The sequence below is a fragment of the Marinobacter pelagius genome, assembly GCF_003315345.1.
GTDB lineage: Bacteria > Pseudomonadota > Gammaproteobacteria > Pseudomonadales > Oleiphilaceae > Marinobacter > Marinobacter pelagius_A.
The window spans coordinates 1-99,883 of sequence record NZ_QNRO01000015.1 but is presented as its reverse complement, the minus strand read 5'-3'; the positions used below and the strand labels follow the sequence as shown (position 1 = coordinate 99,883).

At 57.3% G+C, this 99,883-nt stretch carries 85 protein-coding genes, 2 tRNA genes and 1 pseudogene; 49 read left to right on the top strand and 39 right to left on the bottom strand.

The window, feature by feature from the left end; genetic code table 11:
* The first annotated feature begins 118 nt into the window (after positions 1-118).
* Positions 119-1,297 carry a 1-acyl-sn-glycerol-3-phosphate acyltransferase gene (locus DET50_RS13520; RefSeq protein ID WP_113863366.1) on the top strand — a complete coding sequence of 393 codons (1,179 nt, stop codon included), beginning with the start codon at positions 119-121 and terminating at the stop codon, positions 1,295-1,297.
* Here DET50_RS13520 and glgP (DET50_RS13515) read toward each other — a convergent pair.
* Genes glgP (DET50_RS13515) through glgB form a run of 3 tightly spaced genes read right to left on the bottom strand, consistent with a single transcriptional unit; the run spans position 1,294 to position 7,223 of the window.
* Positions 1,294-3,846: an alpha-glucan family phosphorylase gene (glgP, locus tag DET50_RS13515; protein ID WP_113863365.1), complete on the bottom strand. Its 2,553-nt coding sequence runs from the start codon at positions 3,844-3,846 to the stop codon at positions 1,294-1,296. The two genes, DET50_RS13520 and glgP (DET50_RS13515), sit on opposite strands and share 4 nt — an antisense overlap.
* A gap of 48 nt (positions 3,847-3,894) precedes the next feature.
* Positions 3,895-5,340: a glycogen synthase GlgA gene (glgA, locus tag DET50_RS13510; protein WP_113863364.1), complete on the bottom strand. Its 1,446-nt coding sequence runs from the start codon at positions 5,338-5,340 to the stop codon at positions 3,895-3,897.
* Entirely contained in the window at positions 5,337-7,223 is a 1,887-nt protein-coding gene (glgB, locus tag DET50_RS13505) for a 1,4-alpha-glucan branching protein GlgB (protein ID WP_113863363.1), read from the bottom strand. The genes glgA and glgB overlap by 4 nt, the downstream gene beginning before the upstream one ends.
* Before the next feature lie 195 nt (positions 7,224-7,418).
* On the opposite strand from glgB, the gene glgC reads away from it, so the two are divergent.
* The 6 genes from glgC to glgP (DET50_RS13475) all read left to right on the top strand — a co-directional run bounded on the left by glgC (position 7,419) and on the right by glgP (DET50_RS13475) (position 15,699).
* Positions 7,419-8,684: a glucose-1-phosphate adenylyltransferase gene (gene glgC, locus DET50_RS13500; RefSeq protein ID WP_113863362.1), complete on the top strand. Its 1,266-nt coding sequence runs from the start codon at positions 7,419-7,421 to the stop codon at positions 8,682-8,684.
* The gene (locus DET50_RS13495; RefSeq protein ID WP_113863361.1) at positions 8,674-10,404 is read left to right on the top strand and encodes a glycoside hydrolase family 57 protein; all 1,731 of its coding nucleotides are present in this window, start codon (positions 8,674-8,676) and stop codon (positions 10,402-10,404) included. Before glgC ends, DET50_RS13495 begins: the two co-directional genes overlap by 11 nt.
* Positions 10,401-11,882 (top strand): 4-alpha-glucanotransferase, encoded by a 1,482-nt coding sequence (malQ, locus tag DET50_RS13490; RefSeq protein WP_113863360.1) that lies wholly within the window; start codon positions 10,401-10,403, stop codon positions 11,880-11,882. Before DET50_RS13495 ends, malQ begins: the two co-directional genes overlap by 4 nt.
* A gap of 100 nt (positions 11,883-11,982) precedes the next feature.
* Positions 11,983-12,345, top strand: coding sequence for a PilZ domain-containing protein (locus tag DET50_RS13485; RefSeq protein ID WP_113863359.1), 363 nt, complete (start codon positions 11,983-11,985; stop codon positions 12,343-12,345).
* A gap of 20 nt (positions 12,346-12,365) precedes the next feature.
* Positions 12,366-13,136 carry an SDR family NAD(P)-dependent oxidoreductase gene (locus DET50_RS13480; protein WP_113863358.1) on the top strand — a complete coding sequence of 257 codons (771 nt, stop codon included), beginning with the start codon at positions 12,366-12,368 and terminating at the stop codon, positions 13,134-13,136.
* Positions 13,137-13,173: 37 nt separating this feature from the next.
* Positions 13,174-15,699, top strand: coding sequence for an alpha-glucan family phosphorylase (gene glgP / locus DET50_RS13475; RefSeq protein ID WP_113863357.1), 2,526 nt, complete (start codon positions 13,174-13,176; stop codon positions 15,697-15,699).
* An 11-nt stretch (positions 15,700-15,710) separates the two neighbouring features.
* On the opposite strand, the gene DET50_RS13470 is transcribed toward glgP (DET50_RS13475), so the two are convergent.
* Positions 15,711-17,123 (bottom strand): TrkH family potassium uptake protein, encoded by a 1,413-nt coding sequence (locus tag DET50_RS13470; RefSeq protein ID WP_113863371.1) that lies wholly within the window; start codon positions 17,121-17,123, stop codon positions 15,711-15,713.
* A gap of 250 nt (positions 17,124-17,373) precedes the next feature.
* On the opposite strand from DET50_RS13470, the gene DET50_RS13465 reads away from it, so the two are divergent.
* Genes DET50_RS13465 through DET50_RS13455 form a run of 3 tightly spaced genes read left to right on the top strand, consistent with a single transcriptional unit; the run spans position 17,374 to position 19,115 of the window.
* On the top strand, positions 17,374-17,913 hold the full coding sequence (locus tag DET50_RS13465) for a porin family protein (RefSeq protein ID WP_113863356.1): 540 nt from the start codon (positions 17,374-17,376) through the stop codon (positions 17,911-17,913).
* 33 nt (positions 17,914-17,946) lie between these two features.
* Complete coding sequence (locus DET50_RS13460) at positions 17,947-18,519, top strand: acyl carrier protein phosphodiesterase (RefSeq protein ID WP_113863355.1); 573 nt, start codon at positions 17,947-17,949, stop codon at positions 18,517-18,519.
* Complete coding sequence (locus tag DET50_RS13455; protein WP_113863354.1) at positions 18,519-19,115, top strand: ATP-dependent zinc protease family protein; 597 nt, start codon at positions 18,519-18,521, stop codon at positions 19,113-19,115. The genes DET50_RS13460 and DET50_RS13455 overlap by 1 nt, the downstream gene beginning before the upstream one ends.
* On the opposite strand, the gene DET50_RS13450 is transcribed toward DET50_RS13455, so the two are convergent.
* Positions 19,112-20,065 (bottom strand): MBL fold metallo-hydrolase, encoded by a 954-nt coding sequence (locus DET50_RS13450; protein WP_220150152.1) that lies wholly within the window; start codon positions 20,063-20,065, stop codon positions 19,112-19,114. The genes DET50_RS13455 and DET50_RS13450 overlap by 4 nt on opposite strands.
* Before the next feature lie 314 nt (positions 20,066-20,379).
* Between DET50_RS13450 and soxC the strand changes: the two genes are divergently transcribed.
* The 12 genes from soxC to DET50_RS13390 all read left to right on the top strand — a co-directional run bounded on the left by soxC (position 20,380) and on the right by DET50_RS13390 (position 29,466).
* On the top strand, positions 20,380-21,711 hold the full coding sequence (soxC, locus tag DET50_RS13445) for a sulfite dehydrogenase (RefSeq protein ID WP_113863353.1): 1,332 nt from the start codon (positions 20,380-20,382) through the stop codon (positions 21,709-21,711).
* The gene (locus DET50_RS13440; RefSeq protein ID WP_181799989.1) at positions 21,695-22,372 is read left to right on the top strand and encodes a c-type cytochrome; all 678 of its coding nucleotides are present in this window, start codon (positions 21,695-21,697) and stop codon (positions 22,370-22,372) included. Before soxC ends, DET50_RS13440 begins: the two co-directional genes overlap by 17 nt.
* Positions 22,373-22,419: 47 nt before the next feature.
* Positions 22,420-22,773, top strand: a complete 354-nt coding sequence (gene soxX / locus DET50_RS13435; RefSeq protein WP_220150151.1) for a sulfur oxidation c-type cytochrome SoxX — start codon at positions 22,420-22,422, stop codon at positions 22,771-22,773.
* 18 nt (positions 22,774-22,791) lie between these two features.
* Complete coding sequence (soxY, locus tag DET50_RS13430; RefSeq protein ID WP_220150150.1) at positions 22,792-23,280, top strand: thiosulfate oxidation carrier protein SoxY; 489 nt, start codon at positions 22,792-22,794, stop codon at positions 23,278-23,280.
* A gap of 24 nt (positions 23,281-23,304) precedes the next feature.
* The gene (gene soxZ / locus DET50_RS13425) at positions 23,305-23,616 is read left to right on the top strand and encodes a thiosulfate oxidation carrier complex protein SoxZ (protein ID WP_092006139.1); all 312 of its coding nucleotides are present in this window, start codon (positions 23,305-23,307) and stop codon (positions 23,614-23,616) included.
* A gap of 51 nt (positions 23,617-23,667) precedes the next feature.
* Positions 23,668-24,507 carry a sulfur oxidation c-type cytochrome SoxA gene (soxA, locus tag DET50_RS13420; RefSeq protein ID WP_113863350.1) on the top strand — a complete coding sequence of 280 codons (840 nt, stop codon included), beginning with the start codon at positions 23,668-23,670 and terminating at the stop codon, positions 24,505-24,507.
* A 25-nt stretch (positions 24,508-24,532) separates the two neighbouring features.
* Positions 24,533-24,838 carry a hypothetical protein gene (locus tag DET50_RS13415; RefSeq protein WP_113863349.1) on the top strand — a complete coding sequence of 102 codons (306 nt, stop codon included), beginning with the start codon at positions 24,533-24,535 and terminating at the stop codon, positions 24,836-24,838.
* A gap of 86 nt (positions 24,839-24,924) precedes the next feature.
* The gene (gene soxB, locus DET50_RS13410; RefSeq protein ID WP_113863348.1) at positions 24,925-26,682 is read left to right on the top strand and encodes a thiosulfohydrolase SoxB; all 1,758 of its coding nucleotides are present in this window, start codon (positions 24,925-24,927) and stop codon (positions 26,680-26,682) included.
* Between the two features lie 3 nt (positions 26,683-26,685).
* Positions 26,686-27,147: a DsrE family protein gene (locus tag DET50_RS13405; RefSeq protein WP_113863347.1), complete on the top strand. Its 462-nt coding sequence runs from the start codon at positions 26,686-26,688 to the stop codon at positions 27,145-27,147.
* A gap of 28 nt (positions 27,148-27,175) precedes the next feature.
* Positions 27,176-27,691, top strand: coding sequence for a GlcG/HbpS family heme-binding protein (locus tag DET50_RS13400; RefSeq protein WP_113863346.1), 516 nt, complete (start codon positions 27,176-27,178; stop codon positions 27,689-27,691).
* Between the two features lie 29 nt (positions 27,692-27,720).
* Entirely contained in the window at positions 27,721-28,485 is a 765-nt protein-coding gene (gene dsbG, locus DET50_RS13395) for a thiol:disulfide interchange protein DsbG (RefSeq protein ID WP_113863345.1), read from the top strand.
* Positions 28,486-28,527: 42 nt separating this feature from the next.
* A complete protein-coding gene (locus DET50_RS13390) occupies positions 28,528-29,466 on the top strand; it encodes an MBL fold metallo-hydrolase (RefSeq protein ID WP_113863344.1) in 939 nt (312 codons plus the stop codon).
* A 3-nt stretch (positions 29,467-29,469) separates the two neighbouring features.
* Here the strand turns inward: DET50_RS13390 and DET50_RS13385 are convergent, their stop codons facing one another.
* Complete coding sequence (locus DET50_RS13385; RefSeq protein ID WP_113863343.1) at positions 29,470-29,652, bottom strand: hypothetical protein; 183 nt, start codon at positions 29,650-29,652, stop codon at positions 29,470-29,472.
* Between the two features lie 235 nt (positions 29,653-29,887).
* Here DET50_RS13385 and DET50_RS19445 point away from each other — a divergent pair, with 235 nt between their 5' ends.
* On the top strand, positions 29,888-30,040 hold the full coding sequence (locus DET50_RS19445) for a hypothetical protein (protein ID WP_181799988.1): 153 nt from the start codon (positions 29,888-29,890) through the stop codon (positions 30,038-30,040).
* Between the two features lie 87 nt (positions 30,041-30,127).
* On the opposite strand, the gene DET50_RS13380 is transcribed toward DET50_RS19445, so the two are convergent.
* The 3 genes from DET50_RS13380 to DET50_RS13370 form a co-directional block, all read right to left on the bottom strand.
* A complete protein-coding gene (locus DET50_RS13380; RefSeq protein ID WP_113863342.1) occupies positions 30,128-30,478 on the bottom strand; it encodes a c-type cytochrome in 351 nt (116 codons plus the stop codon).
* A gap of 922 nt (positions 30,479-31,400) precedes the next feature.
* Positions 31,401-33,137 (bottom strand): isocitrate/isopropylmalate family dehydrogenase, encoded by a 1,737-nt coding sequence (locus DET50_RS13375; protein ID WP_113863341.1) that lies wholly within the window; start codon positions 33,135-33,137, stop codon positions 31,401-31,403.
* Positions 33,138-33,166: 29 nt separating this feature from the next.
* A complete protein-coding gene (locus DET50_RS13370) occupies positions 33,167-34,636 on the bottom strand; it encodes a malate:quinone oxidoreductase (protein ID WP_113863340.1) in 1,470 nt (489 codons plus the stop codon).
* A gap of 237 nt (positions 34,637-34,873) precedes the next feature.
* Between DET50_RS13370 and DET50_RS13365 the strand changes: the two genes are divergently transcribed.
* A complete protein-coding gene (locus tag DET50_RS13365; protein WP_258546130.1) occupies positions 34,874-36,214 on the top strand; it encodes a tyrosine-type recombinase/integrase in 1,341 nt (446 codons plus the stop codon).
* Positions 36,215-36,354: 140 nt separating this feature from the next.
* Here DET50_RS13365 and DET50_RS19505 read toward each other — a convergent pair whose 3' ends face one another.
* The gene (locus DET50_RS19505) at positions 36,355-36,999 is read right to left on the bottom strand and encodes a hypothetical protein (RefSeq protein ID WP_220150148.1); all 645 of its coding nucleotides are present in this window, start codon (positions 36,997-36,999) and stop codon (positions 36,355-36,357) included.
* 210 nt (positions 37,000-37,209) lie between these two features.
* Positions 37,210-39,147, bottom strand: coding sequence for a hypothetical protein (locus tag DET50_RS13355; protein ID WP_113863338.1), 1,938 nt, complete (start codon positions 39,145-39,147; stop codon positions 37,210-37,212).
* 333 nt (positions 39,148-39,480) lie between these two features.
* Here DET50_RS13355 and DET50_RS13350 point away from each other — a divergent pair, with 333 nt between their 5' ends.
* The 3 genes from DET50_RS13350 to DET50_RS13340 all read left to right on the top strand — a co-directional run bounded on the left by DET50_RS13350 (position 39,481) and on the right by DET50_RS13340 (position 41,977).
* On the top strand, positions 39,481-39,990 hold the full coding sequence (locus DET50_RS13350) for a hypothetical protein (RefSeq protein WP_113863337.1): 510 nt from the start codon (positions 39,481-39,483) through the stop codon (positions 39,988-39,990).
* A gap of 103 nt (positions 39,991-40,093) precedes the next feature.
* Positions 40,094-41,284, top strand: coding sequence for a peptidoglycan-binding domain-containing protein (locus DET50_RS13345; RefSeq protein ID WP_113863336.1), 1,191 nt, complete (start codon positions 40,094-40,096; stop codon positions 41,282-41,284).
* A 75-nt stretch (positions 41,285-41,359) separates the two neighbouring features.
* The gene (locus DET50_RS13340; protein ID WP_113863335.1) at positions 41,360-41,977 is read left to right on the top strand and encodes a site-specific integrase; all 618 of its coding nucleotides are present in this window, start codon (positions 41,360-41,362) and stop codon (positions 41,975-41,977) included.
* Here DET50_RS13340 and DET50_RS19500 read toward each other — a convergent pair.
* Positions 41,970-42,188 (bottom strand): annotated as a pseudogene (locus tag DET50_RS19500) (glycine zipper domain-containing protein); the annotation flags it as partial. The gene DET50_RS13340 and the pseudogene DET50_RS19500 sit on opposite strands and share 8 nt — an antisense overlap.
* Positions 42,189-42,746: 558 nt before the next feature.
* Entirely contained in the window at positions 42,747-43,682 is a 936-nt protein-coding gene (locus DET50_RS13325) for a LysR substrate-binding domain-containing protein (protein ID WP_113863334.1), read from the bottom strand.
* A 142-nt stretch (positions 43,683-43,824) separates the two neighbouring features.
* On the opposite strand from DET50_RS13325, the gene ycaC reads away from it, so the two are divergent.
* The 3 genes from ycaC (at position 43,825) to DET50_RS13310 (ending at position 46,708) form a co-directional block, all read left to right on the top strand.
* Complete coding sequence (gene ycaC, locus DET50_RS13320; RefSeq protein WP_113863333.1) at positions 43,825-44,445, top strand: isochorismate family cysteine hydrolase YcaC; 621 nt, start codon at positions 43,825-43,827, stop codon at positions 44,443-44,445.
* A 72-nt stretch (positions 44,446-44,517) separates the two neighbouring features.
* Positions 44,518-45,372, top strand: coding sequence for a mechanosensitive ion channel domain-containing protein (locus DET50_RS13315; RefSeq protein WP_113863332.1), 855 nt, complete (start codon positions 44,518-44,520; stop codon positions 45,370-45,372).
* A 133-nt stretch (positions 45,373-45,505) separates the two neighbouring features.
* The gene (locus DET50_RS13310) at positions 45,506-46,708 is read left to right on the top strand and encodes an MFS transporter (RefSeq protein WP_113863331.1); all 1,203 of its coding nucleotides are present in this window, start codon (positions 45,506-45,508) and stop codon (positions 46,706-46,708) included.
* 20 nt (positions 46,709-46,728) lie between these two features.
* Here the strand turns inward: DET50_RS13310 and DET50_RS13305 are convergent, their stop codons facing one another.
* A complete protein-coding gene (locus tag DET50_RS13305) occupies positions 46,729-46,971 on the bottom strand; it encodes an HP1242/YdcH family protein (RefSeq protein WP_113863330.1) in 243 nt (80 codons plus the stop codon).
* Positions 46,972-47,157: 186 nt separating this feature from the next.
* Here DET50_RS13305 and DET50_RS13300 point away from each other — a divergent pair, with 186 nt between their 5' ends.
* On the top strand, positions 47,158-48,126 hold the full coding sequence (locus DET50_RS13300; RefSeq protein ID WP_113863329.1) for a beta-ketoacyl-ACP synthase III: 969 nt from the start codon (positions 47,158-47,160) through the stop codon (positions 48,124-48,126).
* A gap of 181 nt (positions 48,127-48,307) precedes the next feature.
* Here the strand turns inward: DET50_RS13300 and DET50_RS13295 are convergent, their stop codons facing one another.
* Positions 48,308-50,737 (bottom strand): YbcC family protein, encoded by a 2,430-nt coding sequence (locus DET50_RS13295; RefSeq protein WP_113863328.1) that lies wholly within the window; start codon positions 50,735-50,737, stop codon positions 48,308-48,310.
* Positions 50,734-52,350: an NADH-quinone oxidoreductase subunit L gene (locus tag DET50_RS13290; protein ID WP_113863327.1), complete on the bottom strand. Its 1,617-nt coding sequence runs from the start codon at positions 52,348-52,350 to the stop codon at positions 50,734-50,736. The genes DET50_RS13295 and DET50_RS13290 overlap by 4 nt, the downstream gene beginning before the upstream one ends.
* A 115-nt stretch (positions 52,351-52,465) precedes the next feature.
* Between DET50_RS13290 and DET50_RS13285 the strand changes: the two genes are divergently transcribed.
* From DET50_RS13285 to DET50_RS13270, 4 genes are all read left to right on the top strand, one after another.
* Entirely contained in the window at positions 52,466-53,365 is a 900-nt protein-coding gene (locus DET50_RS13285; protein WP_113863326.1) for a LysR family transcriptional regulator, read from the top strand.
* A gap of 107 nt (positions 53,366-53,472) precedes the next feature.
* Positions 53,473-54,951, top strand: a complete 1,479-nt coding sequence (locus tag DET50_RS13280; RefSeq protein ID WP_113863325.1) for a flavin-containing monooxygenase — start codon at positions 53,473-53,475, stop codon at positions 54,949-54,951.
* A gap of 87 nt (positions 54,952-55,038) precedes the next feature.
* On the top strand, positions 55,039-55,722 hold the full coding sequence (locus DET50_RS13275) for a FadR/GntR family transcriptional regulator (RefSeq protein ID WP_113863324.1): 684 nt from the start codon (positions 55,039-55,041) through the stop codon (positions 55,720-55,722).
* Entirely contained in the window at positions 55,719-56,729 is a 1,011-nt protein-coding gene (locus tag DET50_RS13270; protein ID WP_113863323.1) for a bile acid:sodium symporter family protein, read from the top strand. Before DET50_RS13275 ends, DET50_RS13270 begins: the two co-directional genes overlap by 4 nt.
* Here the strand turns inward: DET50_RS13270 and DET50_RS13265 are convergent.
* Positions 56,700-57,371, bottom strand: a complete 672-nt coding sequence (locus DET50_RS13265; RefSeq protein WP_113863322.1) for a J domain-containing protein — start codon at positions 57,369-57,371, stop codon at positions 56,700-56,702. The two genes, DET50_RS13270 and DET50_RS13265, sit on opposite strands and share 30 nt — an antisense overlap.
* A 221-nt stretch (positions 57,372-57,592) precedes the next feature.
* Between DET50_RS13265 and DET50_RS13260 the strand changes: the two genes are divergently transcribed.
* The 3 genes from DET50_RS13260 to DET50_RS13250 are packed head-to-tail and all read left to right on the top strand — an operon-like array spanning position 57,593 to position 62,681.
* Positions 57,593-59,719 (top strand): TonB-dependent receptor plug domain-containing protein, encoded by a 2,127-nt coding sequence (locus tag DET50_RS13260; RefSeq protein ID WP_258546129.1) that lies wholly within the window; start codon positions 57,593-57,595, stop codon positions 59,717-59,719.
* A 35-nt stretch (positions 59,720-59,754) separates the two neighbouring features.
* The gene (locus tag DET50_RS13255) at positions 59,755-60,729 is read left to right on the top strand and encodes an ABC transporter substrate-binding protein (RefSeq protein WP_258546128.1); all 975 of its coding nucleotides are present in this window, start codon (positions 59,755-59,757) and stop codon (positions 60,727-60,729) included.
* Positions 60,726-62,681 carry an ATP-binding protein gene (locus DET50_RS13250; protein WP_113863320.1) on the top strand — a complete coding sequence of 652 codons (1,956 nt, stop codon included), beginning with the start codon at positions 60,726-60,728 and terminating at the stop codon, positions 62,679-62,681. The genes DET50_RS13255 and DET50_RS13250 overlap by 4 nt, the downstream gene beginning before the upstream one ends.
* 39 nt (positions 62,682-62,720) lie before the next feature.
* Here DET50_RS13250 and gorA read toward each other — a convergent pair whose 3' ends face one another.
* The 11 genes from gorA to gspE all read right to left on the bottom strand — a co-directional run bounded on the left by gorA (position 62,721) and on the right by gspE (position 72,565).
* Positions 62,721-64,082, bottom strand: coding sequence for a glutathione-disulfide reductase (gene gorA, locus DET50_RS13245; RefSeq protein ID WP_113863319.1), 1,362 nt, complete (start codon positions 64,080-64,082; stop codon positions 62,721-62,723).
* 26 nt (positions 64,083-64,108) lie between these two features.
* The gene (locus DET50_RS13240; RefSeq protein ID WP_113863318.1) at positions 64,109-64,780 is read right to left on the bottom strand and encodes a GNAT family N-acetyltransferase; all 672 of its coding nucleotides are present in this window, start codon (positions 64,778-64,780) and stop codon (positions 64,109-64,111) included.
* Between the two features lie 14 nt (positions 64,781-64,794).
* Entirely contained in the window at positions 64,795-65,325 is a 531-nt protein-coding gene (gene gspM / locus DET50_RS13235; RefSeq protein WP_113863317.1) for a type II secretion system protein GspM, read from the bottom strand.
* Between the two features lie 4 nt (positions 65,326-65,329).
* A complete protein-coding gene (gene gspL, locus DET50_RS13230) occupies positions 65,330-66,634 on the bottom strand; it encodes a type II secretion system protein GspL (protein ID WP_113863316.1) in 1,305 nt (434 codons plus the stop codon).
* A 2-nt stretch (positions 66,635-66,636) separates the two neighbouring features.
* Positions 66,637-67,650, bottom strand: a complete 1,014-nt coding sequence (gene gspK, locus DET50_RS13225) for a type II secretion system minor pseudopilin GspK (RefSeq protein WP_113863315.1) — start codon at positions 67,648-67,650, stop codon at positions 66,637-66,639.
* Entirely contained in the window at positions 67,647-68,414 is a 768-nt protein-coding gene (gspJ, locus tag DET50_RS13220) for a type II secretion system minor pseudopilin GspJ (RefSeq protein WP_113863314.1), read from the bottom strand. The genes gspK and gspJ overlap by 4 nt, the downstream gene beginning before the upstream one ends.
* Positions 68,414-68,788: a type II secretion system minor pseudopilin GspI gene (gene gspI, locus DET50_RS13215; RefSeq protein WP_113863313.1), complete on the bottom strand. Its 375-nt coding sequence runs from the start codon at positions 68,786-68,788 to the stop codon at positions 68,414-68,416. The genes gspJ and gspI overlap by 1 nt, the downstream gene beginning before the upstream one ends.
* A complete protein-coding gene (gene gspH / locus DET50_RS13210; protein ID WP_113863312.1) occupies positions 68,788-69,315 on the bottom strand; it encodes a type II secretion system minor pseudopilin GspH in 528 nt (175 codons plus the stop codon). The genes gspI and gspH overlap by 1 nt, the downstream gene beginning before the upstream one ends.
* 6 nt (positions 69,316-69,321) lie before the next feature.
* Complete coding sequence (gene gspG / locus DET50_RS13205; protein WP_113863311.1) at positions 69,322-69,774, bottom strand: type II secretion system major pseudopilin GspG; 453 nt, start codon at positions 69,772-69,774, stop codon at positions 69,322-69,324.
* A 67-nt stretch (positions 69,775-69,841) separates the two neighbouring features.
* Positions 69,842-71,053 carry a type II secretion system inner membrane protein GspF gene (gspF, locus tag DET50_RS13200; protein ID WP_113863310.1) on the bottom strand — a complete coding sequence of 404 codons (1,212 nt, stop codon included), beginning with the start codon at positions 71,051-71,053 and terminating at the stop codon, positions 69,842-69,844.
* A 3-nt stretch (positions 71,054-71,056) separates the two neighbouring features.
* Positions 71,057-72,565: a type II secretion system ATPase GspE gene (gene gspE, locus DET50_RS13195; RefSeq protein ID WP_113863309.1), complete on the bottom strand. Its 1,509-nt coding sequence runs from the start codon at positions 72,563-72,565 to the stop codon at positions 71,057-71,059.
* 206 nt (positions 72,566-72,771) lie between these two features.
* Here gspE and DET50_RS13190 point away from each other — a divergent pair, with 206 nt between their 5' ends.
* From DET50_RS13190 to DET50_RS13165, 6 genes are all read left to right on the top strand, one after another.
* A complete protein-coding gene (locus DET50_RS13190; protein ID WP_113863308.1) occupies positions 72,772-73,419 on the top strand; it encodes a type II secretion system protein N in 648 nt (215 codons plus the stop codon).
* A gap of 8 nt (positions 73,420-73,427) precedes the next feature.
* Complete coding sequence (locus DET50_RS13185) at positions 73,428-74,087, top strand: transglutaminase-like cysteine peptidase (RefSeq protein WP_113863307.1); 660 nt, start codon at positions 73,428-73,430, stop codon at positions 74,085-74,087.
* A 117-nt stretch (positions 74,088-74,204) separates the two neighbouring features.
* A complete protein-coding gene (locus DET50_RS13180) occupies positions 74,205-75,809 on the top strand; it encodes an FAD-binding oxidoreductase (RefSeq protein ID WP_113863306.1) in 1,605 nt (534 codons plus the stop codon).
* A gap of 3 nt (positions 75,810-75,812) precedes the next feature.
* Complete coding sequence (locus DET50_RS13175) at positions 75,813-77,393, top strand: glycerol-3-phosphate dehydrogenase/oxidase (RefSeq protein ID WP_113863305.1); 1,581 nt, start codon at positions 75,813-75,815, stop codon at positions 77,391-77,393.
* Between the two features lies 1 nt (position 77,394).
* Positions 77,395-78,954, top strand: a complete 1,560-nt coding sequence (locus DET50_RS13170; protein WP_113863304.1) for an FGGY-family carbohydrate kinase — start codon at positions 77,395-77,397, stop codon at positions 78,952-78,954.
* A 115-nt stretch (positions 78,955-79,069) separates the two neighbouring features.
* On the top strand, positions 79,070-81,946 hold the full coding sequence (locus DET50_RS13165; protein ID WP_113863303.1) for an EAL domain-containing protein: 2,877 nt from the start codon (positions 79,070-79,072) through the stop codon (positions 81,944-81,946).
* Here the strand turns inward: DET50_RS13165 and DET50_RS13160 are convergent.
* From DET50_RS13160 to DET50_RS13145, 4 genes are all read right to left on the bottom strand, one after another.
* Positions 81,927-82,595 (bottom strand): phosphoribosyltransferase, encoded by a 669-nt coding sequence (locus DET50_RS13160; RefSeq protein WP_113863302.1) that lies wholly within the window; start codon positions 82,593-82,595, stop codon positions 81,927-81,929. The genes DET50_RS13165 and DET50_RS13160 overlap by 20 nt on opposite strands.
* Positions 82,596-82,605: 10 nt before the next feature.
* The gene (locus tag DET50_RS13155) at positions 82,606-83,877 is read right to left on the bottom strand and encodes a sensor domain-containing diguanylate cyclase (protein WP_113863301.1); all 1,272 of its coding nucleotides are present in this window, start codon (positions 83,875-83,877) and stop codon (positions 82,606-82,608) included.
* A gap of 142 nt (positions 83,878-84,019) precedes the next feature.
* A complete protein-coding gene (gene fdhF, locus DET50_RS13150) occupies positions 84,020-86,911 on the bottom strand; it encodes a formate dehydrogenase subunit alpha (RefSeq protein WP_113863300.1) in 2,892 nt (963 codons plus the stop codon).
* 11 nt (positions 86,912-86,922) lie between these two features.
* Positions 86,923-88,638, bottom strand: coding sequence for an NADH-ubiquinone oxidoreductase-F iron-sulfur binding region domain-containing protein (locus tag DET50_RS13145; protein ID WP_113863299.1), 1,716 nt, complete (start codon positions 88,636-88,638; stop codon positions 86,923-86,925).
* A 309-nt stretch (positions 88,639-88,947) separates the two neighbouring features.
* On the opposite strand from DET50_RS13145, the gene DET50_RS13140 reads away from it, so the two are divergent.
* Positions 88,948-90,654, top strand: coding sequence for a putative bifunctional diguanylate cyclase/phosphodiesterase (locus tag DET50_RS13140; protein WP_113863298.1), 1,707 nt, complete (start codon positions 88,948-88,950; stop codon positions 90,652-90,654).
* A 157-nt stretch (positions 90,655-90,811) separates the two neighbouring features.
* On the opposite strand, the gene DET50_RS13135 is transcribed toward DET50_RS13140, so the two are convergent.
* Both DET50_RS13135 and DET50_RS13130 read right to left on the bottom strand, forming a co-directional pair.
* Positions 90,812-90,885, bottom strand: a tRNA-Cys gene (locus tag DET50_RS13135).
* Between the two features lie 87 nt (positions 90,886-90,972).
* Positions 90,973-91,048: transfer RNA gene (locus DET50_RS13130), tRNA-Gly, on the bottom strand.
* On the opposite strand from DET50_RS13130, the gene DET50_RS19355 reads away from it, so the two are divergent.
* Positions 91,022-91,306: a hypothetical protein gene (locus tag DET50_RS19355; protein WP_147252219.1), complete on the top strand. Its 285-nt coding sequence runs from the start codon at positions 91,022-91,024 to the stop codon at positions 91,304-91,306. The genes DET50_RS13130 and DET50_RS19355 overlap by 27 nt on opposite strands.
* 94 nt (positions 91,307-91,400) lie before the next feature.
* Positions 91,401-91,607 carry a cold-shock protein gene (locus tag DET50_RS13125; protein WP_092006293.1) on the top strand — a complete coding sequence of 69 codons (207 nt, stop codon included), beginning with the start codon at positions 91,401-91,403 and terminating at the stop codon, positions 91,605-91,607.
* Positions 91,608-91,656: 49 nt separating this feature from the next.
* Here DET50_RS13125 and DET50_RS13120 read toward each other — a convergent pair whose 3' ends face one another.
* The 4 genes from DET50_RS13120 to DET50_RS13105 all read right to left on the bottom strand — a co-directional run bounded on the left by DET50_RS13120 (position 91,657) and on the right by DET50_RS13105 (position 97,426).
* Positions 91,657-94,305 carry an AAA family ATPase gene (locus DET50_RS13120; RefSeq protein WP_113863297.1) on the bottom strand — a complete coding sequence of 883 codons (2,649 nt, stop codon included), beginning with the start codon at positions 94,303-94,305 and terminating at the stop codon, positions 91,657-91,659.
* The gene (locus DET50_RS13115; protein WP_113863296.1) at positions 94,302-95,423 is read right to left on the bottom strand and encodes a metallophosphoesterase family protein; all 1,122 of its coding nucleotides are present in this window, start codon (positions 95,421-95,423) and stop codon (positions 94,302-94,304) included. The genes DET50_RS13120 and DET50_RS13115 overlap by 4 nt, the downstream gene beginning before the upstream one ends.
* 167 nt (positions 95,424-95,590) lie before the next feature.
* A complete protein-coding gene (locus DET50_RS13110) occupies positions 95,591-96,325 on the bottom strand; it encodes a ZIP family metal transporter (RefSeq protein WP_113863295.1) in 735 nt (244 codons plus the stop codon).
* A 57-nt stretch (positions 96,326-96,382) separates the two neighbouring features.
* Positions 96,383-97,426, bottom strand: coding sequence for an MBL fold metallo-hydrolase (locus DET50_RS13105; RefSeq protein ID WP_113863294.1), 1,044 nt, complete (start codon positions 97,424-97,426; stop codon positions 96,383-96,385).
* Positions 97,427-97,698: 272 nt separating this feature from the next.
* Between DET50_RS13105 and DET50_RS13100 the strand changes: the two genes are divergently transcribed.
* On the top strand, positions 97,699-98,352 hold the full coding sequence (locus DET50_RS13100; RefSeq protein ID WP_113863293.1) for a peroxiredoxin: 654 nt from the start codon (positions 97,699-97,701) through the stop codon (positions 98,350-98,352).
* 13 nt (positions 98,353-98,365) lie between these two features.
* Here the strand turns inward: DET50_RS13100 and DET50_RS13095 are convergent, their stop codons facing one another.
* Complete coding sequence (locus DET50_RS13095; protein ID WP_113863292.1) at positions 98,366-99,043, bottom strand: class I SAM-dependent methyltransferase; 678 nt, start codon at positions 99,041-99,043, stop codon at positions 98,366-98,368.
* 306 nt (positions 99,044-99,349) lie between these two features.
* Between DET50_RS13095 and DET50_RS13090 the strand changes: the two genes are divergently transcribed.
* The gene (locus DET50_RS13090; protein WP_113863291.1) at positions 99,350-99,730 is read left to right on the top strand and encodes a rhodanese-like domain-containing protein; all 381 of its coding nucleotides are present in this window, start codon (positions 99,350-99,352) and stop codon (positions 99,728-99,730) included.
* Positions 99,731-99,883: the final 153 nt, after the last annotated feature.

Genomic DNA, 99,883 nt, shown 5'->3' with positions numbered 1-99,883 from the left:
CACACAAATAAAGGGAAAATAGTGTCTGAATCTTCGATTTTTTGCCGTTTAAACCCAAGATGGGCAAATATCAGCAGTTATTCAGACCTTCCTTAGATACGATAATAACAGGGTTTCAATGCAAGAATTTGATGCCATCCGTCCGTATTCGGACGAAGAAACCGGTCCGGCCATTCAGCGCCTGGTCAATGACCGGGAGTTTCTCGACATGGTCGGGCGTTTCAAGTCGCCGACACTGGAGCGCTGGGCGCCCGCGGTACTGCGGTTTTTCCTCCGCCGCTGGCTGATCAGCAATTTTGGTCATTTCACCCGCGTGGATGACTTACAGGCCAGGCTGTCCTCTTACGTGGGTGAGCTGGTCGAGGGTACCACCACCCGGGTCACCACCAGTGGCCTGGAGAATCTGGACAAGCACAGCGCCCATCTGTTCATTTCCAACCACCGGGACATCGTGTTCGATCCCATGGTGGTCAACTACCTGTTGTTCCAGAACGGTTTCTACACCACGCGCATTGCGATCGGTGACAACCTGCTACAGAACCGGGTGTTCGCGGAGATGATGCGGCTCAACAAGAGCTTTGTGGTGCGCAGGAACATGACCAGCCCGCGGGAAATGCGGGATGCATACATGACGCTTTCCGCGTTCATCAACCACAGTATCGACACCAATCACAGCATCTGGATTGCCCAGAGGGAAGGTCGCGCCAAGGATGGTCTGGACTACACCGATCCGGCCATCATCAAGATGTTCTACATGAGCCGGAAGAAGAGCGGTCTGAGCTTCGGTGAGGCCATGAACCGCCTGCACATCGTGCCGGTTTCCATTTCCTACGAGTATGACCCCTGCGACGTGGACAAGGCCAGGGAGCTGGAGACACGGGCGCGGACCGGCAGCTACACCAAGACCGAGGGAGAGGACAGCGAGCAGATCGTGAAGGGCCTTACCGGTTTCAAGGGCCACGTTCATGTGCACTTCGGCGCCCCCATCGCGGACGCCCCGGAAAACCCGAAGGAACTGGCGAGCCGCATCGATCGTGAGATGCACGCCAATTACCACCTGCATGCCTCGAACCTGGTAGCCTACCAGCAGCGTGGACTGCATCCGGACGCCCACGCCACCCCGGAAACGGTTACCGAATCCGTCGTGACCGCCGAAACCTGGTCACCGGCGGATATTGCCGCGGCCGAGGCGGAAATGGAGCGGCGTCTGGAAGCCTGTGACCCGGCCATTCGGCCCTATCTCTTGGATATGTACGCCAATCCGGTGGTCACAGCACTTCAGGCCAATTCCCGCTAGACCCAGAGCATCGCACCCATCTCCAGCAGGTGGGTCAGCGCCGGGTGATAGGGATACATGCGCAGCCGGAGCGTCTGCAGGCCGGGATAGGGCGGTGGAACCTGTATTGCAAACACGGTTTGACCGTCCTGTTCGCTTTCCATTTCAAGCAGGAAGCGATCGGTACCGGGTGCATCGTGGCTGCCGGTGCATTCCGGTGTGACGACGCATTCCACCCTGACATCTTCGGCCGTCAGACCATTGAGCACCGCTTCGACCCGTAACTCCACCGTTTCGTCATAGGCGCACCGGCATTCCACGCAGCCAACGACAGACAGGGAAACGCCCGGCCAGGCGTCACGCACTCTCGCTTTCCATTCCGCCAGTTCACGAGCTTTGCTGGCGTCATCCGCCAGTAACCTTCGACCCTGGGCGGAGGCGGGCTCGTAGTAGCGTTCCACATAGTCCATCACCATGCGCTGGCTGTTGAACCTGGGCGTGATGGTTTTCATGGAGGCCTTCGAACGGGCTACCCAGCCCTTGGAATAGCCCTGGGAGGCCCGGTCGTAGTAAAGCGGAACAATCTCGTACTCCAACAGGTCCAGGAGGTCCCGGGCTTCCTCCTCATTGCGGAATTCCGGATCCAGGCCGGTATCCCTGGGGGTAATGGCCCAGCCGTTGGTGCCGTCGTAACCCTCGCCCCACCAGCCATCGAGAACGCTGAGATTGAGGGCACCGTTCAGGGCAGCTTTTTCACCGGAGGTGCCGCTGGCTTCTTTCGGATACTCCGGGTTATTGAGCCAGACATCGACACCGGCGAGCAGGTAACGAGCCATGGCTTGGTCATAATCCTCCAGGAGAATGATATGGCCCATCAGGGAGGGACGCATGGAGAGGTCATGTATGACCTTGATCAGTTGCTGACCCGGTTTGTCCTTCGGGTGGGCCTTGCCGGCGAAGATCAATACCACCGGGTGCTCTGGGTTGGTCAGGAGGCGCTCGAGACGTTCCAGGTCCGAAAAGATCAGGGTGGCGCGTTTGTAGGTGGCAAACCGCCGCGCAAACCCGATCACCAGGGTGTCTTTTTCCGGAGATACCAGCTGCCGCGTCATCCGCTCCGTCACCGAGTGACCGGTACCGTTGCGTTCGTGCTGCCTCGCCAGTTGCTCCACCACGAATTCACCCATTTGCTGCTTCAGGGCCTTGTGCACACTCCAGTAGTGATAGTCGGGAATGTGGTCAACGAAATTCCAGAAATCGGGATTCCGCAGTTCGCTTTTCCAGGTTGGCGCCTGGATATCGAACAGGCTTGCCCATTCCGGGGCCAGGAACGTCGGCACGTGGACGCCGTTAGTGATATAGCCGAGCGGATTTTCGGAAGAGGGAACCTGTGGCCAGACATACCCTTCCATTTGCGATGCCACGCCACCGTGGATGCGGCTGACGCCGTTATGGAAACGGGAGCCCCGAAGCCCCAGGGTGGTCATGTTAAACCTGTCTCCGCCATCGCGGATACCAAGAGCAAAGACCTTTTCGAAATCCAGGCCGGATTCCTCCAGGTAGTGACCGAGGGCATGGTGGACCAGCTCCCGGGAGAAGATATCATGGCCCGCCGGAACCGGCGTGTGAGTGGTGAACAGCGTTGAGGCTGCAACGGCTTCCAATGCGGCGTCGAAATCCAGATCTTGCTGCATCAACTGACGACATCGTTCAAGGATCTGGAAGGCGGCATGCCCTTCGTTGATGTGCCAGGCAGTGGGTTTCAGGCCGAGGGCTTCCAGTACGCGGGCGCCGCCAATGCCCAGCAGCATTTCCTGGCTGATCCGGGTGGACTCGTCGCCGCCGTAGAGCTGGAGCGTGAGATTCTGGTCGTCCGGACTGTTTTCGGCGGTGTTACTGTCCAGAAGATAGAGACGGATATGTCCGACCCGGGCTTCCCAAACCCGCGCCGTGACCATCCGTCCGGGGAAGGGCACGGTAAGCTTCAGCGGCACTCCATCCACCTCCACCGGGGAGATCGGGAGTTCGTCGCTGGAATGGGTTTTGTAGCGGGCGATCTGATGGCCCTGGGCGTCGATAGTCTGGATGAAGTAGCCCTGCTGGTACAGCAGGCCCACGGCCACGAAGGGCAGGCCCAGGTCGCTCGCTGCCTTGCAGTGATCCCCAGCCAGAATCCCGAGACCGCCGGAGTAGATCGGAAAGCTTTCATGGAAACCGAACTCGGCACAGAAATAGGCCACCAGGTCCCGTTCGGGATCCAGTATTTCGGTCACTTCCGGCCCAGGCTCGGACTCGACATAGACATCGTAACTGCTCAGAACCTGACGGTATTCTGCCAGGAATGCCCGATCCTGCGCCGCGTCATCCAGACGTTCCTGGGCTACCCGGCGAAGGAACAGCTTTGGATTGTGCTCGACCCGCTGCCAGAGTACCGGATCAATGCGGGCGAACAGGTTCCTGACACCGTGGTCCCAGCTGTAGAACAGATCGTTGGCCAGCTCTTCCAGTCGTTCAAGACCTTCCGGAATCCTGGGGCGTGCTTCAAGCCGGAACTCTGTGGCCTTGTTCATGGTCGTCCTCCTGTAAAGGAACCTGCTGACTTGGGGTCAGTTTCGTTTTCATTGTTCGGTCAGAATCGATTGGTACAGGGCCAGATACTCTCGGGCCCGGTACTTCCAGGAATAATCCCCCGCCATTCCGTTGCGCTGCAGGTGTCGCCATTGCTTGCGATTGCTGTAGTACTCCAGCGCCCGGTCGATGGCATGCAGGAAGGCATCCTCGTTGGGACGCTCGAAGCAGAAGCCGGTGGCACGGCTGCCAGCGGCCTGGCCTGGATCGACAACAGTATCTTTAAGTCCGCCGACAGCATGCACAACCGGGATAGTGCCGTAGCGCAGACTGAACATCTGGTTGAGACCGCAGGGCTCGAAACGGGAGGGCATCAGGAACATGTCGGCCCCGGCCGTGATCCTGTGTGCCAGCGGCTCGTCATAACCCACGGTCAGGGAAACCTGCTCCGGATGATCCCGTGCGAGGGCCCGGAGGGGATCGGTATATCGCGGCTCGCCCGAGCCCAGAATGGCAAACTGGCAGCCCTTTTCAAGAAGGGGCGGAATGACAGCCAGCAGCCAGTCGATACCTTTCTGCTCTACCAGCCGTCCGATGGATCCGAACAGGGGCGCGCCGTTCACTTCCAGCCCGAGCTGTTGCTGTAGTCGGGCCTTGCACTGGCTCTTGTTGCTGAGACTGTCGGGGCCGTAGTGAAAGTCGAGGTACCGGTCATCCGACGGGTTCCAGATCCGGGTATCGATGCCGTTGAGGATTCCGGAGAGGCGATCGGAACGGTATCTCAGCAGGCCATCCAGGCCATACCCGAACTCCGGGGTCTGGATTTCGAGGGCATAGGTGGGACTGACCGTGGTGATCCTGTCGGCGTAAACCAGCCCGCCCTTGATGAAGGACAGCTGATCGTGGAATTCCAGCCGGTCGAAACGCCAGAGTGAATCCGGCAGCCCCATCGCCCGGAACGTCTCCTGGGAAAAAAGGCCCTGGTACGCCAGGTTATGGATGGTGAACACGGTGCCGGGCCGGTTGGGAAGATGATCCAGGAAAACCGGCACCAGGGCGGACTGCCAGTCGTTGCAGTGCACAATGTCCGGCGTCCAGCCAAGACCCAGCTGGCCGCTGGCCATCATGGCCGCGACCCGGCAGAACAGCTGATACCGATGGGCGTTGTCCCACCAGTCCTGTCCTTCCTCGTTCTGATAGGGATTACCCGGCCGGTCGAAAAGCGCGGGGCAGTCCACCAGCCAGAGGCTGACGGCGGTGCCGGGCAGTCGGGTGCGCCAGAGCGTGACATGGTACTGGCCAATGCTCAGCCTCGCCTTGCGCCGGCTGCCGGCGGTGCGTGCGGCCTCCAGGGCAGCCGGGTAGCCGGGCAGCATTATCTGGATATCACAATCCTGACGGCTCAGGGCCTCGGGCAGGCTGGCCGAGACGTCCGCAAGGCCACCGGTCTTGATGACCGGGTAGACTTCACTGGTAACAAAAAGAACCCGTTTCATGATTCCGGCCTGAGAACAACGGCTGCCAGGGGCGGCAGTGTGAGTTCGAGGGAGCAGGGGCGGTCCATCCAGGGCACCTCGCGGGCTTCAAGACCGTACGGGTTGCCGACGTTACTCCCGCCGTAGTATTCCGAGTCCGAATTCAGCACTTCCACCCAGCGCCCTCCGCTGGGAACGCCGATCCGGTACCCGTACCGGGGCACCGGGGTGAAGTTGATGACCACCACCGTGACCTCGTCCCCGGCGCGGCGCAGGTAGCTTATGATCGACTGGGGTGAATCGTGGCAGTCGATCCATTCGAAGCCGTCACCGTAGTAATCACGGGCGTACAGGGACGGTTCTCTCCGGTAAAGTCCGTTCAGGTCCTGCACCAGTTTCTGGAGACCGCGATGCTCGGGATACTGCAGGAGGTACCAGTCCAGCTCCCGGGATTCGCTCCATTCCCGGCGCTGTCCGAATTCTCCTCCCATGAACAGCAGTTTGGAGCCGGGGTAGGTGAACTGGAAGCTGAACAGCAGGCGCAGATTGGCCCGCTGCTGCCAGTCGTCACCGGGCATCTTGTTCAGCAGACTGGCCTTGCCGTGGACGACTTCATCATGGGAGAGCGGCAGCATGAAGTTTTCGGAGAACGCGTACAGCAAACCGAACGTGAGCTTGTCGTGGTGGTATTGGCGGTAGATGGGATCCTGCTGAAGGTATTCGAGGGAATCGTGCATCCAGCCCATATTCCATTTCAGATTGAATCCCAGCCCTCCGATTTCCGGCGGGCGAGTCACCCGAGGCCAGGAGGTGGATTCCTCGGCGATCACCAGTGTGCCCGGGAACCGGCTCTGGCAGGTCTGGTTCAGGCTTTTCAGGAAGTCGATGGCCTCGAGATTCTCATGGCCGCCATGGACGTTTGGGAGCCACTCGCCGGGATTGCGGGAGTAGTTGAGATAGAGCATGGAGGCTACCGCATCCACTCTCAGGCCGTCTATGTGGAAGGTGTCCAGCCAGTACAGGGCACTGCCGATGAGAAAATTGCGGACTTCGTGGCGACCGTAATTGTAGATCAGGGTGCCCCAGTCCTTGTGCTGCCCGCGGCGGGGGTCCTCATGCTCGTAGAGGGCGGTGCCATCGAATTTGGCCAGCGCGTGCGCATCTTCCGGGAAATGGCCGGGTACCCAGTCCAGGATCACCCCGAGATCATTGCGGTGGCACTGATCGATCAGGTAACGCAGATCGTCGGGGGTGCCGAAACGGCTGGTGGGGGCAAAGTAGCCCGTGGTCTGGTAGCCCCAGGATTCATCCAGGGGGTGTTCAGTAACCGGCAGCAATTCGATATGGGTGAAGCCTTGTTCCCGGACATAGGGAATCAGCTGGTCCGCCAGTTCCCGATAGGTCAGCCATCGTCCTGATCCGTGGTGTTGCCAGGAAGCGGCGTGCACCTCGTAAACGGAGACGGGCGATTTCTGCCAGGCCCACTTGCTGCGCCGGGCCAGCCAGTCGCCATCTCCCCAGCTGTAACTGCCGCGCTGGACCACCACGGCCGCGTTGGAGGGGCGAAGTTCGAAAAACTGGCCATACGGATCGGTCTTGAAGACTTGCTTGCCGGACCGGGTGGTAATGGCAAACTTGTACTGGCTACCGGCGCCGGCACCCGGAATGAACACGGACCAGACGCCGGAGGCCCCGTGCACGGCCATGGGGTGGTGTCCGGGAGCCCAGTCATTGAAGTCTCCGACAACGCTGACCGCAGTGGCATTGGGTGCCCAGACTGCGAACCGCACACCCTCGGTACCGTTCCGGGTCTGGATATGGGCTCCCAGCACGTTGTAGATGTGCCAGTGGCGGCCTTCGCCGAAAAGGTATAAATCAAATTCGCTCAGGGTCGGGCTTTCCATAGACCACGCATCTTCCTTACCGGGTTCCCGGGTATTGAACGCCCACTCGCGCGTTCAAAAAATGACTTGTAACAATTCTACGTCATAATCCCGTGATACTGTTCTAATATTATTACGGCGGTAAGAATACTGTCGATGTGCCGCACGGCTGTTCGGCAGTAAGCATCAAACCAGATGGTTTGCAGGGAAGGATTCATGCATACGGCTCAGCGTTTTGTCAGTCGCCTCACTCGCCAGACACTTGCTCTGGTGCTTGCGGGAGGAAGAGGCTCCCGGCTTTACGATCTCACCAAATGGCGTGCCAAGCCCGCCGTTCCCTTCGGCGGAAAGTTCCGGATCATCGATTTTCCACTGTCCAACTGCATTAATTCGGGCATCGGGCAGGTCGGTGTGATCACGCAGTACAAATCCCATTCATTGATTCGCCACATCCAGCGCGGCTGGAGCTTCCTGCGGGGAGAGCTGGATGAGTTCGTGGAATTGCTGCCGGCCCAGCAGCGGATCGAGACTTCCTGGTACGAGGGTACCGCGGACGCGGTGCTGCAGAACCTGGATATCATCCGCAGCCACCGGCCGGAATATGTCCTGATCCTGGCCGGAGATCACATCTACAAGATGGATTACGGCACCATGCTGGCCGCCCACGTGGAAAGCGAGGCAGACATCACCGTTGGCTGCATCGAGGTGCCCATCGACGACGCCTCGGCCTTCGGAGTCATGGATGTGGATGAGGAGATGAGGATCCGGGAGTTTGAAGAGAAGCCCGAGAATCCACGGCCCTTGCCCGGCAAGCCGGGCAAGGCACTGGCTTCCATGGGCATCTACGTGTTCAGTACCAGGATCCTGTTCGAGGAACTCATCCGGGACCATCAGTTGCAGGGCACGTCCTCCCACGATTTCGGGAAGGACATTATCCCTTCCGTGATCCGCCGTTTGCGGGTCATGGCGTTCCCGTTCCGGGACCCGGTTCAGAATGGGCCGGCCTACTGGCGTGACGTGGGTACCATCGATTCCCTCTGGCAGGCCAACCTGGAACTGATCGGGGTAAGCCCCGAACTGAACCTCTATGATTCCAACTGGCCGATCTGGACCTACCAGGAGCAGCTGCCCCCGGCCAAGTTCGTCTTTGACGATGAAAACCGTCGCGGCACGGCTGTGGATTCGATGATTGCCGGAGGCTGTATTGTCTCCGGAGCCATGGTGCGGCACTCGTTGCTGTTCTCACAGGTGAGGGTGCACTCGTTCAGCGAGGTATCTGATTCGGTGATCTATCCGGACGTGGATATCGGGCGGAACTGCAAAATCCAGCGGGCCCTGATCGATCGTGGTTGCAAGATCCCGGAAGGCACCCAAATCGGCTTTGACGAGGAAGAGGATCGCAAGCGTTTTCACGTTTCCACCAAAGGCGTTGTTCTGGTGACCCCCGAGATGCTCGGGCAGGACTATCCCCATGGCCTCTGACACAAAGACGCCGGTGGTGCTGTGCTGGCACATGCACCAGCCGGGATACCAGGACCTGAAAACCGGCCAGTTCCTGTTCCCGTGGGTATATCTGCATGCCATCAAGGATTACAGCGACATGGCCGCGCACCTGGAGGCGCACCCGAAGGCCAGGGCCGTGGTGAACTTTGCGCCGGTGCTGCTGGAGCAGATCGAGACCTATCTGGTGCAGATCGAACGGTGGCGGCACGGGGCCGGACCCATCGGCGATCCGCTCCTGGCTGCACTGGTCGCCGAAACCCTGCCCGAAACCGGCAGCCCGGCGTTCCAGGACCTCATGAACAAGGCACTGAGGGCCAATCCGGATCGGATCATCAAGCGCTTTCCCGCCTATGCCCGTCTTGCGGACCTGGCTGAATTCTATCGTGCCAAACCGGACATCCAGCGTTATATCGCGCCCACCTTCCTGACCGATCTGCTGGTCTGGTATCACCTGGGCTGGATGGGAGAGACCGTTCGCCAGCGTAACGCCTGTGTCCAGAGCCTCCAGGAAAAAGGGGCCGGGTTCACTCTGGATGACCGAATTGCGCTACTGGATGTGATATTCGAGGTGATGGCCGGTATCGGCCCGCGCTACCGGCATCTGGCGAAGACCGGGCAGGTGGAGCTCTCCGTCAGCCCCTATACCCATCCGATCCTGCCTCTGCTGCTGGATCTCGAATCGGCCCGGGAAGCGATGCCGGATATCGCCTTACCCTCACATTCCCGTTATCCCGGCGGTGACTTGCGGGCAAGCTGGCAGTTGCAGCAGGCTCGGGAAACCTTCAAACGGTTTTTCGAAATCGATGCCAAAGGCTGCTGGGCGTCCGAGGGTGGTCTCAGCCAGGCAACCCTGGCCCAGCTTGGGAAACACGGGTTCCAGTGGACGGCGAGTGGTGATTCCGTCATTCACAACAGCATGAACCTGGCCCGGGAAAATGGGCAACTCCCCGAGCAGGCCGGCATTCATCAGCCCTTCCGCTTTGGCGACAACGACGTAACGGTATTTTTCCGGGACGATGGCCTGTCCGATCTGATCGGATTCAACTACGCGGACTGGCATGCCGAGGATGCAGTGGGGGACCTCGTCCACCACATGGAGAATATCGCCGGGCATGCCAAAAGCAAACCACGGCCGGTCATTTCCGTCATCCTGGATGGTGAGAATGCGTGGGAATACTACCCGGAAAACGGCATTCATTTCCTCGACCGGCTTTATACGGTGCTTGAAGATCACCCGCGGTTGAGGCTGGCGACCTACAGTGAACTGCTTGAACAACCGGTCGCCGAACCGGTGCAGCTTCCGCACCTGGTCGCCGGAAGCTGGATCTACGGCACCTTTTCCACCTGGATCGGGGATACTGACAAGAACCGTGCCTGGGACCTGCTTTGCGAGGCAAAAACCCATTATGACCGGGTCATGGATAACGGCAGCCTGAACTCCGAGGAAAAGCAGGCGGCGCAACGACAACTCGCCTTGTGTGAAGGCTCTGACTGGTTCTGGTGGTTCGGAGATTATAACCCGGCGCAGATCGTCCAGGATTTCGAGCGCCTGTACCGGCGGCATCTGGTCAATCTGTATGAAAGGATTGGTTATCCGGCGCCACCGTCGGTGTTCCAGCAACTGAGCCAGGGTGGCGGGGAACCGGCGCGCGGCGGTGCCATGCGGCCCGGCCATGACAAAGATGCTGAGGCGCCATGAGTACGGAGGAAATATCGCAACGTCTTTTCGAGGCGCGTCGCGCCGGGGTTTTGCTGCATCCGACGGCACTTGAGGGGCAGTTTGGCATCCTTGGTGCCAATGCCCGCCGCTTCGTGGATTTCATGGCGAAGAGCGGTCTGAGCGTCTGGCAGACCTTGCCGGTGGGCCCGACCCACAGTGATTTGTCACCCTACCAGTCACTTTCCGCCCACGCCGGTAATCCGGATTTTATCGATCTTTCGGAGCTGGTCACGCTTGGTCTGTTATGGCGGGATGAACTCGACCCTGCCGCAGACAGGGGCAAGCGGGCACTGGTGAAGCTGGCTGCAAGGCGTTTTTTCGGCGGGGAAGGGCAGCTACGCAAACGGGATTTTGACAAGTTCTGCGCTGAACACGGTGACTGGCTCGACGACTTTGCCATCTTCTGCGGTATCCGGGAAATGCTGCCGGGCATGAGCTGGTCGGAATGGCCGGCGCCACTGCGTGACCGGCACCCCGAGGCGGTTGCGCAGTTTGTCCGGGAAAATACGGAATCGGTGCAGGCCATCCGGTTCGAACAGTTCCTGTTCCAGCACCAGTGGCACTCGCTGAGAGATTACGCTGCCGAGCGCGGCGTTCTGCTGTTCGGTGATATTCCGATCTTCGTGGCCCACGACAGCGCCGATGTCTGGGCGAATCGCCATCTGTTCAAGCTGGATGGCGAGGGGGACCCTACCGTGGTCGCGGGGGTTCCGCCGGATTACTTCTCGCCGGACGGCCAGCACTGGGGCAATCCGCTCTATGACTGGGACGCCATGGCCGAAGATGGATACCAGTGGTGGCTGCAGCGGCTCGAAAGCCAGCGCCAGCTGTTTGACCTGATCCGGATTGACCATTTCCGTGGGCTGGAATCGTTCTGGGAGATTCCCGCGACAACGCCGGAACCCAGGTTCGGCTACTGGGTTGCAGGTCCGGGCCGCCGGTTTCTTGAGGCCTGCTTCGAACGTTTCCCAGGCTTACCGCTGGTGGCAGAAAACCTGGGCATCATCAGCGATGAGGTCGAGCAGTTACGCCGGGAGTTCCGACTTCCCGGAATGGCCGTTATCCAGTTCGGGTTCGATGGCAGCCCGGATAACCCCCACCTTTTGCATCGCCACGAGCCGGGGGATCTTGTCTATACCGGCACCCATGACAACGATACCAGCCTTGGATGGTACCTGAGTCTGGAGGACCACACCCGGGATTATGTGAACCGCTATCTGGGCACCGATGGCACGGGAATGCCCTGGCCAATCGTGGATGCAGCCTTCCGCTCGGTATGCTGGTTGGCCATGGTGCCGATGCAGGATTTCCTGGAGCTCGGCTCGGAGGCGCGGTTCAATACACCGGGTACCGTAGAGGGCAACTGGGTGTGGCAACTGGAGTTGTCGCAGTGTACGGATGAGCTTGCCGAAAAGATCCGGAAATCGATCTTACGCCATGAACGAATCCGGTTCTGACTGGTCGTATATTGACCAGTGTCAACGTGCTGTCATTTACGCTGGTGTATAAATAACAGACAACACTTGATAGACGTCAAACCTGTTCAGGGAGGATCCAATGGAACACAGGCTCAGCAAACGCGTCCCCGGTAAACTTTCAATCCTGGTCTATAAACGGGGAATGCCCGTCGCCACCGGCCAAGTCCGCAATGCCTCACGCAGAGGCGTGTTTGTCTCCACCGACTATGATGATGTAAATCTGAACCAGACCCTTGAGCTGGAACTCTGCTACCCGGAGAAAACCGAAAAAACCCTTCGCAGGCTCAAGGCCCACGTCGTCAGGAAATCCGCCAAAGGGCTTGGGCTGGATTTTGACGGTGCGGACAATGATGCTCTGGGTATCGCCAAGCTTCTCAGCTGGCTGGCAAGCCACCACGCAACTATCAACTACGATTCATCCCCCAAATATCGGACCCACTGATTGATTCTGCTGGAGTTGTTATGGATAGGCTGAAAGGCAAGGTCGCCGTGATCACAGGCGGCTCACACGGTATTGGTGCCGCGGCGGTTAGCAGGATGGCAGAAGAGGGCGCCTCGGTTGCGATCCTCGACTGCCTGGACGATGAAGGGAATGCCCTGGCCAGGAAACTCTCCGGAGAAGGTCACCAGGTTGCCTACTGGCATTGTGACGTCAGTGATGAGGAGAACGTCAGGACGGCAATTAACGAGGCCGCGAATAAATTTGGCCACATCGATGTATTGGTGAATAACGCGGGCATCTCCGGCCCGAACAAGCCAACACACGAACTGACCGAGGAAGAGTGGGACCTGGTCCAGAAAATTAACGTAAAAGGCGTGTTCTTCTGTACCAAGCATGCCATCCCGCACATGAAAAAGGCCGGGCGCGGTAGTATCATCAATCTGTCCTCCATATACGGCCTGGTCAGCGCGCCGGACGTGCCTCCCTACCATGCTTCGAAAGGCGCGGTGCGGCTGATGACCAAGACCGATGCCATGCTCTACGCACCGGACAACATCCGCGCGAATTCCATCCACCCGGGCTTCATCTGGACTCCGATGGTGGAGGGGCACCTGAAAACCACGGGAGAAGATCTCGATGCTGCCAAGCAGGCAACAGCGGCGCTGCATCCGTTGGGACACATGGGCGAACCGGATGATATTGCCTGGGGCATCGTGTTCCTGGCCTCCGAGGAGTCCAAGTTCATGACCGGCAGCGAGCTGGTGATAGACGGCGGCTACACAGCGCACTGATAATTTGGCAAACAGCGACAAAGGGATTTGAACACCGATGACGTTAGCGGCCTACCGGCCAAGGCAGTTGCCTGAGGCTCTGAATGGTTTGTTCACCCTTGCACTGGACCTGAGATGGAGCTGGCATCACGGCAGTGATGTGCTCTGGCGCACCCTGGATCAGGAAACCTGGGACAGCACCCGGAATGCCTGGCTGGTGCTCAACAGTGCCTCGGGAGAGCGCCTGGACGAGCTCAGCCGGGACCCGGAATTTCTGGCTCGGTACCGGGAGCAGATGGATGCCCATGAACGGTTCGTCCGTGCCGATACCTGGTACTCCGAGCAGTGCCGGGATGAACTCGACCGTGGGATCGCCTTTTTCTGCATGGAATACGGGCTGAGTGAGTCACTCCCGCTTTACAGTGGGGGACTTGGCGTACTTGCCGGGGATTACCTGAAGGCAGCCAGCGACCTTGGCGTTCCCGTTACTGCTGTCGGCCTGCTTTATCAGCAGGGCTACTTCCGCCAGGCAATAAGTACCGATGGCGAACAGCTGGAATTCTACCCCTACAATGACCCCACAATGCTGCCGGTATCCCCACTGCGGGATGAAGACGATCAGTGGCTGCGGGTAATTGTGCCTTTGCCGGGCCGTGATGTTCGCCTGAGAGCGTGGGTCGGCCAGGTTGGGCACTGTGAGCTGTTGCTACTGGACAGCAATGACCCCCGCAACGAACCCGGCGACCGGGGTATCACCAGTGAGTTGTACAGCGGTGATCCGGAAAAACGGTTGCAACAGGAGATGGTCCTCGGCATTGGCGGGTGGCGTTTGCTGCGAGCTCTTGGGCGGGATCCGGTGGCCTGTCATATCAACGAAGGGCATTGCGCACTGGCACTGCTTGAACGGGCTTTCGGATGGGCCCGTGACAACGAGAGGGACTTCGATACCGCCCGCATGGCAACCCGGGCCACCAACCTTTTCACCACCCATACCTCTGTGGCCGCCGGCTTCGACCGTTTTCCGAGACGCCTGGTGCGCCTCTACCTGAGCCCCTGGTTGGCCGGACAGGATCTGACCGTGGACCAGTTGATGGACCTGGGGGCCCACAACTCGGATCAGGACGCCACCGGCGATCCGTTACTGAACATGGCCTGGCTCGCGCTCAACATGAGCGGGCGTGTCAACGGCGTCAGCAGGATTCACCGGAAGGTCTCCCAGACCATCCTTCAGGACTTCTTTCCCCGCTGGCCGGCCGATGATATTCCCGTGGAATATGTCACTAACGGTATTCACACACCCAGCTGGGATTCCGCGGAGTCTGACGAGCTTTGGACGCGGGCTTGTGGCAAGGATCGCTGGCGTCGTCCGATGGATGCCAGCTGCCCGATGAGCGGGATCTCAGACCAGGACCTGTGGGACATGCGCCTGGCACAGCGAAAGCGCCTGATCCAGTACCTGCGCCGGCGGCTGGCGAGTCAGCACTGTGAGCACAATCCGGGGAACGACCCCGCTGCTGCCTGCGGATTGCTCCTGGACAACGAAACCCTGACTCTGGGCTTCGCCAGGCGGTTTACGGATTACAAGCGGCCAAATCTGCTACTGACCGACCCTGACCGGCTGCTGTCTTTGCTCAATCACCGGGATAAGCCGGTACAGATTGTACTGGCCGGCAAGGCTCATCCTTATGACAAGTCGGGCAAGGAACTGATCCGGCGCTGGAAGCAGTTTTCGAGAAAGCCGGAAGCCGAGGGCAAGGTGGTGTTCATCGAGGATTATGATCTGGGGGTCGCGAACCAGCTGGTTCAGGGCGTGGATGTCTGGCTCAATACCCCGCGCCATCCCTGGGAGGCTTGCGGCACCAGCGGCATGAAAGTGCTGGTTAACGGTGGGCTGAACCTTTCCCAGTTTGACGGTTGGTGGGCAGAAGCCTGGAACCCGGATGTGGGTTGGGCGATCAGGCCCGGTGCCACCTTCGAGGAACTCAGCCATACCAACGATCACGACCAATCCGATGCCCGGGAACTGTTCGAATTGCTTGAACAGCAAGTCGTTCCGGCGTTTTACCGGGTCGACCAGGAGGGTCGGCCACGGGACTGGATTACCATGATCCGGGCCAGCATGGACCAGTTGACGGCGCACTATTCTGCCAATCGGATGGTTCGGGAATACGTGGACGATTTCTACCGACCGATGGTAGCGCTGGGCAGGCAGAGGGATCCGGAGACGGCACACGCTCTGGTCCAGGAATCCCGTGAGATCAATGCCCACTGGTCGCGGCTCCGGTTCACCTCCATTGAGTTTGAAGAACAGGGCCAGCAACAGATCTACACGGTAGACGTCTATCTGGATGGAGCACCGGCAGAGCATATCGGGGTTGAGCTGATTGCGGAAGCCTCCGAATACGGCCCAAGACAGGTTCATGCCATGGAGCGCAAACAGGCCATGGAGGGCTCGGCCCGGGGCTGGATCTACCAGTGCAAGGTTCAGGCACGACCGGAGGGCCATTACACGCCCAGAATCCGGGTGAGGGATGATCGCCTGAACCTGCCCCTGGAAAACGCTTCGGTGCTCTGGCTCCGTTGATCCGGTAGGGATCAGCCCCGCCAGAACGCCGGCGAGAGAACAATAATTACGCTGAGGATTTCGAGCCGGCCCATCAGCATCCCGACAGACAGGACCCACTTGGCTGCATCCGGCAGCGGGCCGAAATTGCCCGCGGGCCCGATGATCTCGCCCAGGCCCGGGCCGACATTGGTCAGGGAGGTGAGCGCGCCGGACAACGCCGTTACAAAATCGAGCTGCATCGCCGCCAGGGCGACGGTGATCAGAAGGAGACACAACAGGAATATGAAGGTGTAGGCGATCATCGAGGAGATGATCTCGTCACTGACCGAACGGCCGTTGTAATTCCGGGTCAGCACCGCCCGCGGGTGCAGCAGGCGCATCAACTGCTCCCGAAGAATAATCAGCGATAACTGGAACCGGAATATCTTCATACCGCCGGCGGTCGAGCCGGAGCAGCCACCCACGAACATCAGGAAGAAGAACAGCACAAACGCCAATGGTCCCCAGGCACTGTAATCCTCGGAGGCATAGCCGGTGGTGGTGACAACAGACGTCACGTTGAACAGGGTAGCGGCGTAATTGTGGATCGGATCGAACGGAACCGGCGAGACCCACCAGCGATAGAGTGTCAGCAATGCCGGCACGATCAGCAGGATGGCCAGGAACATCCGAACCTGCTGGTCCCGGAATAACACGCCATGTTGACCGTGCATTTCCCGGACGAACAGGAAAAAGGGCAGGCTGCCGATGATCATGAAGAGCGTGGCTTCCATGAGGATCACATCGTTGAACTTGCCCATGGACAGATCGGAGGTGGAAAACCCACCGGTCGCGATACTGGTCAATCCGTGGTTGAAGGCATCAAAGAGGGTCATGCCGGAAAACCAGTAGGTCAGAACCGCAATCACCGAAAAGACCACGTAGACAAAAAGCAGCCCACGGCTCAGGGTTTTCATCCTCGGCAGGGCCTTGTCCGTCCACTCTGAGGATTCGGTGGCAAACAGTCGCATGCCACCGACCCGCAGGAACGGCAATACGGCAACGAACATGCCGATAATACCGATGCCGCCGATCCACTGAAGAATCGAGCGCCAGAGCAGCAAATCCCGGTCCATGTTGTCCAGGCCGCTAAGAACCGTTGCGCCGGTGGTCGTTATGCCCGATGTGCCTTCAAAGAACGCATCCGCGGCGGACAGGTGCAGGTCACTCAGGTAAAAGGGCAGGGACGAGAAGAGGGCAATGATGAACCAGCTGGAGACGGTGAGCACAAACATGAAGCGGGGCTTCAGGTCCCGTGGCTGGTTATAGGTGGCGACAATACCGAGCACGCCGAGACCACAGACAACCGCCGCCGATTCCGCAAACGCCATGGCATTGGGCGCTTCGGACCCGGCAAGAAAAAGCACCGGTAACGTCATGAATATGCTCAGAAGCACAAACATAACGCTGACAATAAAGATGACAGGGATCAGGTTTCTCAAAAGGATGCTCTAGCCAGCTGAACCGGAAGACCGCGCCAGAATACCTGCAGGCCCCACCTTCCGCAAGGCAGACAAGGCCTTAGCGTGCAATGAAGCCGAAATTAAATCGGCGTAAATAACAGGTAAATTCGGATCTTTACTATGGCAAACAACGTGGGGTTGGTGCATTTTCAGTGATGAACACCGAAGAATCGGTTAAGGAGAACAAGTCATGACACGTACAAAATCACTTGCACTGGCGCTGGCAACCCTTTCAGGCAGCATTCTGGCAACGGGTACGGCCCAGGCTCAGGACATGTACAAATCCGGTGTTGGCGGGCTATACGCCGGCTTTAACTATACCTTCATGAATGCGGAGATCGGACCCTACGATGCCGATGCCGGCACGCTGTCCGGCAAGGTCGGTGTGATGGCCACGCCGTTTCTTGGCATTGAGGCTCGTGCAGGTTTCGGTGTCGACGATGACACCGTCAACGGAGTGGATGTCTCTGTAGACAACTTCTACGGTGGCTACGCTACGTTCAACCTGGCCAATGAATCCCCGGTAACGCCTTATGCGGTATTGGGTTTTACCCGGGTTGAGGCGGAAGTCGGTTCAGTTGAAGATGATGACTCCGATGTTTCTTACGGTATCGGTGCCAGTATGGAGTTCGCTCCGAATCTGTCCGGTAACCTGGAATACATGCGTTACTACGACGACGACAATATTGAGCTCGACGGCCTCGGGGTGGGCATCCAGCTTAATTTCTGATCGTTGCTCTGATTTAGTGAATCGGGAGTTGATTTGAACCATCTTGCCCACGTTTTCCTCGCACCGGATTCCCCGGAAGCCCGCGTGGGCAGCATTCTGGGTGACTTTACCCGGGGCGTCGAACTCTCGGCGCTTCCGGGCGAAGTCCACCGAGGAGTACGTCACCACTTCTCAGTGGATACCTTCACTGACCGCCATCCCGAGGTGCTTGCTTCCAAACGGCTTTTCTCGTCACAGCGCAGGCGGTTTGCCGGTGTCGCGCTGGACATACTCTACGACCATTTCCTGCTGAAACACTGGTACAGGTTCAGTGATCATGATTGCGACCGGTTTATCGAGCGCACCTACCGGGAGTTGAGTGAAAATCGCCATCTGATGCCGCCACAAATGGCGCGCGTAACAGCGAGGATGGTGGACTACGACTGGTTTGGAGCCTATCAGGACCTGGAGAATATAGGGCAGGCGCTGGACCGGGTCGCCTCCCGCATTCGGTTTGCCAACCGGTTTGAGGGGATGATCGAGGAAATCCTTGAACATCATCCTGAACTTGAACACAGGTTTCTCCAATTTTTCCCAGACCTTCAATTAATTGCGAAGGAGTTTTAATGCGTATTCTGGCAATCTTCCTGTTGATGCTTTCGCTTGGTTTCAACCCGGTAATAGCTGAAGACAAAAGTGGCAAGAGTGACCGCGTCCCGGAGACACTCGGGTTTGTCGAGTGGGTGGTTCTGAAAGACACCGGATTACGCCTGAAGGCACGACTCGATACCGGTGCCAAGACATCGTCCCTGCATGCCGTCAATGTCGAGGAGTTCACCAGAAATGACGAAGAATGGGTAAGCTTTGAGATTCCCCTGGGCGATCATGATGACCAACCCGAGGGGGACCTGTATGAGCATGAGGACGTGACGATTGTGCTGGAGCGCCCTGTACGCAGGACCGTGCTCATCAAACGCAAGGGAGCCCCGTCGCAACGCCGGCATGTGGTCGATCTGGAATTCTGCATCGCCGGCACAATGCACACCACCCAGTTCTCCCTGACGGACCGCGGCAAGTTTTCCTACCCTGTGCTCCTTGGCCGGCGTTTCATGCGGGATGACAATATTCTCGTGGACTCTTCTGACAGCTTCCTGGCACCCAGAGAATGCGAGTACAGCAGCGTGGATGAGCTGGCTGACGAGAGCGAGGCGCGAGTAGACTAGCCACCGCCTCCCAGCGCGGCCTTCTCCATCTCAAGATAAACACGATAGGCGTTGGCCTTGTTGGAGGCCTCGAAGGCCGGCAGGCCTTCATAACGGGACCAGTCAGTCCCGGCATAGGCCTCCTCAAACTGAACCCAGTTCTCAACCGCGGCGCCCATCTGCTCCCGCACATACGCCAGATAGTCGTAAGTGAAGTTGAGGGCCTCCATGGCATTCTCCGAAGCCTTGCCATGGCCTGGTATCAAGATTTTGGGATTCATCTCCCGAACCTTGTCGATGGCTTCCATCCAGTTTCGGGTATCGACTTCGGAACTGGCGAGGTAGGGCACCCGCCCGTTCTGGATGATATCCCCGGAAAACAGTACACCAGCCGGCCTGACCATCATCAGGCTGTCATCGGTCGAATGGGCGGGGCCGGCATGAACGATGCTGAAGCGATAACTTCCGGATTCCACAGAGGTTTCGTCGTCGAAGGTTACATCCGGAGCGACAACTCTGGTGTTGTCATCAACCCAGGGTGACAGCGCCTGTTTGCGTTGCTCCAGACGTTGCCCTGCATCCGGGCTGTTAATGTAGACACTGGATGTCTCCTGGGCGATAACCTGCGCGTCGGTCAGATCTTTGAAAGCCTGGAGCCCGTATACGTGATCTGCATGATAGTGACTGATTACCACATGGGAGATCGGTAATTCCGTCTTTTCGCGTATTTTATCGATCATCGCGGCGCCAAGGCTCGGCGTCCCCAGGGCATCGAATACCACCACACTATCCTCGGTGACAACAAAGCCCGCATTGGCGGTAAAGCCCTCATTCTGCTTCCCCGGAACTCCGGACTGGCCAGCAAAGTAATAAACGTTGTCCGCACTCACGGGCGTGGCTTCGAACGGAATCGTTAACGGGGCATAGTCTGTCGCGAATCCGGCTACCACATTTCCGGATGCGATTAGCATTGCGGCAATTAATCCCGTATTCCTTATGTTGATTTGTACTTTTTTTGTCATCATTTTGGTACCCCTTTTTTGTTTTTTGCCTGCCATGTAAGTCCTTGTATTTGCATTGATTCAGATCAATTTTAGGACGCCTGAAGCAGGTTTTTTACGACGAAGGTCCAATGAACCCGGGTTCAAAAATTCCTTGTAACCACAAAAATACGGGTTTATAACTAAATTATATCCTTATAACAGAAACAACAAGACCGCACCTCAGTCCCGCACTGATCGTCGGCCGACTGCCCGAGACGGCATCGAAGGAGGAGAAAAACAATATGCTCGGCAAACTCCGCCGACTCAACCAGGATGCGTCCAAAATAGCCCTGGAAGAGTCAGAACGCTTACCCTCAGAAGAACGCAGACGTTTTCTCAGAAGCGGACTGTTCACCGCAGGCGGTGCCATGGTTGGAGGTGCTCTCGCAGGCATCGCCCCGAAGGCACTGGCTTCGACACAGTATCCCCCCGAGATTCCGCCGTGGACCCGATCTCTCGGGGCAGGGGTGGTCACCGATCCTTATGGTGTTCCATCTCCGTTCGAGAAAGATGTCATACGCCGGAACGTACCCTGGCTAACGGCAGACGAAGTTTCTTCCATCAGCTTTACCCCGCTCCAGCACTTGAAAGGCATCATCACTCCTAACGGTCTTTTCTTCGAACGCCACCACGCCGGTCGTCCGGAAATTGATCCTCAGCAACACCGCCTGATGATTCATGGTCTTGTGGACCGGCCGATCATCCTCTCCATGGAAGATCTGCAGCGATTCCCCAGTGTTTCCCAGATCAACTTCATCGAGTGTCCCGCGAATGGAGGCATGGAGTGGCGTGGCGCCCAGCTCAATTCCCTCCAGTTCCTGCACGGCATGGTGAGCTGCGCTGAGTGGACCGGTGTACGACTTTCCACCTTGCTCCAGGAAGTCGGCATCAAACCGGAAGGCAAATGGCTGCTGGCCGAAGGCGCTGATGGCGCTGCCATGACCCGAAGCATTCCCATGGAAAAAGCGCTGGACGATGTCATCGTGGCTTATGCCCAGAACGGTGAAGCGTTGCGCCGGGAGCAAGGCTACCCGGTCCGACTGGTCGTGCCGGGCTGGGAGGGCAATACCCACGTGAAATGGCTACGCCGGCTGGAAGTGGGTGACAAACCCTGGATGCAACGGGAGGAAACCTCCAAGTATACCGACCTGATGCCCGACGGCACCGCCCATGGTTTCACCTGGGTTATGGAAGCCAAGTCGGTCATTACGTCGCCTTGCCCTGAGATGCCCCTGAAGAACAAAGGTATCTATCAGATCGAAGGACTTGCCTGGAGTGGTCGCGGCAAGGTGAAAGCGGTCGATGTATCCGTAGATGGTGGCCAGAACTGGCAACAGGCGCAGTTGCGCGAGCCTGTTATGTCAAAGTCCCTAACGCGCTTTGCCCTGGAATGGAAATGGGACGGCAACCCTGCATTACTGCAGTCCCGGGTTATTGATGAGACCGGTTATGTACAGCCGACGCTGGCTCAGCTCAAAAGCGTTCGCGGTACCAATTCGATCTATCACAAAAACGCAATCCAGACCTGGAAAGTCAATGGAGACGGGAGTGTGGTCAATGTTCAGCTTTCATAAAACACCACGCCTGCTCGCCAGCACCTGTTGCGGTGTGATTCTCGCCTCCATGCCCATCCTCGGTGCGGCAGAACCGACTGGATACTACGGCTATGGAGAAACCCCAACCGATGAACAGATTGCAGCGTGGGATATCGATGTCCGGCCGGACGGCAAAGGGCTGCCGGAGGGCAGCGGCTCGGTCGACGAGGGTATGACGCTTTTTGAGACGCATTGCTCTTCGTGTCATGGAGCCTTCGGGGAAGGGATGGGGCGCTATCCCAAGCTGGCCGGCGGGGAGGGCACTCTGACTGAGGACCGTCCGGAGAAAACCGTGGGCAGTTACTGGCCTTACGCCTCCACACTCTGGGACTACATCCACCGGGCCATGCCGTTCTTCGCGCCGCAATCCCTCACGGATGACCAGGTTTATGCCTTAACGGCCTATGTCCTTAACCTCAATTACATCGTTGATGCGGATTTCGTAGCCAACAAGGAAACACTCCCTGAGGTAGTAATGCCGAATCATGATGGCTTTACGTGGGAGGATCCGAGACCCGTGGTCAATAACGAACGGTGTATGAAGGACTGCAAGGAAGAGGTGACCATTTCTGATTCCGCAGCCGGAAAAAATCTCACACCGAGCACGACTGGCCCCCTCGACGAGGGGATCACAGAGTGATGGCTAAACCGGGGTCTCGCCCCCGTACCATGCCGAGGAGGAACGTGATGCGAAAAGCGTTAATGACCGCATGTCTGACCACAGCAGCGCTGTGTGCCACCGCGCCGGCACTTGCCGAACCTACCCAGGCCGAGATCGACCGGGGCAAGGAGCTGGCATTCAGTCGCAAGGATGGCAATTGCCTGGCGTGCCACAAGATGGACGATGGAAAGCTCGCCGGCAACATCGGTCCCGAGCTGGTGGATATGAAGAGCCGCTATCCCGACCGGGACATGTTGTTCAAGCGGGTCTGGGATGAAACCAAATTCAACCCGGTGACGGTTATGCCGCCATTCGGGCGCCACATGATCCTGAGCAAAGAAGAAATCAACCGGATCGTCGATTACCTGTATACGCTGTGAATGCGAGGAGGAAGTACCGTGATTGACCAACGAAGAAGAGGCTTTTTGAAAGGTGTGCTTGGTGCCGGCGTGGCCGGATTTGCACTGGGTTCGGGCATCGTTCCCCTGAGGGTTGAGGCGGCCACCGCACCGGATGCGTCCGATTGGCCCCAGAAAGCGTTCCGGACTCCGGGCGTTGACGAAACCATTTCGGAACTTTACGGAATGGAGGCTACCGAGTCGGACCAGATCACAATGGATCTGCCCACCATCGCACAGAACGGTGCCGTGGTACCGGTGACGGTGGAAACTGCACTACCTAACGTGACCAGCATCGCGCTACTGGTAGCCAAGAACCCGAACGCCCTGGCGGCCTATTTTGACATTCCTGACGGCACACTGCCGTTCGTGTCGAATCGCCTGAAAATGGCGGAGACGACAGATGTGGTCGCGGTCGTCATTTCTGACGGCAAAGCCTACAAGGCCACCCAGAACGTGAAAGTCACCGTTGGCGGCTGCGGCGGCTAACAGTAGAAGGACAGGAGAACAATAATGGCGTCCAGTATCAGAGTACGTGCAGTAGAAAATAACGGTGTGACCTCGCTGAAAGCCCTGGTCCGGCACCCCATGGACTCAGGCTTTGTAAAGGATTCGGCAGGCAATGTCATTCCTGCCCACTTCATCAAGGTTCTGACCATTTCCCATAACGGCAAGAACGTATTTGTTGCTAACTGGGGCCCGGCGGTATCCAAGGATCCGTTCCTCGAGTGTCGATTCAAGGGAGCCAAGAAAGGTGATGAACTCACCATCAGCTGGATCGATAACGAGGGCGCAAGCGATTCAACCACCGCAACGATCGCCTGAAGATGGTCGGCGGACAGGTTCATCCTGAACCGCCGAAAAGGAGGATTGGACATGCTTAAAGCGAAAGTCATTCTGGTCGCACTCGGGGCGGCGCTTGCGGTGCCCCAGGCACTGGCGGGCGCGTCCCCTGAAGAAGACCGGAAAGAATCGGTTGAATACTTCAAGCAGATGTTCCCGGATGTGCCATTCGAGGAATTCGTGAACGGCCAGTACGCACTGAACGAGGATCGCCGCAAGCAGTGGGAATCCATGCAGGATTTCCCACCCTACGAGTTTGCGGTAGCCGAAGGGCAGGAGTTGTTCGAAACGCCGTTTGCCAATGGCAAGACCTACGCCAGCTGTTTTGAAAACGGTGGCATCGGTATTCGCCAGAACTATCCCTACTTCGACACAGAAAAAAACGAGGTGATCACGCTTGAACTCGCCATAAACCGCTGCCGGGAGGCCAATGGTGAGGAACCCCTGAAATGGAAGAAAGGGGCCATCGCGTCGATTTCCGCTTACATGGCATCCACCTCCCAGGGCAAGCCCATCAACATCAAGGTGCCAGACGATCCTGAAGCGCTCGCCGCTTACCAGGATGGCAAGAAGTTCTATTACAGCCGGAGGGGGCAACTTAATTTCAGCTGCGCAAGTTGTCATGTGCAGAATCCCGGTAAATGGATTCGTGCCGACTTCCTGTCGCCGGCGCTCGGACAACCAGCAAACTTCCCGGTGCACCGGGCCAAATGGGGTGAGCTGGGTACGCTGCATCGTCGCTTCGCGGGATGCAACAACAACGTAAGGGCAGAACCGTTGCCGGCACAGAGTGAGGAATACCGCAATCTGGAGTATTTCCTGACCTATATGAGCAATGGTCTCCCGGTCGTCGGGCCGGCGACGCGGCCATAGTCCGGAACGCAGAGGGAGAAACGCAATGAACAAGCCTTTACTCGCAATCGGTATCTCGCTTGCACTGTCTGTTCCGCTGGCCGCCCAGGGGGGCCCGAAAGAGGACTTTCAGGAAGTCTACGCCAAGGCCCAGAGCACCCATCAGGATGCTGGAAACTTCCAGTGGACCATTACCAGTGACCGCCTGAAAGCCGCCAAATCCGCGGCCGACAGTGGTGATCATGAAAAGGCCATGGCGATGGCCAAAGAGGCTCTCAAGCTTGCCGAAGAGTCCGTTGCCCAGCGTAAAAAGCAAAAGGAGGCATGGCGCCAGGTCGCGATAGGCAACTGACTCCTTGCGCCGAACCTGACGGGCTTCCCCGGTGCGGATCCGGGGGAGCCGGTTACCTCCAATAACTACAAAGAAAGGAGAGTGCAGTGACAATATCCCGCAGAGACTTCCTGATGGCAATGCAAGCGGCAGCCGTAGCCGGGCTTGCGCCGAAACTTGCTTTGGCCGAAGGCGGCGAGGGACTGTACGACGCACCGAAATTCGGCAACGTCCGACTGCTTCATCTCACCGATATCCACGCCCAGCTGTCACCGGTGCATTTCCGCGAACCCAACGTGAACCTGGGGATCGGACCCAGCAAGGGCAGGGTGCCCCATCTGGTGGGACAACACTTCCTGGATCATTTCGGCGTCCCCCTGGATAGCCGTCGATCCCATGCCTTTACTTATCTGAATTACACTGAGGCCGCGCAGGAATACGGTAAGCTGGGCGGCTTCGCGCATCTGAAAACCCTGATAGACCAGCTCCGGGAACAGGCCGGTGCCGGCAACTCATTGTTGCTCGACGGTGGCGACCTCTGGCAGGGCTCCGGTACAGCCTACTGGACCAACGGCGAGGATATGGTCGAAGCCAGCAACCGCCTTGGTATCGATATCCTGACCGCCCATTGGGAATTCACCTATCCGGAGGAGCAGATCCGCAAGAATCTGAGTGCCTTCAAGGGCGAGTTTGTGGCCCAGAATGTTTTCCTCTCCGATGAAGCCATGTTCATGGGCGCAGAATCCTACGACGAGGCAAGCGGTCGGGTCTTCAAGCCTTACACCATCCGCGAACTCGGCGGCAAGCGCGTTGCCATCATCGGCCAGGCCTTCCCGTATACGCCAATTGCCAACCCGTCCTATTTCATTCCTGACTGGCGCATGGGCATTCGTGAGACCGAGATGCAGGCGCTGGTTAACGAAATCCGTGAGAACGAGAAGGTCAATGCAGTCGTGGTGCTCTCCCACAACGGCATGGACGTTGACCTGAAGATGGCCAGCCGCGTTACCGGCATCGATGCCATTCTGGGCGGTCATACCCACGATGCTGTGCCGCAGCCGACGGAAGTGACCAACCCGGGCGGCAAGACCCTGGTCAGCAACGCCGGCACCAACGGCAAATACGTTGCCGTGCTGGACCTGGATATCGGCAACAACGGGGTCCGGGGTTACGAATACAAACTGCTGCCCGTCTTCTCCGATCTGATCAAGCCGGATCCCGACATGGTCAACTTTATCCAGGAAGTCCGCGCGCCTTACATGGACAAGCTTGGTGAGAAGCTGGCCATTGCGGACGAGCTGCTCTACCGGCGGGGTAATTTCAACGGCACCATGGACCAGGTGATCTGCGATGCCCAACGCAAGGTGCTCGATGCCCAGATCTCCCTCTCGCCCGGTTTCCGTTGGGGGACCACGGTGCTGCCGGGTGATCACATCACCATGGATGACGTGATGAACGCCACCGCGATCACCTATCCCGAAACCTACGTCCGCGAGATGTCCGGGGCCGACCTGAAACTGATCATGGAAGATGTGGCCGACAACCTGTTCAACAAGGACCCTTACTACCAGCAGGGTGGCGATATGGTGCGTGTTGGCGGCATGGATTACACCTGTGATCCCACCGGCTCCATGAACGGCCGTATCTCGGATATGCGCCTGGACAATGGCGAGCCCATTGAGGCAAACAAGATGTACAAGGTTGCCGGCTGGGCCACCGTTAACTCACGGGCACCTGGCCGGCCGATCTGGGATGTAGTGGCCGATTATCTCCGGTCGGAGAAGACCGTGAAAATCGACAAGTTCAACACGCCGAAACTGAAGAACGTGGCGGATAATCCGGGGATTGCAGACTACGCGGGGTAAGTCATGGGCAGGAATTTGCTTCCGAAGTATCTGACGTTAGGGCTGGCGATCGCGATACTGGCGGTCACCACCGCTCTGCGGGCGGAGCCGGTCAGTGAGAACAAACCATTCGCGGAGAAATTCCTGCTTCTTCAGTTAAGTGACGACGAGCCGGAGAAACAGGACAAGGTCCTGAGCATTGCGGCCAACCTTCTGGAGTATTACGGACCGGACCTGATTGATATCGAAATCACCACGTTCGGTCCTGGCGTCCGGCTGATGTACACCGACAACAGTCGGGTCAGGCGTATCCACAGCCTGATGGCGCAGGGCGTACGCTTCACCGTTTGCATGAACACCATTGATACCATCGAACGCGACACCGGAACCCGACCGGATATCCATCCGGAAAGTGTTCCAGTGGATGTAGGCGTCGCCCATATTCTCGAAAAGGTCGAAGAAGGCTATGTGCTTGTTCGCCCATGATCGTCCCTCTCTATAAAGGAAGCATGTCATGAAGACCAAGCTGTCAAAATCCCTGATGTTCGTCTCAGCCCTCGCTGCCAGCGGTATTGCCGGAGCCCAGGGCAGCGACCAGCCGGTCATGGTCGAGATCAAGAAGCTGTCCATGGATACCGCCCTGACCATCGCCAAAACGGCGATCGACGCATGCCGGGAGGAGGGCGTTCATGTATCGGTAACAGTCGTTGACCGCGGCGGACATCCTCAGGTGGTGCTGCGGGATGTCCTGGCCATGGATCTGTCCCTTGAGGTCAGTTACCGCAAGGCATACACCGCCATGACCTTCACCAGCCCGACTTCGGCCCTGGAAGGTCGTTTCACCGGCCCATTTTCCGTCGGGAAGGTGGATAACGTCTTGCTCTCTGCCGGGGGTGTTCCTATCCAGGCGAGCGGTGAAACCGTCGGCGGCGTCGGCGTAAGTGGCGCACCTTCCGGGGAGACCGATGAAATGTGTGCCCAGGCCGGTGTCGCGGCCGTGGAAATGGACCTGGAAATGGCGTCCTTCTGATGGTTTTTATTTAAAACTCGCGGGGAATCATGATCCTACGAAGTGTTCTGAAAGTCCTTTCCCCAATGCTTCTGCTGCCCACCATGGCGGTATCCGCGAGTTACCCGGATGCCGTACAGGTCCTGATCGATGAGGGCCTGAAGGTCGAGGCCAGCTTTGAAGCGCCGGGTGGCCTTAAAGGTTTTGTCGGCCGGAGGAATGGACATCCGGTTTCGCTATACCTGATGCCAGACGGCGAGCATGTGGTTATCGGCAAGATGGTGGACGGGTTTGGCCAGGATCTGAGTGCGAACCATCTCAGGAACTGGCTCCCGAAACCGGACCTGACCGGAGCCTGGGACACCCTGGCGGACGCCGCCTGGGTTTCGGAGGGGCCCAGTGATGCCCAGCGCATCGTCTATGTCTTTTCCGATCCCAACTGCGGTTATTGCGTCGCGTTCCGTGAAAAAGCCCAGCCATTTCTTGAGCGCGGTATCGAGTTGCGCCACATCATGGTCGGCATCATCCAGCCTTCCAGCCTGGCCAAGGCAGCTAGCGTACTTGGGGCGGAGAACCCGGTGCAGAAGCTTGAATTCCATGACAGCCAGTTTCCCCGGGACTGGCTGGAATCAGATGAAAATGTGCCGAAAGACCTGAGGGACAAGGTTCAGAGCAACAATCAATTGATGGAGACCCTGTCGGTGGCAGCGACTCCATCGGTTTTCTACAAAGATCCGGACGGAGAAATACGCAAGATCGTCGGCCTGCCTGACGACTCGGCGTTATCCGAAGCGGTTTTCAGGTATCCGGAATAGAGCGGCTATTCGCTCCGGATTGTTAGTACAAGGAGAATAACAATGGGTTTTCGAGGACTGTTACTGGCGTTATTGATCATTCCCGGGTTTGTCGCTGCTGCAAGCAATGGCATTCCCGAGCAACTGGAGCTCACCAAGGTTACCGACCGGGTCTACTCGGCCATCGGTGCAACCGCGCCGGGCACCTACGAAAACCACGGCCACAACAACAACCTCAGCTTTATCATTACTGAAAAAGGTGTGGTGGTGTTCAACGGTGGTGACAACTATCTGCTGGCCAAATCCTTCCATAACTCCATTCGCAGCATCACCGATAAAGACGTCAAATACGTGGTGAATGAAAACGCCCAGGGTCATTCGATGCTGGGCAACAGCTACTGGCGAGACCAGGGCGTGCCGATCATTGCGCAGAACGAAGCGATTGCCGAATTCGAGCATCAGGGGGAGCTGAAACTGGCCTCCATGCAACGCCGGATGAAGGATAAGGCTGAGGGAACCTACGTTGCCGTGCCTGACATCGGGTTTGATGAGCGTTACGACCTGGAAATGGGGGACGTAACCATCGAGCTGCATTATTTCGGCCCGGGCCACGCTCCGGGAGACATTGCGCTATGGATACCCGAGGAAAAGCTGGTAATCACCGGCGACCTGGGCTTCCATCAGCGCCTGCTGGCTGTGTTTGAAAATACCGAAACCGGCGCCTGGATTGAATCATTCGACAAGATGACCGAGCAACTGGACCCGGAAATCGTCATTCCGGGGCATGGCGAGCCGACCACCATCGATGTGGTGACCAAAGAAACACGGGGCTATCTCGTCTTCCTGCGTAACGCCGTGGCCGAGATTCTGGAGCAGGGCGGTGGACTGGACGATGCCTACAACATCGACCAGTCCCAGTGGTCCTACCTCGAAACTTTCGAGGAACTTGCCGGCAAAAATGCCGGACGGGTTTACCAGGATCTCGAGTTCGAGTACTTCTGATCCTCAGTCATATCTCTGCAACTCCAGGAGTGCGATGGTGTATTCGCCTTTCCCCGGATCAAATCCGATCCGGTAGGCCGCGGGATACCAGGCCGGATAGCTGTATCTCTGCGGCTTTTTGACCGGTGTGGTCGAATCCGCAAGTGATTCAAGGTAGGCCAGAGACACCATCGGCTCCACAAACATCAACTCACCCCAGCAGCATCCGGCGGAATCACGTAGCCCGCAGGAACAAGCTGTTCATCCGGTGCCGTAGCAGGGCCCGGTTTTATACGTAAAAGGCGCTACTTCGCCGACGTTCAGCGCAAGAAGTAGTGGTTTCTAAGCATCTGTTTAGTAGACAGTAAGCAGTATAATAGGTCCCTAATGACTACCAAGGCATGATTCGCTTGCCGTAACACCAACAGGATGATTAGAGACCATGAAAACAGCTGCTACCTGGTTTAAAGGTTGGCGTATGAAGCGCAACTTTGTACGCCTCGTAGAAAACACCGAACCCCGTCTGCTTCTCGATGTGGGCTTTTCGCCGGAAGTTGTCGAAGCAAGACTTCGCACGCCTTTCTGGAAGTTCTGATTACCGCATTTTTTGCTGGGCCGAGAAAAGAAGGCCGGTGCAATTGATTTGACACCGGCCTGATTCAGTTGGCTAATTCCCGGGTTTTCACATCTTTTCTGCGCGCATATCCAGAATCCAATTCACCAGTTTTCTGGCCTCTTTCTCACTCACGTCTGCACGGGCATCCATTTCAGGCATTTCTGCGGAGCCCCAGTGATCCTCGCCGCCAGTCAGAACGACCTGAACGAGTCGATCTGCATCGTCTTTAGTATATTTCTGGGCGAGGCTCTGGAAGGAGGGCGCACGGGGAACCTCCTCACTGGTGGTATGGCAGGCCATGCATTGTTTCTCTTCAGCCAGTTTCATTGTGCCTTTTCCGTGGGAATCGGCCAGTGCGGCCACTGAGCCAAGGCAAAAGCAGCCGGCTAGCGTAATTGGTAAGGTAATCCGTTTCATATCAGCTTCCTTTCTTTATATCCCTGATGTAATCGTCCGAGATTACTGCCAATGGTATTCACCAATACTGCCACCTCAGAGATAAAGCTAAACCAAGAAGCTGGGCGATTCCACGAGTACCAGGGCCGTCGGGAGCAATTGTGCTATGCCGGTGAGGTTAATAGCGGGAGAGAATAATCAGAGGAGATTGGCGCTGGCAGAGTACCTTCAAATCCGCGAGTTCTGGTTTCTGTGCTATTTACCGTATTTAACATAATATACATTATGCGCAGTAATGGATGGGCGTAGCCAGAAAATCAGGGCACCACACACCTTTCCAAAAATCTACAGAGAACGATAGCCCAAGCCGGATTCTTCAGACCAAACAACAACCGCTGGGGTCAGATTGGGGTCTGATGAAACCTTTCATCTGACCCCTTCTTATTCGTGGCAGCTAACTCCGACTATTGGTGCTACTCCGAACCCGGATGAACCTTGGTACCAAAGCTCCCATTTCATCGTCCGCGCCCATCTACTTTCACTGTTCACGTAAGTCCGGGGTCAGATGAAAAATTTCATCAGACCCCTTTTCCTGGAAACAAGAGCCACGAACCAACCCTGAGCCAAAAAAACAACGAGGCCCGTCTGAACCCACCATAGCCTGCGAACCCACCGCGGTCTGATGAACACCTTCATCTGACCCCTGTTTAGAATCCCCGCAAAACTTAGAGAACCTGACGCGCATTGCTCCGGCAAAGAGGCCATTCCGCCACCCAAACACAATCCACATCATCAAACAGTTACACGCGAAGCATGTTAAGGTAACATTCTGATTTAAAGAGGATATAAACCATGTCCAATATTTAGGAGTATTGGACATTAAATATATTCTCCGCAGAACTCACCTCCACTCCACGCTCAGGCGCTTTCGGTGTTCAGCAGTTCACGGAAGCGCTTTTTCTACAGCTTCGAGAAAGCCCACCATATCCACTACCTGTTCGGACGCCGGATCCACGGTTTTCCCTTTCAGATCGGCCGTAACGACACCTCGGTCGACCGTATCGGTTAATGCGGCCTTCAATTGAACTGCGTAGTGACTCAGGGGCTCGTTACCCTCTCTCTCACCGAGAGTTTCCAGGGCGTTGGCCAGCGCAAAAATCAATGCTGAGGGGTTGAAATGGGCTATCTTGCCGTCGCTCTCCAGATACTTCAGGTAAAGATCATGGGCCGTGCCATGAGGCGCCTCGAACAACATGGTGCCGTCTTTGCTCTCGATGATCGAACTAGCCGTGGCCAGGCTTCCACCTAGCGCAGCTGAGATGTCTGAGAAGATGTCCCCATCCAGGTTCTGGGAGGGATAAAGCGCGTTACGGGGAGGATCGGTGATCATCTTCTTGAGTTGGCTCGAAGGCCGCATAATCATGAACGATGGTGGTGGCGTGTCCTCACCAGCCAACTCGCGGCGCACCTCGGTTATCACGTCGCTGTAGACTTCGTCGTACTCCATGTACTCGCGTTTGAGGCCGAAATACACCTCTTTTTCCTTGCGCGAGGCGTCGCGGAACACTTGAAGAACCCAGTCCTTGATGGCTTCCCGGTCATTGGACATGAGCAGCATGGGGTCGCCCTTTCTGACCCGGCGGGCATGCTTCTCATCACCGTCGACGATCACCTTGAGAATGCCGTCTTCCTTGGCGGCCATGTTGAAGCTGCCGTACTGGTCACCACCGCCGGCACTCATCCGAGAGATGGACACATGTGCACCCCGGCCCGGAATGCCAAATTCCTTGAGTTGATTCACCAGCTTGAGCAGTTTGCGTCCGGTGGTGTTATCCGGCACACCCCAGAGCGCGCGCTCCGGCGGGTTGGAAACGATTCGCGCCGCCTGGGCATCGATCAGTTCATAGTAGTAATTAAGACCCAGTTCCTCGATCTGCTGTTTATAGTCGCTGTGGTAGATATCTTCGATCACCGAACGCATGGCGCCGTCGTAGCCGGGTATCACCGTATCTTTCAGCCCCAGGTAGATGTCCCGTTTCTCTGCGATGGCGCGCTGGAAGAAGCGGTGCGCCCAGCCTTTAACGTCTTCGATGTCGTTCGTTGCCAACAACCACGGATCGCCCTTCCGGATCTCACGCCGATGCAGCTCCACAGGGTCCCCACTGCTTCCCACGAACATCAGTTTGACCACACCGGTCGCCAGCGACAGCTGGTTAAAGCTGTCCTTGATGCCACCGAATTCCATGGTATCCACTTCAATATCGCGCCCCACCCACTCCGGCCGGCGAATATTGAGGTTGCGAAACTGGATGTCTTCCCGGGTAATATTGCCGCTGATACCCTTCCGGATAGCGCCGTTCGGAGACTTGGTCGCCAGCGGATGCAGGTTGTTGCCGTCCAAATCCGGATGTTTCCGGAGCAAGTCCTCGAGCTGCTTCCGATTTACGGTCATGCCGGCATTTTTCACACCCACGCCATGGCGCTGAAGCGCATCAATGGCATCGAGGACCACCTGGCCATTCGTCAGGAGGCGGTTTTCCGCAGACAGATCAATTTCCTCAAGCTGAATATCAAGCCGTGAGCATACAAACTTCTTGAGAATTTGCTCAAACGCGACCTGAGCCATTTCGTCGCCGTGAAGGATCACGAGAGGCGAGCTCACACTGATTTTGCTATCCATGGAAATCTCCCTGTTATTTGTTGGCCTGTTCAGTCCTGCTGTGATGCCGACGGCTTGATGCCCAACCGCTCATTGACGCTATCTCTGATCTCCCGATAACGCTCGGGATTCTTCGCCAGGGTATCCAGATTGTCTTCGGGGAATATCTCCTTCTTCTTTTTCTCCGCTTCCTCACTGGTAAAAATAGACGGCAGAAGCTGTTCCAGGCAACGCAACATGACTTCCGGCGATACCGAAGCACCGGGAGACGCGCCCAGCAATGTGCCGTAGGTCTTGTCACTGGAGACCAGGATCTCGGTGCCCATCTGCAGGTCCCCATCCCGGATGATCTGCACACGCTGGCCAGCCTCGACCGACTTCCAGTTGAACTTCTTGCTCATGCCCGGCGCGAAGCTGTCCAGTTCTTCGAACATGCGCTTTTCGCCCTTGAAAGTCTCTGAAACCAGGTATTTGACCAGGGGGAAGTGCTCAAGGGCGACATTCAGCAGACTCGGAATATCGTGGATCCGCATTGAGCGAAGGTAATCGAGGAACCCCCGCCCTCTCTCCAGCACCGGTTTGAACGAGGCAAACGGGCCAAACAGAAGGTAATACCTTCCATCCGATACCCGCAGATCGAGATGAGGAACAGACATTGGCGGTGCTCCCACCTTTGCCTTCCCATAGGTCTTGGCCCGGTATTGCTTGGCCTGCTCTTCGGTAATCTCGGCTTGCAGGAAACGCCCGCCAACGGGAAAGCCGGTAAAACGACGGGCGAATGGCAGATGGCTCTTTTTCAGAATCGGGAATGCGCCACCGCCAGCACCGACAAACAGGACATCCGCCTTGTACTGGCGATCAACCCCCCTGCTCCGGGTCTCCACAAGCCAGCTACCCGAGGGGCTGCGATGCACGCGCTTGACGTGGGTGCTGTATTCAATCTTTACCCCAAGATCTTCAACAGCGTGCCTGGCCATTTGCTCTGTCAGCGCACCAAAATTGACGTCTGTACCCGTCTCGATAACGGTCGCCGCCATCTTCTCATGGCGTGGCCGCTCCTCCATGGTGTACGGGATCCAGCTCTTGATCTCGTCGAAATCTTCCGAGTAACGCATCTGTTCGAAGAAGTGGTGAGCGGACATCTCGTTGAACCGGAGTTGCAGTTCCTGAATCGACGGCTCGGATACGATGGTGCAGTGCTTGGTCTGGTTGATGAACGATTTGGGATCCTTGATCGCTCCCTTCCGGATCAGATAGGCCCAGAACTGCTTGGCGACGTTGAACTGGGCGTGAATCTTTACAGCCTTTTCGACTGAAATAACCTCTTCGTCCACCGGGGTGTAGTTGAGCTCACAATTCGCCTCGTGCCCGGTACCTGCGTTGTTGAACACCCAGGAATTCCCGGAACCAGGGCCGTCCAGTCTTTCCAGAATGGTGATATCCAGTTCCGGTGCCAATTCCTTCGCCAGTGTGGCGAAAGTAGTGCCCATTATTCCTGCGCCGATAACAATTACGTTCATTCGTTCTTCCCGTCAGAGTCAAGATTCTGAAATTATTCGGCAACGTTTACTTCGATGACGGTAGCACGCTTTTTCTGTATACGAAAAAAGCGCTCGGCTGAGCATCGAATCGACATTTCAACTTCTTGGTTTTGGACAATTTCAGTCGCATTGATGGGGTTAATACTTTTTGGGAACCTCGAATCGACTAGTTGTGGTAGACTCCATTTCAAGTTTGTTTAGCACTTTGCGTGAAAATTGCTCGCTAACCTATTGATTCCTGGTGCCGACGATTTAGCACTTTCTATAGTCGCCCAAAAGACGCCCCGCATGAACTCAAGAGCCAGATTTCCCGGTTTTCCCTTGTTCGATACCGCCGAACTTATCCACGAACAGGCCGATCTCGAGCTCTATCCAGACCTGCAGGCGGCTTTGGCTGCGCTCCCGATCGATCACGGGTCAGCCCTGAAAGATTTCAGCATCGCCCACAAGTTCCTAGTAAAATACAGCGATGTTTCAGGCACCTACAGCCGGTTTCGAAGCGAGATTCAGAGGTTTCTGAATTACACCTGGTTGATCGCAAAACGGCGTCTTTCACAGGCAGATACCGACCTTGTCAGCAGTTATTTCACCTTCCTGAAAACGCCGCCGGCACCGTGGGTGTCCCGCGGGATCTACCCCGCCTTTATCAGCAGTAATGACGAACGGCAGTTCAATCCGAATTGGCGCCCCATGGCCCTGCGGTCCAAGGACCTCAACGCGCCCTACTCCGTAACGCAGGCAAGCCTGAATGCCAGCCGGACAGCCTTGCAGACCTTCTTCAAATATCTGGTGATGCAGGATTACCTGCAACGAAACCCGTTACTTGATGTCCGAAAACGGGACCGGAATGCCAAGCCCAGCCTAAATCAGGACAAAGATGCAGAAGTGCGGCGACTGACCGACTGGCAGTGGTCGTATCTGCTTGAAACCCTCACGGAGCTCGCCAGCGCCGATGCCAGGTACGAACGCCATCTTTTCGTCATCGTAACCATGAAAAGCCTGTTTCTCCGAGTCAGCGAATTGGCCCCGAGACCGGTGGACCTGGGGCAGCTGAGAACGCCAACATTTGGTGATTTCAGGCGCACCATCGTTGATGGTGAACCCTACTGGATCTATTCCGTTTTCGGCAAGGGCGACAAGACCCGTCAGGTCACTCTTCCCGATGCCTACCTTGGTTACCTAAAACGATGGCGTTTACACCTGGGGCTCACCTCCCCCCTGCCCGTTCCCGGCGAATCCACACCCATTCTTCCTTCCAAAAAGGGAGATGCGATCGGTAAAAGACAGGTCCAGCGAATCTATGAGCAAGCCATGGTTGCCACTGCGGACCGAATGGAACGAGAAGGCTTCATCGACGAAGCCAAACAGATGCTGGCGATCCGATCCGAGACCCACTATCTTCGGCATACCGGTGCCAGCCAAGCGATTGAAGCAGGTGGCGATATTCGCCACATCAGTGAGGAACTCGGGCACGCCAATGCGACTTTCACCGAATCGGTTTACGTGAATTCAGAACAGGCACGGCGTCGAACCGAGGGCCGGAGACGGCTGGTTTGAATGGACTTGAGAAAAACAATTCTCGTACTGTCGGTATTGACCCTGCCTCCGAATTAGGTCCAGCCAGAATTGGCAAAATCCAGTTCCTGACAATAGCCTCAATCAAAAATGATTCTAACGATCGGTCGTAATGTTGGAGATTATTTTAGGCCGGCGTGGCATGCAGCATTGCGCCTGTGTATTTCATCAGCGATTGCCTGCCAGGAGGACTTCGCTTCTTTAAGGTTACAGCCCGGAGGCGCAGCAGCAACAGCTGGGATAAAGGACTCAATGCCGAGTGCGCGCATTCGATCCCGAGCCTTGGCCCCCAACGCAACTATCACGCAGTGATTGAGCAGCTCAAGTTGAGGCAACAGGTAGCGAGTTCCGCAATTTCGTTCGCACGCAACGCGCACCGGGCCCGATTCAACCGGGGCTGAACACAAAACGGAGTTCGTCATCCATGTCTTTTTAATCTGTTGTTCAAAATTTAATTCTGGCCAGCATAAATTCAGTATCAGCCTGACGTTTCGGTGAAACAGGTCAGTGCCTTCTGAAAACGCCCTCATCGCTTTCTCATGCGCGGACTCAATTCCACTGTGAACTTCGTCGTCGTGAGGATCGCCAGGTTCGGCGAACACAAGAACAAGTTCAATTTCTTCCAAGTTGCCATGTGCACCTAAAAATCCCCTGGGCACATGCCCTTCTCGTGGATCCCAACGCATGCTTTCACATGCACCTGAAAATCCGGCGCATGGTGCATAGGCTGGTGTGAGAATTTCCTTGAGCTTGCTGTTTAACTCCATGTAACACCTCATCCTGAAGTTTTGGCGGATACACTGGCCAGTAACTTTCACTGTAGGACAAACAGAGAACTTATCTAGCAAACCATGATGTGAATGAAGTGGCTAACACCTTGGAATTTGTCAGCGCTTGAGCCCCCAGGACGATGGAAGCACTCTCGACCTGAAGTACAAGGCGCACATTGATGTTACAGACCACAGCCTTTTCATAGGTTATCGAACGTGGATCCATTGATCCCCAGCATTAATGAAACGGCCTTGCCCTAGACCGCCGTTGGGGGCAATAGTCGATAACACTTCTTTCATCAACGCATCATTGCCAGTGAACTTTAAATAGTAATCACAGATCCAACCAACTTGACCTTCGGCAGCAGCACAACCGAGATTTTCAAAATGGGTCATTTTGAAAGACAAATCGCATCCCCCCGCGGAAGCCACACATAAGCTCAAACACTGTGTGGCCAGAATGGGGTTATTCCCGAACTCTCGGGCCCGGCATTTACGGCCCAACTCTTTGTAACTGGTGTTCATATCATCGATTGTCGTTGCCAGGGCAACGCACACATCCCGCTCCGAGGGAGACTCGACGGCATCTTCCGGGTTCTTGAAACGTTCACAGTAACTCTGGTTTAACGCGGCTCTTTGCTGCTTAATCAAAAGCTGTTGCCGCCGATGATCAATACTGGTCCAAACAGGACCAAGGGTCGGCTCGTTTCGATCGCCAGACAGGCCTATGTAATTTGCTACTAGTTGATCGAGCTGCGTGACTTTATCGGCGTTTTCAACCTTCTGAATCAGTTGGGATTGTGTGCTCTGTAAGAGAAATCGGCGTTGCAACCGAAATTTTTGGATGGCTTGGGCGATAGTCGCTCCCTCCATGGCCTGATATTTACCTTGAAACATCCGAAACCACTTAGTGGACTGCGCCAATCCATCCAGATTCGACGAGAGATTGGATAGTACCTCAACATCCCTCGAGACTTCGGAGCTGAGTAACTGTTCCTGCCTTCGGGCGATGATAGTTCTGTGGTGAGCCAACTGATCTTCGGTTACCGAATCAACAAGCGCTCCGTTTTCTTCCAGTAATCGATCAAGGCGTGATATCGCCCCAAAATCTGTGGCCTCAGCTACGGCTCTATCTACACGGCCAGCGAGAATTTCCGGAGCGAGGCTCTCTAGAGAATTTGCCAGGCGTTGCTCGAATTCCGCGCGCTCGCTGGGCCATAAATCCGCGAGTTTGTCATCCGAAGCAACCTGGATTTGTTCCCATGAAGCGTATCCCGCTTCATTTGGGGGCAGTCGATTCAAATCTGACGATCTATCTCGAAGCCATTGCCTCCCCTGGGAGATGATTTGTACTCGCAGAACCACTTCCGCGTGAGAAAAATCACCACGGTCCAGAATGAACGGACGGGTAACAATGTGGCTGTAACCCTGAAAATATCCGCTCAGCTCCTGATTCTTTAAGCAGGGGCTCAAGATATCGTAGTAAATCCGTTTGCGTTCGTTCTTACTATAATCGGTGTATGACTGACCCCAGACTGGCTTGAAGTCAGCGTCTGAAAATAGTGGCGCTGCTTTTGCGAAAACTTGGTTGAGGGGTGTGTGGCGTAGATCCAGCTCAGGATATTCGGCTTTAAGCTTGGAGGCCCACTTGGCAACCGCTATGCACCGCTGTGTTTCGTTCGCAGCTTCTGCCAACGCAGTCGGAGCCTCATTCCAAAGCCGCTTGGAGCGTTCGGTCCGCGCCAACAATTCCTCAGTGCGTTCTGGATCTTTCGTTACTTGGAAGTTGCCGCATTGATTGAAGGAAATGGTACCTGTGATTTGATTGCCTTCATATCGACCGGTAAGACCAACAGCGGTGAAGCCGATAGGACGCTTCTCCCACTCACCGGGTTCAAGCACCAGCGTTCGTGCCTTTTCGTCCTTCTGGCCTGATATGTTAAAAGCGCCGCTGGGTCTATCTCCGCTGTCCAAGTAAAACACGAATAAGCCTTGAAGCTGGGTATTCTCCTGGACCAAAAAGAGGTCTAGACGAATAGGCGTATTGCTGCAACGGTAGTATCCTGACCATACGCCTGTTAGAGATTCGCTGGCGCGCACGTCGAGAGTGCAAAGTAAAAGCCAGATCACCATCAAACGTTTCATCACAGCCCTCCATTCAGCCCTAGGGCATTGCCAACTGCTATGATGTGCATGCTTATGGCCGACTTATTGACACTTTGTTGTAAAAACTGAAAACACACAGCAATAGAAATATTATAGACAGGCGCTGACTATCAACAACTTCTGATGATGGATTCGGGTTTGAATTTACAACTTACTAATCTCTAATTCATTATTCTTTGCCGTTAAAATTGCCATACCTTCTATCCGTATTTTTTTAAGCAAATATCCGTCTAGCAATTTGTTGAGCGTTAGCCTTTAAGGGAACATACTCCCTGTAGAAAACTAAGGGATTACTGTTGAGGAGGGCATGCGATGCCTTATGACGACAGTGAGCAGCGGAAGCTGAATGATTACCTGGCAGGGCAGGCATTTGGAGTTGGGTACAATACTCATAGCAGCCTTGGCGCTCAGCACTACAAATCGAATTTCTCTCCAACGCCGTCAGTAGCCACTGACCGGAATGCTGTGAGCCAAGATTTTGTCGAACAGGAAAAATCGGCCGTTAAACTCACTCAATCTGAACGTAAAGCGCTCCGAAAACAACAGTCAAAATTGCAAGCGATTTCAAATGACCAAAGCTTTCTTGGGCTAATTTTTTGGGGGAGCCTGGCAGGGGTTGCTTATCTTGATTACCTATATTTACCAGAGATGCAGTGGTGGGCACATGTTCTTATCGTATCCCCCATCCCCCTCGTCTTAGCAACTTTACTTAAACGGTATCCAAAGTTTGTTCGAAAACTTAGATATACGATCATGAGCTGCACAGGACTTGCAATAGCTGTGATGGTGGCCTTTCACCTGAATTTACTGCCAATTGGATAGGACTATAGCAAGCAAACTCCCGATACCTCAGGCATTAGCATCTTGCTCCGCAATAGGATTTTCGGAGTAACAGAAAAAGCAGCTATTCAATGGAGGAATAGCCATGTTGAGTTCATTTACCAGGTGCTTTCCCTTTGCCGCCGTTACCGCTTTGTGGCTTTTCAGCATGCCCCCTGCAAACGCAGGTTTTTTCGATGAACTGGCCGAATCCGCAGATAAGTTGCGACAAACAGCTGAGGACATATCGCAGTTTGGAAAAAATGGGGATACAAAACCAGTTCCAAAGACGGCTCCAGAAGACAAAATGGAGGAATCGAGCGAAACTAAGCCGCCCTCCGTTAACTCAACAAATGCCCCAGCCTACTTTGCTAATTATAACAAAAGCCCCAGTCATGTAGCGTCAGCCCAGCAGATGCTCAATCAACTCGGATACAATGTGGGGCAAGCTGACGGTATATATGGCCGAAATACTGAAAAAGGAATCCGGGCTTATAAGATGGATAAAGGGCTATCTGTTGACGGAAATGTTACCGCCGAACTGCTTGGCTATCTGAGCCAGGATAGGCGACAAATATTGGGTCGAGATTCGTCAGCTACCCAAGACCTAAAAAACCAGAATCACGAACGAAAGAATATACCTGTCAAAAACCCACAAACAAGTCAAGCTGCAGTTAGTAGTAAAAACTTCCCACCAGAACTTGTATTTGACCGACCTACACATGATAAGTCATGCATTGAACTTCACTCAATTTGTCGTGATTCGGTTCTTAATAAGCTGAAAAATCAGGAAATTAATTCAATCCAATTTAAAAAATGGGGCGAAATTTGTGATCAGCAAACAAGAGACTGCACAGAATTCAAAAATAACAAAAATTCTAGCGAACCGGAACCATTAATATCTCGATACATTGCAGATCAAATCGAGCAGTGCCGTTATGGTACATCATCAACAGCTAGAAGGTTTGACTGTGACTGTATAGAACGAAAATACAAAAAAATTCATTCTGGTAAGCCCAAGAACCAGGAATACGACGATTATACTAACGCCTTAGCGCAATGCGTTGATCCCATTAAAACGTATAATTATGCTTACGAAAGCTGCATGGGTTCGGCTGATCTGATTCTCAATCAGCAGCCCAACGGCGACAAGGCCTCAAAAAATGAGTTCTGCGAATGCACAGCTGTAGAATACCAATCTGGCCTGATTTCCGCAGCTAATACACCGTCGTCAAACGTCGGTGACAGTCAGCTGAGTCGCAGAATTCTCACTTCATCATTTGAGAGATGCTTGTAGCCGGCCCTTCGCTCCAAAGACACGAAGACGCCCTATTCCGTAACCCAGGCCAGCCTCAACGCCAGTCACACCAACTTGCAAACGCTCTTCAAATACCTGGTACGTCGTGATTACCTGCAGCGAAACCCACTGCAGGACGTTCGCAAACGGGATCGGAATGCCAAGCCAAACCTGAACCAGGACCGTGATGTCGAGGTGCGCCGGCTTACCGACTGGCAATGGTCTTACCTGCTGGAAACGCTGACCGAACTGGCCAGCGCCGATGCCAAGTTCGAACGTCATCTTTTCGTGATCGTCACGATGAAAAGCCTGTTCCTCCGGGTCAGCGAACTGGCACCCCGGCCCGTGGATCGCGGCCAAATGCGGACGCCAACCTTCGAAGACTTCAGGCGAACCATCGTGGATGGCGAGCCCTACTGGGCCTATTCGGTTTTCGGCAAGGGCGACAAGACCCGTCAGGTCACCCTCCCGGATGCCTACCTTGGCTATCTCAAGAGATTGCGTCTGCATCAGGGGCTCACTTCCCCCCTGCCCGTTCCCGGCGAATCCACACCGGTCCTTCCTTCCAAAAAAGGAGATGCGATTTGTAAAAGGCAGGTCCAGCGGATCTATGAGCAAGCCATGGTTGCCACTGCGGACCGAGGGGCGGAAACGAACAGTCTAGTGCTTGCTCACATCATCCGGTTCACTTGACGGTGTAACCACGACCTTCCATACACGCAGCGAAAGCTCGATAGTAGTCAGCCATTTGCTGTTGCTGGGCTTCCTGTTCGGCCGCCTGTTTCTGCCTCGCTTTGGCGCCACCGGCCATGGCTCCGGCTACAGCTCCCACTGCAGCGCCTTTACCCGCATCGTCATCAGCGATTTCACCGATGATTGCGCCACCTGCAGCACCACGCGCAGCGCCGCGGAGACGCTCCCCGCCGGCTCCGGTTGTCGGAGCCGTCTGTGCCGGGACAGCAGTGGATGCCTAGGCTATGGCTGCGGGATCAACGCCTGTGGACTGCTTGGCCCATGCATAACATTCGGCTTCGTCACGGGCTTGTTGCTCGGCTGTTTGACCTTTTGCCGGGTAAACAATGGTTTGTTGTGCCACGGCAGGTAATGTCAGGCACATCATGGCAACCAGTGTGGACGAGGCTATAAGGCTTCCTGCCACAATCCTTTTTCTCTTCATCCTCAATTCCCTCTTGGATGATCGTGTGAGGCGTAATTGCTTTATCGGGGTTATTGCAGATCAATTTTTGAACACCCCGTTAGCACGAAAACAGACTATTCCAATAAGGGGCTCCAACGGGCCTCCAAGAAATCGAGAAAGACCTGAATGCGTGAAGACAAAGTCGTATTTCGGTAATAGACAGCATTGACCAGTTCTCGCGGATTTGGATGTACCAGGTGGTTGACGCCGATCTTTGAAGAGGTCACCGGCTTCGCCTCCGGTGAGGCCGTCTAGCTACTGAGTTTATTCGAGCGCCAGATGAGCTTCACCGGGTATGGAAAAGTCCACGTCGGCCATCGAGTCTCCTAAAAAATCCAACAAAGCCCTGACCGCAGGCAGCAGGCCCCGCCGGGAAGGGAACACCGCATGAAGAATGCCGCCGCGGGGCTGCCAGCCAGGTAAAACGTTGATCAATCGACGCTCCACAAGGTCACGACCGCCAACTATCAACGGCATACGAACAATACCAAGCCCTTCCATCGCCGCCTGTCTGAGCGTGAATACATCATCCGTTACAAGCCGTGGCGAGTGGTGCACCTGGGCGGTAGCGCCCTCCGGTCCGTCGAGGCACCACACGTGTTTGCCGTCCGCTTGTTCAAAATCGAGACTGGGCATATCGGCCAGATCGTCAGGAACGGCGGGTTTTGGATAAGTATCGAAAAAGTCCGGGGATGCCATCAGGCACTGTGGGCTCTTCGACAGCACCTTCATGGCAAGTTCGCTATCTTCGAGCGGTGGGAAGCGGACTCTCAGGGCTACATCGTAGCCTTCCTTGATCACATCAACCCGGCGACTGGTTGCATCAATCTCAATCTTCACGTGGGGATACCGGGCCATGAAACGCACCAGTAACTGCCCAACGTGGAAGTAGATCAGACCGGGAGGGCAACTCAATCGAACCACTCCCCTCGGCTCGGCACGCGATTGGTCAATAACCTCCTGTGCGGCTTCTGCCTCCACCAGCATTGCAACACAATGACGGTAATACTCCTGCCCCAACTCGGTAACGGAAAAATGCCGCGTAGACCGGTTGATCAGTCTGGTATCCAGCCGATCCTCAAGCACTGAAATACGACGACTCAGCTTGGATTTCGGAATTCCCAGTGCGCGGCCCGCCGGCGCAAAACCACCGTGATCGATCACCTGTACAAAGAAGTAAAGGTCGTTGAGATCCTGCATGTGACATCGTCCTGTTTATAGAACAGAGAGTATGGTTTTTGCCGTCTACTCAGTCCAGTCAGTGGTTCCTATGATTCTCCCATCAACGCAGCCGGCGGCCACAGCCGCTACTCAATCACATAGCAAAATGAGGAGAATGACCATGGCGTTCAAGTACAACCGGTTGAACAAGGATGACGTAACTCTGCTGATGGTGGACCACCAGTCTGGTCTGCTCTCCCTGGTCCGGGATTTCAGTCCGGATGATTTCAAGAACAACGTCCTGGCCCTGGCGGATATTGCCCGGTTCTTCGACATTCCGACAATCCTGACCACCAGCTTTGAAGACGGCCCCAATGGCCCGATGGTTCCGGAACTGAAAGAAGCATTCGCTGACGCACCCTATTTCGCGCGCCCCGGCCAGATCAATGCGTGGGACAACGAAGATTTCGTCAAGGCAGTTAAGGCTACTGGCAAGAAGCAACTGCTAATTGCCGGTGTGGTGACCGACGTTTGTGTGGCATTCCCCACCCTGTCAGCACTGGAAGAGGGTTATGAGGTGTTTGTCGTAACCGATGCTTCCGGAACCTTCAATCAGACCACCCGGGACGCAGCCTGGAGTCGGATGGAGCAGGCTGGCGCCCAGCTGATGAACTGGTTCAGCGTCGGTTGCGAGTTGCACCGCGACTGGCGCAACGACATCGAAGGTTTTGGCGGTATTCTGGCCAGGCACTTGCCGCACTATGCTAATCTGATGCAGAACTATTCTTCCCAGAAGAACTGACCTGAACCGCATTGACTCAAACCCACAGGGATCGTGGGTTTGGGCTGCCCCCAAGTGGAACGAACCTCGAATATGTTGGAAAGTCTAAGCTGGCTACCGGAAAATTTCTCAGTACCGGGTTCCATGTTTCGCCTGCTCGTCAGCACCGCGCTGTTGGTCATCGCCATCATTATCCTGCGGACCCTCACCGCCCGTTTCATAAGAAAGAACGTGACTTCCTCCGAACTACGGGGGCGATTGCTGGTTAACTCACGAAACGGTTTTCTGCTGCTTGGGATACTGGGCCTTGCGTTGATCTGGGGTGAACAAATCCGCGCCCTCGCCCTTTCCATCGTTGCGATCGCCGCAGCTGTTGTCATCGCCACCAAGGAGCTGATTCTGTGTATGTCCGGTGCGATCCTCAAAGGCGGCGCCAGGTCGTTCAATCTGGGGGATCGCATCCAGGTAAAGGATTTCCGTGGCGACGTGATCGACCAGACGCTACTCGCAACGACAATCATGGAGGTCGGCCCGGGGAAGACCGGCCATCAGCGTACCGGCCGTATGATCGTTATACCTAATGCCCTGTTCGTGTCGGAACCTGTGATCAACGAGAGCTTCACCGATAATTGGGACTTTCACGCTTTCACCGTGCCTTTCAAGCGGGAGGATGACTGGCCTGCAGCTCAACAAGCCCTTCTCGAATCAGCCAGGCGCCAATGCGAGCCTTACCTGGAAACTGTCCGAAAATACATGAACAAGGTTGGTATTTCGCGCGGGCTGGAGGTGCCCTCCGTTGACCCGAAGGTCAGCATTCAGGTCCCGGCGGCCGGGGAAATCCATCTTATCGTCCGACTACCCGTGAAATCCGGGCAGCGGAGTCATGTTGAGCAGGCCATTCTCTCAGAGGTTTTCGCGAACCGAGCGTTTTCTGGCAAGAACGCTTGAGAATCCCGAATTCACTGTTGCGGCCTTTAGGCACTCTCCATCGAGACTTATCAGTTCGCGGAATTGCCTATAAAAATCAGCCCCAATCTCCGCGACAATGCTCGGTTTCCCCTCCACTTTCCAAAGGAAACCCATGTCAGCCAGGAACGCAGCGCAATCCATCACCCCGACACAGGCAATCCTGATCCAGGTTGCCCTCGCCCTGGGTGGATTCGCCATTGGCACCGGCGAGTTCGCGCTCATGGGGCTCATGCCGAACGTGGCCAGCGACCTGGGAGTGAGCGAGCCTCAGGTTGGTCATCTCATCAGTGCCTACGCTATGGGTGTGGTGGTAGGCGCTCCCTTGCTGGCCATCATCGGCGCGCGCTTTTTCCGGCGTCATTTATTGATCGCATTAATGGGGTTCTATGCCCTGGGCAACCTGGCCAGCGCGGTCGCGGGCGATTACAGCACGCTTCTGGTCTCCCGGTTTATCGCCGGCCTGCCCCATGGGGCCTATTTTGGTGTAGCGGCACTGGTTGCTGCGTCCCTGGTGCCCGTGAACCAGCGGGCCAAGGCGGTCAGTCGGGTCATGATCGGCCTGACCCTGGCTCTGCTGATCGGCAATCCCCTGGCAACCCTCATGGGACAAAGCGTGGAATGGCGCTATGCCTTTGCCTTCGTGGGTCTGGTGGCCCTGGTGACCGGGGTGTCGGTGTACAGTTTTCTCCCGGTTGATCGTAACGAGGAACGCAGCAGCCCGTTGCATGAGGTCCGCGCATTCGGGCGCGCAGAAATCTGGTATCCGCTGGCCATAGGCGCGATCGGGTTTTCCGGAATGTTCTGTGTATTCAGCTATCTGGCGCCAACTCTTCTGGAAGTTACTGAAGTGTCGGATGGCTGGATTCCGGTCGTTCTTTTCATCTTCGGGCTGGGCGGATTCACCGGAAACATCCTGGGTGGATGGATCTTTGACCGCCTTCAGTTCAGAGGTGTCGGCTGGTTGCTGTTGTGGGCTACCGGCACGCTCCTGCTATTCCCGCTCGCCACTGACAACCTCTGGCTAATGATGGGGATGTGTTTCCTGGTGGCGCTGATGGTCGGGCTTGGGCCTGCCCTGCAGACTCACCTGATGGACGTGGCCAGCGGCGCCCAGACCCTCGCTGCCGCTTCCCACCACGCTGCCTTCAACGTGGCCAACGCCTTGGGGCCCTGGTTGGGTGGTCTGGCAATTACTGCGGGCTTCGGGTGGGAATCCACGGGTTATGTCGGTGCGACCACTGCGGTGGCGGGACTGATGATTTTCTTCATGGCCTGGCGCCAGCTTTCAACGGCTGGCGCCACCAGTACCGCATAGGGGCTAAGGGTGAGCGGAATTTACTTACCGTTTGTTAATGTCTGATAGAGCTCATCCTTCAGTTGGGCTCGCCATGCTTTCAGTCGGTGCATTTTGTCATCACTGATGGGTCCACCTCTTTGTTCCAGCCCTTCGATTTCCTGGTCCAACTCGGAGTATCGGGTGAGTTTCTCACTGAATTTCATGTCGTTGGCTTTGAGTTCCTCGATCCGGTCCTTGTATTCGGGAAATTCCTTGTGGAGTTCGTGGCTGGTAATGCCCATAGTGATTTGCCTCCGGTTGACTGAATTTGAGCGAGCGTTTGGCTCTTCCCTCATCATAGTAGAACTGGAACATTCCTGTGGGGTCTTTGACAAATCGCTAATAACCTCCGGAGCTGCCAGGGTATAGGATGGCACTATTGCATCCAATGCCAGTCAGCAACACCGTACACCTGAGGAATAACAAGCATGACTTACGCCCGAATCGTTGGCACCGGCTCCTATCTTCCGGAGAAGATCCTGACCAATAAGGACATGGAGTCTCTGGTGGATACTTCCGACCAGTGGATTCGGGAACGTACCGGTATCGAGCAGCGCCACATTGCGGAAGACGGACAGACCACGGTCGATCTGGCCGAACAGGCTGCACTACGGGCGATTGAAGCGGCTGGCATCAAGGCTGACGATATTGATCTCATCGTGTTCGCCACTTCTACCCCCGACAAGATCTTCCCGAGTTCCGCTTGCATTCTGCAGGCCCGTCTGGGTATTCATGGCTGTCCGGCTTTTGATATCCAGGCCGTATGCAGTGGTTTTGTCTATGCCCTGTCCGTTGCGGACAAGTTCATCAAGACCGGCAGCAGCAAGAAGGCGCTGGTGATTGGCGCGGAAGTATTCTCACGCATCCTCAATTGGGAAGACCGGGGCACCTGCGTGTTGTTCGGTGACGGTGCCGGCGCGGTGATCCTTGAGGCCAACGAGGAAACCGGGATTCTCTCGACCCATATCCATGCGGATGGTCAATATGAAGAACTGCTGCATGTTCCGTGCGGTATTGCCGACGACTTCGAGCGGGTGAAAGCCGGCCTTGCATTCGTGGAGATGAAGGGCAACGAAGTATTCAAGGTAGCGGTGAATACCCTGGGCAAGATCGTCGATGAGACCCTTGAAGCCAATAATATGGAAAAGAGTGACGTGGATTGGCTGGTGCCACATCAGGCCAATTTGCGGATCATTTCAGCTACCGCCAGGAAATTGAAATTGCCGATGGATCAGGTCGTCGTGACGGTGGACCAACATGGCAATACCTCGGCCGCCTCCATTCCCCTGGCGCTCGATGTAGCTGTTCGCGACGGGCGGATCAAGCGGAATGAGGTGGTGTTACTGGAGGCCTTTGGGGGTGGGTTTACCTGGGGGTCGGCGTTGCTTCGGTATTGAGGCGGTTGATTGAAGATGGGGTCAGATGAAGGCTTTCATCTGACCCCTGAGTTGGACTGCGGAATTGGGGCGGTTCTTCGGGAGTGGTCCGGCATTGGGTCCTCTGGCATCGGGGTCTGATGAAAGCCTTCATCTGACCCCAACCCCACGCCGGACTGCGTCCCTGCGGGCTTCACCGGTTTTATCCCTTCCAGGGAATCAACTCTCCCCCACTGCCAAGCTGGTATAGCCACAACCAGTGGTTGTTGACCAGCGCTGCCACGTCCGGATGCTTTTCCAGTACCGCCCGGATACGGGCTTCCGGGGCGTCTATCACTACCGTCAGGCGCATGGGTTCGTGCCTCCAGAGGCGGCCGTCGTGGACGGACTGGATTGGCAAGCCGATCCGCAGATCTGTGCCGTTACCTTCGATTACTCCGAGATTGCCTCCAACCACGGAATGCAGCAGCTTGTTGCCGGCACCGTAGACCGTGGGCGCGGTGACGGAGGCGAAGTACTGGAGGTTGATCCAGTTCGCCACCACCATCGGGGCAGTCATCAGTACTTCCAGGATCTTGCCTTCCTCATCCTGGGCCGGATCATAGTCGTGGAGGAAGCAGCGGCCGCCAAGATTGGCACCGCGGCTGCGCTGGCGTTTGGCGAAGATGATCGCCGCATTGTTGGCCAGGCCCCATTCCGGCCGGATTTCGGCCCAGTTCCTGGTTCGTCTGCTCAGCTCTTGCTCGAGCTGTTTATCCATTGTCCCGTTGAGGCCCAGGCTGGTGGCCCGCTCACGGCGGGTCTCGTGGCCGGCCTCCGCCAGGGCCCGCTCCAGCTCCTCAAGCCGGATCAGGTGTGAGTCCGGCACCCGGTCACGGCCGATGATCCTGACCTTGTCGGTGACCGTGCAATGCTCCGCCGCCAGCGCCCAGCAGTAATCCGGAATGCGGATGCCCCGCTCTGCCAGCCCCTCGCGAACAATCCGGTCGTTGAGCAGCTCGACAGCGATCCTCGCATTGATACCTCCATTCTTGCCACCGCAGGCACCACAGGCCAGTCCGGCCTCGTTGGGGTTGTTGTCGGTGTGGGTCCCGTGACCGACCAGTAACAGCAGGCTGCCAAAGTTGCTGGTGAGGGACATGCCCCGCAAAAGGTTCTCGACAATCGCGACTCTTTCCTCATCCCGGACCGGATCACCTCCGTGCACATGGCACAGGCGCCCTTCCCCGAGGCCTTCTTCTCTAGCAGCCGAAGCGGAATTCCTGTGCAGGCTGTCACGGATCAGTTTCCATGCCCAGGCAAGCCCGGTGGTTTCCACCAGGGTAAAGGTGGAAAGACTGGAATACTTGCCCTTCCGAACAGATTCCCTGGTCATCTCCCGTTGGTCCAGGCGACGGTTCAGATCCATATCGTCCGTCAGGTTGCCGGTGGATTCATTGAACCGGTAACTGGGTGCCAGCAGACCCGGAAGCCGCGGCTCATCTTCCCTGGGCCCCGGCTCTTGATGGGTCACAGGAACGCCGAAGAATCCGGCAAAGCCGATGGTCTGGATTCCCGGTCTTCCTGCTTCCAGATGGCGCCGGAACACCTCGGAACGAACGTCAATACAGAACGCCGCCTGAATGGCCGGTGGCGTTACCTTGTCCTTCTCGTGGTGAGATGCGGCTTTGATCAGCCTGTCCTCCAGGCTTCGGGCCCACGCCAGTTCGAATGCCCGCTGGAACAGCCAGGGGCTCATTTCCAGAAGATCAAGTGCTGATGAATCGCTTGCCGTGTCCGTCCAGGCTCCCCGGCTGCGCTGCCATGCTGCCTTGCGCTTCACCGGCAGGCGCTCGATCGCAAGCCACTCCCAGGCCAGAAGAATCGTCAGAAGTTCGGCGCAGACGTCCGAGGTCCGGCCCTCCAGTCCCGCGCGCCAGTCAACACCCCGGCACCAGGAAGCCCATCCCGGCAGACCACATAGCAGGCTGTGACCCAGGGCCTCAAGTTCACCCTCGGTATAGGGCAGATCTTCGATGATCCGTTCGGCCGCCTGACGCCAATCTGTTGGGAGTCCGGCGAGTGCTTCGCGAGTAACTCCAAGCTCCGTTCCCTTGCCGGGCCAGGGATCGATGCGGGTCTGATCCAACCAGAATGCGAACAGACTTCCGGAGTCATCCTCAGAGCGCCACCGGGACTGCCTCTGGTCAAAAAATCGTGCGCAGACACGGCCAACCTGTTCCCTGACCTCCGCCGCCGGGGACGGCCGGGAATCCGGCACCGGAAAATGTTCCAGCGCGGAAAACACCTGCCGCGTGCCACCGGGACTGCGTTTCAGGGCACCAATGACGGCATCGCCAGACACCTCCAGCCCCCGCTCCGAAATAGCCTCCAGAAGGTCCTCCTCCCGGATCCGACCGCTCTCCAGGGCGCTCAGGTAGAACTCGGCGGGCATCAGCATTCCTATGCCGGCATTGCGCTGAAGCTTCCGCGCTGCACCGATGATCGGCATGTCCCGCAAACCCCACCAGGGATTCACAGCAATCCAGCGATCCAGCGGCCAAATCGGTGCAATCGTCTGGCAGATTCCCGACAGCAAGGCGGTTACCTCTTTCTCGGGGGCCGCCAGGGCAACGGCGAGTTTAGCGGTCATGATCTTTCTCCTGCAGTAGCGGGATAACCGGACAGGTGGTCGCGAGTTTTGTGTGGAACGTTCAGCGCATCACTGGCAAGCTTGCGGGTGATCTGCTCAAAAGGCTGTTCCAGACGCAGCCCCTGGCTGAATCGAGCCTGGAGAACACGGACCGCCCTGGCCCGGCTGGCAACCAGGATCAGCACAGAGAGCAGTGCCAGTGCAATCAGGATTCCCCAGGCAACAATGGAAGCCTCGAGTGGCGGCACCATCGCTTCGTGCGCTCCGAATGCCCCCCCAAGGACGGCATGCAGTGCACCGTAAAGCGGCACCAGCATGAGGGCCATGGTCATGACCAGCGCCCGTGTTTTGGCGCTGGCACCGTCTGGAATGCCCATGATCACGCTGGTAACCGCGAGGACCAGCAGGCCGGCAAGCACCGATTTGCCCTCAACGAGATCAGGCCAGAGCCAGAGGATCAAGGTGGCGAGTGCCGCACCGGCACCGGCCAGCATGATATTGCCCCCAGTTGCTGAGCCGGAGTGGAACGAGATGGCGGAGACCTTGACCGTCCGGCCCGAGGCCAGGAACGAATGCGCTTTGTACAGGGAATGCGCGAGCAGGTGCAGCAGTGCGAGCACATAGGCCCCGAGAGCAATCTCGAACAGCATGAAGCCCATCTGGGAAATGGTGGACCAGGCCAGGGCGTGTTTGACGGACGTCTGGGTCATCATGGTGAGCACCGCAATCAGGGCAGTTCCCCCGCCTACCACCAGCAACAGCGCATGTCCGGCGGTGAATCCCTCAAATACCGGGAACAGTCGCAGCCACAGAAAACCACCCAGGTTGATGACACCCGCGTGCAACAAGGCAGAAACCGGGGTCGGAGCTTCCATGACCCGCAGCAGCCAGCCGTGGAAGGGAATCTGGGCACATTTCAGAATCGCGGCAATGGCCAGGAGCAATGAGGCATAGGTCAGCGATGCAGAGGACTGGCCGACAACCGCCTCTCCCGCCATCATCTCGGGGAGCCGGAACGTGCCGTAGTGGTTCCACAGCAGAAGGACACTGGCGATGACGCAGATATCCCCAAGCCTGCTCGCAATAAATTTCTGGGCAGCGGCCAGGCGCGCCTCGGGTCGGTCACCATACAGGGTCAACAGTTGATGGAGTGCCAGGCTGACACCGATCCAGGCGCCCGCCAGGACCAGCATGTGGTCGGTGAATACGAGCAGGAGTACGCAGGCAAGCGTGGTCAGGAACCAGGGCAAAAAGGTATCTTTCGCCGGGTCGCCGGCCAGGTAATCCCGCGCGTATCGGAGAATGACCCACCCGATGAACGCCACCATCAGCCCCATCCAGACAGCCAGTGCATCGGGGTACAGGCCAAGACGGGCCCCCGCCTCCGGCAGGCCGGTATCAATAAGCCAGGCATCCAGTAGCAACATTACGCCCACGATGCCGGTGATTCCCGGGGTTCCCAGCAGCAGGCCCTCGGAAATTCGCCAGCAATGACGGGTTTTGAGAGGGTTGCTTGTCCAGTTACTGAACACTGCAACGACAAAGAAACTGATTGGCAGCAACAACCACCCGATCAATACCGGGATGGATAAAAAACTGAGGCTCTGCATCATGATTTACTCCCTTCATTGCGTGCAGTAAGTTTGCAGGGAGTGCAGCATCGATAAAAATGGTTTATAAATATCAAACCGTTCACTTAAACAGATCGATTGTTTCGGGAATGCTTCGATGCGACTGAACTACCACCATCTTTACTATTTCTGGACAGTGGCCCGGGTTGGCCATCTGACCAAGGCCGCAGAGTCACTCCATATCTCCCAATCAGCCTTGTCCGGCCAGATCCGCAAGCTGGAAGAAAGTCTTGGGCATGATCTTTTCATCCGGGAAGGACGCCGATTGCGGCTGTCAGAGGCGGGACGGGTTGCCTTCAACTATGCCGAGGACATTTTCCGGCAGGGAGAGGAACTGGCGGCACTGTTCCGTTCCGGCACTCAGACCAACCGGGAGATCCTCAAGGTCGGCGCGGTTGCCACCCTGTCCAGGAACTTCCAGGAGGGATTTCTGAGGCCGCTGCTGGGGCGGAAGGATCTGGAACTGAAGCTCCAGAGCGGCAGCCTCGATGATCTGCTCAGACGTTTGTCCGCCCACCGGCTGGATCTGATTCTCTCCAATCAGCCGGTCCAGGGTGATGACCAGAACCCCTGGCGCTCAAGGCGCCTTGCCCGGCAACCCGTGAGCGTCATTGGTCCGCCCGGTGATGCCTCCACGCCTGAATTGCCTAAATTCCTACACGGCAGGAACCTGATCGTGCCGGGACCGGACAACCATATTCGACAGGCCTTCGACCAGATCTGCGAATACCACGGCTTTTACCCGAATATCATTGCGGAAGTGGATGACATGGCAATGATGCGACTGCTCACCCGTGATACTCGCAATTTTGCAGTATTGCCGCCGGTTGTGGTCCGTGATGAGTTACGTGCCGGGGTGCTGCGTGATTACGGGGCCTTACCCGGGGTTTACGAGGAGTTCTATGCCATCAGCATCCGGCGCCAGTTCCAGCCATCACTGGTTTCCGAACTGCTGACCCAACCGGCAGATGAGCTGCTAACCTCCCTGCCCGATTGAGAATTCTGACCAACGCCGATGTGCGAATAAGTCATACATTCCTTTCGTCGGTCGCCGTATACTCGGGATGAGTCCATGAAAATAACAACATCCGGGCAGCGAGAACCATGCAAAGAGCAAACACCGAGTCCCCGTCCATACTTATCATCGGTACCGGTTTTGGCGGATTGGGGATGGCGATTCAGCTCAAGAGAGCGGGCTACCACAACATAACCCTGCTGGAAAAAGCGGGCCGCGTGGGCGGTACCTGGCGCGACAATACCTATCCCGGCGCCGCCTGCGACGTCCAGTCCCATTTCTATTCCTACTCCTTTGAGCCCAAGCACGACTGGTCCCGCAAATTTGGCCTGCAGAGCGAAATACTGGGTTACTTGGAGCACTGTGTTGAAAAATACGGGCTTGGCGAACACATCCGCTTCAACTCGGAGGTTGCAGAAGCGGAGTTTGATCAGCGGCTGAACCGCTGGAACGTATCCCTGACCTCCGGGGAAAGGCTCACCTCCCGCATTCTCATCACCGCGACGGGCCAACTGAACCAACCCGCCCGGCCCAACATCGAAGGCCTGGATCAGTTCCGGGGCAGGATGTTCCATTCCGCCCGCTGGGACCACGATTACGATCTTACCGGCAAGAAGGTCGCCGTGATCGGCACCGGCGCGAGCGCCATCCAGTTTGTGCCCGAAGTCGCCAAACAGGCGAACACCCTCAGCCTCTTCCAGCGCAGCGCCGCCTGGGTCCTGCCCAAGCCGGATCGCCCGTTCAGGCCGTGGGAGCAGTGGCTGTTCAGCAAACTGCCGATCTGGGACCGGCTTTACCGGTACCTGATCTACTGGAAGAACGAAACCCGGGCGCTCGCGTTCACCCGTTTCAATGGACTTCTGGAGATCTTTGCCCGACAGGCGCGTAAGGAAGCACAAAAACGGGTTACTGACCCGGAAAAGCTCCGGAAGATCATTCCCGATTACCAGATTGGCTGTAAGCGTATCCTGATCTCCAACGACTGGTACCCGGCCATCAACCAGACCAACGTAAACCTGGTCACCGATCCTATCCGTGAGGTCGCACCGGATGGTGTGGTCACCGCCGACGGCGCTCACTACCCGGCCGATGCCATCATACTGGCGACCGGTTTCCGGGCATCGGAGTTCCTGTCACCAATCAACATTATCGGGCGCAACGGCAGGAACCTGAATGAAGCCTGGAAGGACGGCGCGGTGGCCTTCAAAGGCATCACAGTCAGCGGTTTTCCCAACATGTTCATGCTCTACGGGCCCAACACCAATCTGGCCCACAACTCCATTCTCTATATGCTCGAATCCCAGTTCCGCTACGTTCTCGATTGCCTGAAGGCACTGGACAAGTACCCGGGAGCCGCCATGGATGTGCGCGAGGATCGCCAGGAGCGCTTCTCCCGGGTTGTTCAGACCGGACTTGAAGGAACCGTCTGGGATACCGGCTGTACCTCCTGGTACCTGGATGAGAATGGCAGGAACACCGTGAACTGGCCGGGGTTCACCTTCACCTACCGGTTTGCCACCCGGCACGTGGAGACCGCCGACTACCAGTTCCTGAACCCCTCCAACTGACTATCCCTTAACGGCAGTTCCGCTGCCGTTGAGTTTTCGGTTAATTCATAGGATGATTGGTTCATCTGATAGAAGGATGATCATCTGATGCTGGAAAGAATCCGGAAAGGTTCCCTGGTGGAAACCGCTATCGAGAGCCTCAGGCAGGCCATCGAGAAGGGAGACTGGGCTCTTGGAGACAAGCTCCCGGTCGAGTCGGAGCTGTCCGAATCCCTCGGCGTAAGCCGTAACACCGTCCGGGAGGCGGTGCGTGTTCTGGTACACGTGGGTATGCTGGAAACCCGTCAGGGCGACGGTACCTATGTGCGCGCCACCCGGGATGCCGGCGAAACGCTGCGGCGTATTGCCCGCACGGAGCTGGCCGATCAACTGGAGGTCCGCATCATGCTCGAATCCGAAGCCGCCAAGCTGGCGTCACTGCGGCGTACGGAAGACGACCTCAAACGCATGGCCGATGCTCTCGATGCCCGCGCGCGCTCCGCCAACAATCTTGAGGAGCGCATCAAACACGATGAGCGGTTTCACTATGCCGTGGTCATGGCCTCCCACAACCCTGCCCTGCTGGAGCTCTATGGTTATTTTTCCCACGGGATCAGCCAGACCATCGAGCGCACGGAGATGGATGCGGATCTTCCAGAACCTTCCCAGGAAGACCACGAACTGCTGCTGGCTGCCATCCGTCGCGGTGAAGCCCAGAAGGCCGGGCAACTGGCCCGGGAACTACTGCAACCCAGCCTTGATGCCCTCAATCCTGGAGCTGCTGTTTCATGAAGTTGCGCATTGATACCTTTACCCTGCTGTTGCTGGGAGCCATTGTTCTTGCCTCTTTCCTTCCTGCCACCGGCTCTGCTGCTGACTGGCTGGCAACGGCCGGCACTGTTGCCGTGGCTCTCCTGTTCTTTTTCCACGGCGCGGCACTGTCCCGTGAGCAGATCGTTGCCGGGGCGACCCACTGGCGCCTGCACATCCTGATAACAGCCCTCACCTTCGTCTTCTTTCCGCTGGCCGTTCTGCCCATCAACGCGCTGTCGGACATCATTCCCACGTGGATGCCGAAGGACCTTGGGCTTGGTTTCCTTTATCTGGGTGTACTCCCGTCAGCGGTCTCCTCTTCCATTGCCTATACCGCGATGGCCAAGGGCAACGTGCCGGCGGCGATCTGCAGCGCGGCAGCCTCCAATGTGTTCGGCATGATGCTGACACCGTTCCTGTTATTGCTGCTGGTCAGTACATCCGGTGCGGGAGGGTTTTCGGTAACCGAGGCGCTGAAGGATATCGTGATACAGCTGTTGCTGCCGTTTGCAGTGGGCCATGCCATGCGACCCTGGCTGGGAGGTTACCTGGCCCGGAACGAGAAACTCATGGCGCGCTATGATCAATGCGTGATCTGGCTGATCGTGTACTCCGCGTTTTCCCATTCTGTGGTAAGCGGGCTCTGGCAGAACCTGCCGTTGCAGGCCATCGTCTTTGCTGTCGCCCTGTGTTTTGCACTTCTGGGCTTCTTTATGCTGATGGCGCGGTTCCTGGTGCGGCGATTCGGTTTCAGCCTGGAAGATGAGACTGCCGTGGTGTTCTGCGGATCAAAGAAAAGCCTGGCATCAGGGCTGCCTATGGCCAAGGTGTTGTTTTCCGGTCACCCCGGCTTCGGCATGATCGTGTTGCCGATCATGTGCTACAACCAGATCCAGGTGATTGTCGGGGCCATTCTGGCCAAAAAATATCGGGAGAAAATCGAACAGGCGCGGGAATCATCCCCCGCCCATACCGCCGAAAATTGACGCCAGGATCACCAGTCCGACAATCCAGCCGATGACAGCCGGCCAGAAATTGACCATTTGTGGCGGCTGTTCCGGCTGACCCTCTGCCATCCCGGGTTCCGGGAAGTTCCGGTCATCAACCGGCTCCTCCGGCACGTCCTGCAGGCTGTACCAGTCGAACCACTCGCCCAGAAAACGGGTGACCGGGGCTGCCAGGCTGCCGTTTTCCGCCATCGGTCGAAGCTGCGGCTCCAGCTGACCGGCAATTTCCCGGCGCAACACCGGCTTGTCGGCAGGCGGTTCGCACAGAATCGCCTTCCAGATACCGACATCCTTGCTCCGCTGGGAGTCATTCAGCAAGGCCTTGATCTGGATGACCACCTCCCGGACGATCTGGCCTTCCTCCGCGTCCAGAGGCCTTTCCCTGACAGGAGCCGCCTCAACGGCTTCCCCACGATCTTCCTCTTGCGCATAGCGATAACCCGGCTCCGACGTAACGACGGCAGTAGATTCCGGTGCCGACTCGCCGCTGGCCTCCTGAAACGCTCTGCGGAGCGCTTCGGCCTCATCCGCGGAGGCAAACTTGAGCTGCTGCTCATAAGCCTGCTGAATCCGGTTCCGGTCATTAGTCGGTTCAATTCCGAGTATTTCCCAGCAACTCATTCGGTGCACACCCCCAGGATCAAAAGAAAGACGGCAAAAGTGGAGACAAAATATGTATCGTCACTTAGGATAGATGTATAACAAAAAATTAACGAAGCAGGCCTAACCTGTGCTCTTTTCCGGCAGATTATAGAACGACACCCATGCCCGTTACGAATTACTGTTCCTCAAGTAGTGCCCACCACACACCGTTTTTCAGAGGTCATGGACTGGCCGTACTTGTGGGAATCGCGTGTGCCCTTGGTTCCTCTGCGGCATGGCCCCAGGAAGAGCTGCCGGCCGATTTCTCCGAAGGGTTTTACGGTTTTTCGGATGCCGTCCCGGAAGTTCTCACCACAACCCGGTTAAGGCAGCCCAAAGTCCGTGTTCCGGGGACCACGACGGTCATCGAAGGGGACATGATCCGGGATCTGGGCATCATGAGCCTGGTGGAAATCTTCCGGCTGGTTCCGGGCATGGTCGTTGCTGAAGTAGGCAGCAGCACGCCGGTCACCACCTATCATGGCACTGTGCACTATGAGCAGCGTCGCATGCAGGTCCTGGTCGACGGCCGGACAGCGCACCGTGCGACCCTCTCCGACATGGACTGGCAAACCATGCCAGTACCTCTCGAACTGATCGAGCGTGTCGAAGTGGCCCGAGGGCCCAACTCCGCGGCTTATGGGATCAATGCCTTCCTGGGTACCATCAATATCATTACCCGTGATCCCGCCGATACTGCTGGCGTTGAAGCCCGCGTGGTCAGAGGTTCCCGACAATACATTCGCACTTTTGGTTCGGTAGGTGATGCCGGTGGCAACTATGATTGGCGGCTGGCTTATGAGAAGCGGAAATTTGAGGGATTCGATTACCAGCTGGAGCGAGATCCGGTAACGGGTGAATACGGACCTTATCCCTTCCACGATGGACACGACATCAATGTCTTCAACTACGATTCTCGGCTCGAAATCCGTCCCGGCATCAATACGGAACTGCGGGCCGGCGTTGTGGATGGTGTTAACGAGGAAGATGTCTTCAAGAATGGTGAATTAGGTGCAACTGCGAACCCGGATATTGATGTCAGGGACTACTATCTTCAGACCAGGTTGAACGTCTCTCCTTCCGAATCCCATTTTTTTCATATTCAGGCCAGCTATGAGAACTTCGACCGACGCCAGCGTTGGCCGATCCTGATCCCTTCCGGTGTACTGACCTGTCTCGAGAACGGCATCGACGTCTTTGCGAATGAAGACGAATGTCTTCGGACCGATGATGAAGGCAATCCGCCGCTCAGTGCCCGCGTCAACGCGGATTCCGAAGATTCCAGGCTGGAGCTTGAAGTCCAGGACACTCTGATTTTCAACCCCGACCTGAAACTGGTCTCCGGACTGGGCTACCGGGCCGATACCTACCGCTCGGAGACGTACTTCAACGGCCGGGGCAACAACTACCAGAGTCGGGTTTTCGCTAACCTGGAATACACCCCGATAAACTGGCTAACGCTCAATACCGGCGGCAACTACGAGCGGACCACCACCACCCATGAGGGCTATTTCTCACCAAGGGTGGCGGCCAACTTCACCCTGAACGACAACCACGCACTGCGGCTCGTCTATTCCCGGGCAGTCCGGACGCCCGATGGCTTCGAACAGGATCCGGATTATGGTTTCACCCTGCGTGACGTGGAGCCTGAGATCTGGGCGGAGTACGAGGGCTATCGGGTCGAAAGCGTTGATATTTGGGAGCACCCGGAACTTGTGACACTCGGAGAGGAACTCGAGGAAGAGCGGATTACTTCCCGCGAAATCAGCTATTTTGGCCAGTTCCCGATTGATCAGGGATCATTCCAGCTCGAAGTCCGGGCTTTCAAGGACAAACTGCGGGACATGATCAGCGGAGTCATCCAATTTGATGACTGGACCCTCGACAATAATGTAGCCCTGGACCAGAAAGGCTTTGAAGTGGAAGCGGCGCTACAATATCCGAAGACAACGCTCCGGGCGACCTATGGTTACCTGGATCAGGACGGCTGGTACACCGGGCCAGCCGATTACGATGAAGAGGAAAAGACCTACAATGTGGAATTGCTCGGGCGATTGTCTGTCCGGCATTCCGGCAGTTTGGCGGCAATCCGGGAGCTTCCCCTGGGCTTCACTCTCTCCGGCGCCATGTACTGGGCTGACGAGCTGCGCGCGTCCGAGTTCCAGCGCCTGGATATGAGACTGGCGAAGAGCTTTTACCGGTCGGATTTTACCGGCGAGCTGGCACTGACGATGCAACACTATATTGACGAAGAGCCTGATCTGAGCAGCGACAATAACATTGAAGACCAGAACCAGTTTTTTGTTGAAGCGGGGATCCGCTTCTGAACGATAATCAGGGACAGCGTTTTACCCGGGATGGTATGAAGCGAGCGAGTTGGTTCCAGACAAGTCACCATGATCATGCTGCGGTCACCTGGCCGCCGGTACTGTTTCTGCTTGCAATTCTCACTGTCTTCTTGTCGACTGTTGCCCAGGCACAGGATCTGGCAGTCAACACCGTTTATATCGCAAGTTCCGGCAATCCCGCCCTGGACCAGCATATGACCCGGCTGCTGGAGGATGCGTTGGGAGATAAAGCCGCGGTCCGTCCACTGACCAATGGCCAGACCGCGACTCCGGATGATGCACCGATCGTGACCATCGGTCCCTCGGCCTTTTCCAGGGTGCGCCAGGCCAACCGCCGTGCCCCGCTTCTGGCGATGTTGGTGGAGCGGTCTTTCATCAAGGATTATGTGGCACGCAACCCGGGCCAGATATCAGCGGTTTATTACGATGTGCCTCTGGAACTGCAGGCATTGATCGGCAAGGCAGTCCTGCCGCACGCGACCAAGGTAGCCATCATTGCCAGTACCGAGACGGCCGGGCTTTACGAGCCGGTCGTCGATAAATTGCCTGCCATGGGCCTTCAGCCCAGGGTCTTCATCGTTGACACCGAGCAGGATCTTATTCCGACCCTGGTCAGGGCTTTGAGCTACGGCGATTTCCTGCTCGCCGGACCCGATGACCGGATCTACAACCCCAGCACCATCAAACACATTCTGTTGACCACCTACCGGCGCAACCGGATCGTCATTGGCCCGAGCCAGGCCTATGTCAAGGCCGGCTCACTGGCATCGGGGTACGCACCTTTCCCTGCCATGGCGAAAGCCGCTGCGGAACACCTGCATCATTACTTTGGCAGCGGTGAGTTGCCGGCTCCTGACTACCCTGATCAATACAGCGTGGAGATTAACAGCCAGGTGGCACGATCCCTGAACATTCCATTACCTGACAAGGAAACCCTCGAACGGGAGCTGGATCAGGTATGGTCGCAGTATGAGGGTTCTGAAAAATGAGCAGGGCCACAACCACCAGGATTTCCCTTTCCCGCAAACTTTTGCTTTTGGGCGCCCTGCCCGCCGTGGTGATGTTCATCGTACTGATGGTATTTTTCACCTCGGTCCGGCTCGAGGACGCGCGCAGGGACCTGATGGCGAGCGGACAAATGCTCGCTGACAGCCTCGCTCCCGCGCTGGAGTATCCGGTGGTGTCGGGCAACAGCATTGCGCTGGAACAGATTCTTTCCCAATCCCTGAAATACAGTAACGCGGCCTGGGTTCGGGTAACAGATGTCATGGGAGAGGAAATCGGCATGGTCCGGGCCACCAGTGAGCCCCCGCCAGTAGAAGCCGGAGACTACCTGACATTCGAAGCGGAGATCCTGCAAGTGCCTCTGAAGATCGGGGCCAATGACGCAAACGAGTGGTTTGCACCAGAGTTCGGATTTGATTCAGGGGCACTGAGGGTCGGTACCATTGAGGTCGGCGTCAGTACGCTTGCGCTGCAGGCAAGACAACAGGAAATCCTGTGGACCTCTATCGCCGTTGGTTCCTCACTGCTGCTGTTTACAGTCCTGGTGGTCCGGCACTTCCTCGGCAATATTCTCTCGCCCATTCAGGCTCTGTCGGAACGGATCGACCGTCTGATCAACCGTGATTACGCTAAGGCCGTTTCGAGAACTTCCGGAAGTTCCCGTGATATCAATCTGATAGAGAATAAACTTAATAAGCTCGCTGAACATCTTGCAACCCTCAAGGCAAACCATGATCAGGTGCTGGCAGCATCGGAGTCAGCCCGGGAGAAAGCGGTAGCCGCCAACCAGGCGAAATCCGAGTTCCTTGCCACCATGAGCCATGAACTACGTACCCCCCTTAATGGCGTTCTGGGAATGGTCGACCTGATTGAGGAGGAACCGCTGAGCAGCCGGCAGCGGGACTACCTGACAACGGCCCGACAATCCACCGAAGACCTGCTGACCGTTATCAGCGACATCCTCGACTATGCCCAGATGGATGGCGGCGAGATACGGTTGGAAAACCGTGAGTTTGATCTCTGTAATGTCATCAACAACTGCGCGGCCTCCTACCGCCACCAGGCCGAGCAGCACGGTCTCTCTCTAAGCGTAGAGTTATATGGCGAGTGGCCCGAGAAAGCCCTTGTCGTTGGTGATGCAGGAAGAATGCGGCAGATCATCGCGGGCCTGCTGGACAACGCAATAAAGTTTACCTCCGAGGGCACCATCACTGTCCGGGCGGGCTGTTTTCCCCTGGAGGAGAACACCATTGTGCTCAACTGTGCTGTAAACGACTCGGGAACGGGTATGCCAGCCGAGCGCATGCATGACATCTTCAATTCCTTCGAACAGCTGGATTCCGGCAGCACCCGCCGATATGGCGGCACCGGCCTTGGCCTTTCACTGGTCCAGCGACTGGTGGAACTGATGGGTGGTCACATCCAGGTTGAGAGCGACCTCGGCCAGGGCTCCAGCTTCCGCTTTGAGTTGCCGTTCGAGCTGGGGCCGACAGTCATCTCGGGAGCCACCAGGAAAGCAGCCTCTGCCCGTAGCCCGGACGAAGGGGTATCCCATGCCCTGGTGGTGGAAGACAACCCGGTAAACCAGCGCGTGGCGTCGGCGATGCTGAATCGCCTGGGATTTCGTACTGACACGGCGGCAAACGGCGAAGAAGCGGTGAATATCGTCCAGCGCAATCATACCGGCTATGACCTGATCCTGATGGACTGCCAGATGCCGGTCATGGATGGCTACGAGGCAACTCGCCGTATCCGGGAATGGGAACGCAGTAACGGCCAGCAGGGTATTCCGATCATTGCGCTGACGGCGGACGTGCTGCCGGCGACGGAATCCATCTGTCTTGGTAGCGGAATGAATGATTTCCTGGCCAAACCGGTCCGGAAGGAGAATCTTCAGGAAGTTCTGGGCCGCTGGACCGTCATTCGGGAAGAATGAAAGGAGGGGCCAGCCCTCTCGGCAGGCCGGCCCGGACTGTCAGGCGACAGGCTCTCTCATGGTGACGAATTCTTCAGCAGAGGTCGGGTGTATTCCCATGGTGGCATCAAACTCGGCCTTGGTTGCCCCCGCCTTGATCGCAACCGCCAGGCCCTGGATGATCTCACCGGCATCCGGACCCACCATGTGAGCACCGAGCACCTTGTCGGAGTCGTCGTCAACAACCAGTTTCATGAGGCACCGCTCGTCGCGGCCACTCAGAGTGTATTTCATCGGTCGGAACTCGGAACGGTAGATTCTCAGCTTGTGACCTTTATCTCGGGCTTCGAACTCGGTGAGGCCGACTGTTCCGATATTTGGCTGACAGAAAACTGCAGTTGGAATGGCGGTGTAGTCCATCTCGCCCTGCCCGTCTCCGAACAGGCGACGGGACAGCACCATGGCCTGTGCCAGGGCCACCGGTGTCAACTGAGGAGTTCCAATCACGTCGCCAAGTGCCGTAATTGAAGGAATGGCGGTCTGGAAAACGTCATCCACCACAATATGTCCCGAGGCACTCAGCTCAACGCCCAGGTCCGTCAGACCAAGACCATCAACCAGCGCCCGGCGCCCGGTCGCCGCCATGACAAGGCCGGTGTCCAGGGTTTCGCCCGTGCTGAGCTTGACCTGGTAGTGCGTATCGTTGGGTTCGACAGCCTCGATCGTGGTGCCAAACTGCAGGTTGACGCCTTTTTTGCGCATCTCCTGCTCGGTGAAATGACGAATGTCGTCATCAAACCCGCGCAGGAACAGTTCTCCCCGGTAGAGCAAGGTGGTTTCCACCCCCAGACCGGCCAGGATGCCGGCAAACTCCACCGCTATGTAGCCGCCACCCCAGACCACCGCGTGTTTCGGTAGTTGCGGCAGGTAGAACATTTCGTTCGAAGTGAGAATGTGTTCTTTGCCCGGTACGTCGGGAATGACCGGCCAACTGCCCGTGGCTACGGTTATGTTTTTGGTCCGGTAGGAGGTATCGCCAACCTGAACGGTATGGGCATCCCGGAGGGTAGCAGTGCCCTGGATAATCGTTACCCCGGCATTTTCGAGAAGACGGCCATAGATGCCGTTGAGGCGTTCGATTTCAGCGTTCTTGTTGGCCACGAGTGTGGACCAGTCAAAACTGACATCACTCAGGGGAACGTTCCAGCCATAGCCAGCGGCGTCTTCCAGTTCATCGTGCACGTGCGCGCCGTAGACAAACAGCTTTTTCGGGACACAGCCGACGTTGACACAGGTTCCACCCAGATATCGGGACTCGACTACGGCTACCCTAGCCCCTCGCTGGGCGGACATCCGGGCCAGGCGGACACCGCCGGAACCGGCGCCGATAACGATCAGATCATAATCCAGACTGTCAGACACAGTTTCTCCTGTTGATGAAAATGACTTCAACCGGGTCCAGAGGCTGCTGCTTTGCTTTCCGATTTCAGTTCCCGGAACAGCACATGGTCCTCGTAGTCACCCAGACGAATCTTGCCAAGGCTCCTGAACCCTTCGGATTCGTAGAACGGCAGATATCGGCTATTGCCGGTATCCAGCACCAGGCCGCTGCCCCGGGGATTTTCACTACAAAGCCGTTCAACCGTCTTCAGCAGTAACCGGCCATAGCCATGATTCTGGTATTTCGGATCCACCCCCATCAACGGCAGTTGATGCGCCTGGGGCTGGGGCAGCATATTTCGTATTTTCTCGTGATAATCGAGGTAGCGGCGTGTAGAGGCAAAACCGGTAGTCAACACCATGCGGATGCGCCAGCTGAACTGTTCGGCCAGGTTCATCCGTAGTTCGGGCTCTCCCACGAAAGCCACCGCCACCAGCGTATTATCCACCATTACGCCGATAGCGTCCTGATTATACTCAAAGTAAAGGTCGATCAATTCCCGTACAGTGGCGCGGACACGCTGGTCATAGCCGGGCCGTCGGTGATCGAACAGGTACTGGAACGTCGGCTCATTCCGGTAGGCATGGTAAAGAATGGATTGTGCTTCGTTCCGGGCGGTGTCGTCCAGACGCACAATTACCGGCTCAGGATTGTTATTGTTGTCTTTGCCGTCAGTCATCGCCTTCCCCTTTCTCAGATGGTCAGTGTCAAACGAACTGAAACTTTACCCGGGTCATTGCCCCGGTCCATGGCAGCCTGGTCGATAACCACGCCGTTTTCTGTGTTAAGCCGTTCCAGCCAGGCTGCGACGTCGGCGTAGGGTACGCCGTCCAGCCAGACACGGATTGCATCGTCACCACTGGGTTCAAAACGCTGCAATGCCAGGCCCGCCTCGCGGGCGGAACTGGTCACCAGGGCCATCAGGGCCCGGCCATCGGCCGGCTTGTCCACCGCAGCCTGGGAGGTGGACGATGAAGTCCCCGCCAATCCCTGGATCACCGGTTCGTTCGCCTGCATCCAACCCAGCAGTTCCGCTGCGTTATCGCGGGCGCTCAGGGAGCGGTCATGGAATCCGGCGACCGGCTGCCACACCCCGAAATAGAGAATCCCCACCAGTATGGCGATCGCCAGCGCGCTCAGAGCCTGCTGGTCACGACGGGGCAACTGGTCGTACTGCGCAATCAGCTTGGAGACGGCAGGCTGTTCCTTCAAACGTTCCAACATTCGGTTATCCTCCCGATACCGTCAAACGACCACGGGCGCCGCCGGCTTCATTGACGACCGACCCTATCTGGGCCTCAAGCCCCTGCCCCGACAAACCGTTCCGAAGCGCGCTCAGGCGATCGTAACTGTCGGCACGGATATCCACTACCAGTTCGCCCCGATCCTTGCTGTAATTGACCGAGTTGAAGGTAACCGAACCGGAGGACGGTAACTGCGAGTATTGCTGACCGGTGTATTTCATCAACGCGATAAAGTCGAGTTCCGGTCCACGGGATCCAGCAACCCGCAGCTGCCCTTCAAGAACCCGACGGACATTGCCGGCATGGGTGCGACGGTCATTGGGAAAGGCATCGCGATAGATGGCCATGGCCCGCTCTTCAAGTTCTTCCGCCTGCCCCTGGTAATAAAAGCCCATTCCGGCCTCAAACGCCACTTGAATGACAAACCAGATTGAAGCCACGGCAATCAGTGGCTTCCAGGGTTTGAAGGGACTGTCTTTGCCAGCCTTGACTGAATATGCCCCCTGGCAAAGGTTGATCGGCTGACAGCGATGATGATGGTGGGCATGGGCAAGCAGCTCCAACGGCATCAGATCGAGATGCTCCTGCCGGACCGCAAGCCGCCCCGGTGCTGTCAGTTCCGCGATGACTGACTGGTGATACTCCAGTTCGTCCTGCGTTCCGTACACGGTAACCGGGACTTCGGCCATCACTTCTTCGGTTGGGGGCACAGCCAGGGTGTGGGCGAACATGCCAAGGTTGGCCGCCTGCATGCTCAGCCACTCGCCACGGTCGCTGACCAGCATGGCCACCTCGCCGTCAAGGCAGATGCTCCAGCCGCCCTCGGTGGCTGGCAGCAGTGACGCATCCGGATAGATGGCATCGAGACGGGCATTCTCCCACCCGGAGAACAGAGTGATCCAGTTGCCCAACCGTTCCCGATCGATAGCAGCGACCCGGTAGCCTTCATCAGTATGCTTGCCCAGGGCCAGGTGAACAGTGTCGATGTCCTGAGCGATCTGCTCCTCCACCGCATAGGGCAAAGCCTGAAGGATGAACCGGCTCTGTTTGGCCGGGATATCGGCGATGCAGAAAAGCGCGTCCTCGCCGGGTATCAGACCCACGAACAGCACGTTTTCCAGGGCGTTCTGGGCAAGGGTTTGTTCGATGGTGTCGCGGTTATCCCCGGTACCCCTGGCCTGGGCATCGCCGGTGGCATCCTGTAGCACCCAGTTGAACAGCTGGGCATCCGGATTCTCATCGACATCCGCAAACGGCGGGACCGGCCGGACAAAAAGGCGATAAGACATGGCTATCCTTCTGAAATGGTAAAGGGCTCTTTGGTAATTCGGTTTTTCTGTCCGGTATCCCTGTGAACCGTCCGGACCTCACCTTCCCCGTTACGGAATACGGTGCTGACCATGTTTACGACACGATTATCGTAGGTAATCCGTGAAACAACTTCAAAAAAACGGGTTTGCAGCGTCAGCCCTGTGGTCTTGAGTCCCAGGCCGGCAAATTCCGGCAAGGCGAGGAAATCCTGAAGATTACTGAAAGATTCCTCTTCCCGTTTTTCCAGCACGGAAGCAATTGCGGCCTCGGATAATTCCTCGTGCAGGGATTGCAGCACGGGACCGGTCGCGGTGTTGACGTTGATCCCTGCGCCACTGACTGGCAGAGCCGCCACATGTGGCCGCAATGCCTGGTAGATTTCCTCGGTCATGCCCTCGATCAGTCGCAGCTCCGTGACGTCAACAAACGGCTGGTTACCGGCACGATAACCGGGATCGGCCATCAGGTACTCGCCATCTTCGGCGCCATAGGCGCTGATGGTCTGGTCATTGCTGTCAATCCAGTCGATCAGGGCATCGGCGGTGATACTGGTGACGCCCAGGACCATAAGGAGCCGGGTGAAACGATCCTTCGCCAGCGTGTCCACCTGCCCGGCGGGAGTAACAAGATCGTTCAGGTTGAACCGGCCGCCAAGATCATCAATCTGTACCTCAGCCACACTGTTGCCATCATCCAGCGGAAGGATGGCCGCGTTCATCGCCCAGAACTCATCAAGGCTATCGACCATCGAGCCGTCCTCCTTGTCCTCTTCGAAATCCCGGACCAGGATACGTCGGGCAAAGGCCTCGGCACCCAGGGCAATACTCTGCCCCTGCTGTTGGGCCAGATAATGCCCGGCCTGGAATACCCGGATGTTAAGTTGCTGGGTCATGCCTGAGGCAAGCATCACCACCAGCGCCATGGCCAGTAACACCATCACCAGGGCGACACCACGCTGCCGGTCTCCGGATGGGCGGTCCCGAAACACTATCATCCCGCAGCCCCACCCGGCTGGATAGTGGTTTCCTGGCCGGGTTGTTGCTCCGGCGGCTGTGCGGGTTGTTGTTCGCCCTCTTCTTCCTCGTCTGTTTCAGCGGCGGCTTCGTTTGCCTGGTTGACCAGGCCCTGGGCTGCCGCCGGATCAAAGTCCGGCAGCGCAAAGGTACGGACCAGCTCGCCAAACCGCTCGTGTTCTATGGTGACCTCAATACCCAGCGGAAACGGGAACTCCGGGCGATCCCCGGGATTCAGGCCAGCCAGGTCATCATCCGACGGCCAGTCTTCCTGCCAGCTGCGTTCGCTGTTCATGAAACGCACCTCAAAGGCGGTAACGTCTTCAAGAAGGAAAACATTCTCGCTGTTGTCTTCCTGACCCTGGTCCACCGTGGGCCAGTAGCGACGGAAGAGCTCGGTACCGGTATATTCCCAACCCGCCCTTTGCAACCCGCTGCGGCGCAGACCCAGCGGGTTACGCCAGCCCTGGCGGGTCAGCAACAGGGCATACCCTTCCTCGCGGCTGGTTAGTGCAGGCTGGAAGTCACCATAAACATCCCGGGCGGAACGATTCACCACCTGGGTGATATCCCGCTCCAGGAGCAGCATGGCGCGCTGGATGCGATCGAACTCCTCGGCCAGTTCGTTGACGCGGTCCCTTGAATTGACCACACCATTGATGACCTGCCAGACACCGAGACCGATTACCGCGGTGATGGTCACGGCAATCAGCACTTCCATGAGGGTGAAGCCGGACTGCCGCATTACTGTTCCCCCACGAATGCCGACAGCGTGTGAAGTGGCACCGGATCACTTCGCTCGTCCGTGTACTTGGCTACTGACACCTCGATCCGGCGCATACTGGGTTCCGCCGTTGCTTTCACCGAGGTGGTGACCTTCCATCGAAACGGGCCGTACTCGGTATCGGTGGAGTTCTCGGATATTCCCGGCAATTCTTCCTGGAGTCGGATAGCGTTGATGCGATTGTCCGCGATCCATCCGGCCAGGGTCTTGTCACGGATTCGTTCGAAGCTGGAAATATACTGGCTGCCCACCTCGGCGGCCGCGGTGGCAATCAGGCCGAAAACGAGCAACGCAACCAGAACCTCAATAAGGGTAAAACCGCGGGAGCGTTCCATCAGAGCTCGTCCTCTGAGCCGGGTTTGCGCCAATGGATTCCGGTAACTCCGTCAGACTCCAGCACATGCATGTAGTCGGTGTCCGAGCCCACGGTAAACTCGATCTGGAAGGGCGTGGATTCACCACTGGAAAAAAACACGATATCGGGCAGCTGGCGATCCTCGTCGGACGCCAGCCTGGGGGCGTCGTTCTCAATGTATTCGGTCGCCACCAGCCAATCCGGGAACGCCCTGGGCTGGAAAATCCGTTCCCCGGAAGCTTTCCATTCCGCGTTCCGGTCCTGGAAGGCCACGAACTGGTAACCACCCTCTTCCAGCCGGACACCCATCTCGAGATTGTTGAGCACCGCCTGTTCGGAGGCGGTCTGCATCAGCAGGTAAAGCTCCCGGACCTCATTCTTCAGTTCCCTCTGCTGGGAACTGCCTCCCATGGTGAATACCGCGAGGGAGGCCAGGAGCCCTACCACGATCAGGACAACGAGGATCTCTATCAGCGTAAAACCGCTTTGCGTTGTCCTGTACTGCACAGCCGATCAGCCCTTGGTTTTCCAGACGCTGATATCGGCGGCATCGCCGTCACCGCCTTCCTGGCCGTCAGCACCATAGGAGTACAGATCGTAGGGACCCTCGGTACCGGGGCTGACATACTGGAACTGGTTGCCCCAGGGATCTTCCGGAACACTCTTGAGATAGCCGTCCGGGTTCCAGTTATTAGGCTCCGGGCTGCCGCTGGGCTTTGACACCAGTGCTTCCAGGCCCTGCTGGGTGGACGGGTAATGGCTGTTGTCCAGGCGGTACAGGTCGAGGGCGCTCTGGATGTTCTTGAGCTGGGTCTCGGCGATGGTGACTTTAGCCTGGTCACTCCGGCCCATGATATTGGGGGCCACGATCGCTACCAGCAGGCCCAGGATCACCATGACCACCATGATCTCGATCAGGGTGAAGCCGCGTTGTTTGGACTGTTTGTGCATAGTCTTGCTCGTCATTTTTTCACTCGTCGTTGCTATGGATTCCTTTCCCGGAAAAAGTACTGCCGGGCCACTGGCCCGGATATCAGCCAACCAGGTTACTCATGTTCAGTATGGGCAGCATGATCGCCAGAACGATGATCAGCACCACCACACCCATCACCAGCAGCATCATGGGCTCAAACAGGCCGACAATGGCGGCAATCTTGGATTGCAGGGTGTTTTCCTGCATCCGGGCAGTTCGTTCCAGCATACTATCAAGTTCGCCACTGGCCTCGCCGCTGGCAATCATGTGCAGCATCATCGGCGGGAAATAACCGGTCTGGTCCAGTGACCGGTGCAACGACCCGCCTTCGCTCACCTTGCGGGCAGCATCCCGTAACCGTTCCCGAAGGTAATCGTTGGATAATACCTCACCGGCGATTCGCATGGCTTCCACCAACGGCACACCACTGGTGGTCAGAATACTCAGCGTGCTGGCATAACGGGCGGTATTCACCCCCCGCACCATGCCGGAAACCAGTGGCAAATGGAGTAAACGCTTGTGGAACCGCTTCCGGAAACCGGGTTTGCGCAAGGCAACTCGAAAGCCGATCAGTGCCACTATCAGGATGATCAAAAGGTAGACACCATAAGTGCCGAGAAATTCCGACATTGCCAGCATGGCCATGGTCAATGCCGGCAGCTCCTGCCCCTGTTTCAGGAACACCTCGATGATGTCCGGAACCACGTAGGTCAGCAGGAAGACCACGATGGCGATGGCCACGAAGCTGAGAATGATCGGGTAGATCGCCGCCAGCTGGATTTTCTGACGGGCTTCCTGCCGGTTCTCCGTGTAATCCGCCAGGCGGTTCAGCACCAGGTCCAGGTGCCCGGCATGCTCGCCGGCGGCGACCGTGGAGCGATAAAGGCGGGGAAAGGCCTTCGGGAATTCGCCGAGGCTGTCTGCGAGGCTATAGCCCTCCATGACCTTTGCCCGGATGGCAATGAGCATGCTGCGGATCCTCGGCCTGGCGGATTGCTGTGCCGCTGCACTGAGTGCCTGTTCCACCGGTATCCCGGACTGGATCAGCGTGGCCAGCTGACGGGTCACCAGTGCGAGATCGGAGGCGGTCAGTGAACCCCGGCCACTGAGCGGACTGGCGCGGCGCTGTTTTTCCACCGCCGGCTCAACCGCCAGCGGCGTCAAGCCCTTTTCACGGAGTTGCTGGCGCACAGCTCTCGGCGCATCTGCCTCGAGCACACCTTGTTTCTGTTTGCCTCGGGCATCCAGTGCCTTGTATTCGTATGCTGGCATGGGTTACTGGCTCCGGTGGGTTACACGGAGAACCTCTTCAACCGTGGTGACGCCATCCAGAATCTTCTGAACCCCATCCGCATGAATACTCGGACCGCCCTTGCGAGCTTCTTTTTCCAGCTCAAGCTCACCGGCGCGCTTGTGGATGAGCGAACTGATTTCCTCGTTGATCTCCACCACCTCATAGATACCGATACGTCCCCGGTAGCCCAACTGGTTGCAGTGTTCACAACCGTTGGCACGATAAATCGTCGGCGGATTGGCCGGGTCCTGCTGCAGGAACTCGCAATGCTCCTCACTCGGAGTGTACGGCTCCCGACATTCACGGCAGAGCACCCGAACCAGGCGCTGGGCGACGATGCCCACCAGGCTCGACGAAATCAGGAAGGGTTCGATTCCCATGTCCATCAGACGGGTAATGGCGCCAACCGCCGTGTTGGTGTGCAGTGTCGAAAGCACCAGGTGGCCGGTCAGACTGGCCTGCACCGCGATCTCGGCGGTTTCCAGGTCCCGGATCTCACCAATCATGACCACATCCGGGTCCTGGCGCAGGATCGCCCTCAAGCCCCGAGCGAACGTCATGTCCACCTTGGTATTGACCTGGGTCTGGCCGATACCGGGCAGGTTGTACTCGATCGGATCCTCAACGGTGAGAATATTCCGGCTGCGGTCGTTGATCTCCTGCAGCGAGGCATACAGCGTGGTGGATTTACCGGAACCGGTGGGACCGGTCACCAGCAGGATACCGTAGGGACGATAGATCAGTTTGCGGAGAACCTTGAGGTCCTGTCCGGCCATACCGAGCGATTCCAGACGGATGGAGCCGGCCTGTTTGTCCAGCAAGCGTAGTACCACCCGCTCGCCGCTGGAGGACGGCATGGTGGAAACCCGGATATCCACTTCCCGACCGGCCACCCGCAGGGCAATCCGGCCGTCCTGGGGAATCCTTTTCTCGGCGATGTCGAGCTTGGCCATGACCTTGATCCGGGACACCAGCAGCGGCGCCAGCGCCCGCTTGGGCTGCACCACCTCCCTCAACACCCCATCGATCCGGAAGCGCACCACCAGTTGTTTCTCGTAAGTCTCGATATGAACGTCCGAGGCATTGGTCTTGACCGCCTCGGTCAGGATGGCGTTGATCAGCCGGATAATCGGGGCATCGTCTTCCTGCTCCAGCAGGTCTTCGGTCTCCGGCACCGAATCCGCGAGGGACGCCAGGTCCATGTCGTCGCCGATGCCCTCGACCATCTGCATGGCTTCGGCGGAATCACTCTGATAGGCCGCATTCAGCGCCTGATCGAAGCGCGCGGGATCGATGGCAGAGAACCTGGCCCGGCCACCGCTGAGACGATTGGCCTCCGCAACCGCCGAATGGGACGCACCGGGACGCACCAGGATTACCGGCTCGCCGTCTTCGGAACGCGTCAGGATCACCCCGTTGCGCTTGGCAAAGGTAAACGGAAGACGTCCCAGCGGAGCATCCTGCGGCTGAACTTCGGTCTCGGTGGTCAAGGTCGTCCTCGTTTTCGTCAGGCAATCTTCTCGTCGGAAACCCGGGGCTCATCAGCCCGGAAACCCTTTTTGATTCAACTAATTCTGAAAGGCTACCACAGGATATGGACCCGCTGAATAACTCTATACACTATACTGCCACTAAAACGTTGCAGTCTGATAACCTGTGGCCCTTTTAATGGCCCACCAAGCACTCAGGATGATCGATGCTGTCAATTCACCCACGGCTCCCCATGGTTCTCGCGACGGTTGCCGGAGCAGCCATGCTGGCCGTCACCGCCTGGCAGGGATACCGTTTCTGGCAGACAGAAAGCCAGCCAACCCTCTCGGCCACCGGCCAGCCCGCTCAACAGTCCATGCCGGGTACCCGGGATGTTCCCGATGTAGATTTGGCAACCCTCACCCTGTTTGGTTCCCCGAATGCTGATAACGCACCGGCCGAATTGGATACCGAAAACCTGCCCGAGACCAATCTCCGGCTTTTCCTGCGCGGTGTGCTTGCCGCCAGCGGTGAATTTCCCGGCAGCGCCCTGATCGAGGACGACAAGAGCAAGACCGAGGTCTACCTGGTGGGCGACGAACTGCCGGGCAATGCCACCCTGCGGTCCGTATTCCCTAACCGGGTGATAATCGAACGCTCAGGCAAGCTGGAGAATCTGTACTTCCCTGAAGAGGCCAATCGTTCGGGTATGTCGTTCACCGCTGACGATCAGGCCGAGCAAGCCGACACAACAGCCTCCGGGTCAGGCCCGACCACGACCTCGCCCACCACCCCGAGCGCCGATGAGCAACGGCGTGAGGAAATCCGCCGGCGTCTCGAACAGCTCCGGGAACGCCTCCGGAACAATAACTAGGTCCAGCCATGACCACGGCAGCGCCAGGACTGTACCGCCGCTCCGGCTGGGTCCCCTTGCTGCTTGCCGTTTCGCTGGTCAGCGCCCTGGAGCTGAGCAATCGCCTGATGAACTATGTACTTCAGGAATTTGGCCAGGAAGCCCACCAACGCCTGGCAGACTGGCAACGTTTGCATGACCTGGCGGCCAATGCCCCGGTTGACCGCCAGCTCCGACTGGTCAATTCGTTCTTCAACCGGGTCAATTTTGTCAGCGATATCCGCCACTGGGGCGAAGAGGATTACTGGGCGACCCCGACAGAACTGCTGACCACCAACGCCGGTGATTGCGAGGACTTTTCCATCGCGAAGTATCTCACTCTCAAGTCCATGGGTATCCCGGACAGCCAGCTCCGGATCATTTATGTAAAAGCCCTTGAACTGAATCAGGCCCACATGGTTCTGGCCTGGTACCCTGAGCCAGATGCCGATCCGCTGATTCTTGATAACCTCATAAACGACATCAAGCCTGCGTCAGAACGCACTGATCTGAAACCGGTTTACAGCTTTAACGGAGAGGGTCTCTGGCTCAACAAATCCGGTGGCAGGCAGACGAGGGCGGGGGAATCCGAAAAACTCTCGCGCTGGAAGGAACTCAACAAACGCCTGGACCAGTCCCTCAGGCCGTAACGGGTCCGACAATGGAATGGCGGCAAATGACACCCCGAATGTCGTCACCCGACAATGACTGACGGGTCTGAACCGCTAGAATGCCAACCGGACCAAGAATTCAGACGGAGTACTGCCATGAGACGCTGGAACGGCTGGGGCGACGACCAGTTTGCATTTGAGCTGCCAAAAGAAGGCCAGGCCTTCCTGAATGAACGCATCGGGCAGGGACAACCGTTGAATGACGCAACCCTTGAAGCGGTTTGTGCCGGCGTGCCCGAATCCCGGATTTCCCCCGGCCCGGAGATCCAGCATCTGATCGACCTTTCTCCGGAAACCCGCGTCCGCCATGCCCGGGGCCAGAGCCTGCCCGACTGGCTGGCCATGCGTAGCGGCGACATTGGCCGGTTCCCGGACGGTGTTGCCCAGCCCCGATCCAGCGAGGATGTCCAGGCACTGCTCAACTATGCCCGAAACCATGGCGTTCAGCTTATTCCCTACGGCGGGGGCACCAGCGTCGCCGGTCATATCAATCCCGCCGACACCGACAAGCCGGTGCTGACCGTCAGTCTCGCCAACATGAACCAGCTCACCGATCTGGACCGGGAAAGCCAGATTGCGACGTTCGATGCCGGCACTCCCGGCCCCCTGGTGGAATCCCAGCTTCGTGCCCACGGCTACACCCTCGGCCACTTTCCGCAGTCCTTCGAACTCTCCACGATCGGCGGCTGGGTGGCTTCCCGCTCCAGCGGCCAGCAATCCCTGCGTTACGGCCGGATCGAGCAGCTGTTTGCCGGTGGCCGGATCGAGACACTAAAGGGTACCCTGGAAATACCGACTATCCCTGCCTCCAGCGCCGGCCCCGACATCCGGGAGATGATCCTGGGCTCGGAAGGCCGCATGGGCATCATCACCGAGGTGAAGGTCCGGGTCAGCGAACTGGCGGACCACGAAAGCTTCCATGTGGCCTTCTTCCCCGACTGGGACATTGCCCGCACCGCCTGCCGGAAACTGGTCCAGCAACGAACCCAGCTCTCCATGCTGCGCCTCAGTAACCCGGTGGAAACGGAAACCCAGCTGGCTTTGGCCGGTCATCCGGCCCTGATCGGACTGCTGGAGCGCTTTCTCGCCTTCCGGGGCGCTGGCCAGGGCAAATGCATGATGACCTTCGGGGTTACCGGCACCCAGCACCAGTGCAAGGCGTCACTCGCCCAGGTCAAAGCCATCTGCAAGGAATATTCCGGCGTCTACACCGGCACCCGGATGGGCGAAAAGTGGGCGGAAAAACGCTTCACCATGCCCTACCTGCGCGAGGCGCTCTGGCAAATCGGCTATGCGGTGGACACCCTGGAAACCGCCACTGACTGGTCTAACGTGGACAACCTGATGCACCTTATTGAATCCAATCTACGTGACGGCCTTTCAGGCGAGCAGGAACGGACCCACGTGTTCACGCACCTCTCCCATTTCTACGGCCAGGGCTGCAGCATCTACACCACATACGTGTTCCGGGTTGGAGACAATTATGAACAGACCCTGCAGCGCTGGCAGCAACTGAAGCACTCCACCTCCGAGCTGATCGTCAACAATGGCGGCACCATCAGCCATCAACATGGCGTGGGCAAGGACCATGCGCGCTACCTACCGGTCGAAAAAGGTGAGCTGGGCATGGAAGCCATCCGGACCCTGTGCAACCAGCTTGACCCGGACACCCTGCTCAACCCCAAAACACTGGTGGAGTAACCCATGGCCAGAAAGGGAAGCCTTGCCGACCTGACCACTGCCAATCCCGAATTCGATGTGGTTGTGGTCGGTGGCGGAATCACCGGTGCCGGCGTGGCCCGGGAAGCGGCGGGCAGCAGCCTTCGGACCCTGCTGGTGGAACAGAAGGACTTTGCCTGGGGCACGTCCAGCCGTTCCTCCAAGATGGTCCACGGAGGCCTGCGCTACCTTGGCAGCGGCAACCTCCGGTTGGCCCGGGAATCGGTTACCGAACGACAGCGCCTGATGCAAGAGGCGCCGGGGCTGGTGGATCCACTGCCCTTTGTCATGCCCCACTTTCGCAAAACCTTTCCCGGCCCGAGGCTGTTTCAGCTGCTACTTGGCATTTACGACCGCATCGCCGGCCAAAGAACGCGGCGGTACCTGAATCATCACGAAGCCCTGCAATGGGTACCCGGGCTCACCGCAAAGGACCTGAACGGCGCCAGCCTGTTCATGGATGGAGTGACCGATGATGCCCGCCTCGTGCTCCGGGTATTGGAGGAAGCCCGGCGGGACGGCGCAGTCTGTCTGAACTATACGGAGGCCAGAACCCTGCGCCGGCATGAGGGCCGGATTAGCGGTATTGAGCTGGTGGATACCGAGGACGGACATACAGTGACGGTCAAAACACCTCTGGTCATCAACGCCACGGGCGCCTGGGCCTCGACGCTTCAGCAACAAGTAAACGCCTCGGAACCTCTCCATATTCGGCCACTACGGGGAAGTCACCTGGTGGTGCCCTGGCACCGGTTGCCGGTGTCCTGTGCCGTCTCGCTGCTGCATCCGGACGACCGGAGGCCGGTGTTTGCCTTTCCCTGGGCGGGAACCACAGTACTTGGCACCACCGATCTCGATCACCAGGGCGATTTAAATAACGAGCCCGGCATTACCCCGCAAGAAGTGGACTACCTGATGGCGATTGCCGGGCGGCTTTTCCCGTCCTCCGGACTGGAGCACAAGGATATTCTGTCCACCTGGGCCGGGGTGCGGCCCGTGGTCACCGATGGGACCGGCAAGGCCGCGTCAAAGGAGAGCCGGGAGCATGTGCTGCTCGAGGACAACGGCCTGGTGAGCATTGCCGGCGGTAAGCTCACGACTTTCCGGCGCATTGCCCGGGAAGCACTTGAACTGGGTCTGGGCGAGCAGCGCCGGAACATTCTACGCCACGATTCAAGCCCGGTGTTCACCCGGCCGTCGCTACCAAACCGCCCGTCCGGCATACCGTTCCTGACCTGGCAACGCTTGCAGGGCTGGCATGGCGCCAACACCGAGACCCTTTGTGCAGCCGCCAACCCGGCATCCGTCGCCCATACCGGAGTGCTGTGGGCGGAGCTCGCCTGGGCCTGCCAGCATGAGCAGGTGGTTCATCTCGATGACCTGCTGCTGCGCCGGACCCGCCTGGGGCTGGTGTTGCCCGGCGGCGCATCGGAGCTGCTGCCGGAGATAAGACGCTATTGTCAGCCGTTGCTTGGCTGGTCCGACCAACAATGGGAACAGGAAGAAACGCGCTACCTGAAATTGTATCACCAAGCTTACAGTTTGCCGGCGGAGGGTGAGGCCTGACATGACCGAAACACCTCTGATCCTGGCCATCGATAACGGCACCCAGAGCGTTCGGGCGCTGCTGTTCGACACCCAGGGCAATCTGGTTGGCAAGGGCAAGCAGGAAATCGAGCCCTATTTTTCGGAACAACCCGGCTGGGCCGAGCAGCATCCGGATTATTTCTGGGAGAGCCTCGGAGCAGCCTGCGACAAACTCTGGCAAAGCAGCGATGCCAGTCCCGACCGGGTGGCCGGCGTCACCGTCACCACCCAGCGGGGAACCGTCATCAACCTGGATCGGGATGGTCGTCCCCTGCGCCCTGCAATTATCTGGCTGGACCAGCGCCACGCCCGGGTTGACGGGCCGGTCAAGGGCCCCTGGGGCTGGCTGTTCAAACTGACCCGCCTGGACGACACGATTGCCCGCTTTCGAGAGAAAACCCAGGCCAACTGGATTGCCCAGAACCAGCCGGAAATCTGGGCAAAAACCCACAAATTCCTGCTGCTGTCCGGTTATCTCACCTTTCGCCTGACCGGCCAATACCGTGACTCGACCGGCAGCCAGGTAGGTTATTTGCCGTTTGACTACAAGAAACACCGCTGGACAGGCAGCCATGATTTCAAGTGGCAAACCATGCCCGTGAGACCGGACCAGCTGCCGGAACTGGTGGCTCCCGGCGACACACTCGGCGAACTGCTCCCGGAGGCCGCCCGCCACCTGGGCGTACCGGCGGGACTTCCCGTCATTGCAGCCGCCTCAGACAAAGCCTGTGAAGTTCTGGGATCCGGCGGTCTGACCCCGGACATTGGCTGCATGAGCTACGGCACAACGGCAACGATCAACACCACCAGCCCACGATACGTGGAGCCTGTGCGCCTGATGCCGCCCTATCCGGCTGCCCTGCCCGGGCATTATTCCACGGAGGTGATGATCTACCGTGGATTCTGGATGGTCAGTTGGTTCAAGCGAGAGTTCGGTCTGAGGGAACGGAAAATTGCCGAACAGGAAGGCCTTGAGCCGGAGGTTCTCTTCGATGAACTGGTGCGGGATGTGCCTCCTGGCTCCATGGGACTCATGCTGCAACCCTACTGGTCCCCGGGTGTGCGCCAGCCGGGACCGGAAGCCAAGGGTGCCATCATCGGTTTTGGTGACGTTCATACCCGGGCCCACATCTACCGGGCAATCCTGGAGGGCCTCGCCTACGCCCTGCGCGAAGGCAAGGAGCGGATTGAGCAGCGCAGTGGTGTGCCCGTCCGCATACTTCGGGTAGCCGGGGGCGGCTCCCAGAGCGATGCGGCCATGCAATTGACTGCGGATATTTTCGGACTGCCCGCCGAACGCCCCCACACTTATGAAACGTCTGGCCTGGGCGCAGCTATCGACGCGGCCGTGGGGCTGGGTCTGCACCCGGACTTTGAAACCGCCGTCTCGGCCATGACCCGTGTTGGTGAATGCTTCGAGCCCGATCCGGAGACCCACGCGCTGTATAACCGGCTCTACTCCGAGGTGTACCTCGCCATGTACCCCAGATTGCAGCCCATCTACCGAAAAATCCGTGAAATAACAGGCTATCCCCGCTGATAATTCACTTGCCTGATCATCGTCTCCAGAGAGTCAGTATTTTCCATCAGAACCGAGCCGAAAATTTCACAGTGGTATAGACTTGAACCCTTGAAAGTCTGATTGCAGAAGGCCTATGCCACGGTACCAGAGCCAAGCCCAACGAACCGACCTGCCGATTGCCCTCCCGCAAGTCGTCGGGCTTGTTGTTGTCCTGGCTTCCCTGCACCTCATTGCCCGCAACGATTTCCTGCTTTTCCATACCCTGGTGGAGATGCTCCGTATTGTGGTGCTGGCGGGGCTGTTTGCGCTTGCCTGGCACACCCGGCACTGGGCCACCAACAGCTTTCTCGGGGTCATCGGCACCGCCGCGATCTTCATCGCATCCCTTGAGCTACTTCATACCATCAGCTACAAGGGCATCGGCATTTTCCCCGAGCATGACGGCAATCTGCCGACCCAGTTGTGGATCGCCTTCCGCTACCTCGAAGCGGTTGCTTTCCTGATCGGGGTGATGGCTGTGAGGTGGCGTATCAGCCTGATGTTACCCTTCGCGGTCTTTGGCTCGGCCACCGTAATTCTGGGACTTGCCGTATTCTCCGGACTATTTCCGGACAGTTACCTGAAAGACACCGGCCTGACGCCCTTCAAGATCACCTCCGAGTACATCATTGCCGGGATCTTCGCGATTACCATGGCATGGCTCTACCGACAGAGACGGCGATTCGCCACACCGGTCTTCTACCTGATCCAGACCTCTCTGGTATTCAACATCCTGGCGACACTGACACTCACCCGATATGTCAGTGTTTATGGCTTTGCCAATGAACTAGGCCATTATCTCCTGCTGGTTTCTGCCTACCTGATTTACCGGGGCGTACTGGTGACCGGCCTGATCAGGCCCTACCAGTTTCTCTTCCGGGACCTGAAACGCCACGAAGAGCACCTGTCGGAACTGGTTGCCGAACGCACCGCGCAGCTTGCCCGCAGCGAATCCCTGACAAGAACCTTCATTGAACATTCGCCGGCACTCATCTATTTGATGGATGCGGAGGGCCGCGTGACGCTGACCAATCCTGCATTCCGGAAGCTACTGGGTCTTGAGGGTCAACATATCCTTGGCAAAAGCATTTTTGACGTATTTCCGCCCGCAGCGGCGGCATCGATCAGCCGCCAGGACCAGCGAGCGCGCGAGCAGGCCAGGCCAATCACCGTAACCGACATCGTAAACTTCGAGAATGAGCCGAGGATGTTCGAGGCCGTGCACTTCCCGATCCTCGATGAAAACGGCCAGCTATGCGGAAGCGGAGCCATCGCAACCGACGTCACCGACCATCGCCGGACCCAGGCCAACTACGAGCTGATGGTCCAGGCCGCCATGGATGGCCTGCTGGTGATGGATTACGAGGCAAACTTCATCCAGGTCAATCGTGCAACGGAAGAGATCACGGGATACTCCCAGATCGAGCTGCTGGAGATGAACATACGTGACCTGGAAGTGGACCTCGATGCCGCAGCCATTGAACGCTCACTGGATGAGGTCATGGTTGAGGGCTCCGGGCGCCTGGAAAGCCGCTGGCGCCATAAAGATGGCAGCATCCGGGATGTGGAAATCAGCGCCCACGTCTTTGATGGCACGTTCACCTCGGGCTTTTTCTCCTTCGTGCGTGACATCACCAAGCGCAAGTCCAACCTGGCCCGTATTGAGTTCCTCGCCCACTACGACCCCCTGACCAGGCTCCCGAATCGCGCCCGGTTCGAGGAACTGGTCAACGACCGCCTCGCGCAAGCCAGAACCGGGCACAGTCGCTACGCCCTGGTTTACCTGGATCTGGACAACTTCAAGGACATCAATGATTCCCTGGGCCACACCGTCGGCGATAACCTGCTGAAGGAAGTCGCCCGCCGGCTGGGCACCCTCCCCCCGGAAACCCATGTCATCGCTCGCGCCTCAGGGGATGAATTCATGGTGTTAGCCAAACTCGGGCCCGAAGAGAAAGCCTGTGTGCATGAAATGGAGAGGCTTCACCAGTTGTTCGCCAACAGTTTCGCAGTAGAAGGACACCATCTGGCGACTTCTGTCTCCATGGGGGTCGCCCTGTTCCCGGATGACGGTGATGACTTCACCACGCTATCCCGCAATGCCGATACCGCCATGTACGCGGCCAAGATGGAGGGAAGAAACACCTTCCGCCGGTTCGATACCACCATGCAGGAGAAGGCCTTTGAGCGGCAGAACCTGCTGGCCAAGCTGCGCGGAGCACTGGAAAGAAAGGAAATGGAAGTCTATTACCAGCCCCAGATGGATCTCGCCACGCGCAAGATCACCGGTGCAGAGGCGATCTTGCGCTGGAACAACCCGGAGCTGCAATGGGTATCTCCGTCGCGTTTCATCCCCATTGCCGAAGAGAGCGGCCTGATTGTAGAGATTGGCGAATGGGTACTGCGGGAGGCCTGCCGGCAAGGCAAAGCCTGGATGGATCAGGGCATGCCGCCGATTACTGTGGCGGTCAACCTGTCTGCGATCCAGTTCCAGCGGGGTGACCTGTGCGACAAGGTTGGCGGGATACTGGACGAGACCGACTTCGAGGGTCGTTACCTGGAACTGGAACTGACCGAATCCGTGCTGATCGGCGACCACAAACGGGTGGTTAACACGATTCAGGGGCTGAAACAGCGCGACATCCATCTTGCCATCGACGACTTTGGCACCGGCTATTCCAGCCTTGCCTACCTCAACCGCTTCGCGGTGGACAAACTCAAGATCGATCGCTCGTTCATCCATGACATGGGCTCGGATCCCAATAACTCATCAGTCGTGCTTGCGATCATTCGCATGGCCCACAGCCTGGGTCTGAAAGTGATCGCCGAAGGCGTAGAGAATGCGGCCCAGCTGGAGCAGCTCGACCGACTGGCCTGTGACGAAGTGCAGGGCTATCACCTCGGCAAGCCGATGCCTGCCGCCGCGTTTCAGCGCCTTCTGACCAATGGTGTCATGACGCTCCCCGATTGAGATCCTCAAAGCTTGCCCGCAACAGCTCGCACACTTCCTCATCCGTCACCGGAGCAAAATTGAGGTAGAACTGGCCAACATAGTTGAAGTCTGCCGGCTCCTGCAGGCAGATGCAGTGATCTACCATGTCCCCGTATTTGTCGGTCGTGCCTTCCGGCCCGGCCGGAATGGCCACAATCAGTGATCTGGCTCCGGCGTTTCTGACCATTTCGATCGCCAGGTCCATGGTGGCGCCGGTTGCGATGCCATCGTCGACCAGGATCACCTGCCGGCCTTGAAGATCCGCTGTCGGAGCATAGCCCCGGTAGGCCTTTTTGCGCTCGTAGATGACGCTGAGTTCCAGATCCCTTACCCGTTTTATCTGCTCCGAAGTGATCGCCAGGGAACGCACCAGCTCCGAATTCAGATGTGGAATCCCATCCTCACCCACGGCACCCATGGCAACTTCCGGCTGCCAGGGCACCCCGAGCTTGCGGATATTCAGGAAATCCAGCTGCAGGTGCAGCTGACGGGCAATTTCGTAGCCGACGGGAACACCTCCCCGGGGAAGCCCCAGAACCACGGCATTTGACTCAACATCCATTTCTGCCAGCACCTCCGCCAACCTGGCACCGGCTTCCTTCCTGTCCCTGAAGCGCGTATCTGCCATCCCTGACACCTCATTGATGAACCATCACACGGTTACGTCCCTTTCGCTTTGCCCGATAAAGGGATCGGTCACAGATTGAAAGCAAATCACGAACCGTCACAACCTCGTCCATGCAGCTGACCACCCCGGCGCTCAGGGTGACCCGGAAATCCTGACTCTCATCACCGACAAAGCTCTCGTTTTCAATGGCGCGCCGGAGATCTTCCGCCACCTGGGCCGCGTTCTCCAGGGACGTCTGTGGCATCAGTATGAGAAATTCCTCACCCCCGGTCCGGGCGACCACGTCGGATTTTCGCACTCTGCGCTGGATCAGCTCACCGAACCTCTTCAGGACCGCATCCCCGACCGGGTGACCGTAAGCATCGTTGATTGCCTTGAAGTGGTCGAGATCCACTGCAACCAGGGAAAACTCCCCGCCATAGCGATCCTGCTGAGCAGCGGTCTCTTCCAGTTTGCGCAGGAAGTAGCGACGATTGAATAGCCCGGTAAGCTCATCGGTGACGGACAGTCTTTCGAGCTCCAGCTCCAGGCGTTTTTCATCGTCAATGTTCATCACCATGCCCTGCCAGACCACCTTGCCATCCGGCTCCTGCTCTGGCTTGGCCACGCCCCGAAGCCAACCGGTCATTCCGCTGTTGATGACCCGGTAATCGCATTCCCATTGTTCGAGAGTGCTGAACGAGTTGGCAATGGAATCATGAACGGCCTCGCGATCTTCAGGGTGAATATGCTGGAAAAGCAACTCAGCATCGGAACAGGCTTCCTCCGGTGTAATTCCAAAGAAATCCTCGACCTTCCTGCTCATATACGTGAAGTAGTAGCCGCCGTCCGGTTCCATGACAAAGGTATAAATAAGGCCCGGCAGAGACTCTGCCAGCTGCGACAGCCGGTGCTCGGTGACCTTCTCTTCGGTTACATCGAGATGGGTTCCCATGAGCCAGCGTGGTTGATCAGTATGCGTACCGTTTAGCAGCATTCCGCGGGTATGGATGTAACGCCAGTCACCATCTTTGTGCCGCATCCGGATGACACACTCAAACTGAGGCCCTTTGCCATCCAGGTATTTCTGTAGGGCTTTCCACGCCAGAGCGAGATCGGCCGGATGGCACAGGCGTTCCCAGGTACCAAAGGTCACCGGAGCAAGTTCATCGAGGGTATACCCCAACATGCCTGCCCAACGCTCGTTAAAGATGACATCGTTGGTGTCCAGGTTCCATTCCCAGGTGCCTGCACCGGTGCCATCCAGTATGGCCTTAAGACGGGTTTCCGGAGATAGCTGCATCCTTTCCCTCTGACCTGGCATTTCCGGCCGCCCAGCGCTCCCCGATAGCTAACGGCAGACGCGATCCGGCGACCTCAAAACCGAACAAGCATTCAGACTAATAAGTGTAGCTGAAAACGGGAGGCACAGACGGGGATAAGAATTAAGCCGGGCTCAGTCGGCAGGCCGCATACTTGAACTCCGGGATTTTCCCGTCCGGGTCCAGCGCCGGGTTAGTAAGCAGGTTGGCCGCAGCTTCCACGAACGCGAAGGGTACAAACACCATGCCCTCAGGCATAGCCTGATCGGCTCGCGCCGTCAGGGTGATGCTGCCGCGCCGGGTGGCGATATGGATGGGGTCTCCAGATTCGACGCCAAGGCGAACCAACTCAGCGGGTGCCAGGAAGGCCGCTGCTTCTGGCTCCCGCTCATCCAGTACCCGACTGCGACGGGTCATGGCGCCAGTGTGCCAGTGCTCCAGGAGGCGCCCGGTGGTTAAAACGATGGGATACGTCTCATCCACCGGCTCATCGGGCGGCAGCGGCCGGGTCGGCGAGAATTTGGCCCGCCCCCCAACGCGCGGGAAGGCCTCGGAGAAGACAACGTCGTGCCCTGATGCGTCGTCGGCGGGGCATGGATAGGTCACGGAACCTTCGCGTTCCAGGCGAGCCCAGGAGATATGATCGAGCGAATGCATGCCCTGCTTCATCTCGGAGAATACTTGCTCGGGGCCCGCGTAGTTCCACCCCAGCCCGAAACGCCGGGCCATTTCCTGGATAATCCACCAGTCGGGTTTTGCCTCCCCGGGCGGCGCCAGAGCGGCACGGCCCATTTGCACCTGCCGGTTGGTATTGGTGACGGTACCTGACTTTTCCGACCAGGCGGCAGCTGGCAGGATGACGTCGGCAAACTGGGCAGTCTCGGTGACGAACAGGTCCTGCACCACCAGGTGCTCGAGAGCAGCGAGCGAGGCGCGGGCGTGGGTCAGATCCGGGTCGGACATCGCAGGATTTTCGCCAAGGATGTACATGCCCTTGATGGTCCCCGCCAGAATGGCTTTCATAATCTCGACAACGGTGAGCCCCGGTTCGGGATCAAGTTTAGTGCTCCAGAGCTCCTCGAAAGCGGCGCGCAGCTGTGCATCGCCCACCGGATGGTAGTCAGGCAGCACCATGGGGATGAGACCAGCGTCTGAGGCGCCCTGAACGTTGTTTTGCCCCCGCAAGGGATGCAGACCAGTACCGGGCCGTCCCGTGTGGCCGCAGGCAAGGGCCATTGAGATCAGGCAGCGGGCGTTGTCGGTACCGTGCACATGCTGGGAAATGCCCATGCCCCAGAAGATCATCGCCCGATCGGCGCCCGCGTAGGCCCGGGCCACCTCGCGAATCGCTTCGGGTTCAACGCCACAGAGGGAGCTCATCACCTCCGGGGTCATGTCCGCGACATTTGCTGCCAGCGCCTCGAAGCCCTCGGTGTGGGCATCGATGTAGGTCTGGTCAAACAGCCCCTCATCGATAATCACGTGGAGCATGGCGTTGAAAAGTGCCACGTCGCCTCCCGGAGAAAAACGCAGGCTGCGCCAGGCGTAGGCGTCCAGCGACTGGCCCCGGGGATCAATGATGATCAGTTTGGTGCCGTTTCGCGCCGCCTGTTTGAAGTAGGTGGCGGCCACTGGATGATTAACGGCAGGGTTGCAGCCGGTGAGGATCACCACATCCGCCTGAAGCGCCTGCATGAACGAGGCGGTGACCGCGCCAGAGCCCAGACACTCCATCAACGCAGCCACGGAGCTGGCGTGGCAGAGCCGGGTGCAGTGGTCAACATTGTTGGAACCAAAGCCTGTACGTATCAGTTTCTGGAACAGCCAGGCTTCTTCGTTGGAACACTTGGCGCTGCCAAAGCCCGCGAGCGCGTCGGGGCCGTGCTCTGCTTTAAGTTGGGTTAATCCGTTTGCTGCCAGATTCAGTGCTTCTTCCCAGCTTGCTTCTCGAAAGTGGGTTAACGGATTGGCCGGATCAAAATCGGGATCAAGCCCCTTGGGGACACCCTCCCGACGGATCAGCGGCCGGGTAAGACGTGCCGAGTGTGATGGATAATCGAAGCCGAAACGGCCCTTCACACAGAGCCGGCCCTGGTTTGAGGGCCCGTCCCTGCCCTCCACAAAGAGGATTCGTCCTTGCTGATTTACTGCGCCATCTGAGGCATGGGCAGGCTCGTCTTTCAAGTGATAGGTCAGCTGGCAGCCCACCCCGCAATAGGGGCAGATGGAGTCCACCGTGCGATCGGCCATGGCGGAGTCTCCTCGACCCTCGGCATCGATCATGGTAGCGGGCATCAGCGCCCCCGTCGGGCAGGCCTGCACGCATTCGCCGCAGGCAACGCAGGTGCTGTCCCCCATGGGATCATCGAAATCGAACACCACCTTGGATGCAGCGCCACGGTGTGCCAGGCCGATGACATCGTTGCCCTGCACCTCGCGGCAGGCGCGCTCGCACAAGCCGCAGGTGATGCAGGCGTCCAGATTCACGTTCATGGCAGAGTGAGTGGCGTCATGGCCCCGGGCGTGGGCCAGCGAATCCGACCGCGGCGAAACATGGTGAACCGTTGGTTCTTCTCGCTCTGAATGGGCCGGGAGGCGTTGGCGCACCGCAGCGGCATCAATCGCCAGTTGGTCCGAGGTTTCCCACAGATGACTTGAACGATCGGGGCTGCTATCTCGCGGAGGTTGATCGGCCAGCAGCAATTCCAGCACGCCCTTCCTGGCTTCCTGGGCTCTCGTGGAACCCGCACTTCGTACCACCATGCCGGGCGTGGCCTCGCGGATACAGCTTGCGGCGAGCACCCGCTCACCCTCCACTTCCACCATGCAGGCGCGGCAATTGCCATCCGCGCGGTAACCCGGGGTGTCTTTGAAGCATAAGTGGGGGATAGTCTCACCAGCGCGCTTGGCCACCTGCCACAGGGTTTCGCCGGAGAAGGCCTGAACTTCAGCGTCATCCAGTGTCAGGGTGAAGCTTGTGGTCGCATCGCTCACGGCTGCTTTTCGATGGCTCATGGGTGCCTCCCCTAACCTTTCGCTATCAGGTTGCTGCTGGCGAGTTCGCTGCGGAAGTCTCGCAGCAGACTGAGTACCGGATTGGGCGCGGCCTGGCCCAGACCGCAGATGGAAGCATCCGCCATTACTCTGGCCAGCTGCTGGAGCGTCCGCTCATCCCAGGTATCGCGCTCCAATAACGTGAGCATTTTCTCGGTGCCAACACGGCAGGGCGTGCACTGGCCGCATGACTCATCGGCGAAAAAGCTCAGAAGGTTGCGGGCTACCGCAGCCAGATCGTCCTGGTCAGACAAAACGATCACGGCAGCAGAGCCGATGAAGCAGCCGTGCTCCTGCAGCGTATCGAAATCCAGGGGAATGCCTGCTTTGCTGGCGGGCAGTATGCCGCCTGAGGCCCCGCCGGGCAGATATGCCAGCAGGCGATGCCCTTCCGCCATGCCGTCGCAGTATTCCTCTATCAACTCATTCAGGGTGATGCCCGCTGGGGCAAGGTGAACCCCAGGCCGGGCGACTCGCCCGGAGACTGAAAAGCTTCGTAGGCCGCGACGACCATGCCGCCCCTGGTTGGCGAACCAGTCGGCGCCCTGGGCGTGGATGCGCGGAATCCAGTAAACCGTCTCGACGTTGTTAACCAGGGTGGGCTGGTTAAACAGCCCCTTCTGGGCAACGAACGGCGGGCGATGGCGTGGCTTGCCGGGTTTGCCCTCGAGGGACTCGATCAGAGCGGACTCCTCGCCGCAGATGTACGCGCCTGCGCCCCGCCGCAGGATCACGAAACCGGGTTCTACGATGCCGGCAGCTTCCAGCTCGGCAACGGCGTCTTTCAGCACACCGAGGAGGCCGGGATATTCATCCCGCAGGTAAATGTAGAGAGCCTTCGCCTCAACCGCCCAGGCGCTAACCAGTGCACCTTCCAGGAAGACGTGGGGTTCTCGTTCCAGGTAATAACGATCTTTGAAGGTGCCCGGTTCACCCTCGTCGGCATTGATCACCGCGTAACGGGGCCCGGCTTCGGCCCGCACGGCCTGCCATTTACGGAACGTGGGGAACCCGGCACCGCCGAGACCGCGCAGACTTGCATGTTCCAGTTCCTGCATCAGCGATTCAATGCTCACCCGGCCTTCGTGGCAATCGGCGAGTAATTGATAGCCACCTACCGAGCGGTAATCCGCCAGCTTCTGCCAATGGATTTCGTCGGGTTGAACCTGCTTTTGTTCGACTGCCGCGCCAACCGTCTGGGCAGTGGCGTTGCATACATGATGTTGTCCCACGGCCACCACGGGTGCTGTATCGCAGCGCCCCATGCAGGGCGCACGGACCACACGCACCTGGCTCGGGTCAGTCCCATCAGCCAGTGCCTCGTGCAGTGCCCCTGCGCCCGCCAGCTGGCAGGAAAGCGAATCACACACCCTCAGAGTTATATCCGGCGGTGGGGTTTGTTCATCGTGAATGACGTCGAAATGGGCGTAGAACGTGGCCGTTTCATAAATGACGGCCATGGGCAGGTTCATGAAAGTCGCAAGGGCCCGGAGGCGGGGCATGGGGAGGTAACCATCTGCGTCCTGCATTACATGCAGGTGCTCGATAAGGCGATCGCGGTGGCGCAATGACGAATCGACACGTTCGTCACCAATCAGGTCCCGCAGCTCCGACAATGCCGAGGGTTCCAGTTGGCGGCCACGAGGAGAAGCGCGCCGGGGTTTGACCTTCTTTTCGTCTGTTCTCATTGTTTTTGACCAGGCCCCGAAGTATGAAAGACAGCCATGTCGGCTGGCCTGACTGGTTACCCGTCATTGAAGCATATCAGGGTGTGGTGCCACCAGAGGATCGTAAATCCGGATAGGTAGTCGGCCCAGGCCTCAAATCTTCAAGGTATCCGACATCAAGCCCACGCTCGATGAGCGGTGTCGGCCGTTTGTCGCCCTACCGATATATGGATGCTGCTAGATAACCTGTGAGTGCCGAGCTACTCTCAACCTATATGAGGCGTCATCTGTCGCTGCATTTAGCGCCAATCAGGGGGATTATCATTCAAAATGCAAGATAGAAATGGAACTCGGTCAGTCTCAGAAGAAAGTGAGGAAAAGTTCTACGAGTTGATAGAGAGTCTCCCGATGGTGGCTGTCCAGGGCTATGACCGACAGCGACGGGTAATTTACTGGAATGAAGCAAGCACGCGTATTTACGGCTATTCCCGGGAAGAAGCCCACGGGGAGTTATTGGAAGACCTGATCATTCCCGAACACATGCGCGACGGAGTGATCAACGCGCATCGCAACTGGCTCGAAAACGATATTGGTATCCCCGCCGAGGAACTTGAGCTCAAGCACAAGCACGGGCATTTGGTTCCTGTTTACTCAAGCCATGTGATGATCAAACAGGAAACCGGCGACTGCGAGATGTTCTGCATCGACATCAGTCTGGAGGAACAAAGGCGTGCAAGGGATGAACTTTACCAGCGCGCCAGCTTCGATGATCTGACCGGCTTACCGAACCGGCATTTGATGGAGGCAGAATTGTCGAGCAGATTGGACGAAGCCAACCGTTTGCAGCAGGAGGTGGCAGTCGTTTTTATCGATCTGGACAATTTCAAGGTTATAAACGACACCCTTAGTCATCATCACGGTGACAACCTGCTGAAAGCCGTCGCCAAGACTCTTAAACGGGCAATCCGTGGTGGAGACATGCTGAGTCGATTTGGCGGGGACGAATTTGTCCTGCTGCTATTCGACTTCGAGGGCCCCGAAGGAATACACGAACTTGTTCTCAGGTTGCTTAACGTCCTGGAACATGAAGTTCATCTCAATGATGATTGCTATCAGGTTACTGCCAGTTTCGGTGTAAGCCTGTTTCCACATAACGGCACCACTGTGGCCGAACTTATGGGCAACGCAGACGCGGCTATGTACGAAGCAAAAGACGCCGGTAAAAATGGCGTTTGCTTCTACACCCCGGACATGAACGACAGGCTGGTCCGCTACCAGGAAATTACCAGCCTTCTTCGGGATGCCCTCAACAACGATGGTTTCGAGTTGTATTTCCAACCTCAGGTCAATTTGCAAGAAAAAAGGAGCGACTCCTGCGAGGCCCTTCTGCGCTGTTTTAACGGGCAATCCAAAGCAATCTCCCCGGCCACGTTCATTCCAGTGGCGGAAAAGTCCGGCCTCATCAATCGGATTGGCGAATGGGTGATCGAAGCTGCATGTAAACAACTAAGCGGCTGGCAAAAAACCCCTTTTAAAAACCTGCGGGTGGACATCAACCTGTCAGGACGTCAACTGACTAACCCGCATCTGGCCAACCATATTCTTGAAACCCTTCAACGCTACAGCCTCAGGCCCGAACAGCTTGGGGTAGAATTGACTGAGAATGAGGTTTTCGGCACCGATGAAAGCCAAATGAGACAACTGGAAAAACTTAAGCAGGCTGGAGTTCATATCTCGATCGACGACTTCGGCACCGGATATTCATCACTCGTCTATCTGCGAAGACTGCCGGTTTGCGGAATAAAAATCGACCGCAGTTTTCTTCAACACGCCATGAAGAATAATGCGGACATGGCAATCATGCAGGCTATGATTACGGTCGGCCACAGCTTGGGCTTGAGTGTTTTGGTCGAGGGAGTTGAAACAGATGAACAAGCCAACCTGGTGACAAGCCTGGGTTGCGATATCGCCCAGGGTTTCCTCTACGCCAAGCCCATGCCGGCAGATGAATTTGAGAAATTTCTGAGCAACTTCTGACCAACCCACCCTATCCCTGCTTGTGTTCCGTCAACAGGTCCTGTCCAAAATAGATACCGACAAAACACAGGAAACAGTCGGCCATACCAGCTCGAAACCCGAGATCGCGTCTATCAAGACAATTCAGGGAGGTAAGACCTTTACTTTCAAGGAAAAATGGAGGCGCGGGTCGGAATCGAACCGGCGTACACGGAGTTGCAGTCCGCTGCATAACCACTCTGCCACCGCGCCGGGGAAAGCCTGTGATACTGGCTTTTGCTCTCAGGAGGCATTGAGAGACTTGAATTGTGATTTCCAACCGGCTGACCGGAGAGAAATTGGAGCGGGAAACGAGATTCGAACTCGCGACCCCAACCTTGGCAAGGTTGTGCTCTACCAACTGAGCTATTCCCGCTATGTGTTCAGAGGCATTGCCTCGTCAACGGCTGCGTATTCTACGGATTACGGTTCTGTCGTCAATACTTTTTTTCAAGTTTCTGTTTTACAGGGATTTATTGATCAAACTTTGTTCTCCGCGCATGCACGTGTAAATGCCTATGCGAAAGTTCTGGGCTTTTCCTGGTGGAAGGAGTACATTGGCCCTCGTTGGAAAGATTTAGCAAAGCATTTCATCAATAAGACACTGCCAAGCATTAGCAAGTCCTGTTTTTGATCCCGCCAGTTTTTTGTTTCCCGCACAACGCTGATCAGTGATCACAACGATTCCTGGCGGCACATTGAAAATATTGAATTCAGGATTTTTATCTATGTCTACTACTACCGGCACCGTCAAGTTCTTCAACGAATCCAAAGGCTTCGGCTTCATCACTCGCGAAAGCGGCCCGGACGTATTCGTTCACTACAGCGCTATTCAGGGCGGCGGTTTCAAGACTCTGGCTGAAGGCCAGCAGGTCGAGTTCACCGTGACCCAGGGCCAGAAAGGTCCTCAGGCGGAAAACGTGGTTGGTCTGTAACTAACAGCCAAGACACGAAAAAGGCAGCTTCGGCTGCCTTTTTTCGTTTTCAGGATACTGGCTCGCTCTTAAGCGCCTGCAGATCCCTGGGCTCGACGCCCAGATCCTGCCAGGATTCCGGATGGCAGGTGAACAAGAGAATCTGATGCCGCTGCGCCGCATCGAACAGAATCCGTTTCATGCCATCCAGCCGCTCCGCATCGGAGTGCACCAGGGTATCGTCCAGGATAATCAGCGTCGGCCGCCCCGCTTCCTGCAGCAGGTCCGCATAGGCCAGCCGACTGATCAGCCCCATCTGCTCCCGTGCCCCGAAACTCAGTTCGGTCATCTGTCCCAGCTCGTTACCACGGGTAAACCTGCCCGGCATCAAGTGTTCATCCACCTCCAGCGTCGCCTCGGGGAAGAGTACCGAAAGGTAGTGATCCAGGTGTTTTTGTAGCGGTGCCTGCAAGCGACGGGTCAACGCCTGACGTTTCCCGATAAGCACATTCAAAAGTAGATTGAGCGCCCGGGCACGCCGGTGAAGTTCATCGTAGCGGCGATTGATGTGCTCAAACTCCCCGGATTTCTCGCTGAGCAGCTCCTCAAGGCCTTCTGCCCCCCAGGCTTCCAGCCGGACCCTTATATCCCGGAGTTCCCGCTCCCGGTTTTCCTGGGCTTTCTGCTGGGTTTCTGCCGCCTGCCGGAATCGCTGGATGTCCTGTTGAAGCAGTTCCGGTCGGGCCTCACGGATCTTTTTGGTCAGTGCTTCCAGGTTGCCCAATACTGCCGCTTCCCGCTTCTCCGATTCCGAGATTTTGTCGGCAAGTTCACGAAGCTGGCGCTGGCTTTCGGAATTATTCAATTCCTCCCTGAGTTGCTGCCATTCCCGGTTGGCGTTCTCCACATTCTGTCTGGCAGTCAGGATGGCGGTCTGGTGTTTGCTCCGGGCACTTTCGGCTTCTGAAAGATGCTGTTCCGCCTCTTTCCTGGCCCTTTCGGCCTCTGCAAGGCCCGGAAGATTGCCGTCAGCCAGTCCTGATGACGTCCGTAGCGCATCGAGCTCCGCCTTTCGAGCCTCCAGTTCCGCCAGGGTATCCCGGGTTTCACTCTGAAGACGTTCTCGCCCCTGCGGCGCAACCGACGCCAACAGATCCCCAGTGTGCTTCAGGCGGTTCTCCGCATCCCGAAACCGCGTCAGTTTCTGTTCCGCATCTTCAACCTGACGGACACCAAGTGCTCGAAGATGTTCTCCCAGGGTTTGCTCAAGATGCGCCAGGGTGCGCCGGACACTCGCCAGATCTTCACCACCCGGCGTGATTTCAAGGCGTCCCACACCAGGAATCTCCAGGGTGGTCTCCTCGAGCAGGCGACGCTCACCCTCCCCTTCGATACTTTCGTCGCTGAGATAAAGGCTGTGCCCCTGCTCCAGCTGCCAGGTCAGGCGTGTGGCTATGGTCTGGGACCTGATTGCTTCTTCGTCCAGTTGGCGCTGGGTCACCCTGGCCTGTTGCACCAGATCAGGGTCAACCCTGTTCTCCTGCTTCTGCTTTCTGGCCTCGTCCAGCTTTTGCTGGAATTCGGTGGCCTTGTCCAGGTTTTGCCGGAGAGTCTTGTGCTGGTTTTCCAGCCGAGTGACTTCCTGTTTGAGCCTGGTCAGACTTTCCAGCTGGCGGGCCTGTTCGACGGTCTTGATTGCTGCGTCATAGCTTTCACGCGCATCCTGAAGAGCCTTGTCGAAAGCGGGGGTTCGAGCCTCCTCCTCTGCCAGGGTCTCCCGGGCCCTACGGAGATCGGTTTCACGCTGTTCCAGTTTTTTGCCCTGGCTCTGCAGTTGCTCCAGATTCTGGCGGAGTAGATTCAGATTCTGGCGCACATGATCGAGTGTCTCCTGCTCTCTGACCTGCTGTGCCTGAAGAGACTCGACCTGACGAAATTGTTCCTGAGCCTGCTCCATCCTGCGGCGGGCCTCTTCCCAGGGCCGGTCCCGGTTCGCTCTCTCAAACTCCGCCGCCAGTGTGCCAAGTCGATCCACCTGGGCCTGGTATTGCCCGATCCGTGTCTGCAACTCCATAATCTCGGCTTCCAGCTCGGCACGCTCCTTTTCCAGCTGCAGATATTCCCCTCGGGGCTTTCCAGTTCCGGTAAGCAACTCCGCCCGCTGTTTTTCCACGGCCTGGATCACATCGTCACCGCCGGTGCTGGCCACTTCGCCAACCAGATTGTTGAGGGCGGATTTCAGGTGATCGCCGGCGTGCTCAACGGCCTTTTCGATATCCTGGCCGGTGCCCTGCTCGACCCAGAGCAACCCCGGTATACCCCAGTGCTCTTCCTTACTCGCGCCCTTCTTGGGGAACTGATAGCCCAGCAACTCCGCCAGTTTCTCTTCGGCCTCTTCACCGCTGAAACTATGGCCATCAACCTGCAGATCACAGCGTTTACGCTGGAGGAAGCTTTTGGTCAGTGACCATTGGTGGCCGCCATGCTCAAAGCCCAGTTCAATCGACGGGGCCGCTGCAGAGTCGCCCCAGGGGCGCAGATCTTCAACAGATTTGGAGCGATGCCGTTCAAAAAAGGCGGCCCGGATCGCTCGCACCAAGGTGCTTTTACCGGACTCGTTCGGCCCGTGAATCAGGTTGATACCCGGCTGAAGCCCTTCAAGGGCAATCGGATTCCTGAACTGGCGAACCTGTTCGATCCTGAGTCTCTCGAGTCTCACTGGCTGACCTCCTGCTTACCGCTATTGAGCAGCCCTGTGAGGATTGCCAGCGCATCCCTGGCCGGTTCCGGGCTGTCTCCCACCTGAAGCTGCCTCAACTCCTCGATGGTTTCCCCCAGGTAGCCATCGGCCTTAAGCGCCGCGATATCTTCCTCGGTAGGCTCGAGCTGGAGGGCGCCACGGTCGCAACTGACGCTTCGGAACCGGGCCTCCGCTAATGAGAGTGCGTGATCCAGACGCTGAAGGCCTTCCAGGGTAATGGCGCCATCGAGGCGGATATCCAGAACCGACGCTTCAGGTAGCGCCTCCAGACGCTCGATCAGCCGGTCCAGGTCCGAAGGCACAGATAACGTTTCCCGCCACTGATGCCAGCGATAGCGGGCAGTATCAACGCTTTTGATGTCAGGCACCGCGCCAGGCTCGGAAATATCAACTATCAGGGCATAACCGGCGTCGTTGTTGCGGAAACGCTCCGGCTCCGGCGTACCGCTGTACCAGGTTCGCTCGTTGATCTGCTTGGCGCCGTGCCAGTCGCCCAACGCCAGGTAATCAAGGTTGGCCTGCTCCGCCCGTTCCGGTGCGATGGGGTTGGTCGCATCCACCTCATCCGGCAGAACACCTTGTACGCTGCCATGGGCCAGACCCACACGCAGAAGACCGGCGGGCGTCTCGCGCTCGCTGAAGTCTTCGGTCAGGTCACTGTAGGTATGGCGCTGGGTCAGGGGAGCGCTGAGTACTGCGATCCTCTGGTCTTCCAGCAGGATTACGCCCGGCTCAAGGGCCAGCTGAACGTTATCGGGTACCGCCTTGAGCCTCCGGGCCCGTGTCCAGACACTCTCGGCAAGGGCTGCATCGTGGTTACCGGGGAGCATGACCCAGGGGCCCTTGAACGCACTGGTCGCATTGAATACACGGCGGATCGTCCGGTCAGATACGCCTTGGGCGTCAAACACATCACCTGCCACCAGCACCGCATCGCACTGATGCTCGACGGCCAGTTGCGCCAACCTCTCAATCGCTGCATAACGGGCTTCCACCAGCGCCGCGCCATCTTCCGTTTCAAAGCGACTGAACGACCGGCCCATCTGCCAGTCTGCGGTATGAAGAAATCTGGGCACAAATATTCCCCTGTCCGAATGCATGCTCTCTCGACACGCAATCAAGGTTACCCGTACCTGAAGAAAAATGCACAACTCTCTGATTGGCGGGGGCTTTGGGCTGAAGAAGAAAGCGGATAAGCCGGAGAAGGCGGGAGTCAGATGAACGCTTTAATCTGACCCCAATTTCACGCCTTGGACGCGACAATCACCACAGCAACCAGCACACCCCCTGCCAGAGCAACAAGGCTGAATTTCTTCTGTTCCTGCTCCGCTCTGGGCAGAAGGTGTGTTGCACCGACGTAGACAAGAGCGCCTGCGGACAACGAGAGCAAGGCGCCGTGAGACTGCTGATCAATGTCGTTAACCAGCGGATATGAAACGAGCATACCGAGGGGTGTTGTAGCAGCCGCCGCCATAAACGCGAGAATCATGGCCAATTTCGGGGCAACCCCGCCCCGAACAAGCAGGAGATAGGTAATGATCCCTTCCGGGAACTCGTGAAGCACCATCCCCACCGTCGCGAGATAGCCGGTGAAGATGCTCACCGTAAATGAGATTGAGTAGATGAAACCGTCAATGAACGAGTGAAACCCGATCCCCAGCATCGGGATGACACCAATTACATAGTCCTTTCTGGCCGGGTTCTTCTCGCACACAAAGGCCGTCAGAAAACGATTGAAAAGATGGAGACCCATGAAGCCCGACAATAGCCAGATCGGTGCATCCGGGTTCATGGAAAAGGATTTAGGGATGATATGGAGAAAGGAGGCCGAAATGAGAACACCCGCCGCAAAGCATATAAAGTAGGTGGTGTTTCGATGTCCCCAGTCCGCAAAACGGCGAATCGTGAAAATGCCGACGGATGTAACCAGTGCGGCGAGGATGCTCGTTGTCAGCGCGGTCCAGAAGGTATCATCCATGCAGGCGCCCGGCTCTCCCAGTTTCGAGAAAATGGTTGAGATAAACGATATATCCCATTAATTTCTAGTGATTTCCATGAGCCCACGACTCAGACTGGCCACCTTCTCGAAACCATTCTCCCTGAGAATATTGACGGCCATGGCTGACCGCCGACCAGACCGGCAGAGCGCGACCACCGGTTTCTCCCTTGGGACATCGCCCACTCGCGACCTTAGCTGGTCCAGCGGGATGTGAAGATCCACCAGTGCTTCGGTGACCGGGCAGTCTTTGACTTCCTCAGCAAGCCTGACGTCAAGAACTGTTACCTCATCAAGGTGATGCTCAAGCCACTCTTCCCCGGTTTCCGGGACCCCGGCGTAAGTCAGCCGGATATCGGCCCAATCCGGCTCTTCTGGCAGCTTTCCATCCTCAGGGCACCCGCTGCGAAGGTTCGCCGGGAGAGCCTCGTCGATTTTTTTGGGATGAGGAAGCTTCATGGCGTTCATGTATTCCACGAAGTCCGTTTCGTTCGCCCCTCCACCTACGCGAGCATTGAATGCCTTTTCTTCCCCGATAGTGCTGACGCTCCGACCATGATAGTCGTGCGCCGGATAGACCAGGCAGGAAACCGGGAGCGCGAACAGTTTACTGGTGATCGACTCGAACAGTTTATGGGCACTACCCTGCTGGAAATCACTGCGGCCACAACCCCGGATCAGTATGGCATCTCCGGTGAACACCATTGACTGATCCGCCATGACATAGCTCATACACCCGTCGGTATGACCCGGCGTCGATATGGCCCGAAGTGTAACCCCTGCCACGCCGAATTCCTGGCCATCCTCGAGTGGAACATCCACATGCTCCGCTCCTATGGCTTTGGCGGAGGCAATTCTGCAGCCGGTTTTCTGGTTGAGGAGCCAGGCGGCGGTGATGTGATCCGCATGGGCGTGGGTATCAGCTGCGAGCACCAGTGTCAGACCGAGTTCGTCCAGCAGTGCCAGGTCCCTCTTCGCCTGGGAAAACACTGCGTCGATCAGAATTGCCTCTTTTTCGTTCTCATCTGCCAGAAGATAGGTAAAGGTCGAAGATGCATCGTCAAACAGTTGCCGGAAAATCATGATAGGTCCCTCTTCAGGCAGTCCATGGAACAGGATTTTTCATCAGTGCAAATAGTATAGACGCCCCAGTTAATTGCACCACAGCCGGTCGGGATTTCTCCCATCGAAAAAATTCCATTTATTTTTCCGTGACCTAGGGAGCATTTTGCCTGTTCCGAATGACGATAGATGGAATATATCGTACCGATATAAGGTTATACCTTGCAGGAATTACCGCTTAGTCCTATCTTGGAAACCGTCAACTGACAACCCAATCTCAAGAGGACATTTCTATGGAAACTCAAACAGCACCTGTAGCGGGCCTGCCGCGCATCAACGAACCGGCTCCGGATTTCAAAGCCCTGACTACCGACGGCGAGAAGTCCCTGAGCGATTACAAGGGCAAGTGGCTGGTTCTGTTCTCCCACCCGGCTGACTTCACTCCGGTTTGCACCACCGAGTTCATGGCTTTCGCTCAAGCGGCGCCGGAATTCGCCAAGATGAACTGCGAACTGCTGGGCCTGTCCATCGACAGCATCCACTCCCACATTGCCTGGATGCGCAACATCAAACAGAACTGGGGCGTTGAGATCCCGTTCCCGATCATCGAAGACCTGAAGATGGAAGTAGCCAAAGCCTACGGGATGATCCATCCGGGTGCCGGCGACACCTCCGCGGTTCGCGCCACCTTCATCATCGATCCGAACGGCATCCTGCGGGCCATGGTGTACTACCCGATGAGCAACGGCCGCTCCATCCCCGAGTTCCTGCGCCTGCTGGAAGCCCTGCAGACCAGTGACGAGCACGGTGTGGCTACTCCGGAAGGCTGGAAGAAAGGCGACAAGGTCATCGTTCCGCCGGCCAAGACTGCCGAAGGCGCCAACTCACGTGTCGAGTCCGGTGACTACGAGTGCAAGGATTTCTACTTCTGCACCAAGTCCCTCTAAGCGGTATATCGCTTTACTCAGGCGACTGATTCACAGCCCTTTGCCGGACCTTGAGGTCCGGCTTTTTTTTGCCTGCCAGAACGACGAAAGCACCCTGCCCCGTTCCGGGCAATGCAGGCTCGATTTCTGTGGTTTCCGGAAGTGACTTGAAAAGCGTTTGCACCCGATCTTCCAACATAAACCCGTTACCCTCCAGCAGACGTTCCACTTCCGATACCGAGAAAAACTCCGCATCGCGATAGAAGACGCTTTCTTCCTTGTGCTTTTGATACAAGGTGCCAAGTTCACTGTCCCGGTCGATCAAACCAATGATCACCCGGCCTTCCGGCACCAGTACCCGATGGATTTCGGCAAGCATTTCAGAGGCTGAATCAACGAAACAGATGGTGGTCACTACCAGGACATAATCGAAGACGCCGGTCTTGAAGGGGAGTTGCTCCGCCTTGGCCACAGCCACGTTCATACCCCGCGAGCGGGCGTAATTGAGCATGGCCGGGGCAGGATCTATCCCGTACTCCACCCCCAGGGGTACCGAGAACCTGCCACTACCGACCCCGACCTCCAGCCCATTTCCTTCAACGGGGACAAAAATCCGTGTAGCCAGCAACTCGGAAATGTACGCTTCGAGATGCCGGGCAAACCAGGATTCATAACGTTCATGGTGTTGCTCGAATGGCTCGCTTTTCGGCATCGGGTTCTGCTCCCTGCCCAAACTTCTTGTTGTTATCAAACAACGCCCTGATCACTGACAGGATAGCTTGAGACGAGGGACCCTGCGGTGTACCAGCTCTCCAACCACCCGAAAAGCGATCATAGACCTCTTATATTGAACCGATATATCTTTATTCCTTGAGATAATGCGGCGCGGGATTTATCTTGAACCTCCAAGCTCACCGGGTAACGGCAACTGAACCGGAACACTCGGTCCCTGTCTATTCGGTACCGTCGTCGGCGTTTTGCAGCGGCGTTCTACAAGAGATTAACGAGGTATTTCACGATGAAAACTGTTCACGAAATGGTCCAGGCTGCCAAGACCGAAATCCGGGAAGTACCTTTGGAGGAATCCGAAGAGGCGATCAAGCAGGCGGACATGCTGATTGATGTCCGGGAAGCCGACGAGTACCACGCCGGCCATATTCCGGGCGCCGTCAATATTCCCCGGGGCATCCTGGAATTCAAACTTACCAACGATCCCGCCCTGGAAGATCGGGGGCTGAATATGGTGATCTACTGCAAGAACAGTGGTCGCTCTGCCCTGTCGGCAAAAGCCATGAAAGAAATGGGCTATATCCACGTGCAATCCATTTCCGGAGGAATCGAGGCCTGGCAGGAAGCAGGCAAGCCGGTGGTGAAACCGGAACTGCCTGATTTCGACTGACTGCCCACTCAATTGGCAGGACTTAAAAATTGAAAAGCCGCCTCCGGTCAGGAGGCGGCTCAGATTGCTGACAAACCCTCGCCATCGCGGCGGGGGTTTGTTGTAATTGGGGTATCGACTTTTCAGAGGCTGCCCCATGCTCAAAGAGCCGTC

Bases quoted from the DNA above. Each gene is read 5' to 3' on its own strand.
- DET50_RS13520 (WP_113863366.1), top strand. From the start codon at position 119: ATGCAAGAATTTGATGCCATCCGTCCGTATTCGGACGAAGAAACCGGT.
- glgP (WP_113863365.1), bottom strand. From the start codon at position 3,846: ATGAACAAGGCCACAGAGTTCCGGCTTGAAGCACGCCCCAGGATTCCG.
- glgA (WP_113863364.1), bottom strand. From the start codon at position 5,340: ATGAAACGGGTTCTTTTTGTTACCAGTGAAGTCTACCCGGTCATCAAG.
- glgB (WP_113863363.1), bottom strand. From the start codon at position 7,223: ATGGAAAGCCCGACCCTGAGCGAATTTGATTTATACCTTTTCGGCGAA.
- glgC (WP_113863362.1), top strand. From the start codon at position 7,419: ATGCATACGGCTCAGCGTTTTGTCAGTCGCCTCACTCGCCAGACACTT.
- DET50_RS13495 (WP_113863361.1), top strand. From the start codon at position 8,674: ATGGCCTCTGACACAAAGACGCCGGTGGTGCTGTGCTGGCACATGCAC.
- malQ (WP_113863360.1), top strand. From the start codon at position 10,401: ATGAGTACGGAGGAAATATCGCAACGTCTTTTCGAGGCGCGTCGCGCC.
- DET50_RS13485 (WP_113863359.1), top strand. From the start codon at position 11,983: ATGGAACACAGGCTCAGCAAACGCGTCCCCGGTAAACTTTCAATCCTG.
- DET50_RS13480 (WP_113863358.1), top strand. From the start codon at position 12,366: ATGGATAGGCTGAAAGGCAAGGTCGCCGTGATCACAGGCGGCTCACAC.
- glgP (WP_113863357.1), top strand. From the start codon at position 13,174: ATGACGTTAGCGGCCTACCGGCCAAGGCAGTTGCCTGAGGCTCTGAAT.
- DET50_RS13470 (WP_113863371.1), bottom strand. From the start codon at position 17,123: ATGTTTGTGCTTCTGAGCATATTCATGACGTTACCGGTGCTTTTTCTT.
- DET50_RS13465 (WP_113863356.1), top strand. From the start codon at position 17,374: ATGACACGTACAAAATCACTTGCACTGGCGCTGGCAACCCTTTCAGGC.
- DET50_RS13455 (WP_113863354.1), top strand. From the start codon at position 18,519: ATGCGTATTCTGGCAATCTTCCTGTTGATGCTTTCGCTTGGTTTCAAC.
- DET50_RS13450 (WP_220150152.1), bottom strand. From the start codon at position 20,065: ATGCTAATCGCATCCGGAAATGTGGTAGCCGGATTCGCGACAGACTAT.
- soxC (WP_113863353.1), top strand. From the start codon at position 20,380: ATGCTCGGCAAACTCCGCCGACTCAACCAGGATGCGTCCAAAATAGCC.
- DET50_RS13440 (WP_181799989.1), top strand. From the start codon at position 21,695: ATGTTCAGCTTTCATAAAACACCACGCCTGCTCGCCAGCACCTGTTGC.
- soxX (WP_220150151.1), top strand. From the start codon at position 22,420: ATGCGAAAAGCGTTAATGACCGCATGTCTGACCACAGCAGCGCTGTGT.
- soxZ (WP_092006139.1), top strand. From the start codon at position 23,305: ATGGCGTCCAGTATCAGAGTACGTGCAGTAGAAAATAACGGTGTGACC.
- soxA (WP_113863350.1), top strand. From the start codon at position 23,668: ATGCTTAAAGCGAAAGTCATTCTGGTCGCACTCGGGGCGGCGCTTGCG.
- DET50_RS13415 (WP_113863349.1), top strand. From the start codon at position 24,533: ATGAACAAGCCTTTACTCGCAATCGGTATCTCGCTTGCACTGTCTGTT.
- DET50_RS13405 (WP_113863347.1), top strand. From the start codon at position 26,686: ATGGGCAGGAATTTGCTTCCGAAGTATCTGACGTTAGGGCTGGCGATC.
- DET50_RS13400 (WP_113863346.1), top strand. From the start codon at position 27,176: ATGAAGACCAAGCTGTCAAAATCCCTGATGTTCGTCTCAGCCCTCGCT.
- dsbG (WP_113863345.1), top strand. From the start codon at position 27,721: ATGATCCTACGAAGTGTTCTGAAAGTCCTTTCCCCAATGCTTCTGCTG.
- DET50_RS13390 (WP_113863344.1), top strand. From the start codon at position 28,528: ATGGGTTTTCGAGGACTGTTACTGGCGTTATTGATCATTCCCGGGTTT.
- DET50_RS13385 (WP_113863343.1), bottom strand. From the start codon at position 29,652: ATGTTTGTGGAGCCGATGGTGTCTCTGGCCTACCTTGAATCACTTGCG.
- DET50_RS19445 (WP_181799988.1), top strand. From the start codon at position 29,888: ATGAAAACAGCTGCTACCTGGTTTAAAGGTTGGCGTATGAAGCGCAAC.
- DET50_RS13380 (WP_113863342.1), bottom strand. From the start codon at position 30,478: ATGAAACGGATTACCTTACCAATTACGCTAGCCGGCTGCTTTTGCCTT.
- DET50_RS13375 (WP_113863341.1), bottom strand. From the start codon at position 33,137: ATGGATAGCAAAATCAGTGTGAGCTCGCCTCTCGTGATCCTTCACGGC.
- DET50_RS13370 (WP_113863340.1), bottom strand. From the start codon at position 34,636: ATGAACGTAATTGTTATCGGCGCAGGAATAATGGGCACTACTTTCGCC.
- DET50_RS19505 (WP_220150148.1), bottom strand. From the start codon at position 36,999: ATGGAGTTAAACAGCAAGCTCAAGGAAATTCTCACACCAGCCTATGCA.
- DET50_RS13355 (WP_113863338.1), bottom strand. From the start codon at position 39,147: ATGAAACGTTTGATGGTGATCTGGCTTTTACTTTGCACTCTCGACGTG.
- DET50_RS13350 (WP_113863337.1), top strand. From the start codon at position 39,481: ATGCCTTATGACGACAGTGAGCAGCGGAAGCTGAATGATTACCTGGCA.
- DET50_RS13345 (WP_113863336.1), top strand. From the start codon at position 40,094: ATGTTGAGTTCATTTACCAGGTGCTTTCCCTTTGCCGCCGTTACCGCT.
- DET50_RS13325 (WP_113863334.1), bottom strand. From the start codon at position 43,682: ATGCAGGATCTCAACGACCTTTACTTCTTTGTACAGGTGATCGATCAC.
- ycaC (WP_113863333.1), top strand. From the start codon at position 43,825: ATGGCGTTCAAGTACAACCGGTTGAACAAGGATGACGTAACTCTGCTG.
- DET50_RS13315 (WP_113863332.1), top strand. From the start codon at position 44,518: ATGTTGGAAAGTCTAAGCTGGCTACCGGAAAATTTCTCAGTACCGGGT.
- DET50_RS13310 (WP_113863331.1), top strand. From the start codon at position 45,506: ATGTCAGCCAGGAACGCAGCGCAATCCATCACCCCGACACAGGCAATC.
- DET50_RS13305 (WP_113863330.1), bottom strand. From the start codon at position 46,971: ATGGGCATTACCAGCCACGAACTCCACAAGGAATTTCCCGAATACAAG.
- DET50_RS13300 (WP_113863329.1), top strand. From the start codon at position 47,158: ATGACTTACGCCCGAATCGTTGGCACCGGCTCCTATCTTCCGGAGAAG.
- DET50_RS13295 (WP_113863328.1), bottom strand. From the start codon at position 50,737: ATGACCGCTAAACTCGCCGTTGCCCTGGCGGCCCCCGAGAAAGAGGTA.
- DET50_RS13290 (WP_113863327.1), bottom strand. From the start codon at position 52,350: ATGATGCAGAGCCTCAGTTTTTTATCCATCCCGGTATTGATCGGGTGG.
- DET50_RS13285 (WP_113863326.1), top strand. From the start codon at position 52,466: ATGCGACTGAACTACCACCATCTTTACTATTTCTGGACAGTGGCCCGG.
- DET50_RS13280 (WP_113863325.1), top strand. From the start codon at position 53,473: ATGCAAAGAGCAAACACCGAGTCCCCGTCCATACTTATCATCGGTACC.
- DET50_RS13275 (WP_113863324.1), top strand. From the start codon at position 55,039: ATGCTGGAAAGAATCCGGAAAGGTTCCCTGGTGGAAACCGCTATCGAG.
- DET50_RS13270 (WP_113863323.1), top strand. From the start codon at position 55,719: ATGAAGTTGCGCATTGATACCTTTACCCTGCTGTTGCTGGGAGCCATT.
- DET50_RS13265 (WP_113863322.1), bottom strand. From the start codon at position 57,371: ATGAGTTGCTGGGAAATACTCGGAATTGAACCGACTAATGACCGGAAC.
- DET50_RS13255 (WP_258546128.1), top strand. From the start codon at position 59,755: ATGAAGCGAGCGAGTTGGTTCCAGACAAGTCACCATGATCATGCTGCG.
- DET50_RS13250 (WP_113863320.1), top strand. From the start codon at position 60,726: ATGAGCAGGGCCACAACCACCAGGATTTCCCTTTCCCGCAAACTTTTG.
- DET50_RS13240 (WP_113863318.1), bottom strand. From the start codon at position 64,780: ATGACTGACGGCAAAGACAACAATAACAATCCTGAGCCGGTAATTGTG.
- gspM (WP_113863317.1), bottom strand. From the start codon at position 65,325: ATGTTGGAACGTTTGAAGGAACAGCCTGCCGTCTCCAAGCTGATTGCG.
- gspL (WP_113863316.1), bottom strand. From the start codon at position 66,634: ATGTCTTATCGCCTTTTTGTCCGGCCGGTCCCGCCGTTTGCGGATGTC.
- gspK (WP_113863315.1), bottom strand. From the start codon at position 67,650: ATGATAGTGTTTCGGGACCGCCCATCCGGAGACCGGCAGCGTGGTGTC.
- gspJ (WP_113863314.1), bottom strand. From the start codon at position 68,414: ATGCGGCAGTCCGGCTTCACCCTCATGGAAGTGCTGATTGCCGTGACC.
- gspI (WP_113863313.1), bottom strand. From the start codon at position 68,788: ATGGAACGCTCCCGCGGTTTTACCCTTATTGAGGTTCTGGTTGCGTTG.
- gspG (WP_113863311.1), bottom strand. From the start codon at position 69,774: ATGACGAGCAAGACTATGCACAAACAGTCCAAACAACGCGGCTTCACC.
- gspF (WP_113863310.1), bottom strand. From the start codon at position 71,053: ATGCCAGCATACGAATACAAGGCACTGGATGCCCGAGGCAAACAGAAA.
- DET50_RS13190 (WP_113863308.1), top strand. From the start codon at position 72,772: ATGCTGTCAATTCACCCACGGCTCCCCATGGTTCTCGCGACGGTTGCC.
- DET50_RS13185 (WP_113863307.1), top strand. From the start codon at position 73,428: ATGACCACGGCAGCGCCAGGACTGTACCGCCGCTCCGGCTGGGTCCCC.
- DET50_RS13180 (WP_113863306.1), top strand. From the start codon at position 74,205: ATGAGACGCTGGAACGGCTGGGGCGACGACCAGTTTGCATTTGAGCTG.
- DET50_RS13175 (WP_113863305.1), top strand. From the start codon at position 75,813: ATGGCCAGAAAGGGAAGCCTTGCCGACCTGACCACTGCCAATCCCGAA.
- DET50_RS13170 (WP_113863304.1), top strand. From the start codon at position 77,395: ATGACCGAAACACCTCTGATCCTGGCCATCGATAACGGCACCCAGAGC.
- DET50_RS13165 (WP_113863303.1), top strand. From the start codon at position 79,070: ATGCCACGGTACCAGAGCCAAGCCCAACGAACCGACCTGCCGATTGCC.
- DET50_RS13160 (WP_113863302.1), bottom strand. From the start codon at position 82,595: ATGGCAGATACGCGCTTCAGGGACAGGAAGGAAGCCGGTGCCAGGTTG.
- DET50_RS13155 (WP_113863301.1), bottom strand. From the start codon at position 83,877: ATGCAGCTATCTCCGGAAACCCGTCTTAAGGCCATACTGGATGGCACC.
- fdhF (WP_113863300.1), bottom strand. From the start codon at position 86,911: ATGAGCCATCGAAAAGCAGCCGTGAGCGATGCGACCACAAGCTTCACC.
- DET50_RS13145 (WP_113863299.1), bottom strand. From the start codon at position 88,638: ATGAGAACAGACGAAAAGAAGGTCAAACCCCGGCGCGCTTCTCCTCGT.
- DET50_RS13140 (WP_113863298.1), top strand. From the start codon at position 88,948: ATGCAAGATAGAAATGGAACTCGGTCAGTCTCAGAAGAAAGTGAGGAA.
- DET50_RS13125 (WP_092006293.1), top strand. From the start codon at position 91,401: ATGTCTACTACTACCGGCACCGTCAAGTTCTTCAACGAATCCAAAGGC.
- DET50_RS13110 (WP_113863295.1), bottom strand. From the start codon at position 96,325: ATGGATGATACCTTCTGGACCGCGCTGACAACGAGCATCCTCGCCGCA.
- DET50_RS13105 (WP_113863294.1), bottom strand. From the start codon at position 97,426: ATGATTTTCCGGCAACTGTTTGACGATGCATCTTCGACCTTTACCTAT.
- DET50_RS13100 (WP_113863293.1), top strand. From the start codon at position 97,699: ATGGAAACTCAAACAGCACCTGTAGCGGGCCTGCCGCGCATCAACGAA.
- DET50_RS13095 (WP_113863292.1), bottom strand. From the start codon at position 99,043: ATGCCGAAAAGCGAGCCATTCGAGCAACACCATGAACGTTATGAATCC.
- DET50_RS13090 (WP_113863291.1), top strand. From the start codon at position 99,350: ATGAAAACTGTTCACGAAATGGTCCAGGCTGCCAAGACCGAAATCCGG.